The following is a 113,608-nucleotide window of genomic DNA, read 5'->3' as shown; positions in this document are numbered from 1 at the left end:
CCCGCCGGGGCACGCCGAGGTCCTCCAGTCGCGTGCCCTGCGAGAACAGCATGCGGAAGACGTAGTGATCGGGGACGACAAACAGCCGTGCCGGATCGGCGAAGCGTTCGTTCTCCGCGAACCAGCGCGGATCGGTGTGGCCATGCGGACTGACGATCGGCAGGTCGCGCACTTCGGCAAAGAGGTCGCGTGCGATGCTGCGGCCGGTGGGGTCGAGCGGAAACAGACGGTCGTCGTCAAGCACGGGCATGGGCAGGATTCCCTCGGATTGGCGGTGAATGCCGCCGATCTGCCATACTGGTATGGTGGAGAAAGTTAAGCTGTCAAGCGGACATTGCCCATCCTGCACCGGCTGTACGGGCGGATCTGGAATGGCCGGGCCGTATTGACAGAATAACTGGAATGGTAGTAGCCAAATGACAATCAAGTCCAGGGAGGGACATCGAGATGGCAGAGATCACCCGCCGCCGGCTCATGGCCACCGCGGCCGGAATGGCGGCCTTCGGAATGATGACGTCGCGGGGCTGGGCCGCTCCGACGAAACCGGCGAGCCCGGTCGCGATCACCGTTGCCGACGTGGCCGGAAACCTCGCGCTCACTCAGGGCATGTTCGAGAACTATGCGGCCGAGAAGCCCGACTGGGTGTCGGGCTTCGCGTTTACCAAGGCGCCCGCACCCGAGCTGCCATCCAAGATCAAGGCGCAGCAGGCGGCCGGCAAGGTCGATATCGACCTCGTGCTGACTGGCACCGATGCGCTGTCCGCCGGCATGGATCAGGGCATCTGGATCGACCTCAAGAGCCACATGGGCGAGCTGCCGGATCTCGCGACGATCCTCCTGCCGCAGGCGCTCAAGATGCAGGCGCTCGCCAAGGATCAGGGCGTCGTCATCTCCTACTATCCGTCCGGGCCGCTGATCGAGTACATGCCCGACACGGTCGCGACGCCGCCGACGTCCGCCGAGGAACTGCTCGCGTGGGCCAAGGCGAACCCGAACAAGTTCCTCTACGCCCGTCCGGCGAACTCCGGCCCGGGGCGCACGTTCCTCATGGGGCTGCCCTACATCCTCGGCGACAAGGATCCGATGGACCCGGCCGCCGGTTGGGACAAGACCTGGGCGTATCTGGAGGAACTCGGGCAATACATCGAGTACTACCCGACCGGCACCGGCGTCACCATGAAGGAGCTCGGCGAGGGCACGCGTGACATCATCGTCTCCACCACCGGCTGGGACATCAATCCGCGCGCCCTCGGCATCGTGCCGATCGAAGCAAAGGTCGGAAGGCTCGACGGCTTCCACTGGGTGACGGACGCCCACTACGCCGTGATCCCGAAGGGCGTCGCCGAGGAGAAGATCCCGGTGATCCTCGACATCCTGAACTTCATCCTGCAGCCGAAGCAGCAGGCGATTTCCTACGATGCCGGCTACTTCTACCCCGGCCCGGCGGTACAGGGCGTGACGCTCGACATGGCCCCCGAAGAAAGCCAGCAGGTCATCGAGGAGTTCGGCCGTCCGGAGTATGAGGACTGGATCGCCAACAACCCGATGGAAGTCCCGCTCGACGCCCAGAAGATGGTCGAGGCATTCCGCATCTGGGACGAACGGATCGGCGCGCAGAAGGGCTGACGCCTGACACTTGCCGGCGCGCCCCCCGGCGCGCCGGTCACCTTCTCACGATCCTGGAGATGCGAGTGCCCGCGACAACGACGCCTGACAGGGGCCGGGAGCGTCTGGAACTCCGGGATCTGCGCCGTTCGTTCGGCTCCTTCAACGCGCTCGACGGCATCGACCTGACGATCGAGCCGGGGGAGTTCATCGCGCTTCTCGGGCCCTCCGGATGCGGCAAGTCGACGGCCCTCAACTGCATCGCCGGCCTCCTCGCGCTGACGGGTGGCGAGATCCGTCTGGGGGGCGCCCGCATCGACCAGCTCGAGCCGGAAAGGCGCGGCTTCGGCATGGTCTTCCAGAGCTACGCGCTGTTTCCGCACATGAACGTGCGCAAGAACGTCGGCTTCGGTCTCGCCATGCAGGGCATCCGGGGCGCTGAGGCCAACCGCCGCATTCAGGATGCCCTCGGCCTCGTCCGCCTCGAGTCGCAGGCAGAGAAGCTCCCCGGTCAGCTCTCGGGCGGCCAGCAGCAGCGGGTGGCAATCGCCCGCGCCGTGGTGATCCGCCCACCGGTCGTGCTGATGGACGAGCCCCTTTCCAATCTCGACGCGAAGCTGCGCCTGGAGATGCGCGCCGACATCCGCGGCATCCACGACCAGATCGGATCGACGACGATCTACGTCACCCACGATCAGGACGAAGCGCTGTCGATGGCAGACCGCATCGTGGTGATGAGTGAGGGGCGCATCGAGCAGATCGGCACGCCGCAGGAGCTCTATCAGCGGCCGGACAACCTGACGGTCGCCGACTTCATGGGCTTTCGTACCCGCATCCCCGGTCGGGTGGTCTCGGTGGCGGGGAGCGAGGCGGAGCTCGACATCGAAGGTGGCCGGGTCCGCGCGACGGTCCGCGGCGCGATCCGTCCAGGCGACGCCGCGACCCTCTCGGTGCGGCCCGAGGATCTGGTGGCGACACCGGGCGAGGGGATCCCCGCGACGGTCGAGAGCATGGAATATCGCGGCCGTGCCTGGTTCGGCCTCGCCAGCGCGCCGGACGGCACCCGCCTCTATTTCCGCTCCGGCGAGGCGCTGCCGCGCGGCGCGGCCACCACGCTGACACCGACGCCGGGGTCGGCCCTCGTCTTCGGGGAGGCCCGGGCATGAGTGCGCCGGGGAACGAGCGGACGGGGAGCGAGCGGATGGGGCGCGAGCGGATGGGGAGCCGCGAAGGCGGCGTCTCCTTCCGCGCCCGGCTCGCGGCGCGCGGCATCGACGGCACCACGCTCCTCGTGCTGCCGGGCCTGCTCCTGATGCTGCTGCTCTTCATCTACCCGTTCGCCTACGGCATCGCCGACTCGCTCAGCCCGGCGGAAGGCCCGTGGTACGCGAACTACGCGAAGTTCTTCGGCGATCCGTTCCAGTCGCGCACCATCGCCGCGACGCTCTGGCTGGCGCTGCCCGTGACGCTGGTCAACCTCGCGCTCGCCGTGCCGATCGCCTTCCGGGTGCGGCTGATGAAGCGCCAGCGGCTCCTCACCACAATCCTCGTCCTGCCGATCACCCTCGGTACGGTCTTCGTCGCCGACGGGCTCCTGACCTTTCTCGGGCCCCGCGGCTGGTTCAACCACACACTGATCGGCCTCGGCATCCTCGACTCGCCGGTGAAGCTCACCAACAACTACTGGGGCGTCTTCGCCTCGCTGCTGATCACCGGCTTTCCCTTCTCGTTCCTGCTGGTGCTCTCCTATGTCACCGGCATCGACCCGGCGATCGAGCACGCGGCCGCGACGCTCGGGGCGGGGCCGCGGCGGCGGTTCTGGCACATCTTCCTGCCGCTGCTGGTGCCGGGGCTCGCCGTCACGTTCTGCCTCGCCTTCGTGCAGGCCTACGCGGTCTTCCCCTCCGCCGTGCTGCTCGGCGCGCCGTCCGGACCAACCCGGGTGATCTCGATCGCCGCCTATCAGGCCGCGTTCGAGCAATCGGACCACGCCTACGGCACCGCCATCGCCATCATCATGGGCGGGGTGGAGCTTGTCATCGTCGCGGGCGTTCTCGCGCTCCGATCGCTCTTCTACAGCGGCCCGGTGGCCGGAACGAAAGGCTGACACGGGAATGATCCGGGATCAGGGGCTTCTCTCGAAGATCTGGCGCTTCGCGGTCTGGGCGGTGGTCGGGCTTTTCGTCCTGAACCTGCTCGCGGTGATCGTGGTCGTGATCATCAACTCGTTCTCCACCCGCTGGCTCGGCACATGGCTGCCGGCGGGTTGGACCACGCGCTGGTATTTCAGCGCCTGGAAGGAGTTCCAACTCGGTTCGATCGTGCTCGTCACCTTCCAGATCGCCTTCGCCGTCGTGCTGATTTCCGGCCTCATCGGGGTGATGACGGCCTACGCGCTGGCCCGTCGTGATTTTCCGGGCAAGCGCGCGATCATCCTCATGTTCCTCCTGCCACTGCTCATCCCGCCCCTGACCTATGGCATTCCGCTGGCCACGCTCCTCTACAAGATGGGGTTCGGCGGCACCTTCTGGGGGGCGGTGCTCATCAACCTCGTGCCCTCGGTGCCTTTCGTCGTCCTCGTCATGATCCCCTTCGTCGAGCAGATCGACCCGCGCATCGAGGCGGCCGCGCGGGTCTTCGGCGCGGGCACCACGAGTCTTTTCATCCGTGTCCTGTTCCCCCTGCTCCTGCCGGGGATGCTGGCCGCGCTGCTTCTGGTGCTCGTGCGCACCGTCGCGATGTTCGAGCTCACCTTCCTCATTGCCGGGCCCACCACCCAGACCCTCGTCGTCTCGCTCTACTACGCTGTCTTCGCCTCGGGCGTGCGCGCGTCGCAGTCGATCGACGCCATGGCGGTGGTCTATATGGTGACGACGCTGATCTGGCTGGTGCTCGCGCTCCAGTTCGTCAGCCCGACCCAGATCGTCGCCCGTGCCAAGCAGCAGTGAGCCCATGACCCGCCTTGCCCGCCTCGAGGACGTCCCCGCCTCCCGTCGCCCCGGCTACGTGCCGGAGGCGCACGGGGTCGGGATCGTCCATCTCGGCCTCGGCGCCTTTCACAAGGCGCATCAGGCCGACTACACCGACCGGGCGCTCGCGGCGTCGGGGGGCGACTGGCGCATCCTCGGGGTTTCGCTGCGCTCGCCGAAAGCCGCGGAGGAGATCGGGCCACAGAACGGGCTCTACACCCTCGTCGTGAGGGAGCCGGCCGCCACAACGGGCCGGGTCATCGGCGCGATCGCCTCGGCGCTCTGTTCGGCCGGCGACCCGGAACCGGCGCTCGCGGCCATGGTTGGTGTCAGCTGCCGCATCGTCAGCCTGACGGTCACCGAAAAGGCCTACGGTCTCGACCGCGCCAATCGTGCCTGTGACCCGAGCCATCCGGCGGTGGCGGCGGATCTCCTCGCGCCCCGTCGACCGCAAGGCGTGCTCGGGCTGCTGGTCGAGGCGCTGCGCCGGAGGCGGGAGGCGGGGACCGCGCCCTTCACCGTGCTCTGCTGCGACAACCTGCCGGAGAACGGCGCGCTGGTTCGGGCGGCGACGATCGACTTCGCCCGGCGCGTCGAGCCGTCGCTCGGCGGCTGGATCGAGGCCGAGGTCGCCTTTCCCTCGACCATGGTCGATCGCATCACCCCGGCCTCGACAGCCGCGACGCTCGCCGCCGCCGAGGCGCTGACCGGGCTCGTCGATCTCGCCGCCGTCGAGACCGAGCCCTTCACCCAGTGGGTGATCGAGGACCGCTTTCCGCTCGGCCGGCCCGACTGGGGTGCCGCCGGGGCGATCTTTGCCGACGATGTCGCGCCCTTCGAGGCGATGAAGCTCAGGATGCTGAACGGCAGTCACTCGATGCTGGCCTATGCGGGCTTCCACGCCGGGCTGCGTTGCGTGCGCGACGTCATGGCTGACCCGGCGCTCTCACGGCTGGTGCGACGCCACCTCACCGCCGCCGCCGCGACCCTGCCGCCGATGCCGGGCATCGACCTCGGCCGCTATGCCGACGAGTTGGCCACGCGCTTTGCCAACCCGGCGATCGCGCACGAGACGTTCCAGATCGCCATGGATGGCTCCGAGAAGCTGCCGCAGCGGATCTTCGCGGCCGTACCTTACGCCACGGACCTGCGTCCCTTCGCCTTCGCCACCGCCGCATGGTTGCGCCATGTCAGCGGCCGGAGCCACGACGGGCCGGCCTATGTCCTGCGCGACCCCCGTGCCGAGGCACTCACGGCGGCGGCGGCGAGGGGGACGGACGCCGCAGCCCTCTACGACGCCGTTTCGGCCCTCGTCCCGATCCCGGCCCCGCTTCGCGCCGAGACCGTGCCGCTCCTCGACGCCATGCTGAGCCGGCCCATGGCCGAGGTCATCCGGGACGAAGCCGGCCGATGAGCGTCAGGCGATCTCGAGGACGTTGACCGAGGGGATCACCGACCGCGCGAGCCCGACCACGTGCCGGTGGTGCGTGAAGAGGATCGTCTGACCGCGCTCGCCCATGGACGCCGCGAGCCTGAGCGCCGCCCCGACCCGGTCGTCGTCGAAGGTCTCGTGGATGTCGTCGGTGACGAACGGCAGCGGCCCATGCTCGGCGACGAACTGGGCGTGGCCGGCGATGCGCAGCGCGAGGTAGAGCTGGCCCTGCGTGCCCGTCGACATCGCGCCGACCGCGACCGGCTCGCCGTGCCGGAGGCCGACCAGCCGCTCGTTGGCGCCGACCGTCTGGATGTCGAGGCGTGGCCAGCTGCCACCGGTGATCCCGGCGAAGGCCTGTTCCGTCGCCTCGATCATGGCGCCGCGGTGGGCCTGCCGGAATCGCCGAAGCGCGCTGCGTGCCGCGAGAAGCCCGAACTGCCGGGCAAGCGCCTCCCGCCCGCCCTGCCGCAGGGTTTCCACCAGTGCCGCACGCTCCTGATCCGGGGCAGTCCCGCCATCCCCGGCGAGCGCCGTTTCGAGCGATTGCTTCGCCTGTGAGCGTCGCTCCAGCGCGGCGTCACGCTGGCGATCGGCCTCCCCGACGTCTTCCCGCAGGGCGTCGGTGCGGACCGGATCGTGGTCGGCCTCCTCGGCGGCGAGGGCGTCCGGGTCGAAGTCGCCGCCCTCCGCGTCAAACGCCGCCCGCGCCTCCCGCAGGCTCCGGCGCAGGCGGTCGCGCGCCTCGAGGCGGTTGACCATGTCGACGGGGTCGGCGGCGGCATCGCATGCGTGACCAGCGAGGATGCGGGCGATCTCCGCCCGCCCGGCGGCGCGGGCTGCCTCGGCGCCCCGCCCGGCATCGCTGGCGGCGTCGAGTTGCTTTCGCTCCGCGGCGACGGCCTGCGCCGTCTTCTCTGCCTGCGCCGCCCTTTGCCGCGCCATCGCGAGCAGTTCGCTCGGGTGGGCGACGTCCGTCAGCCCGAGCAGGTCGCGGAGCGGCCGGACCAGCGGCTCGAAGCTCGCGATGGCGCTCTCCATCGCCTCGATCCGGTGGTCGAGCTGCCGTCGCTGTTCGTCGAGCTCGGCCAGTTTCTCCATATCCGGCAGGCAGCCGAGCACGCGACCGGCATCGAAGTCCGCGCACCAGAGACCGGCGAGCAGAGTTGCAAGTGCCGTCTGGAATCCTGAAAGCCGTTCCGCCGCATCAGCTTCGGACGCGGTCATCCGGTCGATCGTCTTCCGCGCATTGCGCCAGCCGTCCGCCGCGGTCTTCTGGTCTTTCAGCTTCACGAGCGCCCGTTCGGCGATGGCCGGCAGCCGGTCATCGAGCGGCAACGCCTCACTGGCCCCCAATGCCTCGCGCAGCGCGCCAAGGCGGGCGAGTCGCTCCGCTCCGAGCTTGTCGGCCGTGTCCCGCGCGGCTTCCGCCTGGCGCGCCGCACGCAACGCCTCGGCGAGCCCGTCCCGTCGCGGGCGGAGCGCTTTCACCGGTGCCGTCGCGGGCAGACCAAGCCGCACGGCCATCGCCGCGGCTGCATCCGCGGCCTCTCCTGCCGCAACCTCTGCCGCCACGAGGGCCGCGTGCTTTTCCGCGTGGGCCGTGGTCCGTGCGTCGAGCTCCGCCTCGCTCGCGCTGTGGCGCAGGCGGGCCTCGGCGGTCGAGGCGTGGCGCGACTGGATGGCGTCATCGTCTCGCATCGCGGCAGCAAAGGTATCGGCGGTCTCGGCATTCAGTCCGGCGCGGTGGGCGTCCCACGCCTGATCCCGGCGGGCGCGGCTCTCGGCCGCCCGGACGTCGAGCACGATATCGGGCCGCCCGGCGAGGGTGTCGCGCGCCTTCAGCGCCGCCTCCCGCGCGTTCGCGGCCTCCTGCTCGGCGCGAGCGCGTGCCGTGCGGTCGCTCTCTGCCCGCTGCACCGCCTCAGTCACAGCCTCGATCTCGGCAACCTCGGGCAATCCGGCTTCCGCCAGCTCGCGCCAGCCGGCGGGAAGGCCGGCGGTCTGATGCGCGACCGCCGCTTGCGCCGCCTCCAGCGCCAGAAGGCTGTCGTGCGGGTCGGGGGCTTGATGCCAGAGTTGCAGCGCGTCGGCGAGCCGGTCGAGCCCTTCCGGCGGGTCGGTGCGCTCGCCCTGATCGGCCTCGGCGCTCAGGCGCGCGCGGGTCTCGCCGTCGAGCGCGGCGCGGCTGGTCCTTACGTCATCGGCCGCGAGGCGCAGGGCGCCGAGGGTACCCTTCGCGAGGACGATCGGACCCGGATCGGCGTCCGTGCCGGTGAGACGCGCCGCAAGTCCCGCCATGGCGTCGCGGATCCCGGCAAGGTCTCCCCGGCGCCGTGGAAGATCGCTGAGATTGGTCAGCACCCGCGGCACCAGCGGCTCGCCCTCAGCGAACACCGCGGAATCGAGCGTTGCGAGATGCGCCGCCACCTGCTGACCGACCGGATCCTCGGAGAGCACCGCCAGCCGGGCTGTGGCGGCGTCGGTGTTGGCGCGGGCTCTGGCGAGGCTTTCCTCCGCCCCGGCGCATTTCTCGGCGGCACTCGCCACGCGTGCGACGGCCTCGGCCGGGAGGTCGGGGCCGTCGGGAGCGTCGGCGAGTTCTGCCTCCATCGCGGCGATCCGGCGGGCCATGTCCCGCCTGCGATCCGCCGCCTCGCGCAGCTTCAGCGCGCGCCGGGCATCGGCGAGCGCGGCATCGGCGTGGGAGAAGGCCGCATCCGCATCGTCGCGGGCCTTGGCCAGACGGTCGAAGGCGCGCGGATCGAGGCGGACGTTGCGAAGCTCCGCATCGAGCTCCTTGAGCCGGTTGCGCCCCTCGTTCGCCGTGGTCTTCTTCCCACCCTTCTTGTGGAAGCCCGCCACCTCGCCCTCGATCGCCGTGAGCGCGTCCGACAGGCCGGAGAGACCGGAGGCGCCGGCGTGCAGGAGCTGGCCAAGGTCGCCCTGCGCCTGCGCGATCTCCTTGCCTCCCTCGCGGAGAACGGTGTCGTTGAGCGAGAACCGCGTCCGGTAGGCGTCGCGGTCGAGCCCGAAGAGCCAGTCGGTCATTCGACGGTCGGCGATGATGTTGCCGTTCGGATCGGTCAGCGATCCCGCCGTCGCGGTGGAGCGCCGCAGGTCCAGCCGGCCGTCCGGCGTCTCGATCTGCGCGCCCACCAGCAGCTCCCGCCGCTCGTGGCGGAAGGCGTAGGGCGAGGCGCCTTGAAAGCCGAAGAGGAAATCGAGCCACGCCATGAAGGCCGTGCTCTTCCCCGCCTCGTTGGCGCCATAGACCACGGTGACATCGGGCCGGCCCGGCTCCGCCTGACCGAAGTCGAGGGCGAAGTCCTGAAAGCGGCCGTGGCGGATCAGGTCGAGCCGGTTCAGCCTCATGCCGGTTCGTCCTCGATCGTCAGCCGCGCGATGACGGCGTCCAGTCCCTCGGCAATCAGGGCATCGATGTCGTCAGGGTCGAAGGCCTCGGCCACATCGGGGGGCATCGCCGTGCGCCAGTCGTCGAGAAGCGCCAGCGCCGCATCGCGAAATCCGACGGTTTCCGCGTCCTGCTTCATGAGTGCGGCAAGCTCGGCGACGACGCCCGGGGCGATCCGTTCCGGTGCGGAGACGAGCCGGACGGCCTCGACGTGCACCCCTTCGATCTCCTCGCAGGCCTCCTCCGCCAGCCGCTGCGCCAGCGCGGCCTTCGCCGCGAGCGTGCCCGCCCCGCGGATGCGCAGGCGCGCGGCAATCTCGTGATCCGGCCGCGCGGCACTGCGAAGGGCGCGGGCGATGAGCTCCTGACGCTCCCCGAGGCTCGCCGCCCGGGCGAGGTCGACCTCGATCGTCTCGAAGGCCACGGCACCGAGCGCGATCTCGCGGGCCCGGACGCCGTTCGCGTCGATCTCGACCAGCGTCGCCGAGCCGCGCCCGGTCTCCCCGGCGTGCCGGCCCTGCGGGATGCCGGGCATCACCGCGAGCGTGGTTTCGGAGCGCCGCTCGAAGCGTTTGTGGATGTGGCCGAGCGCCCAGTAGTCATAGCCATGGCCGAGCAGATCCGCCTCGGAACAGGGGGCATAGGGGTCGTGGCCCTCGGCGCCGCCGAGTGAGGTGTGCATCAGCCCGATGTTGACGAGCCCCGGCTCGGCCGCCGGGTAGCGCGGCAGCAGGCTCGATGCGACATGCCGCTCCTCGAAGCCGATGCCGTGAATGGCGACGCCGCGGACATGCAGCGTCGGTCGGGCGGCATCGAGGATGACGACACCCTCTTCCAGCGGGCCGTAGCGCGTGTAGTCGAGCAGCGCGTCGTGGTTGCCGCGGATCATCACCGTCGCGATACCCGCCCGCGACAGACGACGAAGCTCGGTCGCAAGCGCGACGCGGCTCGTCACGTCACCGACCCGGTTGTCGAAGATGTCGCCGGCGAGAAGGACGGCCGCCACGTCCTCCTCGATCGCCGCGCTGACCAGCCGGGCGAGCGCGAGCCGCGAGGCACCCTGCAGCCGTCGGGCGCGATCAGGATCGCGCAGCGCCTGCGAGCGGAGCGGGGAATCGAGGTGAAGATCGGCGGCGTGGAGAAAGCGCATGGTTGCTGCAACCTGCCGTCTGCCCGGGCCCGGTTCAAGGCATCGACTCGAAACTGGTAAATCAGCGTGCCGGCCGCTTGCAGGTCCAGATAGTTAGCCGGATGGCGAAGTTTTCCTTGCCTGAGACCAAAAGGAGGTATAGTTAGACGTATGGCTAACCATGATCCCGACCTCTCCCGGCTCTTCCACGCTCTGGCGGACCCGACGCGTCGCGGGATCCTGACTCGGCTGGCGGAGGGGCCGGCGCCGGTGACAGCACTTGCCGGCCCCACCGGACTGCGACTGCCCACGGTGATGCGGCACCTCGCGGTGCTGGAAGAGGCGGGGCTGATCGCCACGTCGAAGGACGGACGGGTTCGCTCCTGCGCGGTGGTGCCCGCGGCTTTCGAGCCCGTGCGCACCTGGCTCGACGAGCAACGCGCCCTCTGGGAGGGCCGCCTCGACCGGCTCGACGACTACGTGATGAACCTGATGAAGGAACGCAGCCAATGACCCCGGAGCTGGACCCGACCACCGACCTGAGCTTCACGCGCACGCTCGCCGTGCCGCGGCAACTGGTCTGGGAATGCTGGACCGACCCGAAGCACATCCCTCACTTCTTCATACCGGCGCCGCACAAGGTGACGGCGGTCGACATCGACCTGCGGGTCGGCGGCCGCTTCAACACGACCTTCGAGGTCGAAGGGCAGACGATGGACAATCAGGGCGTCTATCTCGAGGTGGTGCCGGGTGAGAAGCTGGTCTTCACCGACACCTATACCGAGGGCTGGAAGCCGGCGGCGGAGCCGTTCATGACTGCGATCCTGCTCCTTGAGGACGCGCCCGACGGCGGCACGACCTACACCGCCATCGCCCGCCACCGCTCGCCCGAGACCCGCAAGACCCACGAGGACATGGGCTTTTACGACGGCTGGGGCACGGTCGTCACCCAACTCGAGGCCTATGCGAAGGGGCTGATGTAGGGCTCGATCCGCCCGGCGCTGACGCCTGCTGAGGGGCGCAAGCGGTTGCTTCCGCCCCTCCGGGTCGGCGCTAGGCGGGCGGGGCGGCCTTGGCCGCGTTCAGTGCCTGCTTGAGCCCGAAGCCTGCCGCTTCCAGCACGGCCTTCGGCGTGCCGATCAGCCGCCGGGCAGCCATGTGCTCGCCGGCCGCGTTCACCGTCTCGACGGCGACGAGGCGGTTGTCGCGGAAGAGCAGGAAGACCGGTTGATCGTCAGGCCCGGGTGCGCGGACCACCTCGTCAGCGGTGGTGCCGAGGCCGGCAATCTGCAGCTTGTGCTTGCCCTGATCGCTCCAGAACCACGGCACCGCCGCATAGGAGTCGGTCGTGCCCTTCACAAGCCGGCGGGCGATGTGGCGGGCATGGTCGACAGCGGCCTGTACCGACTCGAGCCGCACCGGCGAACCGTCCGGCAGCGGGAACGAGCAGCAGTCGCCAAGCGCCGAGATCGCCGGGTCGGAGGTGAGAAGCGTGCCGTCCACGACGATCCCGTTCCCGACCGTGAGACCCGCGGCCTCGGCGAGCCCGACGTTCGGGCGGACCCCGGTCGCGATCAGCACCAGATCGCCGGGGATCACCTTCTGGTCGGACGTGTCGACGCCGGTGACCTTGCCGTCCGCGGACTCGATGCGCCGCGCGCCGGCGCCGAGGCGCACATCCGTTCCCATGGCGCGGTGCGCCTCGAGGAACCAGGCCGACATCTCGGGCGAGAGCGCCCGGCCCATCAGCCGCGGCGCCGCCTCGAGCACCGTGACAGCGACCCCGGCAGCCCGCGCCACTGCGGCGAACTCGAGGCCGATGAAGCCGCCGCCGATGACGATGGCCTGACGGGTGTCCGCGAGACGCTGGCGCAGCCGGGCGGCATCCTCAAGCGTCCGCAGTTCCTCGACGCCGTCGGCTTCCTGGCCCGGAATCGGCGGGCGGAACGTACTGGCGCCGGTCGCGAGGATCAGGTGGTCGTACGGATACTCCGCGCCATCGACGGTGGTGACGACGCGCCGGTCGCGGTCGATCGCGGCGGCGCGCGTGCGTTCGCGAAGCGTGATGGACGCCCGCTCGTAGAAGGCCGCGGGCTTCAGCAGAAGCCGGTCCGCCATGCCGTCCGCCATGTACGCCTTGGAAAGCGGCGGTCGCTGGTAGGGCAGGCCGGGCTCGTCGCCGATCAGGATGATCTCGCCCTCGAACCCCTCCTGTCGGAGGCTGGCGGCCGCCTGAAAGCCGCCCTGCCCGGTTCCGACGATGACGATCCGCGACATCAGAGTTGCGTTTCCGGCAGGTGGACGACGAGACCGTCCAATTCGGGCCTCATCTTGATCTGGCACGAGAGCCGGCTGGTCGGCTTCGTCTCGGACGCCGCGCAGTCGAGCAGGTCGCTCTCACCGTCGTTCTGCGGCCCGGTCTTCTCGGCCCATGCATCATCGACGTAGCAGTGGCAGGTGGCGCACATCATCGAGCCGCCGCACTCGCCGATGATCCCGTCGATGTCGTTGGCGATCGCAACCTGCATGACGCTGTCGCCCTCGCGGGCCTCAACGACGGTCTCGGTCCCATCGGCGGTGATGTAGGTGATCTTCATGGGAAACCTCTCGATTCAGTTCAGGATGACGGGAAGGTTGATCGGTCCGCGGAACCCGAAGCCGCGCCACTGCACGACGCTCGGGTCGGGCAGCGTCATGCCGGGGAAGCGCTCGAAGAGCATCTCGGTCATGACCGCGCCCACGGTCCGCCGTGCGACGTGGGTGCCGGCGCAGTGGTGCGGCCCGGAGCCGAACGCCTGGTGCGGATTCCTGGTGCGGAACACGTCGTAGCGCTCGGGGTGATCGTAGAGGTCTTCGTCGTGATTGGCCGACGCCTGAATCGTCATCACCGTATCGCCCCGGGGGATGTGGCAGCCGCGGATTTCCACATCTTCCGTGACGAGGCGCGACGAAGCCTGGATCGGCGCGACCCAGCGCACTCCCTCCTCGAACGCCTGCCCCCATTTGCCGGTTCTGCGGACTTCCTCGAGCTGCTCCGGCTCGGTCAGCAGGCCGAAGACGATTGTCGAGAGCGCGTCGCGCGGCTCGTTGATGCCACCGCCGATCGCGATCTTGATGTTAGCGACGATCTGGCTCATCGGGATCGGGTTCTCGGCATTCACCATGACAGAGAGTGCGGAGTGGTCGGGCACCGCACGCACCCGCTCGACCGCCTTCCCGAGAAGCGCGTTCATTTCGAGATTGGCGTGATCGGACACTGCGAAGGGACCGGGCTCCCAGCCGAAATTGCCGGCGCCGTCGATGAGCGCCTGCGACCAGAAGATCATCTCTTCGTCGGTCGCCTCGGGGATGCCGAGGATATGCGCGAGGATACGCGCCGCGATCGGGGCGGAGAGCTGCTTGTGGAGATCGACGATCTCGCCACGGGGCAATCGGTCGAGGTACTCGGCGGCATACTGGCGGTAGAGCGGCTGCCAGACCTCCTGGATCGTCTTCGGCAGGAGCGCCGGCGCCATCGCCATCCGCTCGGAGAGGTGCTCCGCCCCGTCCTTGCGCATCAGGGTGTGCGCCTGGAACGCCGGCTTCATCGGAGTGTTCGGGTCGTTCGACGAGAAGATCGCCGGATTGTCCTTTACGAACTTCGTGTCGGCGGCCTTGGTGAGGAACGTCCGTCCGGCGGCCTTCACGCGCAGCACCGGCGCTTCGGCCCGAAGGCGCTTGTAGATCGGGTAGGGATCGACATGCAGATCCTTGAGCGTGATCTGCTCGTCGACGGGCGCGAGCGTTCCGGTCTCAGCGGACATGGATGTTTCCTTGGCTGCGGGAGGACTTGGCAATGACGCCGAGATGCAGGTCGAGCTGCGAGGGGTCCTCGATCAGGCTGCGGCTCGGGGCCTCGTGGACGATGGCGCCGCGGTCGAGGATGATGGCGCGGTCGGTCACCCCGAGTATTTTCTTCGCGTGCTGTTCGACGATGATCGTCGCCATCCCTTCCTCGCGGATGATCCGGCGGATGGAGGCGAGAAGGTGATCGACGATGATCGGCGCGAGCCCTTCGGTCGGCTCGTCGAGCAGGAGCACCCGCGGGTTCAGCATGAGCGCCCTTCCGACGGCGAGCATCTGCTGCTCGCCGCCCGAGAGCTGGTTGCCCATGTTGGAACGGCGCTCCTTGAGGCGCGGGAACATCTCGTAGACGCGGACAAGGGTCCAGGCCCCTGGCCGGGCGGTGGCGAGAAGGTTCTCCTCGACGGTCAGCGAGCGGAAGATGTTGCGCTCCTGCGGCACCCAACCGATTCCCGCGGCGGCGCGCTTCTCGGGCGGGAGGCCCGAAAGGTCCCGCCCCGCGAGATGGACGCTGCCGCTGAAGCGGCGGGTGACGCCGATGATGCTGTCGAGAAGCGTCGTCTTGCCGACGCCGTTGCGGCCGAGCACCGCCAGTGCCTCACCCTCGGCGAGCGAGAGCGAGAGATCGCGGATGACCAGCGCCTCGCCATAGCCGGCGCGAAGGCTCCGCAGCTCCAGAAGCTCAGGCATGTTCTTCTTCCCCAAGGTAGACTTCGCGGACGCGCGGGTCGGCCATGACCTCCGCAGGCGTGCCCTCGGCGAAGTGGGTGCCGTTGACGAGCACGGTGATCCGGTCGGCGAAGGTGAAGACGAGGTCCATGTCGTGCTCGATGAGCAGGATCGAGACGTCCTTTGGCAGTGCCGCGAGGGTGTCGAGAAGCTCCTGCCGTTCGGCTTCCGGTACCCCGGCGGCGGGCTCGTCGAGCAGCAGCACGCGCGGGTTGCCCGCGAGCGCCACGGCGATCTCCAGCAGCCGTTGCTTGCCATAGGGCAGGCGCGCGGTCGGATGGTCCATCACGTCGGTGAGGCGGAAACGCTCCAGCAGCTCCAGCACCTCGTCGATGATGTCCGTCCGCGTGCCGAGGCCGCGCCAGAAGTCCGCACCGCCGCCCATCCGCTCGGAGACCGCGAGCCCGATCGACTCGACGGGCGTCATGGCCGCGAAGAGCTGGTTGATCTGGAAGGTCCGGCCGAGCCCGCGCCGGGCGCGCTGCTGCTGGCTGAGACGGGTCACGTCCTCGCCGTTGAGCAGAACCTGTCCGCCGTTCGACGGCAGGACTCCGGTCAGAAGGTTGATGAACGTGGTCTTGCCCGCGCCGTTCGGTCCGATCAGGGCGTGGCGGCCTCCCTGTGCGAGTCGGAAGCTCACCTTGTTGGTGGCGACGAGGCCGCCGAAGCGCTTCTCGAGGTTGATGGTCTCCAGGGCCACGCTCATTTGCCCATCCCCCGCACGCGGTTCCAGAGAGTGGCCGGCGCGCCGGTGATGCGCTCGCGGCCGATGAGGACGATCACGACGAGGATGAGCCCGAGCCAGAACATCCAGTACTGCGGCGTCAGGGTGGAGAGCGTGTCCTGCAGGAGCTTGAAGACGATCGCGCCGATCAGGCCGCCGTAGAGATAGCCGACCCCGCCAAGGACGAGGACGAGCAGCACGTCCGCCGAGCGGTGGAAGGCGAGGACATCGAGCGAGACGAACATCGTCGTCTGCGCCAGCAGCGCACCCGCGATCCCGGCGTAGAGCGCGGAGATCGTGTAGATGGCCACGAGCCGCTTTCCGACCGGAATGCCGATGGTGTTGGCCCGCATGGGGTTGTCCCGGATCGCCGCGAGCGACAGGCCGAACGGCGACGTGACGATCCGCCGGGCGACGAGGAAGAGCAGGAAGGTAACGACCAGCGCATAGGCATAGGAAGTCGTGCCCATGAGGTCGAAATCGAAGCGGCCGAAGATCGGGTCGATCCAGATGCCCTGCAGGCCGTCGGCGCCGCCGGTCAGCCAGGCGGCCTTGTTCGCCGCCTCGTAGAACAGCATGGCGATGCCGAGCGTCACCATGAGCCGGGTCAGGTCGGACGCGCGCAGCAGGAGGAGCGGCGCGGTCGCGAGCCCGAGGATGGCCGCGGCCACCCCACCGAGCAAGAGGCCGGTGATGGGCTCGCCGGTCATGTGGATCGAGATTAGGCCGGCCACATAGGCCCCGACCCCGAAGAACACGCCGTGACCCAGCGAGACGATCCCCGCGTAGCCAAGGATCAGGTCGAGCGAGAGCGCGAAAAGCCCAAGAATGGCGATCTCGCCCAGGAGCAGGTGCTGGTCAGGCAGGAAGAAGAACGTCGCGGCGGCGAGCGCCCAGAAGACGAACTCGGCTGGCCGCCAGCGTCCGGTGCGGCCGAGGTTGCGAAGCGCCCGTTCGTGAAGGCCCTGCGTCGTCGGCGCGACCGCGGTGGGAGGCTGAGTGAGGGTGTCTGTCGGCATTGTGGGGAGTCCTCGGGGCTTTGGGGTCAGCGGGCGCGGGCGATGAGCCCCTGGGGCCGCAGGATCAGGATGACGATCATGAGCAGGTAGATGAGGAAGGCGCCGACCTCGGGGACGTAGTACTTCCCCGCCACGTCGCCGACGCCGATGATGAGGGCTGCGATGAACGGCCCGATGAGGCCGGTCGTGCCGCCGATCGTCACGACGATCAGGAAGTAGACCATGAACTTGAGCGGGAAGGTCGGCTCCATCCCGAGGATCTCGATGCCGAGCGCCCCGCCGAGCCCGGCAAGACCGGAGCCGACCGCGAAGGTCGTGGCGAAGATGCCCGCGACGCCGATGCCGAGTCCGCGCGCGACCCGCTGGTCATCGACCGCCGCGCGGAGCTGGCTGCCGAAGCGGGTGCGGTTCAGGATGAGCTGGAGCCCGATGACGAGGACACTGCACACGACGATCAGGAAGGCGCGGTAGCGGCCCACCGGGATTCCGAAGAGATCGAAACGGCCCTGAAGCCAGCCGGGCAACTGGACGAGCTGCTGCTGCGAGCCGAAGAGATAGTCGGTGGCCGTCACCGCCATGAAGACGAGCCCGATCGAAAACAGCACCTGGTCGAGGTGGCTTCGCCGGTAGAGCCGGGCGTAGAGCGTTCTCTCGGCGAAGGCACCGGCAAGCGCGGGGACGAGGAAGGCGAAGGGCAGTGTCGCGAGAAACGGCACGCCCCAGCGGTTCATCAGGAGGGCGGTGACGTAACCGCCCGCCATGGCGAATGCGCCGTGGGCGAGATTGATGAAGTTCATCAGTCCGAGCGTCACGGCAAGGCCGGACGCGAGGACGAACAGCAGCATGCCGTAGGCGATTCCGTCTATGAGGATCGTGAGCATGGGAATTCCCCTGGTGCCCGTCTTCGCGAGCCAGCCCGTTACATGTGAAGTGAAGGTTCGAGCCCGCGGCTCAGGCCGGGGTCAGGACCAGCGGCAGGCTATCCAGACCGCGCAGGGTATTGTTGAAAGCCCGGACCGGCTCGCCGGCCAGCCGGATGTCAGAGGCACGGCGTGCAAGCGCATCGAGCAGGACCTCGCCCTCGAGCCGTGCCAGAAGCTGACCCACGCACATATGAACTCCGAACCCGAACCCCACGTGGCCGGAGGTGCGCCGCTCGATGTTGTAGGTGTCGGGATCCTGCCAGTGCCGTGGATCGCGGTTCGCGGCAGCGAGGAACATCATGATCTTCTGGCCCTCGGGGATCACCGCGCCGGAGAGCTCGACCTCGCGGGTGGTGGTGCGGAAGAACGTCTGCACCGGGCTCTCGAAGCGGATCGCCTCCTCGAAGGCCCCCCGTGCCAGCGCCGGCTTCTCGCGAAGCCTCGCGAAGGCGTCGGGGAAGCGCGCCATGCAGTAGAGCGCCGCGCCGATGCCGTTCACCGTCGTGTCGAGGCCGGCCGTCAGGAGCGAGCGCACCAGAAGCGGAGCCTCGTCGGCCGTGATTTCCCCGGTGTCAGCGGCGGCGTGGATCTGCGCGCCGAAGCCGTCGGGCGCAAGATTCTCGCGCCGGCACTGCTCGGTCACCCAGGCCACATGCGGTGCGGCGCGCGCCAGCGCCTCGCGCCGGAGCTCGTTGTCCGGCCCGAAGGCGTTGAAGGCGAGGCCGGCGTAGGGGAGCAGGTGCTCCCGGCCCTCGTGGACAAGGCCGACCGCGTCGGGAAAGACCGAAAGCGGGAAAGCCTGCGCGAGGTCGCGGATGCCGTCGATCTCGCGCCGTGCGACCAGCTCGGCAACCAGCGCATCGGCCTTCGCGACCATGTTGTCGCGCAGCCGCCGCATGACGATCGGTGACACGACCCGTTGCAGGACGGCGCGGGCGCGGTCGTGCTCCGGCGGGTCGGTCTCGAGGACGAGACTGGGGTCGCGCCACGGCTTCTCTACCGCGAAATCGCTCAGCCCGACGCCGCGGCTGGAGCAGAAGGTCTGCCAGTCATTCAGGACCGCGTGAACCTCGGTGTAGCGCGCGACCGCCCGCACACCGTAGCGCGAGAGCCAGACCACCGGCCCCGCTTCGCGAAGGCGCTCCTGGTCGGGGTAGGGGTCAGCGAAATAGGAGATGTCAAAGGGATCGAAATCGAGGGTGGGGAGCGTTTCCGCCGCCGTGACACGCATTGTTTTCCTCCTGGGGAGCTTCCGGGCCGCTTGAAGGAAATGCTCCTCCGCGCGAACCCGGTAATTGGCTGCCGAGCGATGGCCGCAAGCGGCCGGCGGGTCAGAGGCCTGCCTTCACCGGATCCTTCACGGCGGGGAACGTCTCGATCTCGACGTTCCAGAGTTCACCATCCGCACCGCGCTCGACCTTGCGCATGTAGACGTTCTGAACGATGTCACGGGTCTCCGGGTCGATCTGCATCGGACCGCGCGGGCTCTCCCATGCCAGGCCCTTCATCGCCTCGATCAGGCTCTCGCCGTCCGACTTGCCGCCGGTCTTCTCGAGCGCCGCATAGAGCAGGTGCATGCCGTCGTAGCCGCCGACCGCCATGAAATTCGGTCGCATCCCGTCGTTTGCCGCCTTGAACGCCTCGACGAAGGCCTTGTTCTCGGGGCTGTCGTGAGCGGCCGAATAGTGGAAGCCGGTGATTGCCGCCAGCGCCGGGTCACCCATCGAGTTCAGGATGTCGTCATCGGTGATGCCGCCGTCGGCGAGCAGCTGGACGCCGGTCGTGTCGAGACCGCGCTCGACGTACTGCTTCATGAACGGGGCGCCGACGCCCGACGGCACGAAGACGAAGATCGCGTCGGGCTTGGCGTCGGCCACCTTCTGCAGGAAAGGCGAGAAGTCGGGGTTGGCAAGCGGAACCCGCAGGGACTCGACGACCTGCCCGCCGGTCGCGCCGAATGTCTTGGCGAAGGTGGTTTCCGCGTCGATGCCGGGGCCATAGTCCGACACGACCGTCACGACCGACTTGATCCCCTCCTTCGCGGCCCACTCGGCGATCTTCGAGGTAACCTGAGGCGTGGTGTAGCTGGTGCGCACCACATAGGGCGACTGCTCGGTGATCGAGGAGGTCGCCGCCGCCATGACGATCTCGGGCACCTTGGCGCGGGTGGCGAGCGGCGCCGCGGCGAGCGCCAGCGGCGTCAGGCCGAAGCCGGCGATCGCCTCGACCTTCTCCTTCACGATCAGCTCCTGCGCGAGGCGCTTGGTCGCATCGGCGACACCGGCATCGTCCTTCACGATGAGCTCGATCTCGCGGCCGGCCACTTCGCTGCCGTGCTCGGCGATGTAGAGCTTCGCCGCCGCCTCGATCTGGCGGCCGGTCGAGGCAAAGGGGCCGGTCATCGGCAGGATGAGCCCGACCTTCAGGGGCTCCGCCGCGAGGGCGGGCCAGCCGGACATGACGACGGATACAGCGAGTGCCGCGCCGCAAAGCAGGTTGCGTCGATTCATACGATTTCCCCGGAGAAGGCGGCTATTCCTGCCGCGTCGTGGTGATTGCAGGAAGCGGCTATCCGATCCGCTGGATCAGTCCCGCTCCCTTGATGCTCCCGATGGCGGCGCGTGACTTCAGCGCGGTCGTCAGGTTGCGGTATGAGAGGCGCGCGTGCTCGCGCATGATCGCCTCCGCACGGGCGCCTTCCCGGCCGCGGATGGCCTCGACCACCGCCCGATGCTGGTCCTGCGCCACGACGAGGTGGCGCCGGGCGGTTTCCTCGTCCTGGTGGACGTGCACGAGCGCGCTCGCGAAGGCGAAGGGGCGCGAATTGGCCCGTCGCGTCTCCTGGATCAGCAGCGTGCTTGCGGTTGCCTCCGCCAGCGAGTCGTGAAACTCGGCGTTGAGCTTGGTATAGGTCGCGATGTCGGTCGCGGTGAACCTCGGCTGGTCGAGTAGGCTGTCGATGCCGGCAACGATCCCCTCGAGCCTCGCCATGTCCTCCGGCTTCGTGCCGCGCTCCGCCAGCAGGCGCGCTGCCAGGCCCTCGATCATGCCGCGAAGCTCGATCGCTTCGCCGATCTCCAGGATCTGGAAGCCGCGGACGGTGTAGCCGCCTGCCGACAGGGTTTCGATCATCCCCTCCTCGCGCAGGTGCTGGATCGCGGCCCGGATCGGCGTGCGCGACATGCCGAGCCGCTTGGCCAGCTGCGCTTCGGTGAAACGTTCTCCCGGCGAAATTTCGCCTTCAGTGATGAGATTCCGAAGATCGATGAGCGCGCGGGCACTCTGCGCCCCCGAAGGGATCGCCACCCCGTTCGCCCGCGTCTCAGCGGTCCTGACGCTCATCCCTTCCTCCCCGTCTTCTTGTTGATCTTGGTATACCGAAAAACTGGGAATGGCGCAAACGGTTTTGAAATGGACGCTGATAACGGAGAAAATGCAATGATTTTGCCAAACATGGTATACCGGCGAGGCCGGTGATGGCGCGGTGGTCGGGTGAGAAGCACGGAGAAAGCGGATTGGTCTGTTGTCTGACTGGCCGAATCACTCGCCTCTGCGCCGGAGCCGACAGGTCAGCGACGACCGTTCCTCACCGGGTCAGGTCCGGAGAGAGCGGGAACGGCCTCGGCGAGCGAGGCGAGACACTCCCTCGCCCCGAAGCGCTCCCTGCGACCGTGACGAAAACCTCGACTTGCCGGCGGGCCTGACTGAGAATTTCCGCGCTCCGGCCAGTCGGCGTGGTGATTCCCTTGGTGCCGGGCGAAGGGGGGCAGATGTCGCGCACGGCCGAGCAACGGCCGGCGATCCGATCCTACAGATCATGGGTGGCGAACGAGACCCTCGAGGACTATGCGCTGCGCTACGCGGCGAGGTCGTTCCGCCGCTGGACGCCGTTCGTCATCGCGAACACCGCACTCGGTGGCATCGCCTTCCTCGCTCTCGAGACGATCGGCGGGGTGATCACGCTGCGTTACGGCTTCGCGAACGCGATCCCGGCAATCGTGTGCGTGTCGCTGTTCATCTTCGTCACCAGCCTGCCGATCGCCTACTACTCGAGCCGATACAACATCGACATGGACCTGCTGACCCGGGCGGCCGGGTTCGGCTATATCGGCTCGACGATCACCTCGCTGATCTATGCCACCTTCACCATCATCTTCTTCGCCCTCGAAGGGGCGATCATGGCGCAGGCCATGCGGGTCTATGCGGACGTTCCGATCGTGATCGGCTATGTCGTCTCGTCATTCGTCATCATCCCGCTCACCGCGATGGGCGTGACTGTCCTCAGTCGCCTGCAGATGATCTCCCAGCCGCTCTGGATCATCATGCTGGTCGCTCCCTTTCTCTTCATCCTCGCACGCGAGCCCGGGGTTCTGGCAGAGTGGTCCGCGTTCACCGGGGCCGAGACAGGGTTCAGCGTGCTGGCCTTCGGCGGCGCGATCGGCGTGCTCTGCTCGCTGACGGTGCAGGTCGGCGAGCAGGTCGACTATCTCCGCTTCCTGCCCGACCTCGCGCGCGCGAACCGACGGCGCTGGTGGGTGGCCATGCTGTCGGCGGGTCCGGGCTGGATCGTGGTCGGCGGCCTGAAGATGCTCGGGGGCAGCCTGCTCGCCGTCATGGTCCTCTCGGCCAGCCGCCCCGCCGCCGAGGCGCTCGAGCCGATCCACATGTTCGCGCTCGCCTACGGGTACATCTTCGCGAACCCCGAGACTGCACTCGCGGCCGCCACGGTCTTCGTGCTGGTGTCGCAGATCAAGATCAACGTGACGAATGCCTACGCGGGCTCGCTCGCCTGGTCGAACTTCTTCTCGCGGGTCACGCACTACCACCCGGGGCGCGTGGCCTGGCTGGTGTTCAACATCCTGATCTCGCTCCTGCTGATGCTCCTCGGCATCTTCGACACGCTGGAACTGGTGCTGGCGGTCTATGGCAACATTGCCACCGCCTGGCTCGGGTCGCTGGTCGCTGATCTCGCGATCCTGAAGCCGCTGCGGATCAGCCCCGCGGTGCCGGAGTTCAAGCGGGCCTACCTGCGAAACTTCAACCCGGTCGGCTGCGGCTCCATGGCGCTCGCCTCGGTCGTCGGGCTTTCCTGCTATGCGGGCGTCGCCGGCCCCATGCTGCAGGCATGGTCGGCGCCGCTCGCCTTCGTCGTCGCGCTGGCGTCGGCGGTGCTGATCGGCGTCGTGACGCGGGGCCAGACCTATCTCGCCCGGCCGATCGACTATGCCGAGCGCGGCGGGGCGCTCGTGCAGTGCCGGATCTGCGACCACGCCTACGAGAAGCCGGACATGGCCTTCTGTCCGTTCTACGACGGTCCGATCTGCTCGCTTTGCTGCAGTCTCGACACGCATTGCCACGACGTCTGCAAGGCGCCGTCGCACGGACGGCCGAGCGTCGCTCCGGGGAACGCGCTGCGGCAGCGCTTCGCGCTCCGCCCCATGCAGCGGGTGGCCAAGGTGACCGGCGTGACGCTGGTGCTCTGGACGGTGTCGGCCGCGGTCTTCTTGCTGACCTACCGCATGGCCGATCTGCACATTGATCCCGCGCCCTACACCAACGACCAGATGCTCCTCAGGGTCTTCGTCGCGCTGCTGCCGCTGCTCGGGATCGGCGCCTGGTGGATCGTGCTGTCCCACGAAAGCCGGGAGCTTGCCGAACGCGAGCTCGTCGCGTCGCTGGAGGAGCTGCGCGAGACACAGGCGGAACTGGCCCGCACGGAGCGCCTCGCGGCGATCGGCACGCTGACCGCCAGCGTCAGTCACGAGCTGCGCAATCCTCTCGGGGCCCTCGCCAATTCGGTGGACGTCCTCGACCGGTCACTCCCCGCGGAGGCGCGCGAGGGCCCTGAATTCACCCGCATCCGTCGCAGCGTTCAGCGATGCTCGCGCATCATCGACGAGCTGCTCGACTTCTCGCGCCGGCGCGAGTCGGCGTTTGCCCCGCTCGCCGTGGACCGATGGCTGGCGGCGCAGGTGGGCGAACACGCGGCAGCCGCGCTCGTGGAGCTCGATCTCGGGGTCGATTGCACGATCGAGGCCGATGCCGAACTCATGCGGCAGGCGGTGGTGAACCTGCTCGACAATGCCCGGCACGCCGTCATCGAGGCCCATCCGGAAGGCGGCGGGCGGATCGTCGTTCGCACCCGGGCCGATGCCAGCACCGTCGTTCTCTCGGTGTCCGACAATGGGGTCGGCCTCTCCGAGGCGGAGCGGAAGCGGGTCTTCGAGCCGCTTTACAGCACCAAGGCCTACGGGGTCGGCCTTGGCATGTCGGTCGTCCAGCGGGTGGTCACTGTCCACGGCGGCCGCATCGAGCTTGGCGGCCGGCCGGGCGAGGGGACCACGATCGCACTGCACATCCCGCGGCAACAGTCGGGGCCGGCCGATGCCCGCTGAGTTTCCGGGCCGGCCGTGGCGGCTGCTGGTCGTCGATGACGACGTGGACTTCGCGGAAAGCCTCGTCCGCCTCCTCGCGCTCGACGGGCACGAGGCGCGCGTCGCCCACGACGGGGTCTCGACCTGCGAGATCCTCGCGAACTGGACCGCGGACGTTGCGCTCGTGGATGTCCGGCTCGGGCGGGAGGACGGCGTCGCGCTGGTCGGGAAGCTCCATGGGATGGCGCCCGACATGATCGTCGTCATGGTCACGGCGTATGCCTCGATGGAGACCGCCGTCGAGGCGCTGAAGGCAGGCGCCTACGATTTCCTGATCAAGCCGTTCTTCTCCTACGACCTCGACCGGACGCTTGCCCGGTGCTTCGAGCGCCTGCGGCTGGTCGCGGAGCGCGATGCGGCCGAGAACCGGCTGCGGCAGGCCCAGCGGCTCGATGCACTGGACCAGATCGGCGCGGGCGTGGCGCATGAGTTCAACAACACGCTGGCGGTGATCCTCGGCAACCTCGAACTCCTCGACGAGCGGCTGGAGGGCCAGCCGGTCTTGCGCGAGCTGGTGGACGACGCACTCGGGGCGGTCCGGGGCGGCATGGAGCTGACGAGCCGGCTGCTGTCGCACGCCCGGGCCGCTCCGCTGCACACGGAGCCGACGGATCTCGGTGGGACGCTTCCCGCGACCTGGCGGCTGCTCGAACGGGCGCTCGGGGCCAACGTCCGGGTGGTGCTCGACATCCCGCCCGAGGTGCCTGCCGTGCTGGTCGACCGCAGTCAGCTCGAGGCGAGCCTGATCAACCTTGCGATCAATGCCCGCGACGCCATGGCCGGAGACGGCACCCTGACGGTGACGGTGCGATCTGACGAAGCGTTCGTCGATCTCGCGCTGTCCGACACCGGGCCGGGGATGCCCCGGGACTTGCTCACGCGGGCGGTGGAGCCGTTCATCACCACCAAGTCCTCCGGCCGGGGTCTCGGTCTTGGGCTCACGATGGTCGCGGGCTTCGCCGAGCGATCAGGCGGCGCGCTCCTGCTCGCGAGCCCGCCGGGGCTTGGCCTGACAGCGACGATCCGGCTGCCGGTGGCCCCGGCGGAGGGCGGTGCCGCGACGGCCGCTCGGGTCGCGGCTCCCGTGTCGGGAGGCCGATCAGAGAGGGTGCTTGTCGTCGAGGACGATCCCGACGTCCGGCGCACCCTGCGCCGTCAGATCGCGCATCTCGGCTACCGGGTCGCCGTGGCGGCGAGCAGCGACGAGGCGCTCGGGATCATCGGCGCCTCCGCCATCGACCTGATGGTGACCGATGTGGGCCTCGGCGGGGGACGGAGCGGGGTCGAGCTGCTGCGGGAGGCGACCGCCCGGCTGCCGGACCTCGCAGCGCTGCTTCTCACCGCCGACACGGCACGGGCGCCGGGCAGTCCGGTCGCCGGGGTCGCGTGCCTCCTGAAGCCCGTCGATCTCGCCACCCTGTCGCGCGCGTTGCGCGCCGCGCTTCAGCCGCGCGCAACGGATTCCGGCGCAAAGACGTAGCCGATGCCGCGGACCGTGCGGATGATGCGGTGGTTCGGCCCCTCGTCGCCGATCTTGCGCCGCACCTTGCCCACGAGGACATCGACGCTCCGGTCACTCGGCGTCCACGCCCGGTTCGCCACGAGATCGAGCAGCTGGTCCCGGGACAGCACCCGCCCGGGTCGGCGCGCGAGCGCTGCGACGATGTCGAACTCCTTGCTGGTGAGGCCGGCGGCGACTCCGCAGGGCGCGTAGACCTCGCGGTGCGCGAGATCGACCCGCCACCCGTCGACACGGATCGTGTCGGCCTCGGTCTCCGGCACGACCGCGGAACGGGTCACGCGACGCAGCACCGCTCGGATGCGGGCGAGCAGTTCGCGCGGCTGGAACGGCTTCGTGACATAGTCGTCCGCCCCGAGTTCGAGGCAGACCACCTTGTCGATCGTGCTGGTCTTGCCGGTCACCACGATCAGCGCCGCGTCATATTGCGATCGCAGGGCGCGCGCGAGTGCCAGCCCGTCGTCGCCGCGCGGAAAGCCGAGGTCGAGAAGCACCAGATCGTAGGGCAGATCAGCCAGAGCGCGGCGCATTGCTGCACCATCGTGCGCCTGGGTCGGAGCGAAGCCTTCGCCGGCGAGAAAGCGCGCGAGGAACCCGCAGAGCCGGCGATCGTCATCCACCACCAGGATTCTGCCCTGCATCGGCTCGTCCTCCCAAATTGTGCAATCCGACTATGCCGCAAGTGGGCCGGTTGCGCCGCACCCGCGTTACAAAAGATTACGCGGTGACCCTCCGGTGACGGGAACAAGGTTACACACGCTCCATACGCTTCCTTCCGCGATCCGCCAACAGCGGCGGACGCCGACGACAGGGAGGAGACTGAAATGCCGAAGACCGCGTTCAAGATCGACCTGAACAAGGCGCCGGAAGAGCAGGACATCAAGACCCACAACCGGTGGCATCCCGACATCCCCATGGTCGAGACATTCAAGCCCGGCGACGTGTTCCGGGTCGAGTGCTACGACTGGACCGGTGGCCAGATCGGCAACAACGACAGCGCCAACGACATCCGCGACGTGGATCTGACCCGCGTGCACTATCTGTCGGGTCCGTTCGGCGTCGAGGGCGCGGAGCCCGGTGATCTGCTCGTGGTCGACATCCTCGACATCGGCGCGCTCCAGGGCTCGGAATGGGGCTTCAACGGTCTGTTTGCCAAGGAGAACGGCGGCGGCTTCCTGACCGAGCACTATCCGAACGCGGTCAAGTCGTGCTGGGACTTCGAAGGGATCTATACCACGTCGCGGCACATTCCCGGCGTGCGCTATCCGGGCCTCGTCCATCCCGGGCTCATCGGCTGCCTGCCCGACCACAAGCTCCTCGCCGAGGCGAACCGGCGCGAGGCGGCGCTGATCGCGACCGACCCGAACCGGGTGCCGCCGCTCGCCGCGCCGCCCTACGCCCCGACCGCGCTGATGGGCCAGATGAAGGGCGCCGCCGCCGAGGCCGCGGCCGGCGAGGGTTGGCGCACGGTGCCGCCGCGCGAGCATGGCGGCAACTGCGACATCAAGAACCTGTCGCGCGGCTCCAAGGTCTACTTCCCGGTCTACGTGAAGGGCGGCGGCCTTTCGATGGGCGACATCCACTGGTCGCAGGGGGACGGAGAGATCACCTTCTGCGGCGCGATCGAGATGGCCGGCTGGATCGACATCAAGGTCGACATCATCAAGGGCGGCATGGCGAAGTACGCGATCACCAATCCGATCTTCAAGCCGAGCCCGGTGGACCCGCATTTCGACGACTACCTGATCTTCGAGGGCATCTCGGTCGACGAGCACACCGGCGAGCAGTATTACCTCGACGCCCACGTCGCCTATCGCCGCGCCTGCCTGAACGCCATCGAGTACCTGAAGAAGTTCGGATATTCCGGCGAACAGGCCTACATGATCCTCGGCACGGCGCCCGTCGAGGGGCGGATCGCCGGCATCGTCGACATCCCGAACGTCTGCGCCACCCTCGCGATCCCGACGGCGATCTTCGATTTCGATATCCGTCCGAACGCCGACGGGCCCCGCAAGATGGTGCCCGACGTCGCCGTCGCCACCACGAGCTGAGGACCCCCCGGGGCCTGTCCGTCAGGGCAGGCCCGCCAATCTCCGGAGAACACCAATGCTTCTCGGATTCGCTCTGCTCTACGTCGGCGCGGTGCTGTTCCTGAACGGCCTGTGGCTGCACGGCAAGATCGAGGACCGCGAGATTGTCGTCATCAATGTCGTCTCGGGGTTCGCGACGCTGGCGGTGGTGATCTACACGGCCTTCGGGCCGGGCGCGAACCTCGCCTCGGTGCGCGGCGCGGCGCTCACGCTGCTCTTCACGACGACCTACTTCTGGGTGGCCTACAACCGCGTCGTCGCCGTCGATGGACGCGGTCTCGGCTGGTTCAGCCTCTTCGTCGCGATCACGACCGTGCCGGTTGCCCTCGGTGGGTTCGCGACGATGCAGACCTCGCTCGATGTCTGGATGGCGATCAACTGGGTGATCTGGGGCGTGCTCTGGTTCATGTACTTCCTGCTGCTGGCGCTGAAGAAGAACATCCTCTCCCCGACCGCGAGTTTCACGATCTTCGCCGGCATCGCCACTGGCTGGATCCCCGGCTTCCTGCTGCTCGACGGGCGGCTCTGAGCCGCCCCGCTTATTCCCTGAGGAGGACCCTATGCCTCTCTACGATTTCGTCTGCGGTGACTGCGGCCCGTTTCGCGCCTGGGCGGTGATCCGGGCAAGCGACGCCGCCGCCGAGTGCCCCGACTGCGGCACCGGCTGCTCCCGGATGCTCTCGGCGCCGGGGATCAGCACGATGCATGTCGCGCTGCGATCCGCCATGGCTCGATCCGAGCGCAGCATCGACGAGCCGAAGGTGGTCAAACGCTCACACCTCGCGGGCTGTGGCTGCTCGATGTGCCGCCCCAGCGCGCCGTCGGTCGCGTCGCGCTGGAAGATCGGCCACTGACATCGGGGGGGGAGTGGGGCCGGACGGTTGTCCGGCCCGCCCCCCGTGTCGCGATCGGGAGCCTCAGCCCAGGTCGAAGGCGTTCGCGTTCAGGGTGCCGGAGTAGTTGGCGAGGCGGATCTCGAGGAACTCGTCCTCATGATAGAGCGACATCTCGGGTTCATTGACGTGGGCCTGGATCACCACATCGCGACCGTCGCGATGCCAGCCGATCTCACCCACATCCATCTGGTTCGCTCGCGTCTGCCCCACGAACGTGAAGTCCTCCTCGGTCTCGAAGTGGATCATGTCCCCAGCCTGCCGATTGAAATCGGTGATGGTCTTGCTGGCAAAGGACCAGTATTCAGGCGCGAACGCCTGAATGAAAGTCATCTCGTCGGTAAAGATGAAGGTGTCGGCACCCGTGCCGCCAGTCATCTCGACCTGCCCGTTTCCGGCGTGCAGCGTGTCGTTGCCCGCACCGCCGATCAGCCTGTCAGTGCCAAGTTCGGTGTAGTAGACGGTTTCCACTTCAATCTGCGAGCCATTGCCGTAGATCAGGTCATCACCCGCGCCGCCCCGCAGCACCTCGGTGTAGCCGGCAAAGCCCCATTCCCCACCGATGATCGTGTCGTTGCCCGCGCCGCCGTCGACCGTGTTCGCACCATCGCCTGCGATGATCAGGTTGTCCGCGGCGCTGCCGGTGATCGTGTCGTCGCCGGCGCCCGTTTCGATGTTCTCGATGGAGACGAGGCGCGACAGGCTGCCGTCGGTGATCCTGAGCGTACCCGTGCCGAGATTGGCCGTCACCGTGGCGAAGGCCGGGTAATATTCACTGACGTCCACGTCAGGCCAGACGACCTCCACGGGGATGTAGAGCGTATCCGTGCCCGCGCCGCCGTCGATCAGATCGGCGCCGGTATCGGTGAACGACATCTCCCTGCCGTCCCAGTTGCTGTGGCCGTCGATCAGGAAGGTGTCATTGTGAAGGCCGCCCCGCATCGTGTCGTTGCCAAGCCCGCCGATCAGCAGATCAAGCCCATTGCCGCCGTCGAGGCTGTCGTTGCCCCTGCCGCCATCAAGCGTGTCGGCACCCACGTTGCCGATCAGCGTGTCGTTGCCCTGTTCGCCATAGAAAAGGTTTCCGGCGCCATTGCCGATAAACGTGTCCCGGCCCTGCCCACCGATCGCTCCCTCGATGCTGATCAGGGTTTCCCGCGGCCAGTTCGTGCCGGGGAAGCTGGCGAAGCCGCTCTGCAGGTCCACCCGCACGGGGCCGGAGTTCGGGGAATAGGAGACGAGGTCGAGGCCCTCGCCGCCATCGAGCAGATCGCGGCCATCACCTCCCACCAGGGTGTCATTGCCCTCACCGCCGTAGAGCGTGTCGTTGCCGCCACCACCTGAAAGGTAGTCATCGCCGCCAAGGCCGTAGATCACATCGGCCTTGCGCGTGCCCGTGAGCGCCGTCCAGCCATTGAGTTCGTTGCCATTCGTTCCAAAAATGATCGCCATACTATTATTCCAATCAGGTGAGATAAATCACGTTTTGCAAATGAACAACGCGTTGGCAAGACTATGTTTTGCAGATAAGCCAAGAAACAGTATTCCGAGCATCCACCTTGTTCTCAAGGTGGATGCTACACTTCTGTTGCTGTGTTGATGGCCCGGTGCAAATCCGATGGTCGGTGCTCGCCCGACCCTCGCCCGGCGGCCGCCTGCACTCGGAACAGCGGTCACCGACCCCCGGCGGGCGGGCCGTTCCTGCAAGTAAAGATGTCCGGGGGTTCCGGGGATGGTGCTGCGAGAGAGGATTGAACTCTCGACCTCTCCCTTACCAAGGGAGTGCTCTACCACTGAGCTACCGCAGCGAATCCCGATGCCGGGCCTCATAGCCGAGCCGTGAGGCGGCTTCAACGGGCATTCTGGACCGTACCGCCGCCATCGGGTAGAGAAAACTCCGATGAGTGAGAACCGCGCCCCCGGCGACATCCCTTCCGTGCCCTCCGACCCGAGCGAGCCCCGGCGGGCGAAGGCAGGCTCGAGCCGGGACGAGCGGCTGGCGGCGGCGCTCCGGGCCAATCTGGCGCGGCGCAAGGCACAGGGGCGGGCGCGAGCGGCAATCGACGTCGCGGACGAGACCCAGGAAGAATGACGAGAGGCAGAGCATGGACAGCATTCTCGTGCGGGGCGGTCGCCGCCTGAGTGGCACGATCCCGATTTCCGGCGCCAAGAACGCCTGCCTGACGCTGATGCCGGCGGCGCTTCTGACCGATGAGCCGGTGACGCTGACGAACGCGCCACGGCTCTCGGACATCCGCACCATGACCGCGCTCCTGCAGTCGCTCGGCTGCGAGGTCGCGAGCCTGCAGCAGGGGCGGGTGCTGGTCATCGGCTCCGAGGCGATCACCAACCACCGCGCCGACTATGAGATCGTGCGCAAGATGCGCGCGTCGATCCTGGTGCTCGGGCCGATGCTGGCGCGCGACGGCCATGCGGTCGTGTCGCTGCCCGGCGGCTGCGCCATCGGCGCGCGACCGGTGGATCTGCACCTGCGCGGACTCGAGGCGCTCGGCGCCACCATCGACCTGCGCGAGGGTTACGTGCACGCCACGGCGAGCGGTGGGCTGAAGGGCGCGACGTTCGAGTTCCCCTTCGTCTCGGTGGGCGCCACCGAGAACCTGCTCATGGCCGCGACCCTCGCGCGCGGCACCACGATCCTGAAGAACGCCGCGCGGGAGCCCGAGATCGTCGATCTTGCCCAGTGCCTGCGCCGCATGGGCGCGCAAATTCAGGGCGAGGGCACCAACACCATCGAGATCCGTGGCGTCGACCGGCTTTCGGGCGCGACGCATCCGGTGGTCGCCGATCGCATCGAACTCGGCACCTACATGCTCGCCCCCGCGATCACCGGCGGTGAGGTGGAGCTGGTCGGCGGTCGGCGGGATCTCGTGTCGGCCTTCGCCGACAAGCTCGAGGAGGCGGGGATCGAGGTCGCGGCCACGAATTCCGGGCTGAAGGTGCGCCGGATGAACGGCCATGTCGGCGCGGTGGACGTGACGACCGAGCCGTTCCCGGGCTTTCCGACCGACCTGCAGGCGCAGATGATGGCGCTGCTCACCCTCGCCGACGGGGTGAGCCACCTCGAGGAGAAGATCTTCGAGAACCGCTTCATGCACGCGCCGGAGCTGATTCGCATGGGGGCGCGCATCGATGTCCATGGCGGCACCGCGACCGTCACCGGCGTCGAGAAGCTGAAGGGCGCGCCGGTCATGGCGACCGACCTCCGCGCCAGCGTGAGCCTCATCCTCGCCGGCCTCGCTGCCGAGGGCGAGACGCGGGTTGCCCGCGTCTACCATCTCGATCGCGGCTACGAGCGGGTCGAGGAGAAGCTTTCCGCCTGTGGCGCGTCGATCGAGCGGATCAGCGAGCGGGCGGCATGAGCGGCGAGCGCAAGCTGCCCGAAGGTGCCGGGGCCGCCCAGCCGGAGGACGCCCGGTTCGAGGATGGTGTCGAGCGGCCGCTCCGGCTGAAGGCCGAATCGCCCGATGATCTCGCCATCGTCTCGGCGCTTCTGCAGGATGCGGTGGCCGAGACCGGCGAAATCGCCTGGGCGCGGCGCCGCCGCCGCTTCACGCTGCTGCTGAACCGTTTCCGCTGGGAGGATGCCGATCACGCGCGACGGCAGGGGCGGCCGTTCGAGCGGGTGCGCACGCTGCTGGTCTTTGACGACGTGCTCACGGCGCGAAGCGACGGCGTGGATCCGGCTGACAAGGCGACCGTCCTCGACCTGCTCTCCATCGTCTTCGAGCCGGGAGAGGATGCGAGCGGCCGGGTGCGGTTGATCTTTGCCGGCCATGGCGAGATCGCCCTCGATGTCGAGTGCCTCGATGTGACGCTGACCGACGTGACGCGGCCCTACGAGGCGCCCTCCGGGCGGGCGCCGAGCCACCCGGAAGGCTGAGGGCGGACACTCCGGGCATGAAGGACCGCTTCACCCATTCCGAGGGACGCCACGTCGAGGTGGGGGGCGCCCGCCTCTGGGTGGAGGAGATCGGCCGACCCGACGGCCCGCCGGTCCTGCTCCTGCCGGGCGGGCTCGGCACCATCAACGACTTCGACGCACTGACGCCGTTCCTCGCGCCGCACGCTCGCCTGATCGGCCTCGACAGCCGGGGCCACGGCGGCTCGACGCTCGGGGGCGCACCGCTCAGCTATGCGCGCCTTGCGAGCGACGTTATGGCGGTCTGCGACGCGCTCGGCCTCGTGGGCGTGACGATCCTCGGCTACAGCGATGGCGCCATCACCGGCCTGCGGCTGGCGGCGGCGGGCTGGCCCGGCCTGCGGCGGCTCGCGACCATCGGCGCGACCTGGCGCCTCCTGCCGGACGACCCGGTGGAGGGGCTTCTCGACGGGATCACCCCGGAAGTCTGTCAGGACAAGTTCCCCGACAGCTGGGCGATCTATCACGCGGCGAACCCCGAGCCCGATTTTCCCCGGCTGATCGCGGAGATCCGCCGTCTCTGGCTCGACCCCGGCACCGATGGTTATCCGGGCGAGTCCGTGCGCGAGATCAGATGCCCCGTCCTTCTGATGCGCGGTGACGGTGATCCCTTCGCGACGCGCGCCGAAACCGTGGCACTCGCCGACCGCATCCCCGGGGCGCGGCTGCTGAACCTCGCCTGGGCGGGGCACGACTTGCATGAAGATGCGCCGGAGGTCGTGGCCGGGATGCTCCGCCGCTTCCTCACGGACAGTTGAGCGGGAAGCGCCGAGCCGCTATGGCTCGCCGCCGAGGAGACACCGCGATGCCCCAGTACCTTGCCACAAGCGATCCCGATTTCAGCGCCCGCTTCACCGCTCTTCTGGCCCAGAAGCGCGAGGCCGACGCCGACGTGGACGCCGATGTGGCCCGGATCATCGCAGACGTGGTGGAGCGTGGCGACGCGGCGGTGATCGAACTCACCGCGCGCTTCGACAAGCTCGACCTCACCCCCGAGACGCTGGCCTTCTCCGAGGCGGAGATCGACGCCGCGATCGAAAAGGTGCCCCCCGACGAGCGCGCGGCTCTGGAGCTCGCGGCCGATCGGATCCGCGTCTACCACGAGCGCCAGCGCCCGGCGGATGCACGCTGGACCGACCCGTCCGGGGCCGAACTCGGCTGGCGCTTCACCCCGGTCTCGGCCGCCGGCCTCTATGTCCCGGGCGGCCTTGCCTCCTATCCGTCGTCGGTGCTGATGAACGCGATCCCGGCGCGGGTCGCGGGCGTGCCGCGCATCGAGATCTGCGCGCCCACGCCGCGCGGGGACGTGAACCCCCTCGTCCTGCTGGCGGCGCGCCTTGCGGGTGTGGATCGGATCTGGCGGATTGGCGGCGCGCAGGCGATTGCGGCCCTTGCCTATGGAACCGCGACGATCACCCCGGTCGACAAGATCACCGGCCCCGGCAACGCCTGGGTGGCGGCGGCCAAGCGCAGGGTCTTTGGCCGGGTCGGCATCGACATGATCGCCGGGCCGTCCGAGGTGCTGGTGATCGCCGACGCGGACAACGACCCGGACTGGCTGGCGCTCGATCTCCTCGCGCAGGCCGAGCACGACAGCGCGGCGCAGTCGATCCTCGTTACCGACGACGCCGGTTTCGGCCAGCGCGTCGCCGCCGCCGTCGAGGCGCGCCTCGAGACGCTGGCCCGGCGCGAGATCGCCGGCGCGAGCTGGCGCGATTTCGGCGCCATCATCACCGTCACGAACTGGGACGAGGCGGTGGAGATCGCCGACCGAATCGCCCCGGAGCATCTGGAAATCTGCACCAGCGACGCGGAAGCGCTCGCGGAGCGGGTCAGCCACGCGGGCGCGATCTTCATTGGCGCCCTGACGCCCGAAGCGATCGGCGACTACGTGGGGGGGCCGAATCACGTGCTGCCGACTGCCCGCTCCGCCCGTTTCTCCTCCGGCCTCTCGGTCCTCGATTTCATGAAACGCACGACCGTCGCCCGCATGAGCCCCGAGTCGCTCCGCGCGCTCGGGCCCGCCGCCGCCTGCCTCGCCGCCTCCGAAGGGCTCGAGGCGCACGGTCTTTCGGTCACCGCGCGCCTTGAGCGCCTGAACGCGGAGCCGGCAGAATGAACGACGTTCCGGCCACCGATCGGCTGATGGAGGTCACGCTCGACGAGACCGGCCTGCCGGCGCCCACTCCAGAGGTGGAGCAGGAGCGCCGGGTGGCGCTCTTCGATCTCATCGAGGACAACCGGTTCGGGCTTCCCGGCCGCGAGGGCCGGGCGGTGCCGCCCGGACCATACCGCCTGCGGCTCGCCGTCCGCGAGCGGCGTCTGGTCTTCGAGGTGGCGACCGAGCCCGGCGATCCCGTGGGCGAGGTGCATCTCTCGCTCACGCCGTTCAATCAGGTGGTGAAGGATTACTTCCAGATCTGCGAGAGCTACTTCGACGCGGTGAAACGGCTTCCGCCGGCGCAGATCGAGGCGATCGACATGGGGCGGCGCGGCATCCACGACGAGGGCAGCCGCCTGCTCCTCGAACGGCTGAGCGGCAAGGTGGAGACGGACATGGCGACCGCACGCCGGCTCTTCACCCTGATCTGCGTCCTGCACTTCAAGGGGTAGGGGCGGGGTGCTCCAGAACCCCCAGTCAGTACTTTTCTGTTGTGATCACAACGCGGTGCGCTCGCCGATGGCGGAGGGCATCATGAAGAAGAACTATGGCATGCGGATCTACGTGCAGTCGGCAGGGGTGAAGAACGACCTCGAGATCGACGGATTCGCGGTCGCCGTCTGTGCGGAGATCGGCGTCGAGCTGCATCGCCACCGGGTGCGAAGCTTCCACGACATGGAGGAATGGGGCGACCGCATCGGCAGCTACGACCTGATCGTCGCGCTCTCGCCGGCGGCACAGCGCGCCGCGCTCGAATATACCCGCTGGCACGCGATCGAGGTGGAATACTGGCCCACCTTCGATCCGACCGGCCTCGGCGAGAACCGCGCCGCCAAGCTCGATGCGTTCCGCCAGACCCGCGACCAGATCGCCAAGCGCATCCGCGCCCGCTTCGGACCGCCGATTTCGTCAAAGGCGAATCGCCCGTAGAGGCCTCAACCGAGCCGTGCGAGCGTCTCCGCGACCTCGGGCGAGCGTCGTCGCGAGTCGCGACCGCCACGTCGGCCCGTTTGCCCAGCGCGGTCTGATACGCGTCCGCCAGATCGCCCGCCCGTTCCCCGCCCGGCACATCAATGAGAACTGCCGCCTGCGCCCGGTCTGTCCGGTCAGGCATCAGCTCACCGGCGAACGGCGCTTCGGTTCAGCCGGCGCGTGGCGTCGTTTCCGACCCAAGCGCCAAGACTCACTCAGGACCGCAAGCGGACTCCAACGTAGCCGAACATTCCCGCAGACGATTTCTGTCGGTCCTTCCGCAGTGCAGCGTTCCGCGCTTGCCAACCCATTGCCGAGGGTCTAGCCAACTCGGCGAGTTTTCCACCGGAACAAGCGGGAGAGAGACGAAGATGGCACGACCGAAGATCGCGCTCATTGGAGCAGGACAGATCGGCGGGACGCTGGCGCACCTCGCGGCCATGCGCGAGCTCGGTGACGTGGTGCTCTTCGACATCGTCGACGGCGTGCCCCAGGGCAAGGCGCTCGACATCGCCGAATCGAGCCCCATCGGCAAGTTCGACGCCGGCGTCACCGGCACCTCGTCCTATGAGGCAATTGCCGGTGCCGACGTCTGCATCGTCACCGCCGGTGTTCCCCGCAAGCCCGGCATGAGCCGCGACGACCTGCTCGGCATCAACCTCAAGGTCATGAAGTCGGTGGGCGAGGGCATTGCCAAGCACGCCCCCGACGCCTTCGTCATCTGCATCACCAACCCGCTCGACGCCATGGTCTGGGCGCTGCGCCAGTTCTCCGGCATGCCGGCGGAGAAGGTGGTCGGCATGGCGGGCGTGCTCGACTCCGGGCGCTTCCGCTATTTCCTCGCCGAGGAGTTCGGCGTCTCGGTCAAGGACGTCAACGCCTTCGTGCTCGGCGGCCACGGCGACACGATGGTACCGCTTTCGCGTTACTCCACCGTCGGCGGCATCCCGCTCCCCGATCTCGTGGAGATGGGGTGGACCACCCAGGAGAAGCTCGACGCCATCATCCAGCGCACCCGCGACGGTGGCGCCGAGATCGTCGGCCTGCTGAAGACCGGCTCGGCGTTCTATGCGCCCGCCGCCTCCGCGATCGAGATGGCCGAGGCCTACCTCAAGGACCAGAAGCGCGTCCTGCCCTGCGCGGCGCATGTGGACGGCGCCTACGGACTCAAGGGGATGTACGTGGGCGTGCCCACCGTCATCGGCGCCGGCGGTGTCGAGAAGATCATCGAGATCAAGCTCGACCGCAACGACAAGACGGCGTTCGACAAGTCCGTCGACGCGGTGAAGGGCCTTGTCGAGGCCTGCAAGGGCATCGACCCGACGCTGGCCTGAGGCCGGTGCATATCCTGGTCACTGGCGGGGCGCGCGGCATCGGTGCCGCGGCTTGCCGGCTTGCCGGGGCACGTGGCTGGGACGTTACCGTGAACTATCTCAACGACGCCGTCGCCGCCGAGGCGACGGCGTCGTCCGTTCGGGAGGCGGGCGGCCGCGCGATCACGGTGCGCGGTGACGTGGCGCTCGAGGCCGACACGCTCGCTGTCTTCGACGCGGCAGAGGCGGCATTCGGCCCGCTCCACGGCGTTGTCGCCAATGCCGGCATCGTCGCGCCGCCATTGCGGCTGGCGGAGATGAGCGTCGAGCGGATGCGGCGGGTCGTCGAGGTCAACCTGCTCGGGGCGCTCCTGACAGCCCGGGAGACAGCGCGCCGGATGCGGGGCGGCTCGCTCGTCCTTGTCTCATCGGTCGCGTCGCGCGTCGGCTCGCCTGACGAATACGTCGACTACGCGGCGGCGAAAGGCGGCGTCGATACGCTGACGCTCGGGCTCGCAAAGGAACTCGGGCCAGCCGGCATCCGGGTGAACGCCGTCCGCCCCGGAACCACGACCACCGATATTCACGCCCGCAACGGCACGCCCGACCGCGCCGCCCGCGTCGGGGCCACCATGCCGCTGGGCCGGGCCGCCGAGCCGCAGGAAGTCGCCGAAGCGATCGTATGGTTGCTGTCCGACGCCTCCACCTACGTGTCGGGCGCGATTCTCGACGTGAGCGGCGGCCGCTGAAGACTTTGCCTGTGCGGCTCCCGTGAAATCGGTTGCCCACGGCCGCACGTTCAGATGGCGTGCCTCCGATCGACACGCCGCTCCGCTTCGACCGTCATGCCGGCGTCCGGTCGAGAATCGGGCGAGTGATGATCGTGTCGGTTGTAAGCAACTTTCCCCCCGATACTGAGTCGTCTGTCACAATCGCGATTCCTCCCGCATACGATTTCCGGAACGAGGTTTCATCCCGGTTGTGATCACGCTCATTTTTGCTGTGATCACACTTGGTCGATTTTGCACGACCATTGCGCCGCGGGCTTGAAATCTGTTTGCATACCGTGGAGTCCCCGCCTACGGGGTGCGCAGACAGAAAGGCCCGAGGGACGAGATGAACATCCACGAATACCAGGCCAAGCAGCTTCTCCGCCAATACGGTGCCCCGGTCAGTGAGGGCCGGATCGTGCTCAAGGCCGAAGAGGCAAAGTCGGCGGCGAGCGAACTCGACGGACCGATCTGGGTGGTGAAGTCGCAGATCCACGCCGGTGGTCGCGGCAAGGGCAAGTTCAAGGAAGCCTCCGCCGGCGAGAAGGGCGGCGTGCGCGTGACGAAGTCCGTCGCCGAGGCCGCCGAGGAAGCCCAGAAGATGCTAGGCCGTACCCTCGTCACCCATCAGAGCGGCCCGGCCGGCAAGGTGGTGAACCGCATCTACATCGAGGACGGCTCCGACATCTCCCGCGAGCTCTACCTCGCGCTGCTCATCGACCGCGTGTCGAGCCGGATCGCGTTCGTCTGCTCCACCGAGGGCGGCATGGACATCGAGGAAGTCGCGGCGAAGACGCCCGAGAAGGTCCTGACCTTCACCATCGACCCGGCCTCCGGCATCTCCGGCTTCCACGGCCGCCGCGTCGCCTTCGCCCTCGGGCTCGAAGGCAAGCAGGTGAAGCAGTGCGTCGATCTCATCAACAAGCTCTACCGGCTCTTCATCGAGAAGGACGCCGAGATGCTTGAGATCAACCCGCTCATCGTGACGACCGACGGCGACCTGAAGTGCCTCGACGCCAAGATGGGCTTCGACTCGAACGCGCTCTACCGCCAGAAGGACATCCTCGCGCTCCGCGACGAGACCGAGGAAGACCCCAAGGAGCTCGCCGCCTCGAAGTTCGACCTGAACTACATCGCGCTCGAAGGCGAGATCGGCTGCATGGTGAACGGCGCCGGCCTCGCCATGGCGACCATGGACATCATCAAGCTCTACGGCGCGGAGCCCGCGAACTTCCTCGACGTGGGCGGCGGCGCCAACAAGGAGAAGGTCACCGAGGCCTTCAAGATCATCACCTCCGACCCCAACGTGAAGGGCATCCTCGTCAACATCTTCGGCGGGATCATGCGCTGCGACATCATTGCCGAGGGCGTCATCGCCGCGGTGAAGGAGGTGGGTCTTCAGGTGCCGCTCGTCGTCCGGCTGGAAGGCACGAACGTCGAGCTCGGCAAGAAGATCCTGAATGAATCCGGCCTTGCGGTGATCGCGGCCGACGATCTGGCTGACGCCGCCGAAAAGATCGTGCAGGCGGTGAAGGGGTAATTTGAGATGGCGATCCTCGTAGACGAGAACACCAAGGTCATCACCCAGGGCTTCACCGGCTCGCAGGGGACCTTCCACAGCGAGCAGGCCATCGCCTACGGCACCAAGATGGTCGGCGGCGTCACCCCCGGAAAGGGCGGCGAGAGCCACATCGGCCTGCCGGTCTTCAACACGGTCGCCGAGGCGGTCGAGCGGACCGGCGCGACGGCAACGGCGATCTACGTGCCGCCGCCCTTCGCGGCCGACGCGATCCTCGAGGCGATCGACGCGGAACTCCCGCTCATCGTCTGCATCACCGAGGGCATCCCGGTCCTCGACATGATGAAGGTGAAGCGCGCGCTTCAGGGCACGAAGTCGATCCTGATCGGGCCGAACTGCCCGGGCGTCATCACGCCGGACGCCTGCAAGATCGGCATCATGCCGGGCCACATCCACAAGCGCGGGTCGGTCGGGGTTGTGTCCCGGTCGGGCACGCTTACCTATGAGGCGGTCGGCCAGACGACGGCCGCGGGCCTTGGCCAGAGCACCTGCGTCGGCATCGGCGGCGACCCGATCAAGGGGACCGAGCACATCGACGTGCTCGAGTGGTTCCTCGCGGACCCGGAGACCGAGTCGATCATCATGATCGGCGAGATCGGCGGTTCGGCGGAAGAGGACGCCGCGCAGTTCCTCAAGGACGAGGCGAAAAAGGGCCGCATGAAGCCGACCGCGGGCTTCATCGCCGGCCGCACCGCGCCTCCGGGGCGGCGCATGGGCCATGCCGGCGCCATCGTCGCCGGCGGCAAGGGCGGTGCCGACGACAAGATCGAGGCCATGCGCTCGGCGGGCATCGTCGTCGCCGACAGCCCGGCGGGCCTCGGCCAGGCGGTTCTGAAGGCCATCGGCCGCTAAGCCGAATGGCTCTCTGATCAACAAGTGCCGTCGCGGAACGGTCCGCGGCGGCTTCACGGGGACCGCAACAAGGTCCGGTTGAGGGAGCGGGCGCGGGCCCGGCGATATCCAGAATGACCGATCAGTCGCAGAACACGGTCTTCCACTCCTCCTCGTTCCTGCAGATGCAGAACGCGGAATACATCGAGCAGCTTCACGCCCGATATGCCCGCGACCCCGATAGCGTCGACGCCGCGTGGCAGGCGTTCTTCCGGGGTCTCGGCGATTCCGACAGCGATGCGGTGAAGGGCGCCGCAGGGCCGAGCTGGGTCCGCGCCGACTGGCCGCCGCAGCCCACGGACGAACTCACCGCCGCCCTCGACGGACAGTGGCCGGTGCCGGCAAAGATCGCCGAGAAGGTCAAGGCCAAGGCCGAGGAGAAGGGCGTCTCCATCTCCGACAATCAGTTGCGCCAGGCGGTCACCGACTCGCTCCGCGCGCTGATGCTGATCCGGGCCTATCGTATTCGCGGCCACCTCGAGGCCGACCTCGACCCGCTGAAGCTCGAGGAGCAGCTGCCGCATCCCGAGCTTCGCTACGAGACCTACGGCTTCACTGACGCAGACCTCGACCGGCCGATCTTCATCGACAACGTGCTTGGCCTCGAGACCGCGTCCCTGCGCGAGATCCTCGCGATGGTGAAGCGGACCTACTGCGGCACCTTTGCGCTCCAGTACATGCATATCTCCGACCCGGAGCAGTCCGCCTGGCTCAAGGAGCGGATCGAGGGCTACGGCAAGGAGATCAGCTTCACTCGTCAGGGCCGCCGGGCGATCCTGAACAAGCTCGTCGAGGCCGAGGGCTTCGAGAAGTTCCTTCAGGTGAAGTACACCGGCACCAAGCGCTTCGGCCTCGATGGTGGCGAGGCGCTGATCCCGGCGATGGAGCAGATCATCAAGCGCGGCGGCCAGCTCGGCGTCGAGGAGATCGTCATCGGCATGCCGCACCGCGGCCGCCTGAGCGTGCTCGCGAACGTCCTCGCGAAGCCCTATCGCGCGATCTTCAACGAGTTCCAGGGCGGCAGCTACAAGCCCGAGGAAGTCGAGGGCTCCGGTGACGTGAAGTATCACCTCGGCGCTTCTTCCGACCGTGAGTTCGACGGCAATACCGTCCACCTGTCGCTGACCGCCAACCCCTCGCACCTCGAGGCGGTGGACCCGGTCGTGCTCGGAAAGGTCCGTGCCAAGCAGGCGCAGATGAGCGATCTGGAGCGCACGAAGGTGCTGCCGATCCTGCTGCACGGCGACGCGGCCTTCGCCGGACAGGGGATCGTGGCGGAGTGCTTCGGCCTTTCCGGCCTCAAGGGCCACAAGACCGGCGGCACGATCCACGTGGTCGTGAACAACCAGATCGGCTTCACCACGGCGCCGCAGTATTCCCGTTCGTCGCCCTACCCCACCGACATCGCGCTCATGGTGGAGGCGCCGATCTTCCACGTGAACGGCGACGACCCGGAGGCCGTCGTGCACGCCGCTCGCGTTGCGACCGAGTTCCGCCAGCAGTTCCACAAGGATGTCGTCATCGACATCTTCTGCTACCGGCGGTTCGGTCACAACGAGGGTGACGAGCCGATGTTCACCCAGCCGCTGATGTACAAGCTGATCAAGACGCACAAGACCACCTTGCAGCTCTACACCGACCGCCTCGTTGCCGACGGCCTCATCCCCGAGGGTGAGATCGAGGACATGAAGGCAGCGTTCCAGTCGCACCTGAACGAGGAGTTCGAGGCTGGAAAGGACTTCCGCCCGAACAAGGCGGACTGGCTCGATGGCCGGTGGTCGGGACTCGGCAAGCGCGAAGGCCGCTACCAGCGCGGCAAGACCGGCGTCGAGATCTCGAAGCTGAAGAAGGTTGGCGATGCGCTGACCCGCCTGCCGGACGGCTTCCACCCGCACAAGACCGTGCAGCGGATGCTCGACGCCAAGCATCAGATGATCGAGACCGGCGACGGCATCGACTGGGCAACGGGGGAGGCGCTCGCCTTCGGCACGCTGCTCGCCGAAGGCTATCCCGTGCGGCTCTCCGGCCAGGACTCGACCCGCGGTACCTTCAGCCAGCGTCACTCGGGCATCATCGACCAGGAGACCGAGGAGCGTTATCTGCCGCTCAACCACATCCAGTCGGGTCAGGCGAGCTACGAGGTCGTCGACTCGATGCTCTCCGAATACGCGGTGCTCGGCTACGAGTACGGCTATTCCCTCGCCGAGCCGAACGCACTCGTGCTCTGGGAGGCGCAGTTCGGCGACTTCGTGAACGGCGCCCAGATCATGATCGATCAGTTCATCTCGTCGGGCGAGGCGAAGTGGCTGCGCATGTCGGGTCTCGTGATGCTGCTGCCGCATGGCTACGAGGGTCAGGGCCCGGAGCACTCCTCCGCGCGGCCGGAGCGCTTCCTTCAGCTCTGCGCATCGGACAACTGGATCGTCGCGAACGTCACCACGCCGGCGAACTACTTCCACATCCTGCGCCGGCAGCTGTTCCGCACCTTCCGCAAGCCGCTGGTTCTCTTCACCCCGAAGTCGCTCCTGCGGCACAAGCTTGCCGTGTCGAAGCTCAAGGACTTCGCCAAGGGCACGAGCTTCCACCGGGTGCTGTGGGACGACGCCGATTTCGGACCGGACTACGGGCTGTCCGCGACCAAGCTGGTCCCGGACGAGAAGATCAAGCGTGTCGTCCTCTGCTCGGGCAAGGTCTACTACGACCTCCTCGAGGAGCGTGACGCCCGGGGGATCGACGACATCTACCTGATGCGTCTCGAACAGTTCTATCCGTTCCCGGCCATGTCGCTGACGAAGGAACTCCAGCGCTTCAAGCAAGCCCAGATCATCTGGTGCCAGGAGGAGCCGAAGAACCAGGGTGCCTGGAGCTTCGTGGAGCCGAACCTCGAATGGGTGCTCGACAAGATCGACGCCAAGCACAAGCGGCCGACCTATGCCGGCCGTCCCGCCGCCGCCTCGCCTGCCACGGGCCTCGCCCGCGAGCACAAGGCGCAGCAGGCTTCCCTCGTCGATGCTGCGCTCAGCCTGAAGAAGGACCGATAGAACAATGGCCGACATCCGCGTGCCCACGCTCGGCGAGAGTGTCACCGAAGCGACGGTGGCCACCTGGTTCAAGAAGGTCGGCGACCTCGTGAAGGTCGACGAAATGCTCTGCGAACTCGAGACCGACAAGGTCACGGTGGAGGTCCCCGCGACCGCCGCCGGCGTCCTTGCCGAGATCGTCGCGAAGGAGGGCGAGACTGTGGGCGTTGACGCGCTCCTCGCCACGATCGACGAGAACGCCGATGCGAAGGCTGAGGCCGCTGCGTCCGCGCCCAAGGCGGCGAAGGCCGAGGAGAAGCCGGGCCGTGCTGCCGCGGAGGGCGTCGAATCGGCTCCGGCAAACGAAAGCTCGACCGAGGTTGCCGTCCCGACCCTCGGCGAAAGCGTGACCGAGGCGACCGTCTCCACCTGGTTCAAGAAGGTGGGCGACAGCGTCAATCAGGACGAGATCCTCTGCGAGCTCGAAACCGACAAGGTCTCCGTCGAGGTTCCCTCGCCCGCGTCGGGAACGCTGGCGGAAATCTACGCCGACGCGGGTGCGACCGTCGCCGCCGGTGGCAAGCTCGCCCGGATCGGCGGGGGCGTCGGCAATGCTCAGGTCGCGAAGGCCGGCAACGCGGCCGCCGCTGCCGCGCCGGCCGATGCCACCCGCCGTGACGTCGAGGATGCGCCGTCCGCGAAGAAGCTCATGGCCGACCGTGGTATCGACCCCGCCAGCGTGCAGGGTTCGGGCCGTGACGGGCGGATCATGAAGGAGGACGTCCTGCGGTCCGAGGCGCCGAATCCGGTCAAACCGGCACCCGCCGCCGAGGCCGTGCCGATCCCCCGCGCGCCCGTCCTCGCCGAGGATGCCGCCCGCGAGGAGCGGGTGAAGATGACCCGCCTGCGGCAGACGATCGCGCGCCGCCTCAAGGAGGCCCAGAACAACGCCGCCATGCTCACCACCTACAATGAGGTGGACATGAGCGGCATCATGGACCTGCGGAACGAGTTCAAGGACCAGTTCGAGAAGAAGCATGGGGTGAAGCTCGGCTTCATGTCGTTCTTCACCAAGGCGTGCTGCCATGCGCTGAAGGAAGTCCCCGAGGTCAACGCCGAGATCGACGGCACCGACGTCGTCTACAAGAACTTCGTGCACATGGGGGTCGCCGTCGGCACGCCCTCGGGCCTCGTGGTTCCGGTGGTGCGCGACGCGGACCAGATGTCGTTCGCCGCGATCGAGAAGAAGATCTCGGAACTCGGCGCCCGCGCCCGCGACGGCAAGCTCTCCATGGCCGAGATGCAGGGCGGCACGTTCACCATCTCGAACGGCGGCGTCTACGGCTCGCTGCTCTCCTCGCCGATCCTCAATCCGCCGCAGTCGGGTATCCTCGGCATGCACAAGATTCAGGAGCGGCCGATGGTGGTGAAGGGCCAGATCGTCGCCCGGCCGATGATGTACCTCGCGCTGAGCTACGACCACCGCATCGTCGACGGCAAGGGCGCGGTCACGTTCCTCGTTCGGGTCAAGGACGCGCTGGAGGATCCGCGCCGGCTGCTGATGGATCTCTGAGGTCAATGCCCGCCGAGCTCACGGTTCTCGCTCTCGCCGCGCTTCTGCAGGCAGTGCAGCTCCTGCTCGCGGGCGTGTCGATGAACCGTGACGTCGGGCCGGCCTACAACGCCGGCCCGCGCGATACCCCGGCGGAGTTCTCGCCCCTCACGGGCCGGCTCCGTCGCGCGGTTTCGAACCACTTCGAGGCGCTCATCCTCTTCACCATCGCCGTCGTCGTCGTGACGCTTTCGGGCAAGGCGAACGGGGTGACGGTGAGCTGCGCCTGGATCTATCTTGTCGCGCGGGTGCTCTACGTTCCCGCCTACGCATTTGGTTGGACCCCCGGGCGATCGGTCATATTCGCGGTGGGCTGCGCGGCCACGCTCGTGATGATTCTGGTGGCCCTGTTCTGACCGGCCCGGTCTGGGATCTGGTCGAAGGAGTGAAAAATGGCTGACTACGACGTCATCGTCATCGGCGGCGGCCCCGGGGGCTACGTCTGCGCCATCCGCTGTGCCCAGCTCGGGCTCAAGACCGCCTGCGTCGAGGGACGCGAGACGCTGGGCGGCACCTGCCTCAACATCGGCTGCATTCCGTCGAAGGCGCTGCTCCACGCGTCGGAGCTTTACCACGAGGCGCACGACACCTTCGAGAAGATGGGCCTGACCGGCGGCGCGTCGGTCGGCGTCGATGTGGCGAAGATGCAGGGCTACAAGGCCTCGACGGTCGACTCGAACACCAAGGGCATCGAGTTCCTGTTCAAGAAGAACAAGATCGACTGGCTGAAGGGCTGGGGTCAGATCACCGCTCCGGGCGAGGTCAAGGTCGGCGACACGACCCACAAGGCGAAGAACATCGTCATCGCCTCGGGCTCCGAGGTCACGCCGCTGCGCGGTGTCACCATCGACGAGAAGACCATCGTCTCCTCCACCGGCGCGCTCGACCTGCCTGACGTGCCGAAGCGGCTCGTGGTGATCGGCGCGGGCGTCATCGGTCTTGAGCTCGGCTCGGTCTATGCCCGCCTCGGCTCGAAGGTGACGGTGCTCGAGTTCCTCGACCAGATCACCCCCGGCATGGACCTCGAGATCTGCAAGGCGCTGCAAAAGCAGCTTACGCGTCAGGGCCTCGAGTTCATCCTTGGCGCGGCCGTCCAGTCCGCCGAGCCGGGCGACGACGGCATCAAGGTCACCTACAAGCTCCGCAAGGACGACAGCGAGGCGTCGCTCGACGCTGATGTCGTCCTCGTCGCCACGGGCCGCCGGCCCTATGTCGAGGGACTTGGCCTCGACGCGGCTGGCATCGAGCTGACCGAGCGCGGGCAGGTCAAGGTGGACGCCCACTGGAAGACCAACGTCCCCGGCATCTATGCCATCGGCGACGTCACGCCCGGTCCGATGCTTGCCCACAAGGCCGAGGACGAGGGTATGGCGGTGGCCGAGACCATCGCGGGCCAGCATGGCCATGTGAACTACGGCGTGATCCCCGGCGTCATCTACACCTCTCCGGAGGTGGCCTCGGTCGGCGAGACCGAGGAGACGCTGACCAAGGCCGGGCGGGCCTACAAGGTCGGCAAGTTCCCGTTCATGGGCAACGCGCGCGCCAAGTCGTACTTCATGGGCGACGGCTTCGTGAAGATCCTCGCCGACAAGGAAACCGACCGCATCCTCGGTGCCCACATCATCGGCCCGCAGGCGGGGGAGCTCATCGCCGAGGTCTGCGTCGCCATGGAGTTCGGCGCCTCGGCCGAGGATCTGGCCCGCACCTGCCACGCGCACCCCACCTGCTCCGAGGCCGTCCGCGAGGCGGCTCTCGCCTGCGGCGACGGGGCCATCCACGCCTGATCTTTACCGCGGGGTGGGTCGACCCACCCCGCGTCCACGCCCCCGGTCGGCCACGGTCAGATCGTTTCCGCGTTTCCTTCGGGCGTCCCGGTGCGGGCTCTCACGCCATCAGCATCCTCAGCCCCTGCGTCACGTCCGTCCGGATCGCGAGCCGCAGACCGGGCTCGTCCCCAGCCCGGAGCGCGGCAATGATCTTGCGGTGGAGATCGGTTGCCTGCCGCCGCTGCAGCCGCTCATAGAGCAGTCGCATCGTCGGTCCGGCCTGCAGCCATACGGTTTCGATCAGCGCCAGCATCGCCGGCGCCTGGGCGCGGAGATAGAGCGTCCGGTGAAATTCGAGGTTGGTCCGCACGTAGCCGGAGGCGTCGCCCTTTACGATCATCTCGTCGATCACCGCGTTGATCGCCGCCATCCGGTCGGTCAGCGCCGAATGGGCGCGCGGCAGGGCACGGCTGGCGAGCTCAGGCTCGATCAGCGCCCGGAGGGCCGCAAGCTCCTCGATGCGCTCGCTCGCGAGTTCCGGCGTGGAGATGCGTCCCGAGGCCGAGAGCTTCAGTGCCCCTTCTGCCACCAGACGCCGCACCGCTTCGCGCGCCGGCGTCATGCTCACTCCGAACTCAGCCGCTACCCCGCGCAGCGTGAGGGGCGCGCCTGGGGCGATCTGCCCATGCATCACCCGTGCGCGCAGCGTCCGATACACCCGCTCGTGCGCCGGCAGGACGGTTTCGCTCTGGCGCTCGCGCTCGTTCATCGGCCGCTACCTTTGCTGGACAGGGTTTCCTTCAGGCGGTCCGGTTGCCGAAATCGATTCGGTGGAGCGAACTTCCGTTCTCGCGCAGCCAGTCGCGCGGGCCGGCATACCCCGGCATCAGGCCCGCCACCACGTTCCAGAACGCCGGCGAGTGGTTGAGCTCGGAGATATGCGCGACCTCGTGCGCCACCACGTAATCGAACACGATGGGCGGCGCCATCACCAGCCGCCAGGAGTACATGAGATCGGCGGCGTGGCTGCAGGAGCCCCAGCGGCTGCGCGGATCGCGCATGGTGATCCGACCGATTCGGACCCCGAGCTGGGCCGCGTGCCGCTGTGAGGCGGCGACGAGTTCGGCCCGGGCCGTCTCGCGCATCCAGCCGGCGACGAGCGGGCCGACCGGCCCCCGGGCCGGCACGAGGAGTTCCGTCCCGCGGTGCGCAAACCGGGCAACGGGCGCCACCCGAATCGTGAGTTCGCCGCCACGAAACGGCAGAACCGCGCCATCTGCCACCACCGTGGGCTTTGATTGCTTCGCGAGATGGCCGCGGATCCAGGCTTCCTGATCCGACAGAAACGCCCGCGCCCGGCTGAGCGGTATGCCGGGCGGCAGCGTCAGGACTGGGGTCGGGGTCAGGTGCGAAACGCGGAGAACCATGCGCCGGGCGCGGGCATGGCGCCGGAGCCTGACTTCGATCGCCGGGTTCCCGATGCGAATCGCCTCGGCCACAGACTTGCGCTCAGGACGGGTTGCTGTTCGCCCGGATGAATTCCCGGACCCGCGGCTCGATCAGCTTGCGCCACTTGGACCCGTTGAACACGCCGTAATGCCCCACGCCCTCCGCGACGTAGTGGCCACGCTTCGCCTTGGGGAGGTGCGGCGTCATGTCGTGCGCCGCCTCGGTTTGGCCAAGTCCGGTGATGTCGTCCTTCTCGCCCTCGACGGTCATCAGGGCGATGTCGTCGATCTGCGTCGTGTCGAGCAGGGTGTTGCGATACAGATACTCACCCTTCGCCATCAGCCGCTTCTGGAACACCCGCTCGATGGTCTGGAGATAGAACTCCGCCGTCAGGTCCATCACCGAGAGATATTCGTCGTAGAACGTCCGGTGCTGCTCGGCGCTGTCGCCGTCGCCGCGAACCAGATTCTGGAACTGATGCACATGGGCGTCGACGTGGCGGTCCATGTTCATGGCGAGGAAGCCCGAGAGCTGCAGGAAGCCCGGGTAGACCCGCCGCATGAAGCCGCGGCACGGCCACGGCACCATCACCACGACGTTGTTCTCGAACCAGCCGAGCGGCCGCTTCACCGCGAGTTCGTTCGGCTGCTTCGGGTTGCGGGCGGTGTCCATGGGCGAGCCCATCAGCACCATCGCCGCCGGGCGCTTGGGATTGTTCGTGGTGGCCATCAGCGCTGAGGCAGCCATCACCGGGATACCGGGCTGACAGACGGCCATCACGGTGATCCGCTCGCCCTCGTCGCTCAGCGCCTCGACCATCCGGATGAGGTAGTCGGTGTAGTCGTCCAGATCGAATTCGCCGTGAACCATCGGCACTTCGCGCGCGTCGATCCAGTCGGTGATGTAGACCTCGTGGTTCGGCAACATGTCCCGAACCGTGCCGCGGAGCAGCGTTGCGTAGTGTCCCGACATCGGCGCGACGATGAGAACCTTCGGGTCCTTGCGCGCGTCGGCGGCCGGTGAGACCCGCTTGAAGTGGATCACCTGGGCAAACGGCGCGTCCCAGACCACTTCTTCTTCGATCGAAGTCTCGACTTCATCAACGAGGACTGACGCGATGCCGAACTCAGGTTTGCTGTAGCGCCGGGTGGCGTTGATGAACATCTCCAGCGCGGCTGAGACTGCTCGGGAGCCGTAACTCGACGCCATGGGGTTCAGCGGGTTACTCATCACTTCGCGGCCAAGGCGCGCGGCGGCGCGCATCGGTGAAATCGCCGCATGGGTTATTTCGTAGGCGTGATACAGCATCCCCACCCTCAATTCCCTCTCGCTCTTCGACACCGAATTGGTCACTTATTCGTCACGTATAAACTCCTGCTGCAGCGCATCAAGAGCGTTTGACGGACTCCGGTGCCGGAAAGTCGCTTGACGGATAGCGGCGAAGGTTTGACAAAGTTCTGCTGGCGTGGCATCGCAGCGCCGATTTCCCCGAGATTCCAGCCGTGAGGAAGCGAATGCCCAAGGATGAATGGGGCGTTAAGCGCGTTTGCCCGACCTGCTCGACCCGATTCTACGATCTTCGTATCGATCCGATGACGTGCCCGAGCTGTGGCGCGACGTACACAGTTGACAGCCTTACGGCCGCCAAGACGAAGATCATGCGGCCGGAAAAGGCGAAGCCCGAGCCGGTCGACCTGGAGGATCTGCCCGAGATTGATTCTGACGAGGAGAGCCTCGACACGGATGATGATCTCAATGACGAAATCCTTGAGGATGAAGAGGACAACGTCGATCTCGACGAGATCGCCGACGTCGGCAACGACGAAGAAGAAAGCTGAGATCCTTTTGCGCGCCCCGGGCCATTTCCCGCTTGATCTGGTCCGGGCTCCCTCCTAAAGAAGCGCGCACCGCGGCCCGATCCTTCTGAAGATCGGTGTCTGCACCCAGGTGGTACGGGGCCATAGCTCAGCTGGGAGAGCGCTTGCATGGCATGCAAGAGGTCAGGGGTTCGATCCCCCTTGGCTCCACCAACCTCACGAACATGTGATCACCACCCGGACATCTCACGCAGCGACGGGCGCTCCCGCCGGCGAGCGCGCGCTGGCGGACCCCGCCGAATCACGCGTCGATCAGCCGGGTGACACGGTCGCGCCAGCGCTCGGCATAGACTGCGAGCGCCGGGTCGGGATCAAGCACGGTCACGGCGGCTTCTCTGGCCGCGGGCGGCACCGGAAGCGCGAGGAGCGCTGCCCCGAGGCTGGTGCCGGTGCTTCCCGGTGCCGGCAGCGTGACGGGACGACCGGTGGCCGCGCGCAGCATGGCGACGTAGAGCGCGTTGCGGGCGAAGGGGCCTTCGACCAGCGTCGGACCCGCGGCGCCGATGAGTTTGAGACAGGTCGCGGTCATCATTGCGAGATAGAGCGAGAGCGCGGCGGTCTGCTCCGCGGGGCTCCGGTCATCAGGGCCGGTCCACTCCGCAACGTGGCCCGGGTAGGGGCCGGACCCGGGGACGACCGAGGGGAGTAGAAAGATCTCGCGCTCGAGCAGGGTGGCGACGGCCGCGGGCTCGGGGACGGGCTCGGGGCGGGTCATCTCCCACTCGCGCCCGCCCATGAACCGGGCGGACGGCACCGGATCGCCGAAAGCGTTGACGTTGACGAGGGTGTCGCGTGCCGGGTCGAGGCGCGTTGCACGCCCGCCGATCGCCATGACGATGACCCATGTTCCGGTCGAGATGACCGAGAACGGCGCGGGCTGGCTCCTGAGGTGCGGCAGGAGCGATGCGTTCGAGTCGTGGATGCCGCAGAAGACCGGAGTATCGGGCGGCAGGCCAGTGGCGGCGGCGACCTCAGCGGTGATCGGGCCGAGGCAGTCGGACGCCTTGCGGAGCGCCGGGAAGAGCCGCCGCCAGCCATGGGCATCGACCATGCTTGAGAAATCGCGGGTGGTGGGGTTCCAGAGGTCGGTGTGACAGCCGAGCGAGGTTGCCTCGGAGGCCGCGACGCCCGTGAGGCGGTGCGCCCAATACTGCGGATACATGACGATCCGGTCGGCGCGCGCGGCCTCGGGGAAGGTCGCGAACTGCCAGAAGAGCTGGCGGCCGACCACGAGGCCGCAGGGAAGCTTCGGCGTGCCGGTCTCGGCGAAGGCCGGCGCCTGCGCGTCGTAGGCGGCGGCGAGTTCGTCGGGCCCGGGATGCTCGTAGTCGAGGACCGGCAGCGCCAGTTGGCCGTCGGCGTCGAGCAGCGCCGCGGTGGCGCCGTGGGCGGTGATCGAGACCGCGCCGACTTGGTGGCGCGCGTGAAGCTCGCGCATGGCATCGAGCAGGAACGCCCAGATGCCTTCAGTGTCGGCATGAGGATAGGGCGGGCCGGGCAGGACGCGGCTCGGCCGGGCGATGTGGTCGATCTGGGCAAGGCTCGCGGCCTCGACGACCGCGACCTTGGCGTTGGTCTTGCCGATGTCGATGACGAGAATGCGCTCACGCATGGCGGTGTGGCCGGAGGCGGGCGATGAGGCGCGGCAGCGCGATCACCGCGATGAGCAGGACGCCGATGAAGATGGACATGACGATGCCCGGCACGTTCATGAGGCCGAAGCCGAAGGTGACCATGCCGAGGACGAAGGCGGCGATGACGACGCCGAAGATGGAGCCCGAGCCGCCGAGGATCGAGACGCCGCCGAGGACGACCATGGTGATGATCTCGAGCTCCCAGCCGAGGGCGATCGACGGCCGGGTAGAGCCGAGGCGCGAGGTGAGGCAGACGGCGGCGAGGCCGGAGAAAAGGCCGGTCATCAGAAACAGCAGGAACTTCACCCGCACGACGCGGATCCCGGAAAAGAGCGCGGCGGTCGGGTTGTTGCCGATGGCATAGACCGTCCGGCCGAAGCTCGTGACGTGGAGCAGGACCGCGAAGGCGGCGGCGAGGATCCAGAAGAGCACGAACTCGACGGAGACGACCCACGCCACGTAGCCCTGGCCGAAGGTGGCGAACGCCTCGGGGTAGCCGGTGTAGGCCTTGTCGCCCAGCACGATGTAGGCGACGCCGCGAAAGAGGCTCATGGTGCCGATGGTGGCGACGATCGACGGCAGGCCGAGGCGGGTGACGAGCAGGCCGTTGAAGGCGCCGCAGATGAGGCCGGTGCCGAGGCCGATCAGGACGAGCTCGGGCGTGCCGGCGCCGAGGCTGAGGGCATGGCCCATGGCGGTCGAGGCGAGGGCGATGATCGACGCGACGGAGAGGTCGATCTCGCCCGAGATGATGAGGAGCGCCATGGGGAAGGCGATCATCGCCTTCTCGGTGAAGTTGAAGGTGGCGTCCGACAGGTTCCACGGGTCGAGGAAGTAGGGCGAGGCGAAGGCGTTCGCGATGAAGATCGCGACGGCGAGCGCGAGAAGGAGCGCCTCCCAGCTTCGAAGAAGGCGGGAGGCGCGGGTGTCGAGGCGGTCGGGGACGATGCGGGCGTCGGTCATGCGGTCTCCGCCGACTTGAGGATGACGCGGCCTTTGGTGCGTTCGGCGCGGGCGTTGAAGGCGACGGCGGCGATGATCGCGGTGCCGGAGATCGCGAGCTGCCAGAAGGGGGAGATGTCGATCACCGGCAGGGCGTTCTTGATGACGCCGAGGAAGAGCGCGCCGAGGATGGCGCCGCCGACCGAGCCGATGCCGCCGGCGATCGAAACGCCGCCGATCACGCAGGCGGCGATGACGTCGAGTTCGAAGCCGCCGGCGACGTCGACGTAAGCGACGGCGTAGCGGGAGACCCAGAGATAGCCGCAGATGCCGGCCAGCGCGCCTGAGAGGATGTAGGCGGCGCAGCGGGTGCGGCCGACGTCGATTCCGGTGTAGATCGCCGCGTGGGGGTTGCCGCCGGCGGCGTAGAAGGCGCGTCCGAGCGGGGTGCGGGTGAGGAGCACCCAGACCGCGAGGATCGCGACGATGGCGATCCACGTGAGGACGGGCAGGCCGGCGAGGCTGGCGCGCGGCAGGGCCTTGAAGGCGGGGCTCATCTCGTGGGCGTTCACCCAGGCGCCGCCGGAGAGCACGAAGATCGCGCCCCGGTAGATCGTGAGCGTGCCGAGGGTGGCGACGATCGGCGGGATGTCGAGCTTCCAGACCATGAGGCCGTTCACCGCGCCGAGGGCGGCGCCGAGGCAGAGGGCCACGAGCATCAGGAGCGGGATGGGGAGCCCGGGGAAAGTGGCGTTCAGCATGGCGACGACCATGCCGTTCAGGGCGAGGTTGGCCGCCACCGAGAGGTCGATGCACTTCGTCAGGATCACCGCCATCTGGCCGAGGGCGAGCATGATGAGGATCGAGGTGTCGTTCAGGACGTTCGCGAGGTTTGCCGGCCGGGCGAAGGCGGGGAAGCGGGTCGCGATCAGGCCGACGAGGGCCACGATGATCACGGCGAGGAGAAGCTCGCGGGATTTCATCGGCGGGCCTTCCGGTGAGGACGGGCGCCGCCGCGCGCGTTGCGCGGAACAGTCAAGATATTGACATGGCGAGATAATACCATGGGCATCAACCGTTTCTCAATGTTCGTTGACCGACGGCATGGGCTGTCGTCCGGCCGCGTCAGGCGAGAGCCGGGCCACGGGCTGGGCGCAGGGGGGCTGGGCGCGGGCTGAACGGCGTCATTCCTCATGGCTTCGTGCCGATCCCGGCGGCGGCGCGCACGAGGCGTTCGGGGTCGAGGCCGTCGCGGGGGAACTCAGCCACCATGCGGCCCTCGCGCATGACGATGACGCGGTCGGACATGCCGAGGATCTCGGGGATTTCCGAGGAGACCATGATGACGGCGAGACCTTCGGCGGCGAGCTCGGCCATGAACTCGTGGACGGCGGCCTTGGAGCCGATGTCGATGCCCTTGGTCGGCTCGTCGAGGACGATGACCCGGGGCCGGGTCGCGAGCCACTTGGCGATCACCACCTTCTGCTGGTTGCCGCCGGAAAGCTGGGCAAGCTCCTGATCGAGCGAGGCGGCGCGCAGGTCGAGGCGGCGGGTGTAGTCGCGGGCGAGCCTGAATTCCTCCGCGAGCCGCAGGAAGCCGTGGCGCGAGGTGCGGTTGAGCGACGGCAGGGTGACGTTCTGGAAGATCGGCAGCGCCCGGATGGCGCCCTGCGCGCCGCGGTCTTCCGGCACGTAGACGATGCCGCGGGCGATGGCGTCGGCGGGCGAGCGGATCGAGACGGGCGCCCCGTCGATGGTCACGCTGCCCGCCGAGGGCCGGGTGACGCCGAAGAGCGCCTGCATCAGTTCGCTGCGCCCGGCGCCGACGAGGCCGTAGAAGCCGAGGATCTCGCCGCGCCGGAGACTGAAGCTGATCGAATCGAATTCGGTCGGGTGGCTGTAGCCTTCGACGCGCAGGATCTCGTCGCCGGTCTCATGGGCGCGCGCGGGGAAGATCGCGTCGATGGAGCGGCCCACCATCATGCGAACCAGCTCGGCCTCGCTGACGTCGGCGATGGCGCCCTCGCCGATGAAGCGGCCGTCGCGGAAGACGGTGTAGCGGTCGGCGATGCGGAAGATCTCGTCGAACTTGTGCGAGATGAAGAGGATCGCCTTGCCCTCGGCCTTCAGCCGCTCGACCAGCGCGTAAAGCTCGGTAATTTCCTTGTGGGAGAGTGCCGCGGTGGGCTCGTCCATGATGACGACGCGGGCGTCGATGGAGAGCGCGCGGGCGACGGCGACGAGATGCTTGTTGGCGATGCCGAGGTCGCGGAGCCGGGCGGTCGGGTCGATCTCGGCACCGACGCGGGCCAGCATCTCGCGGGCCTGCGCGTAGAGCCGGCGCCAGTCGATGAGGCCGAGCCGGGTGCGCGGGGCGTGGCCGAGGTAGATGTTTTCCGCGACCGAGAGGTCATCGAAGAGCACGGTTTCCTGATGGATCGCGGTGACGCCGGCATCGGCGGCGGCGTGGGGCGTGGCGAAGCGGACGGGTTGGCCGTCGAGCAGGATCGCGCCCTCGTCGGGCTGATGGATGCCGGTCAGGATCTTGACGATGGTGGACTTGCCCGCGCCGTTCTCGCCGACGAGTGCCGTCACCTCGCCGGGATGCAGGCTGAGGCGCACCCCATCGAGCGCCTTCACGCCGGGGAAGCTCTTGGCGATCCCTTCGAGTGCGAGGACCGCCGCCCGCTCCGCGCCGGGCGCGGGGGCTTCGGTGACAGGGCTGACGAGCATGGGCGTCCCTTGCGGCGAGGGCTCCCGGGCGCCGCCCGGGAGCCCGAAGGCGTCAGAACATCGACTTGAACTGCTCGATGTTCGACTTGTCGTAGACGAACGGGTCGGCCATCGCGCCTTCGGTGTTGTCGTCGAGCTTCACCACGCCCATGCGGCCCATGGGGATCTCGCCGCCTGCCTTGGCCTCTGCCTTGTCGGTGGCGAGGTTGTAGGCGATCATCGCGGCGGAATAGCCGAGGTCGATCGGGTTCCAGATGGCGAAGGACTTCGTCGCGCCGCTTTCCACGTGGCCGGCCATCTCCGAGGGCAGTCCGAGGCCGGTGACGTTGATCTGGCCGATCTTGCCGGCGTCCTCGACCGCCTGCGCCGCGGCGACGATGCCGACGGAGGTGGGCGCGATGATCGCCTTCAGGTCGGGATAGGTCTGCATCAGGCCCTGGGTCTCGCGATAGGACTTGTCGGCGAGGTCGTCGCCGTAGACCGTCGCGACCACCTTGATCTTCGGGTAGTTCGGCAGGACTTCGTTCATCGCGGCGATCCATGCGTTCTGGTTCGTCGCGGTGGCGGTGGCCGAGAGCACCGCCACGTCACCGCCGTCGGGCAGGTTGTCGGCGGCAAGCTTGATGATCATGTTGCCGATGAGCGGGGTCGAGGACGGGTTGAGCTGCATCTCGCGGCCCTCGGGGGCGACGCCCGAATCCCACGAGATCACCGTGATGCCGCGCTGCATCGCCTTCTTCAGGGACGGGACGAGCGCGTCGGGGTCGTTCGCCGAGATGGCGATGGCATCGACGTTCTGGGCGATCAGCGAGTTGATGACCTCGATCTGACCCTCCGCGGTGGTGTCGGTCGGGCCGGTGTAGATGATCTTGACGTCACCGAGCTCCTTCGCCGCTTCCTCGGCGCCCTTCGCGGCGGCCTCGAAGAAGCCGATGCCGAGTGCCTTTGCGACGATCGCGATGCGCTTTTGATCCTCGGCATGGGCCGGAGCCATGAGCGCCGTCGCCAGTGCGGCCGATGCGAGCAGGGTAGGGACGAGTTTCACTGATAACCTCCCGAGTGCGGTCTTCTGGTCCGTTTGCTGGATCTGGTCGTCCGATTTTCTACTCACGATGGGGCTGCACCGGTCGCATGTCAATCATGTTCGATCATCAATGATCGTATTGCAGTGCAACATGATTGGTTATGATTGACAATGGCGGGTGGCGCGCGCAAATCTGTGCCAAAGCGCCGGGGTGGCCCGGGGCGCGCCAGGAGGAGTCTTCATGCTCGACGCCAAGGCCGACAGGCATCTCGCCAGCAACTGGAATGACGCGAAGGCCGAAGCGATGAGTGAGCCGGAACGGCTGCTCTACCGATCGAACCTGCTCGGTGCCGACAAGCGAATCACCAACTACGGCGGCGGCAATACTTCGGCGAAGGTGATGGAGACGGATCCGCTCACCGGTAAGGCGGTGGAGGTGCTGTGGGTGAAGGGCTCAGGCGGCGATGTGGGGACGATGAAGCTCGACGGCTTCTCGACGCTCTACATGGAGAAGCTGCGCGCTCTGAAGGGGATTTATCGCGGCCTCGAGTTCGAGGACGAAATGGTCGGGCTGCTGCCGCACTGTACCTTCAACCTCAACCCGCGCGCTGCCTCGATCGACACGCCGCTGCATGCCTATGTGCCGCGCGCGCACGTCGATCACATGCACGCGGATGCAATCATCGCCATCGCCGCGTCGAAGGACTCGAAGGCGCTGACGGCGGAGATCTTCGGCGACGAGATCGGATGGCTGCCGTGGAAGCGGCCGGGGTTCGAGCTCGGGTTGTGGCTGGAGGCGTTCTGCGTCGAAAACCCGGAGGCGAAGGGCGTGGTGCTCGAGAGTCACGGGCTCTTCACCTGGGGCGATGACGCGAAGAGCTGCTACGAGACGACGATCGCGGTCATCAACCGGGCGATCGACTGGCTCGACGCGAAGACCGCCGGGGTGCCGGCGTTCGGCGGACCGCGCGTGGTCTCGCTCGCGCCCGAGGAGCGGCGGGCGGTGGCGGCGCGGCTGATGCCGGTGATCCGCGGGCTCGTGTCGAAGGATGTGCCGATGGTCGGGCACTTCGACGATCAGGACGCGGTGCTCGAGTTCGTGAACGCGACCGGCATGGAGCCGCTGGCAGCGCTGGGCACGAGCTGCCCGGACCATTTCCTGCGCACCAAAATCCGGCCGCTGGTGGTGGCGTTCGACCCGGCGGCGCCCGACGTGGAGGCGACGCTGGCAAGCCTGCCCGAGGCGGTCGAGGCGTATCGTGCCGACTACGCGGCGTACTACGAGCGTTGCCGGCGGCCCACCAGCCCGGCGCTGCGCGATCCGAACGCGGTCGTCTACCTGGTGCCGGGCGTGGGGATGCTGACCTTCGCGAAGGACAAGGCGACGGCGCGGATCTCGGGTGAGTTCTACGTGAACGCCATCAACGTCATGCGCGGCGCCTCAGCGGTGAGCGAGTATCGCGGGCTGCCGGAGCAGGAGGCGTTCGACATCGAGTACTGGCTGCTGGAGGAGGCGAAGCTCCAGCGGATGCCGGCGCGCAAGAGCCTCGCGGGGCGGATCGCGCTGGTCACTGGCGGGGCTGGCGGGATCGGTGCGGCGATCGCGGACCGCTACCTGCGCGAAGGGGCCTGCGTGGTGCTGGCCGACATCGACGCGGCTGCCCTCGACGAGACCAAGGCGGCGCTCGGGGCGCGGCACGGCGCGGACGTGGTCGGGAGCGTGGAGATGAACGTGACGTCCGAGGACGCGGTGGCGGCGGCGTTCGCCGGTGCCTGCCTCGGCTTCGGCGGCATCGACATTCTGGTCTCGAACGCCGGCATCGCCTCGTCGGCGCCGATCGAGGAGACGACGCTGGCGCTCTGGGACCGCAACATGGCGATCCTGTCGACGGGGTACTTCCTCGTCTCGCGGGCGGTGTTCGCGGTCTTCCGGGCGCAGGGGATCGGCGGGTCGGTGGTGTTCATCGGCTCGAAGAACGGGCTGGCGGCCTCGCCGGGTGCTGCGGCCTACTGCACGGCGAAGGCGTCGGAGCTGCATCTGGCGCGCTGCCTCGCGCTCGAAGGCGCGCCGGACGGCATCCGGGTCAACGTGGTGAACCCTGACGCGGTGCTGCGCGGCTCGAAGATCTGGGAGGGCGAGTGGCTGGAGCAGCGCGCCGCGACCTACAAGACCGACAAGGACGGGCTCGAGGAGATGTATCGCCAGCGCTCGCTCCTCAAGCGCTCGGTCTTCCCGGAGGACATCGCCGAGGCGGCGTATTTCCTCGCCTCGGACGCCTCGTCGAAGTCGACGGGCAACATCGTCAACGTCGACGCGGGCAACGTCCAGGCGTTCACGCGCTGAGGGAGGCAGGCCGATGACGGTTCAGCGGACTGGGGCGACTGCGGAGGCAGACCTGCGGCGGGACTACGAGAGCCTCGGCGAGCGGCTGGCGCGCCGGGGCGTGGAGATCGACGCGCTGAAGGCGCGCGCGGCGGCCTTCGGCGTCGCGGTGCCGTCCTGGGGCGTCGGGACGGGTGGGACGCGTTTCGCGCGGTTTCCCGGGCCGGGCGAGCCCCGGGACGTGTTCGACAAGCTCGCGGACTGTGCCGAGATCAACCGTCTGACCGGTGCGACGCCGACGGTGTCGCTCCACATCCCGTGGGACAAGGCCGATCCGGCGGCGCTGCGCCAGACCGCGGCGGCGCTCGGGCTCGGGTTCGACGCGATCAACTCGAACACCTTCTCCGACGCACCCGGCCAGCGGCATTCCTACAAGTTCGGGTCGCTCTCGCACACCGACGCGGGCGTCCGGGCGCAGGCGGTCGAGCACAACCTCGAGTGCATCGCCATCGGCGAGGCGATCGGGTCGAAGGCGCTCACGGTCTGGATCGGCGACGGCTCGAACTTCCCCGGCCAGAGCCATTTCACCCGGAGCTTCGAGCGGTATCTCCAGTCCATGCAGGCGGTCTATGTCCGGTTGCCCGGGGACTGGCGGCTCTTCTCCGAGCACAAGATGTACGAGCCGGCGTTCTATTCGACCGTGGTGCAGGACTGGGGGACGAATATCCTGATCGCGCAGGAGCTCGGGCCGCAGGCGTTCTGTCTCGTGGACCTCGGCCACCACGCGCCGAACGCCAACATCGAGATGATCGTCGCCCGGCTCATCCAGTTCGGCAAGCTCGGCGGCTTCCACTTCAACGACTCGAAGTATGGCGACGATGATCTCGACGCGGGCAGCATCGATCCCTACCGGCTGTTTCTCGTCTTCAACGAGCTCGTCGATGCGGAGGCCTGGGTCGAGGGCTTCAACCCCGCACACATGATCGACCAGAGCCACAACGTCACCGATCCGATCGAGAGCCTGATGACGAGCGCCATGGAGATCGAACGGGCGTATGTTCAGGCGGCGCTGGTCGATCGGCCGGCGCTCGAGGGCTATCAGGATGCGAACGACGCGCTGATGGCAAACCAGACGCTCCGGGCGGCGTTCCGCACCGACGTGGAGCCGATCCTTGCCATGGCGCGGCTGGAGAAGGGCGCGGCGATCGACCCGGTGGCGGCGTTCCGGGCGTCAGGATATCGCGCGAAAGTCGCGGAGGAGCGGCCGGCGGTCGCGGGGGGCAGCAGCGGGATCGTGTGAGGCGGCGTGCGGGAAGAACCACGGCGGGGTCGGTCGCAACGGTGACGAGAGACGGATCCGGCAGGTGACACATCCGTCCGCGACTGCCCCTGTCGGCCTCCGCGCCTCCCGCTTCAGAGCACTATGACTTTCGCGCCGATCTGTACCCGGTCGTAGAGGTCGATGACGTCCTGGTTCAACATGCGGAAGCAGCCGGAGGAGGCGGCCCAGCCGATGGACTTCGGCATGTTGGTGCCGTGGATGCGATAGCCTGAGTCCGCCCCGCCGAAGTTGATGTAGAGCGCCCGGGCGCCGAGCGGGTTGGTGACGCCGCCGGGCTGGCCGCCCGCCCATTTCGCCACGTGCGGGTCTCGGGCGATCATCTCCGGTGGCGGTGTCCACGTCGGCCATTTGGCACGGCGGGCGATGGTGCCGTCGCCAGTCCAGCCGAACCCCTCGCGGCCGATGGCGATGCCGTAGCGCGTCGCCCGGCCGCCCGGCTCGACGAGGTAGAGAAACGGCCCCGTGGTGTCGATGACGACGGTGCCCGGCGCCTCGGTGGTCGGGAAATCGACCTCGTTGCGCAGGAGTTCGCGGTGAAACGCGGCGACGTCGACGGCGGGCAGGGTCCTTGAGCCGTCCTTGCGCGAGGCATAGATCGCCACCAGCGCCGGATCGGGCGCGGGTCTGACGGGTTGGGGAACGGCGGCCGCGGCCGCGGCGCGGCCGGCTTCCGGTACGGGCGCGACAGCCTCGGTCACCACGGGCCCGGTCGCCGGGACCGTGGCACAGGCTCCGAGCGCAACCGCCGCAACGAGCAGGGCGCAGGCTCTGACATTCATGTCGAACTCAAACTCCAGAACAACGGTCACGCAAGGCGTCCGTCCGGCGTCTGCGGCGCCGCTTCGGACCAGTACAGCTCGACAAGCCTCGGTAGGCCGCAAACCCTTGCGGTTCGCTGAACCTCACCTGATTCCCGATCGTAGTGCAGTGTGAAGTTGCCGACAATTGACCGCGAGATGGCTCTTTGGAGAGGGGTCGGAACCGTGGGGCGGCGCCAATCGTTCCCTTCATGAACAATCAGGTCATGACCATTCGGGGAGAATTGTGCGATGCGCAGGCTGATGATGGCGCTCGGGACGGCTCTCACGCTGACCGCGGGGGCCGCGCTGGCGGAGACGGATGGCTGCCGGGACGGAGCGGCGGCGGCGGGGCCTGCCACGGCCCCGGCACCCGGCAGCGACGGCGCCGCGCCGGGCAACGCCGGGAACACCGGCTGGACGGGCGGCACCGGCGGCTCGCACATCGGCACGAGTGGTCAGGGGGCGGTGGCGGAATCACGCTCCTGGCAGCCGCCGACGGCGACCGGGCTCGACCTTTCCGGCACGACGGACCCGAACTGCTGAGGCCTCAGAGCGCCCGGCGGGCGAGGAGCGCGGCGCCGATCGTGCCGTCGTCGAGGTAGTCGAGTTCGCCGCCGATCGGCACGCCCTTGGCGAGTGAGGTGAGGCTGGCGCCAAGCGGCGCGAGTTCGCCGGCGATGTAGTGCGCGGTGGTCTGGCCGTCGACGGTGGCGTTGAGCGCGAGGATCACCTCGCGCGTGCCTTCCTCCGCCACCCGCGCCACGAGTTCGGGGATGCGCAAGCTGGTGGGCGTGATGCCGTCGAGCGCCGAGAGGACGCCGCCGAGCACGTGATAGCGGCCACGGAAGGCGCCGCCGCGCTCCATCGCCCAGAGATCGGCCACCGTCTCGACGACGCAGATTTCGCCGGTCGCCCGGGCCGGGTCGGTGCAGATGGTGCAGAGTTCAGTGGTGGCGATGTTGCCGCAACGGGCGCATTCCCGCACTGTCGCGGCCACGTCGGCCAGCGCCTGGGCGAGCGGATCGAGCAGGCTTTCGCGGCGGCGGATCAGGGTCAGCACGGCCCGACGCGCCGAGCGCGGCCCAAGTCCCGGCAACCGGGCCATAAGCCCGATCAGCCGGTCAACCGCCGCATCTCCCGCGTCCGCCATCTTTGCCCGCCCGTTCTCAGCGCGTTCTCAGAACGGCAGCTTCATGCCGGGGGGCAGGTCGAGGCCCTCGGTCACCTTGGCCATTTCGGTCTGGGCGGCGGCCATGGCGCGGGCCTGGGCGTCCTGGATCGCCGCGACGATCAGGTCTTCCACCACTTCGCGCTCCTCGGGCACGAAGAGGGTGGGATCGATGGCAAGGCCCTTCACCGCGCCCTTGGCGGTGGCGGTTACCTTGACGAGCCCGGCGCCGGCCTCGCCCACCACCTCGACGTCGTCGAGACGGTTCTGGGCGTCGGCCATGCGGCTCTGCATTTCCTGTGCGTGCTTCATCAGCTTGGCCATGTCGCCAAGCTGGCCGAGACCCTTCAGCATGTCAGTTGTCCTCCGAGAACGGGTCGATGGGATCCCAGTCGTCGTCCTCCGCCTCCTCGGCGGCGGGTGCGAGCGGGGCGGTCGTGGGGTCGGTGAGGTCGGGAGCGCGGACCTCGCGCACCTCCGCGCCGGGGAAGGCGGCGAGCATCGCCTGCACCATCGGGTGGGCGAGGGCCTGAGCGTGCAGGGTGCCCTTCCGCTCGGCGCGCACCTCGGCGATGGTCGGCTCGCCGCCGGAGCCGACGATGGCGACGCCCCAGCGCACGCCGGTCCAGAGCTGGAGGCGCTGGGCAAGGCGGGCGGCAAGGTCGGGCGGCGCGCCGTCGCCGGGCTCGAACTCGATGCGGCCGGGGGCATAGCGGGCGAGGCGGACGTGGCTTTCCACCTCGACGAGCAGGCTGATGTCGCGCCGGGCGCGGATCAGGGCGACGACATCGGGGAAGCTCTGGAAGCGGGCGAGCGGGCCGGTGTCGGGCCCGGATCGGGGGGCGGTCTCCGAGGCCGGCATCGGCTGGGCGACGGCTTGTGCCAGCGCGCGCGCGGGGGCGGCACCGGCCCGCGCGCCGGGGTTGCCGGTGGGGGGCGTTGCGGGCGGGGACGGTGCGGTCGGGGCGGGTGCGGACGGGGCGGGGGCGGCGCCGCTCGTCAGGCGACGGACGAGCTCCTCGGGTGAGGGCAGGTCGGCGATGTGGGTGAGGCGGATCACCGCCATTTCGGCAGCCATCATCGCGTTCGGCGCCGTCGCCACTTCCTCGAGCGCCTTCAGGAGCATCTGCCACGCGCGGGTCAGCGCCCGCATGGGCAGGCGCGCGGCAAAGTCGAGGCCGCGGGTGCGTTCATCCGGGCCGACGGTCGGATCCTCGGCGGACTCGGGCGCGAGCTTCAGCATCGAGACCCAGTGCGTCACCTCGGCCAGATCGCGCAGGATCGCGGCCGGGTCGGCGCCGGCGGCATATTCCTGGGCAAGCTCGGCCAGCGCGCCGCGCGCGTCGCCGGTCATCACGGCGGCGAAGAGATCGAGGATGCGGCCGCGGTCGGCGAGGCCGAGCATGGCGCGCACCTCGGCCGCACCGGTCTCGCCCGCGCCGTGGGCGATCGCCTGGTCGAGGAGCGAGAGCGCATCGCGCACCGAGCCCTCGGCGGCGCGGGTGATGAGCGCGAGCCCGTCGGCGGCGACCGCCGCGCCCTCGGCGTCGGCGATGCGGGCGAGGTGGGCGAGCATGACCTCGGGCTCGATCCGGCGCAGATCGAAGCGCTGGCAGCGCGAGAGCACCGTCACCGGGACCTTGCGGATCTCGGTGGTCGCGAAGATGAACTTCACGTGGGGCGGCGGCTCTTCGAGCGTCTTCAGAAGCGCGTTGAACGCCGAGGTGCTGAGCATGTGCACCTCGTCGATGATGTAGACCTTGTAGCGCGCCGAGGCGGCCCGGTAGGCAACGCCGTCGATGATCTCGCGGATGTCGTTGACGCCGGTGCGCGAGGCCGCGTCCATTTCGAGCACGTCGACGTGGCGGCCTTCGGAGATGGCGCGGCAGGCGTCGCAGATGCCGCAGGGCTCGATGGTCGGGCCGCCGTTGCCGTCAGCGCCGGTGCAGTTCAGCCCCTTGGCAATGATGCGCGCCGTGGTGGTCTTGCCGACGCCGCGCACCCCGGTCAGCACGAAGGCGTGGGCGATCCGGTCGGACTCGAAGGCATTCCTGAGCGTGCGCACCATCGCCTCCTGACCGATCAGATCGGCGAAGGTGGCGGGCCGGTACTTCCGGGCGAGAACCCGATAGGCGGCGTCGGTCGAGGTCGTGGTGTCGGTCACGCGGGGCCATTCCTGAGATCGGCCACAACGTATGCGGGGGGGCGCCCGGTCGCAAGGGAACGCGCCGTCGTTGCCGGAGGCATCCTTCGGGAAGATCGTCGGAGCGGATACCTCGAAACTGCGCAAACGCGATATCCCGAGGGATTTTTCGGGCGAATCGGGGGTGATGGCCGGGCATTTCCGCCAGAGGTACGGTGACAGACCGGCGACTCGCGTCGATTGTCGGTTGCCCGGGACGTGTTCAGGCGATCTCGCGGATCCGCCGCATGTCGGCCACGAAGGCATCCCACTCCCGCCGCTTCGCCGCCTCGTCGGGCAGGCGGAGCAGGTGGGACGGATGGACGGTGATGTAGCCCGCGCGGTTGTCGAAGCGGGTTTCGCCGCGGTTCGAGGTGACGGGGAGCGCCTTGCCGGTGAGGGCGAGGACGGCCGTCGCGCCCATCGCGACGATGACGCGCGGTCCGACGAAGTCGAGCTCCGCCTTCAGCCACCAGCGGTAGTGCTTCACCTCCCCCGCCGTCGGGCGCTGGTGAAGCCGTCGCTTGCCGCGCTGGACATACTTGAAGTGCTTGACGGCGTTGGTGACGTAGACCCCGGCACGGTCGATCCCCGCCTTCTCCAGCGCCTTGTCGAAGACCTGTCCGGCCGGGCCAACGAAGGGACGCCCCGCGAGATCCTCCTGATCCCCCGGCTGTTCGCCGACGAAGGCGATGGCCGCACCGAGCGGTCCTTCGCCGAGCACGGCCCGGGTTCCGCCCTCGACCATGGGCGGTGCGCTGGCGATGATGCGGTTGAGGGCATCGAGGCTGTTCGGGGTCTGGTCGGCCATGGCGGCGAGCGCCTTCTCGGGCTTGCGGTGCGCGGGTCGCGTCGCTTCCCGCTGGATCATTTCCTTAACGCGCGCGGGAGCGTTTCGGATCATTTCTGGGATCGCCGCCGCCTCGGGCAGGTTCTTCCAGTACTTCTTCGGCATCTCGGCGCGGGTGGCGGCGAGGTTGACCCGGGCGGGATTGAAGGTGCTCTCGTAGTAGCCGCGCCAGCCGTCCTCGAAGGGGTCGGCGACCGGCGCCTCGTCGCGGCTGGCGGGCGGGCCGTAGCTCAGGCGAGTCCGATCCCATCGCATCCGGCCGATCGGCGTCAGGATCGCCCAGTCCATCGAGCGGAAGCGGGTGATGAAGAAGTCGGCGGTGGCCTCGAGGATGAAGTTTTCCGGCTCGAACCACGCGATGAAGCGTTCGCCGTCCGGCGTCTCGATCCGGCGGAAGCGGACGAAGGCGTGCATCTTGTGCAGGTCGCGGCGGACGGACTTCGCAAGACGCTGCAGGCGATACACGAGCGGGTCGGAGGCAACGTCGAGCAGGTGTTTCTCGCCGGAGTGCATCCGCCAGATCAGGGCGTAGAGGAGCGCGTAGCGCTCCGGGTCGCGGTGACAGGTGACGAGGCGCACGAGATCAGCGACGCGGCGCGGCAGCATGACCGCGGGCGCGTCGGTCTCGGGCGCGGCGGCGAACAGGCTGCCGCTGGCGAACACGACTTCCTCGGGCCGGGCGCCGGCAGCGATGAGCCGGCGGACGGCGGCACGAAAGCCGTCGAGGTCGGCACCGTCGTGCAGCGCCACGTGGATCACGGGAAGAGCGTGAGCTGTTCGGGCGGCTTCACGAGGTGCCGTCGAAGGTCGAGACGGTCGAGGCCGGGCGCGCGGTGGTCCGCGGCGACAATGAACGGCAGGGCGCGCTTCAGGGAGGGCGTCAGTCGCGCAAGGTCCGCAAGGCGCAGGCGGGTGTGCCGCCGGGCCGCGATGGCGCGGTTTACCGCCTTCACGCCAAGCCCGGGGATACGGAGCAGCATCTCGCGGGGCGCCCGGTTGATGTCGACCGGGAATGCGGCGCGATGTTTCAGGGCCCATGCGAGTTTCGGGTCGGCGTCGAGGTCGAGCATACCGCCCTCCCCCCCGGCTGCGATCTCGTCGACGCTGAACCCGTAGAAACGCAAGAGCCAGTCGGCCTGATAGAGCCGGTTCTCGCGTCGCAGCGGTGGCGGCTTCACCGGCAGGACCGACGACGGCTCGGGAATCGGGCTGAAGGCGGAGTAGTAGACCCGGCGCAATCGGTAGCTGCCATAGAGGCGCGCGCTGGCGCGCAGCACGCCCTCGTCCGTGGTGGCGTCGGCGCCGACGATCACCTGGGTGCTCTGCCCGGCGGGCGCGAAGCGGAGCTTCTCGGCCTTCGCCTCGTCGATGCGCTCGCGCATCTGGTCCATGGCGCCGGCGATGGCGGGGGCGCTCTTCTCCGGGGCGAGGGTCTTGAGGCTCGCCTCGGAGGGAAGCTCCAGGTTGATCGAGAGGCGATCGGCCCAGCGCCCGGCCTGCTCCACGAGCCACGGGCTCGCCTCGGGGATCGCTTTCAGGTGGATGTAGCCGGCAAACCCATGGTCGCGGCGCAGCGTGCGCGCGACACGCAGCAGATCCTCCATGGTGGCGTCGGGCGACTTTGCGACACCGGAGGAGAGAAACAGCCCCTCGATGTAGTTGCGCTTGTAGAACTCGAGGGTGAGGGTGACGACCTCCTCCACGCTGAAGCGCGCCCGTGGCGTGTTCGACGAGCGGCGGTTCACGCAATACGCGCAGTCGTAGAGGCACCAGTTGGTGAGAAGGATCTTCAGCAGCGAGACGCAGCGGCCGTCCGGGGTGTAGGCGTGGCAGATGCCCATCCCGGAGGTCGAGCCGAGCCCCTTCGCGCCGCCTGACCGCTTCGGCGCGCCCGAGGAGGCGCAGGAGGCGTCGTACTTGGCGGCGTCCGCGAGGATTCGCAGCTTGGCGGCGAGTCGAGGGTCCATGGCGCCATGTTCGCCATATGTTCGCATTCGACGCAAGGGCTTTGGTGCCGACGCGAAAGCGGTGAGCCTTTGCCGGCGCAAGCGGCCGCGTACCTTGCCGGCGCAAGCGGCCGCATACCTCTACCGGCGCAAGCGCCGGGTGGGCGCGCTCACATGTGGAGCATTCGGCCGTAGGCGTCGAGCACCGACTCGTGCATTGCCTCCGAAAGGGTCGGGTGCGGGAAGACCGTGGCAATGAGTTCGGCCTCGGTGGTCTCCAGGGTGCGGCCGACGACATAGCCCTGAATGAGCTCGGTCACCTCGGCGCCGATCATGTGCGCACCGAGAAGCTCGCCGGTCTTCGCGTCGAACACCGTCTTGATCATGCCGTCGGGCTCGCCGAGGGCGATCGCCTTGCCGTTGCCGACGAACGGGAAGCGGCCGACGCGGATCTCGTGGCCAAGTTCGACCGCCTTCGCCTCGGTCAGGCCGACGCTCGCCACCTGCGGCGAGCAGTAGGTGCAGCCGGGAATGGAGCCCGGGGCGACGGCGTGGACGGTCTGCCCGGCGATGAGTTCGGCGACCATCACCCCCTCGTGCATCGCCTTGTGGGCAAGCCACGGCGGGGCGGCCACGTCGCCGATGGCGTAGAGGCCGGGCACGCCGGTGCGGCAGTACTCGTCGACGACCACATGGCTGCGCTCGACTTTGGCGCCCAACGCCTCGAGCCCCAGATCCTCGACGTTGCCGACGATGCCGGTGGCGACGATCACCGTGTCGAAGTCTTCCCGGAGCGTCTCGCCGCCGCGCTCGATCGTCGCGGTCACGGTGTCCTGGCCGCGCTCGAGGGCGGTAACGGTGGCGGCTTCGAGGATGCGCATCTTCTGCTTCTCGAACGCCTTCTTCGCGAGGCCCGAGATCTCGGCGTCCTCGACGGGCAGGATGCGGTCCAGCACCTCGACCACCGTCGTCTCGGCGCCGAGGGTGTTGTAGAAGCTCGCGAACTCGATGCCGATCGCGCCGGATCCGATGACGAGCAGGCGGCGCGGCATGTGCGGCGGCAGGAGTGCGTGGCGGTAGGACCAGACGCGCACGCCGTCGGCTTCGAGGCCGGGCAGTTCTCGGGCGCGGGCACCGGTGGCGAGGATGATCGCGCCGGCTTCGATGTCATCTGCGCCCTCGACGGTGATCCGGCCCGGCGCGGCGAGGCGGGCGGTGCCCATCACCACCTCGACGCGGTTCTTCTTCATCAGGAAGCCGACGCCGGAGGAAAGCTGCTTCGCGACGCCGCGCGAGCGCTTCACCACCGCGTCGAGGTCGAAGCCGAGGCCATCGGCCGAGAGGCCGAATTCCTTCGCCCGGTGCATGAGGTGGAAGACCTCGGCCGAGCGCAGCAGCGCCTTGGTCGGGATGCAGCCCCAGTTGAGGCAGATGCCGCCGAGCGCCTCGCGCTCGACGACGACGGTCCGGAGCCCGAGCTGTGCTGCGCGGATGGCGGCCACGTAGCCCCCGGGGCCGCCACCGATCACCGCAACGTCGCAGGACCTTGCCATCTCAGGCCGCCACGGCCTCGTAGGCGTGGCGGTAGCCGCCCGCCTCGAGGAACGCCGCCTCGGCGGGCGTCGTCTCGCGTCCGAGCGCGTCGTTACGGTAGGGGAAGCGCCCGAACTGGCGGATGACCGCGCGGTGGGCGCGGGCGTGGTCGAGGGTGTCCGTCCGGCCGAGGTTCAGAAGCACGAGGCGGACACACTGGTCCTGATCCGACGAGACCTCGGAGTGCATGAGCGGCAGGTAGAAGAACTGCCTCTCGGGCACCGGGATGGCCTTGTCGAAGCCGGACGCGATCGCGGCGCGCGCGACGTCACGGGCGCGCGCGTCCGAGGCGAAGGAGCGGGCATCGCCCCGGAACATGTTCCGCGGGAACTGATCGAGCAGGAGCACGAGCGCGAGGCAGGATCGCGGCGTGGCGCGCCAGTCGCGCAGCACGCCGATCCGTCCGATCTCCCACAGCTCGCCCCAGCGGTCGATGATCTCGCGATCGATCGCCTCGTTGACCTCGTACCAGCCTTCCGGCCCGATACGATCCCAGAACTCCAGTATTTCCTCGGCGCGCGGGTCCATCGACCTTCTCCGCAGTGTCCATCCCAAGGATCACTCTTTCCCACCAAAATCGAAAAGGGAAGTGGTGAGACGGGCGCGTTGTCATGCCAGCGTCACTTTCGCGCCTCAGGGGCCTCCGCGGCCGTCGCGGCGGGTTGCGCGGGCTCGCCCGCGTCCCCTGCCTTCTGCGCATCGCTGCGTTCCACGGCGACTCCGCGGGAGACTTCGAGCGCGACCGGCGAGGCGGTGGGCAGGACGGTGGTGAAGGCGCCCGAGGTCTCCTCCGGCGCGGCGCGACGGGTCATGCGCCAGGCAGCGTAGGCGCCCATCAGCGCGAAGAGGCCGCCGACGAAGCCGAAGAAGCCCCAGCCGCCGAAGCGGGTGAGCAGCACGCCGATCACCAGCGGCCCGAGCATGGCGCCGGTGCCGTTGATGAAGAGCAGCCCGCCCGACGCCGCGGCCATGTCGGAGGGGTCGAGGAAGTCGTTGGTGTAGGCGATGATCAGCGAGTAGAGCGGGTTCGCCACCCCTCCGATCACGAAGCCGAGGGCGAGGACCACGGCATAGTTTCCGGCGAAGGCGGCGCCGCCGAGCGTGATGACGGCGCCGGCGGCGTTGAGCGCGAGGATGAGCTTGCGGCGGTCCATGCGGTCGGAGAGCCAGCCGACCGGCACCTGGAAGGCGAGCCCGCCGGTGTAGATCGCCGCGACGAAGGCCGAGATCTCCGCGACGGAGAGGCCGGTGACGGTGCCGTAGACCGAGGCCATGCCGAAGATCGCCGCGAAGACGCCACCGAGCAGGAACGTGCCGACGCAGCCGAGCGGCGAGATGCGGAAGAGCTCGCCGAGGCTCATGGGCTTGGTGAGGCGATAGGCGGGCGCGTTGCCGGCGGTGAGCAGGATCGGCGTGACGCCGAGCGAGACCAGCACCGACATCACGACGAAGAGCGTATAGTCGGCCGGGTTCGCGAGGTTGAGCAGGAACTGCGCCGAGATGATGCCGATCATCTGCACCACCATGTAGAGCGACAGCGCCTTGCCGCGGGTCTCGTTGGTCGCCGCGTCGTTCAGCCAGCTTTCCGCGACCACGTAGACGCCGGAGAACGCGAAGCCGACGAGCACGCGCATGGCGATCCAGACCCACGGGTTGGGTGCCACGGCGTAGATCAGGAACGCCGCTGAAATGAGCGAGGCGAGGGCGGCGAAGACCCGGACGTGACCGACGCGGGCGATGAGCGTCGTCGCGCGCCACGAGCCGAGCAGGAAGCCCACGTAATAGGCGCTCATCACCCACGCCATGGTGCTGGCGTCGAACCCCTCGATGCCGCCGCGCACGCCGAGCAGCGTGCCCTGGAGGCCGTTGCCGACCAGAAGCAGGAGGATGCCGAAGAGCAGGGGCCAGGAGCTGGAGAGAACGGAGAGCATGGCGGTTCCTCAGATCCCGTGCGGCAGGAGCAGCGACGAGTCGCCGTAGGAGAAGAAGCGGTAGCGGTCCGCGATGGCGTGCGCGTAGATCGCGCGGATCCGCTCGATCCCCATCAGAGCCGACACCAGCATGAGCAGGGTCGACTTCGGCAGGTGGAAGTTCGTCATCAGGCCGTCAGTGACGCGGAAGTCGTAGCCCGGCCGGATGAAGATGTCGGTCTCGCCGCGCCATGGCCGGATTTTGCCGGGCGCGGCGGCGGTCTCGATCAGGCGCAGCGCCGTGGTGCCCACCGGAATCACCCGGCCGCCGGCGGCACGGGTGGCGCGGATCGCCGCCACCGCATCCTCGCCGATCTCGCCCCACTCGGCATGCATCCGGTGGGTCTCGATGTCGTCGACCTTGACTGGCAGGAAGGTGCCCGCGCCCACGTGCAGGGTCACGCGGGCGGTGGAGACGCCGCGGGCGGCGAGCGCGTCGAGGAGTCCTGCGTCGAAGTGCAGCGAGGCGGTGGGCGCGGCCACGGCGCCCGGGTGGCGGGCGAAGACAGTCTGATAGTCGTCGCGGTCCTGTGCGTCGGCAGCGCGGCGGGTGGCGATGTAGGGCGGCAGCGGGATCTCGCCTGCCTCGGCCAGCGCCGCCTCGAAAGCCGGTCCCTCGCGGTCGAAGGCGAGCGTCACCTCGGCGCCGTCCTTGGCGCGGACCAGCGCCGAGAGCGGGCCGAAGTCGATGCGGTCGCCCACCGCCAGCCGCTTGCCGGGGCGGGCGAGCGCCCGCCAGAGGCCGCCGGTGGTGAAGCCGACGAGCGTCGCCTCGATCGTCGCCCCCGCACCGCCCGGCCGCTCGCGCCGGCCAGTCAGGCGCGCGGGGATGACGCGGGTGTCGTTCAGGACGAGAAGATCGCCCGGACGGAGCCATTCGGGCAGGTTCGCGACCTGCGAGTCGTGCTGCGCGTCCGGGCCGGCAACGAGCAGGCGCGACGCCGGGCGCGGCCGCGCGGGGCGCAGCGCGATCAGATCTTCCGGAAGCTGGTAGTCGAAATCGTCGAGCCGCATGGGAGACACCGGGTGGGGGGATTCGCGTGGGGAGACCGGATGCCGCCGGGTTTCCGGGAAATCGCCCCGGCTTGCAACCCGGCGCCGATTGTCGTCCCCTGCCGCGGCCAATTCAGAGGGAGACCTGCCATGGTCGACGTGGGCGATCCGGTTCCAGACTTCTCGCTTCCCCGCGACGGTGGAGGCACCGCCGGACCTGCGGATTTTCCGGGCAAGACGCTCGTCATCTACTTCTATCCGAAGGACGACACCTCCGGCTGCACGAAGGAGGCGATCGGCTTCAGCGATCGGGCGGACGAGTTCGCCGCCGCCGGCGCGGTCGTCCTCGGCATCTCGAAGGACAGCGTGGCGAGCCACGACAAGTTCCGCGACAAGCACGACCTGAAGGTGATCCTGCTGTCGGACGGGACCGGCGAGGTCTGTGAGGCGTTTGGCGTCTGGGTGGAGAAATCGATGTACGGGCGCAAGTACATGGGCATCGAGCGCGCGACGTTCCTCGTGAAGGACGGCACCGTGCGGCAGGTGTGGCGCAAGGTGAAGGTGCCGGGGCACGTCGATGCGGTCCTGAAGGCGGTCGCCAGCGCCTGAATCCCGGCGATTCGCGCGAATCGCGAGAGGGCCGCCGCGCATCGCACGGCGGCCTTTTCCGTATCACGTTGAATTTGCTTGAGATAATCCAGACACAAAATTGTAGCTTGTAAATCACGATCACATATGTCGTGATTAGTGGGCCGAACGATGGGGGGTCGGATGGATAGGCACAATCCACACCAGGACTGGCTCCGCGACGTCGCCCGCAGGCGCTCAGCACAGGTCGCGATGGCCAGGCTGCACCGCCCCTCATCGTTCGGCAGCAGGTCACGGCGCCTTCTCTCCGGGATCGCCAGGGCATTGGCCTCCGGGTGCGATCGCAACGCCGACCTGATCAAGCTCCCCAACCCGCCCCGTGAGCCGGGGCCGAGATCGAAGGAGTACCGACCATGACCCGCACGACCGCCCTCGCCATCGACCCGCACGCAGACATCCACCCCGAACGGGGCCCGGCCTCGGCCGTTCGCTCGGCGGTGCAGGCGCTCTTTTTCCGCCTCGGCGCCGGTGTCGCCGGCGACACCACCGGCATCGCGAAGCTGGACGAAGCCCGGGGCCGTCCCTCGTTCGCCGAGCATGGCCGGCGCGATTCCGACGAGGCGCGCGACCGGGCGGCGGCGGCATACCGGACCGTCGAAGGTGGCGGTGAGCCGGCGCTCGGGTTGGCCCTCGATGTCTTCGGCGACCACGTCCATACGCTTGAGCGCCGCCTTGACCGGCATGCCGAGGCGCTGAAGGCGATCCAGCTCTATTCGCCGGACCCGTGGGTTCGCCGCATCGCACAGCAGGCGTTGCTCGACAGCTCCGCGCCGCTCGAACTGCCGTCGTTCCTCGTAGACGTCGAGGACCACCGCGTCCCGCTCGAAGCCTTCCGCTTCATTGGCTGACATCGCTGGCCAGTGACCGCGAAGGTCGAGGGGCCCGCCCGGACCGGCCTGCACTGCAGGGTCCGGGCGGGATCCTTCCCGACGATCAGCGGAAGTTCAGGCCTGATCCGCGAAAATGACGGGTTTCGGCCACCAGCCGGCACGGCTATAACGCCCCCCGCGAACTACGCGGGAAGGTCCGGCCATGGGAAATGTCGTCGTCGTCGGAGCCCAGTGGGGTGACGAAGGCAAGGGCAAGATCGTCGACTGGTTGAGTGAGCGGGCTGATGTGATTGCCCGCTTCCAGGGAGGCCACAACGCCGGCCACACGCTGGTCGTCGACGGTACAGTCTACAAGCTTTCGCTGCTTCCCTCGGGCATCGTCCGGCCGGGCAAGCTCAGCGTCATCGGCAATGGTGTCGTGCTCGATCCGTGGGCGCTCATCACCGAGATCGACAAGCTCTCCGCCCAGGGCGTCGACATCTCGCCCGAGAACCTGCTCGTCGCCGAGAACACGCCCCTGATCCTGCCGCTGCATCAGGATCTGGACCGCCTGCGCGAGGAGGCGGCGGGGGCCGCGAAGATCGGCACCACCGGCCGCGGCATCGGCCCGGCCTATGAGGACAAGGTTGGCCGCCGCTCGATCCGCGTTGCCGATCTCGGGGACCCCGCGACGCTCGAGACGCGCATCGACCGGCTGCTCGCGCACCACGACCCGCTGCGCCAGGGGCTCGGCGCCGAGCCGATCGACCGCGCTGCACTGCGTGCGCAGCTCGACGAGATCGCGCCGCAGGTGCTGCGCTATGCCGCGCCGGTCTGGCGCATCCTCGCGGAGAAGCGCCGCGAGGGGCGGCGGATCCTGTTCGAGGGCGCGCAGGGCTCGCTCCTCGACATCGACTTCGGCACGTATCCTTATGTCACCTCGTCGAACACGCTGGCGGGCATGGCGGCGACCGGCACCGGCATGGGGCCGGGGGCGATCGACTTTGTGCTCGGCATCGTCAAGGCCTACACCACCCGCGTGGGCTCCGGTCCGTTCCCGGCGGAACTGACCGACGAGATCGGCCAGCGCCTCGGCGAGCGCGGGCGCGAGTTCGGCACCGTGACCGGGCGCAAGCGCCGGTGCGGCTGGTTCGACGCGGTGCTGGTGCGCCAGACCTGCACGACGAGCGGGGTGAACGGCATCGCGCTGACCAAGCTCGACGTCCTCGACGGCTTCGAGGAACTGAAGATCTGCGTGGGCTACGAGCTCGACGGCGAGCGGCTGGACTATCTGCCGACGGCGGCGGCGCTGCAGGAGCGGGTGGTTCCGATCTACGAGACGATGGACGGCTGGTCCGAGACCACGGCGGGCGCCCGCTCGTGGGCCGATCTGCCGGCGCAGGCGATCAAGTACGTCCGCCGCATCGAGGAGCTGATCGACTGCCCGGTGGCGCTGCTCTCCACCAGCCCGGAACGGGACGACACGATCCTCGTCACCGACCCGTTCGCCGCATGAGCCTGAGCTGGCGGGCGCGGCGACGCTGGTCGCTCGTCCTGCTCCTCGTCGGACTGCCGGCCTATGTGGTCGCGGCGGTGAGCCTGCTCGCGCTCTTCGAGCGGCCGTCGATCTGGGTCGAGCTTCTGGTCTATGGCGGCCTCGGGATCCTGTGGGCGCTGCCGTTCAAGGCGGTGTTTCGCGGGATCGGCCGCGAGGATCCCGACGCCCGGCGGCGCGCGGACCACGATGCGCGCGAACCCTGAGGCAAGGGCCGGGCTTTTCTTCGCGCGGCCGAGACGCCATCTGAACGGGCGGCAGGGGGAGATCAGGACATGACAGCAGCAAGGACGGTCGCGGCGCTCGCGCTGATGGCGGGGGTGGTCGCGTCCGGGGCGGCCAGGGCCGAGGAGATCGGCGAGGTCACGACGGCGATCCGGATCCTCGGGGCGAACCACAAGATCGTCGTCGAGGCGTTCGACGATCCGAAGGTCGAGGGCGTCGCCTGCTTCATCAGCCGGGCACGGACCGGCGGCATCAAAGGCAGTCTCGGGCTCGCGGAGGACACCTCCGACGCGGCGGTGAGCTGCCAGCAGATCGGGCCGGTGAAGTTTCGCGATACGCTCAAGGACGGCGAGGAGGTCTACTCCGCCCGGGCCAGCATCCTCTTCAAGCACATCCAGGTGGTGCGGTTCTATGACGAGAAGCGCAGCACGCTGGTCTACCTGACCTACTCTGACAAGCTGGTCGAGGGATCGCCGAAGAACAGCATCTCGGCCGTGGCGATCCACGACATGACGCCGGTCTCGCCGCCGGCCGCGCCGGCGCAGTGAGCGGCGGAGCGCCCCGCAGCGCGCATCATCGGGCCTCCGGCCCGGCGCATCAGCGGGCCTTCGGCCCGGTGCTGTATCGGGCCACCGGCCCGGTGACGCTGGTCGGCGGCGCGCCGGTTTCGGCAGAGCGTCTTGCGGACGCGCTGGCGCTGGCGCCCGAGGCGATCGCGGCGGATGGCGGTGGCGACGTGGCGTTGCCCGGGGGCGCGCGGTTTCGGGCGGTGATCGGCGACATGGACTCGCTCCGTGACGCGGAGGCGCTGCGCGGAGCCGGCGTGGCGGTCCAGCCGATCCCCGAGCAGGACACGACCGACTTCGAGAAATGCCTCTACTCCGTCGAGGCACCGCTGTTTCTCGGGGTGGGCTTTCTCGGCGGGCGGCTCGACCACACGCTGGCGGCGCTGACGGCGCTGACCCGCGTACCCGCGGGGCGGGTGGTGCTGATCGGCGACGAGGATCTGGCGTTTCTCTGTCCGCGGGAGTGGGAGTTGCCGCTGGCGGCCGGGACGCGGGTCTCGCTCTGGCCGCTCGGGCCGGTCGAGGGCCGTTCCACCGGGCTGCGCTGGCCGATCGGTGGCCTGCGGTTCCGGCCGGACGAGCGCACCGGAACGTCCAACGAGGCGACCGGCGGACCGGTGCGCCTCGACTTTGACTCAGGGCCGATGGTCGTCATCCTGCCGGCCGGGCTGCTGGGGACGGTGGTGGCCAGCCTCGGCGCGGCGGGGTGACGTCTCAGCCCTCGGGGGTGATCGTCACCGCCACGGCCTCGGTCAGCGACACGAGCACCCGCGAGCCCGGACCACGCCGTTCCGCGAAGCTGCGCAGTTCCGGCGGCACCACGGCCTGCCGCGTCAACCCGCTGGGGGCGCGGAACGTGGCGACGCCGCTGTTGCGGTCGTAGTTGACCACGGTGACCACGAGCGAGGTGTTGGACGCGGCCATGCCGCCCGGCTTGTCGCCGTCGGCCGCGCGCCCGGCGATCGCCGTCTTCTGGACCTCGCCGGTGTCGGCGGGATCGGCCATGCTGACCGTCGTCGCCTGAAAGAAGTCCATCCGCACCGTGTCGCCGGCCTTGAGCTGCGGCAGGTTGCGGACCTCGGGACCGGCGGCCACGTCCATGGTCGAGCCGTCGGCGCCCTTCAGGACCACCTGGCGGGTGGCCTGATCCACGGAGACGACGGTGGCCTCGGTGGTCGTCAGCGTCGAGGAAGTGCTGGTGCGCGGCGGGCTCAGTTCCGCGCATCCGAGCAGCGCGAGTGCAAGCACGCCCATGGCGAGCGCGGGTCTGACTTTCATCTTCGGTCCCCTGTTGACCCCTTGTGGTCCAAAGGGCGTCTCAGTTAGCGAAGTTCCGTCGCGGTTGTCGAGCGGGACGGCAGGACGTTGGGACGGGCAGGGCGGGACGGGCAGACGGCCGAAAGGCGACGAATGTCCCCGTCCAGCGGGTTTCAATTCGGCTTTCAGCGTCCCGACAATCCGCCTATAACGCCCCGGCCCCGCATTCCCGGCCACAGGCCCTGCCTGCAACGGAGGAATCCCATGTCGCTTTCGCCCGCCGATCAGGCCAAATCTGCCGCGAGCGCCCGCGCCCTCACTCTGGTCGAAGACGGCATGACGCTCGGGCTCGGCACCGGCTCGACCGCCGGCTGGTTCGTGCGGCTGCTCTCGGAGCGGATCAAGCGCGAGCGCATCCGCGTCACCGGGGTCGCCACGTCGAGCGCCACAGTGTGGCTCGCCGAGGAACTGGGCGTGCCGCTTTGCAAGCTCGAGGACGTCGAACGCATCGACCTCACGGTGGACGGCGCCGACGAATTCGACGCCAACCTCAATCTCATCAAGGGCGGCGGCGCGGCGCTCCTGCAGGAGAAGATCGTCGCTGCGGCCAGCGGCCGGATGGTGGTGATCGCCGACGACAGCAAGCGCGTCGCGCGCCTCGGGGCGTTTCCGCTGCCGGTGGAGATCGTCCGCTTCGGCTGGACATCGACGCGGCGCGCGGTGCAGGAACTCCTGAACGGCATGGACGTCGAGGGTCGCGAGATCTCGATCCGCACCGGCTCCGCCGGGCCGCTCGTCACCGACGAGGGGCACTTCATCCTCGACCTGCATCTCGGCCAGATCAACGACGCACCGCGCCTCGCTTCGGCCCTCAACGCCATTCCGGGCGTGGTGGAGAGCGGGCTCTTCATCGACATGGCGTCGATGGTCATCATCGGCAAGACGGACGGCAAGACCGAGGTGATCGAGCGCGTCGTGGCGCCTGGCACGTCGGTCGATCAGGCCGAACTTATGCGCAACCAGGACTCCTGAGGCATCGCAATGGCCTTCGATTTCGACCTCTTCGTCATCGGCGGCGGCTCCGGTGGGGTCCGCGCCGCGCGTGTTGCGGCCGAGGCCGGCGCCCGGGTGGCGCTCGCCGAGGAGTACCGCATGGGCGGGACCTGCGTGATCAGGGGCTGCGTGCCAAAGAAGCTCTTCGTCTACGCCTCGGCTTTTGCCGATGCCTTCGAGGACGCGCGCGGTTTCGGCTGGACGATCGAGGGCGCGCGATTCGATTGGGAGCGTTTCCGCGCCGCGCGCGACGCCGAGGTCGCCCGCCTCGAGGCCGCCTATCGCGACCGGTTGCTGAAGGCCGGCGTCACGCTTCATGACAGCCGCGCCGTCCTCGTGGATGCCCATCGCATCCGGCTGGCGGACGGGCGGGACGTAACGGCGAGCCATATCCTCATCGCGACGGGCGGCCGCCCCGTGCTGCCCGACGTGCCGGGCGCGGAACTCGGGATTACCTCGAACGAGGTTTTCGAGCTCACCACGCAGCCGCGGTCGGTGGCGATCGTCGGCGGCGGTTACATCGCGAGCGAGTTCGCGGGGATCCTGAACGGCCTCGGCACCCGCGTGATCCAGATCTACCGCGGGCCGCAGATCCTGCGCGGCTTCGACGACGAGGTGCGCGCCCATGTCGCGGACGCGATGCGCGCGCGCGGCGTGGCGCTCGAGCTCGGCCGTGACATCGAGCGGATCGAGGCCGCGGGCGACGAGAAGCGGGTCGTGCTCACCAACGGCGAGAGCCATCTGGTCGATCAGGTGCTCTTCGCCACGGGCCGCGCGCCGAACACCGCGGGCCTCGGGCTCGAAGCGGCGGGCGTGCAGCTTGGGAAGAAGGGTGAAGTCAGGGTCGGCGACTGGTCGCAATCGAGCACCCCCTCGATCTATGCGGTCGGCGACGTGACCGACCGTATCGCGCTCACACCCGTGGCGATCCGCGAGGGGCAGGCATTCGCCCGCACGGTCTTCGCCGCCGAGGCGACCCGCGTCGACCATGACCTGGTGGCGACCGCGGTCTTCACCCAGCCCGAGATCGGCACCGTCGGCCTGACCGAGGCCCAGGCGCGCGAGCGTGGCCCGGTGGAGATCGCCCGCACCAGCTTCCGGCCGATGCTGAACGTACTGGCGCATCGGGACGAGCGGATGCTGATGAAGCTGGTGCTCGAGGCCGGCAGCCAGCGGGTGCTCGGGGTCCACATCGTCGGGCATGGCGCCGGCGAAATGATCCAGCTTGCCGCCGTGGCGGTGGGCATGGGGGCGACAAAGGCCGATTTCGACCGCACTGTCGCGGTCCATCCGACCGCGGCGGAGGAACTCGTCACCCTCCCCGCGCCGGTGTAAGTCGGATCGGCGCGCGCCGACTGCTCGCAAAGGGTTGAATTCGCGCGCTCCGGTCGTCACATGCCTTCGGCCGGGGGAAATCAGAGGAGTCTCGAGGCGGATGCCCAACAACAATAACGGCGGTCCTTGGGGCGGCGGTGGTGGCAGCGGCGGTGGCAGCGGTGGCGGCGACGACAAGCGGGGCGGCGGCCGCGACCCCTGGGGTGGCGGTGGCGGCGATCGCGGCAATGATCGCGGTGGAAACGATCGCGGCGGCAACCGCGGGCAACCGCCGGTGCCAGACCTCGACGAGATCGTCCGGAAAGGTCAGGAGCAGCTGAAGATCCTCATGGGCGGTCGCTCTGGCGGCGGTCGCTCCGGCGGACCTGGCGGCCGTTCCGGGGGCCCCGGTGTCGGCAAGCGCGGCCTGCTCATCGGCGCGGTCGGTCTCGTCGCCATCTGGCTTGCCATGTCGGTCTACACGGTCCGGCCGGAAGAGCAGTCGGTGGAACTCACCTTCGGCGAGTGCCGTGGCGACTGCGTCGGGCAGCCGGGTCTGAACTTCGCGCCGTGGCCGATCGTTACCCACGAGATCGTCCAGGTGACCCGCGAGAACACCGAGGACATCGGCTCGGGCACGGTTCGCGGCACTGCGGCAGGCCTGATGCTGACCGGTGACGAGAACATCGTCGACATCACCTTCCAGGTCGTCTGGAACGTGCGCGACCCGAAGGAATTCCTCTTCAACCTGGCCGAGCCGGAAGCGACCATCCAGGCTGTGGCGGAATCGGCGATGCGGGAGGTTGTTTCGCGCTCGCAACTCGCGCCGATCCTGAACCGCGACCGTGGCATCATCAGCCAGGAAGTGAAGGATCTGATCCAGCAGACGCTCGACTCCTACGGCTCCGGCGTGAACCTCGTCCGGGTGAACTTCGACAAGGCCGACCCGCCGCAGGAGGTGATCGATTCCTTCCGCGAGGTGCAGGCCGCCCGGCAGGAGCGCTCGACCCTGCAGAACCGTGCGGACGCCTATGCCAACCAGACGCTTGCCGCCGCGCGCGGTAACGCGGCGCAGAAGCTGCAGGAAGCCGAAGGCTACCGCGCCCAGGTGGTGAACGCAGCCAGCGGTGAGGCCGCCCGCTTCAAGTCGGTGCAGGAGGAATACGTGAAGGCCCCGGACGTGACGCGCGAACGGCTCTATCTCGAGACCATGCAGGGCGTGCTCGGCGACGTGAAGCTGTTCCTTCTCGACACCCCCGGCGGCAGCGCGAACGGCGTCCTGCCCTACCTGCCGCTCGACACCCTGCGGCCCGCCCCGGCTGCGCCTCTCGCGGCGCCTTCGGTCGCGCCTTCGTCCGCCGCCACCTCGTCGGCTCCGGTCGGAGGGACCAACTGATGCGCATCCCCATTCTGATCGGCGTCATCGTCGCGATCGGCTTTCTCGTCCTGAACTCGGTCTTCACCGTGGACGAGCGGCAGAAGGCCATGGTGCTGCAGTTCGGCCAGGTGCGCGACATCCGCGAGCAACCAGGCCTCGCCTTCAAGCTGCCGTTCATCCAGAACGTCGTCTACTACGACAGCCGCATCCAGGGCCTCGACACCAACGCCCTCGAGGTGACGCCGCTCGATGACCGGCGCCTGATCGTCGATGCCTTCGCCCGCTGGCGCATCTCCGACGTGGCGCAGTTCCGCCGCGCGGTGGGCGCCGGGGGAATGCAGGCGGCGTCCCAGCGGCTCGAGGCGATCCTGAACGCGAACGTCCGCGAGGCGCTCGGCGCGGTGCGCTCCGAGGCAGTGCTTTCGGCCGACCGTGTCGGGCTGATGAACCGCATCCGCGACAAGGCGATCGAGGAAGCGCGTGACCTTGGCATCGAGATCATCGACGTGCGCCTGAAGCGTGCCGACCTGCCGGAGCAGAACCTCAAGGCGACCTTCGACCGGATGCAGGCCGAGCGTCAGCGCGAGGCGGCGGACGAGCGGGCACGCGGCCAGGAAGCGGCACAGCGGCTGCGGGCGCAGGCGGACCGGACGGCGCTCGAGACCGTCTCCGAGGCCGACCGCGACGCCCAGGTGATCCGGGGCGAGGCGGATGCGGAGCGCAACCGCGTGCTGGCCGAGAGCTATGGCGTGGATCCGGAGTTCTTCGCCTTCCTCCGCTCGATGGACGCTTACAAGGCGGCGATGACCGGCGCGAACTCGACACTTCTCATCGAGCCGGACAGCGCCTTCTTCAGCTATCTGCATTCGCCGCACCAGCGGCGGCTGCAAGACGTCATGTCGCCCGCCGCTGCTCCGGCGCCGTCCGCCGACCCGGCGGCCCCGGCTCCGGCAGAATGATCCGCCACCTGCTCCTCGGCGTGGGCCTCGTGGCCATCGTCGAGGGGTTGGTGCTGGCACTGGCGCCCGGCCGGGTCGAGGAGGCGCTCGCCTTCCTCGCCCGGCTGAGTTCCGAGCAACGGCGGATGATCGGACTGCTCGCGGTCACCGTGGGCATCGTTCTTGCGGCGGCCATGCGACCGTGAAATTCTTGCATGCGGAATTTCTGCGTGCGCTGCCGACCGGGCCGCGCACGCAGGCGTGACTTGCCGTCGGCGGTGACGGCAGGCGAGGCTATTCGGATCCCGGCGGCCGACCGTGGATCCCCGACGTGAGGAGGCGCCGAGGTGGCAATCCGGACCGAGTTTTTCCCCCGTATCGCGCTCAGCGGTGCCCTCGTCGCTGCTGTCGCGCTCGCGGCGGCGGCCCATGCCCAGGACGCGCAGGCTCCGACTCCGCCGGCCGAGGATCCGCAGATGCAGGGCGAGGCGCCGCTCAGCGTCGATCCCGGCCCGCGGTTCGTTCCCGAGAGCTTTGCGGGGCTTTCCGACCGGCTGAGCCCGGCGGTGGTGAACATCACCACGACGACGACGATCGCCGAGGCGGACGACAGCCTTCGGCCGATGATCCCGCCGGGTTCGCCCTTCGAAGACTTCTTCAGGGATTTCGGCGACCCCCGGCGCCAGCAGCAGCGCTCGAACGCGCTCGGCTCCGGTTTCATCGTCTCGCCGGACGGCTTCATCGTGACGAACAACCACGTGATCGACAGCGCCGACGAGATCTCGATCGAGCTCTTCCACGGTGATGATCTTGAGGCGCGGGTCATCGGCCGAGACGCACGCACCGACATTGCGCTGCTCAAGGTCGACAGCGACCAGCCGCTGCCCTTTGTCGAATTCGGCGACAGCGACGCGGCGCACGTCGGCGACTGGGTGCTGGCGATCGGCAACCCGCTCGGTCAGGGCTTCTCGGTCTCCGCTGGCATCGTTTCGGCGCGGAACCGCATGCTGCAGGGCAGCTACGACGACTTCATCCAGACCGACGCGGCGATCAACCGCGGCAACTCCGGTGGGCCGCTCTTTGACATGAACGGCAAGGTCATCGGGGTGAACACCGCGATCCTGAGCCCGAACGGTGGCTCGATCGGCATCGGCTTCGCCATGTCGTCGGCCGTGGTCTCGCGCGTTGTCGATCAACTCCGGGACTTCGGTGAGACCCGGCGCGGCTGGCTGGGCGTGCGGATCCAGAACGTCGACGAGGATATGGCCGAAGCGATGGGCCTGCCGGCGGCGAGGGGAGCGGTGGTCACCGATGTTCCCGAGGGGCCGGCACTTGCGGGCGGGATCAAGTCGGGCGACGTGATCCTGAAGTTTGGCGATGCCGATGTGGAGGACACCCGCCAGCTCGTGCGCACTGTCGCCGATACCGAGATCGGCAAGACGGTGGACGTCGTCGTGTTCCGCGGTGGCAAGGAAGAAACGCTGAAGGTCGAGGTCGGGCTTCTGGAAGACGCCACAGCCGCCGCGACGCCTGACAACGCGAAGCCCGATGCTGCCGCGCCGGCGGATCAGGCGATCCTCGGCATGACGGTTGCCGTGCTCGACGACCAGTTGCGCCGGCAGTTCAGTCTGCCGGGTGATGTTACCGGCCTGATCGTCACCGGAGTCGAGGACAGCGCGGATGCGTTCACCAAGGGGGTGCGCGAGGGCGACATCATCGCCGAGGTCGGACAGGAGCCGGTCGCGTCACCCAAGGAGATGCAGGCGCGGATCGACGCGGCGGAGCAGGCGGGGCGCAACTCGATCCTGTTGCTTGTCCGTCGCGACGGACAGCCGCGCTTTGTTGCGATCAACCTGACGAACTGACGAAGACCGCCACCGGCAGGATGTCGAAGCCGTGGCCGGCGGCGGGATCGGCGATTTCCGCCTCGGTCAGCACCTCGCGCCACCGCCCTTCGGGCAGCGGCAGAAGTCCGCGCTGCGCCGGGCCGTGGCGCAGCGACGCTGCCACCAGAAGCCGCGCGTCCGCCGCCTCGCGGACGAACCCGACGAGGGGCGCGGGCAGGTCGAGCGGGCGATAGTCGCCTGCCGCGAAGAGCTCCGGATGATCGCGCCGCAGGCGCAGGACACGCGCAGTGAGCGCGAGTTTCGACATCGGGTCGGTCCAGTTGGGGAAGGCCGCCGGGCCGGGCGGCAGCGCCGCCAGCATCGCCGCGCGGCCGGCGAAATCCACCGGGCGGCGGTTGTCGGGATCGACGAGGCTCTGTTCCCAGCAGTCCGCGCCCTGATAGGTGTCGGGCACCCCCGGCAGGGTCAGGCGCAGCGCCGTCTGGATCAGTGCGTTGGCCGCGCCATCCGCCGCAATCTCCGCCTCGAAGGTGCGGAACGACGCGAGAAAGCCGTTTCCGGGGCTCGGGTCGAGGGCGCGGTCCAGGAAGGCCGCGAGGCGCGCCTCGTAGTCGGGATCACCGTTCACCCAGGTCGTGTTGACCGCCGCTTCCCGCACGGATTTCAGCATCGCGGCACGCACCCGCTGTGTGAATGCCTCCCAGCCATCGCGCCGGACCCCGGGACGCCATTCCATCGGCCACGCCCCGAGCAGGAGCTGGTAGAAGAAGTACGCATCGTTCGGGTCGATCGGCGCCTCCGGGTCGGCGAGGCAGCGGTGCCATGCGGGCACTCGCGCGGCCCACGCAGCCGCGTGCCGGGGCAGTGCCGCGATCCGGGCGCGGGCATCCTCGCCGCGCTTGGTGTCGTGGGTCGAGGTGGTGAGCATGCTGCCGGGCGCCCGGGCGGCGTTGGCGGCGTGGAAGGCCGCGACATCGGTCGAGAAGCGGCCGGGCTCGCTTCCGACCTCGTTCAGCGCAAGGAGACGGGCGTAGCGGTAGAGCGCGGTGTCTTCGAGCCCCTTGGCCATCACTGGCCCGGTCAGTTGTTGCGCCCGGGCGGCGGCCTCGCGGACCTCGGCTTCCGCGCCGGGAAACGTGTCGAGGTCGAGACCGAGCGCGGCTTCCACGAGATTGAAGGCGTCGGGTTCGAGCCATGCCGCCGCCCGTCGGGCTTCGCCGACCGCCCGTGTCAGCCGCTCGCGGTCGCTGGCGGAGAGGCCGTTCGCGTCGGCGTAGGTGCGATAGACGTCGAGGGCCACGATCACCTCGACGAGCGCCACCTTCACGCTGTCGGCGCCGACGTCGCGGAACCGCAGGCTTGCCGCGGCGAGCGCCGCCAGCCGCCCGGAGAGCGCGCTGAATTCCGAGGCGAACAGCCGCTCCAGCATCTCGCGCTTGGCGTGCCGCACGATCTCCACCGGGTCCGTCCGGCCGGCGAAGGCGGCGTAAGCCTCGGTCATGGCGTCGTTCCCGGCGGGATCGGCGAGCAGGCCGACAAGAAGGTTCGTCACCTCGTAGCCGGTGGTGCCGTCCACGTCCCAGTCGGCGGGCAGCGTCTCGCCTTGCCCGAGGATCTTCTCCACGAGCAGCCAGAACGGCCGGCTGGTGCCTCGCCTCAGGCGGTGCAAGTAGGTCTTCGGGTCGCGCAGGCCGTCGATGTGGTCGATCCGCAGCCCGTCAGCCACACCCTCGTCGACGAGCCGGAGCGCGAGTGCCTGCGTCGCCTCGAACACTGCCTCGTCCTCGACCCGCACGCCGGCGAGATCGCTGATCGCGAAGAAGCGGCGGTAGTTGAGGCCGTCGCGTTCGAGACTGAACTTCGCCGGGCGCCAGTGCTGCCGGGCGATGAGCGCGTCGAGCGCAGCACCGCGAAATGTCCCGACGCCCGCCTCACGGATCGCGGCGGTGTCCTCCGACCGGACCGGCAGCTTGTGCGTATCATGTGCCCAGACCGCGAAGCCGTCGCCATCCGCCCGGAGGTCGAGGGCGCCCGAGGTGAGCGCCGCGCCGTAGCCTTCGCCGAGCACGGGCAGGATGACCCGGCCGCCGCACGCCTGCCAGTCGATGTCAAACCAGCGCGCGAACCGGCTCTCCGGCCCGTTCGCCAGCACGTCGAGCCAGTAGTGGTTGGCGGCGCCGCCGATGCCCATGTGGTTCGGCACGATGTCGAGCACGATGCCGAGCCCTTCGGTGCGGAAGGCGGCGACCATGGCGCGGAAACCCGCCTCGCCGCCAAGTTCGGGACTCAGCACCGCCGGATCGGTCACGTCGTAGCCGTGCGTGCTGCCCGGCCGGGCGGCGAAGACCGGGGCGAGGTAGACATGGCTGACGCCGAGGGCGCTGAGGTAGGGCGCGAGTGCCGCGGCGTCGGCGAAGCCGAAGTCCGGCCCGAACTGCAGGCGATAGGTGGCGCGCGGCGTCATGCGGTCTCCAGTGTCACGGTGACGGCAAGGGGGGCGATCTCCGCGCCGCCCTGCCAGATCACGCGACCGGGCGGTGGTGCGGGATCGTCGCCTTCGGGTACCAGACGCGCCCGGAGCCTCAGGATCGCGCCGTCGAGCGGCCAGTCGACCGCGATGCGACCGTCGGCGGCCTCGATCACCCGGCCGCCCTCGCGCGCGCCTTCGAGATGCGGCACCAGTTCGCGGGCGCGGATCGCGAGGAGGCCGCGGATGAAACGGAGCCATGCCTGTCCGTCGGCGGCCTCCCGGGCGGCCCAGTCGAGGCGGGAGGCCGCGAAGGACGCAGGGTCATTCGGATCGGGGATGTGTGCCCGCGCGTGTTCGCCCTTGAAGGCGGCGAAGGCCGCGAATTCCCGGCGCCGGCCCTCGCGCACCGCATCCGCCAGATCGCCTGTGAAGTCGGTGAAAAATACGAACGGCCGCCGCTCACCCCACTCGTCGCCCATGAAGAGCAGCGGCACGTGCGGCGAGAGCAGGAGGATCGCGAGGAGCGCCCTGTAGAGCGGCGCGGGTGCCAGCGTGGTCAGCCGCTCGCCAAACGCCCGGTTGCCGATCTGGTCGTGGTTCTGGAGGAAATCGACGAAGGCGAGCGGCGGCATGTGCCCGCTTGGTTCGCCGCGCGCCGCCCCGCCCGCATGGCGCGACGGCTCCCCCTGAAAGGCGAAGCCCTCGGCGAGCGCGCGGGCGTATTTCTCCCAGCGGTGTTCGGCGAAGTCGGTGTAGTAGCCTTCGGTCTCGCCGGTGGCGATGACGTGGGCGACGTTGTGCAGGTCATCGTTCCATTCGGCCGTGTGCAGGCCAGCCGAGCCGTCGGGCCCGCGCGCGTGCAGCCGGGTGATGTTGCGGTTGTCCTCGGTCATCAGGTGGACGTGGTGTCCGGGGAACGCCGCGCGGACTTCGCGGGCGATCGCAATCAGGATCTCCTCCTCGGAGCCGTCGTCGCGGATGTGGTCCACGGCGTCGAAGCGCAGGCCGTCGAAGCGGTAGTCGCGGAGCCACATGAGGGCGTTGTCGATGAAGAACCGACGGACTTCGGGGCGCTCGTAGGCGATGGCGGTGCCCCATGGGGTGTGGCGCTCGGGGTGGAAGAATGCCGGCGCCAGACGTGGCAGCGGATTTCCCACTGGCCCGAAGTGGTTGTAGACCACATCGAGGAAGACCATGAGGCCGAGCCCGTGCGCGGCATCGACCAGCGCCCGGAGGTCGTCCGGGGTGCCGTAGGCCGCGTGGGGCGCGTAGAGCTGCACCCCGTCGTAACCCCAGCCGCGGGCGCCCGCGAAGCTTGCCACCGGCATCAGCTCGATCGCGGTGATGCCGGCTTCCGCCAGCGCCGGGAGCCGCCCGATCGCCGCCCGGAAGGTGCCGCCGTCGGTGAAGGTGCCGACGTGGAGCTCCGAGATCACCGTTTCGGCCCACGGCCGGCCGCGCCAGTTCGGAGTCTGCCAGCGGAAGGCGGCCGGGTCGTCCACCAACGCCGCACCACCGGGACCGTCCGGGAGCGCGCGCGCCGCGGGATCGTCGATCGGGCCGTCGTCGAGCTGGAAGCGGTATCGCGCGCCCGCCGCGACGGGGAGGAACGCCTCGAACCAGCCGCCGCCCGTCGCCTGCATCGGGCGTCGCACGCCGTCCGCCTCGACCGTGACCCGGGGCGCTGTCGGCGCCCAGAGCCTGAAGCTGGTGCCGCCTGGAACCGGCTCCGCGCCCCAGTCGGACCTCCTCCCGGTCACGGAGCCCGTGTCGGCCATACCATCCCCGCGGTTACGTTTTCGTACGAAGGTGCAACGTCATGGGCATTGGAGCGTTCCACGCATCGGGTTTCCAAGCGTCGGGTGCCGTCGTATCCTCCCGGCGACGCGGAACGGCGCGCAAGAGGGAGAGAAAGCATGAGCAAGCGGGACGATCTGATTGCGGCGTATGCCGCCGATCTGCGGGAGAAATGCAAGGTCGAGCCGGATATGGCGCTCCTGACCAAGGTGGCGATCGGCCTCGGGCCGGCGATCTACAACAACGACTCCTCGACCGTCGCCGGCAGCGAGGCCTCGGAACTCGAAACGATCCGCAAGAACTTCCTGATGAAGAAGCTCGGACTGCCGGACGGCCCGGAGCTCATGTCCGGTATCGACGCGGCGATCGAGACCTATGGCCGGTCGAACCGCAGCAAGTACCGCGCGGTGATCTACTATCTGCTGGCCAAGCACTTCGGCCGGGAGTCGGTCTACGCCTGACCGCCCACCCGCTCGCCGATGCGGCCACGGGCCGGATCGGCGATGGATCCCGAAGCGGCGGGCGCCTCAGCTCACGACTTCGGTGATGCCGCCGTGTGCGCCGGACCAGGCAAGCGGTTCGGCGAGGAAAGAGCCCACCTCGGCCAGCGTGCCCGTGTCGAAATGACCTCCGGCGCGCGCCTCGGCAAGCACGTCGCGCCAGGTGGCGAGGTAGTGCAGCTTCAGCCCCTGCTCGAGAAGCGCGGGCTCGGTCTGCGGGAAGATCGCGTAGAAGAAGAGCACGAAGGTGTGCCCCACCTCGGCCCCCGCGCCGCGCAGCGCCTCGGCGAAGCGGAGTTTCGAGCCGCCGTCGGTGGTGAGATCCTCGACGAGCAGCACCCGCGCGCCTTCTGCGAGATCGCCCTCGATCTGGGCGTTCCGCCCGAAACCCTTGGGCTTCTTGCGGACGTAGAGCATCGGCAGGCCCATGCGCTCGGCGATCCACGCGGCGAACGGGATGCCGGCGGTCTCGCCGCCCGCCACCGCGTCGAAGCGCGCGAAACCGGCGTCGCGCAGGATCTTCGCCACGGCGAAATCCATCAGCGCCGAGCGGACCAGCGGGAACGAGATGAGCTTGCGGCAATCGATGTAGACCGGCGAGGCGAGCCCGGAGGTGAGCTTGTAGGGCTCGTCACGCCGGAAGTTCACCGCCTTTACCTCGAGCAGCATCCGTGCCGTCAGGCGGGCCATCTCTGCATCAGTGGGAAAGCCGCCCAGGGACATCGGAACTCCTCTCGCTCACAGGGGGCGCGGGCCGATTGGCCCGCGATTCCCGAGCCATTAGCACGCACCCCGGGCGGGGGCGAGCCTCAGGACCGCGCGCCCTGCCCGAACAGCACCTTCTGGGCGTTCTTGTCGTGGGGGAGGTTGCTCCGCGCCTCCTTGCCCAGCTCCACGGCCGCCTGCACCGCCGGTCGCGCCGCGATCCGGTCGAGCCATGCGGACACGTTCGGGAACTGGGTGATGTCCTGTTCCTGGTTCTCCCAGCTGCGGACCCACGGCCAGATGGCGATGTCGGCGATGGAGTAGTCGCCCGCCACGTACTCTCGCCCGGCGAGGCGTCTGTCGAGCACGCCATAGAGACGGCTGACCTCGTTGCGGTAGCGGTCCTGCGCATAGGGCAGCACCTGCGGCGGGTCCATCGCCGGGGCATAGCGCAGGAAGTGGTTCGCCTGCCCGGCCATCGGGCCGACGCCGCCCATCTGCCACATCAACCACTCCTCGACCTCGACGCGGGCCCGTTCGTCGCTGGGGTAGAACTTGCCGGTCTTGCGCCCGAGGTATTGCAGGATCGCGCCCGACTCGAAGACCGGGATCGGCTTGCCGCCGGGGCCGTCGGGATCGACGATCGCCGGGATCCGGTTGTTCGGCGAAATCTTCAGGAAGTGCGGCTGGAACTGGTCGCCCTTGCCGATGTCGATCAGATGCAAGTCGAAGGGCAGCCCCATCTCGAGCAGGGCGATGGCGGCCTTGAAGCCGTTCGGAGTCGGCCAGAAGTAGAGCTCTATCGGTTTGGACATCATTGGATTTCCGGACGCTGTGTACGAGTGGCAACATGGCGCACTCGCTGGCGCGATCAAGCGTGCCCGAGACCGGCCCCGAAGCCGGTGCCGAGCCGGTCGGCCGCACCGGACCGGCCGCGTCGGGGCAGGAGGCGGCTCCAGCGCGGTTCCTGAACCATGAGGCAGCGCACCCGGCGCAGGTCCGCCACGTCCCAGCCGGGCGCTCGTCGCAGGATCGCGCCGTAGACGGCGAACGCGCCGGGGCGTGTGTAGAAGCTCCAGTGGCAGACCCGCGCCTCGGGCTGCGACAGGGCGATGCCCTGACCGTTGATCCACTCGGTCACCGCCGGGTGATCGAGCTGAAGGTCGAACCAGCTCGGAGGCGCCCCTGTCAAGCCCGACCCGAGGGCGCGACCAGCGCCGGCGGGGCGCGGCGCGAAGCACTCGAAGGCGAGATCGTAGGCGTCGTTGGCCCGCGTGGTGACGTTGTAGATTTGCGGCTCCCGGGCGCCGCGCACGCCTGCGAGGCTGCGCATCGCCTCCGCCTCGTACTCCGCCGCGCCGAGCAGGATCACCCGCCCGGGCGCCTCGTCGAGATGCGGGAGTGCGGCGAGCGCCACCCGAGCGCCGAGCGAGTGCGCCAGCATGTCGACCGGCCGCCCGGGCGCGAGCTCCTGCACCAGTCTGATGAGCTCGGCGAGTTGCACCGCCCAGTTCGCCGCTGCGACATAAACGCGCGCAAAGCCGTTCCGTCCGGTGCCGAGCAGGCTGAGGAACAGCGGCGCGTCGGCGGGCCAGCCGAAGCCGATCGCAACCCCGGTCTCGCCGTCGTCGTCGGCGAAGCCGAGCCCGGCGGGCCAGCTGCGCACCCGGGTGCCCTCCCCGCGCGGCGTGGGGGCGAAGACCGACAGCTCGGGATCAAGGCCGCGGCGGTCGGGGTGAAACTTGTAACCATGCACCAGCACCGCCACGGGTCCTGACCCGCCGGCGAGGCGCCGGGCGAGGCGCTCGCGCAGCGACACGCCGGGTTCGGAGGCCATGAGCCCCGCCACCGTCGCGCGCACTCCGAGATACGCCATGGCCGCCTCCTTCACGCAGAGGTCTAGCCGTCGAGCGTCAAAGCGCCGTGACGAAATCGTAACGTCGCTGTGGCGTGGCAGTCGCATCACGGGTCGCTGAGGATGACCGGATGGATTCGTTGACCCGGGCAGGGATAGGAGCTACTGCGGCGCCCTTGCCGGCGCGCGGCGGGCGCGCACCGGCCAATCTCTCTGAGGATCGGACGATGAGCGAGGACTGGAGCCTGAGGACGCGGTCGGTGCATGAAGGCACCCGGCGGAGCCACTACGGCGAGATGTCCGAGGCGATCTTCCTCACTCAGGGCTTCGTCTACCCGGACGCCGAGACCGCGGAGCGCCGTTTCATCTCCTCGGGGCCGGACGAATTCGTCTATGCTCGCTACGGCAACCCGACGGTTCGCATGTTCGAGGACCGGATGGCGTCGATCGAGGGGGCGGAGGCCGCCTTCGCCACGGCGTCGGGGATGGCTGCGGTGCATGCCGCGCTCTTCTGCCAGCTGGCCGCGGGGGACCATGTGGTCGCGTCGCGCGCGCTCTTTGGCTCCTGCCTCTACATCGTCGAGACGCTGCTGCCGCGCTTCGGCGTCGAGGTGGACCTCGTCGACGGCACCGATCTCGCGGCGTGGGAAGCGGCGCTTCGGCCGGATACCAAGCTCGTCTTCCTCGAATCGATCTCCAACCCGACGCTCGAGATCATCGACATCGCCGCGGTCGCGCGCCTCGCCCACGCGGTCGGCGCGCAGGTCGTCGTGGACAACGTCTTCGCGACCCCGGTCTTCCAGCGCAGCATCGAGCTTGGCGCCGATGTGGTGATCTACTCCGCCACCAAGCACGTGGACGGTCAGGGCCGCTGCCTTGGCGGTATTGTCCTCGGCCGGCGTGATTTCGTCCGCGGGCCGTTCGAGACCTTTGTGAAGCATACCGGCGGGGCCATGAGTCCGTTCAATGCCTGGGTGATGCTGAAGGGCCTCGAGACGCTCGACCTGCGCTGCCGGGCGCAGGCCGCCACCGCCGACGACATCGCGCGTGCCGTCGAGGGCCACCCGGCTCTCGAGCGCACCGTCTACCCGGGCCTTGCGAGTCATCCGCAGGCGGAACTCTCGGCCCGCCAGATGGAGACCGGCGGCACCATGCTGGCGCTGGAGCTGAAGGGCGGCAAGGCGGGGGCGTTCCGCTTCATCGATGCGCTGAAGATCGTGCTCATATCCAACAATCTGGGTGATTCGCGCAGCATCGTGACGCATCCGGCGACCACGACGCACCAACGGCTCTCAGCCGATCAGCGCGCCGCTCTTGGTATCGGCGACGGGCTCATCCGCCTGTCCGTTGGTCTTGAAGATTCGCGTGATCTTAGAGCCGATATCCTTGGAGCGCTGGAGAGTGCTCTCAAGTAAGATAAACCTTCTCCTATGATCGCGATTGCATTCTGCCGCAGATTCCATTTCTGGTTGACGGACTGAGCTTTGACTCTGGAGGATGGGCCTGCGACCTTTGAATTTGGTTCGCGCACACCATCTGATCTTCGGAGCCCATGGTGATGAGCGAGGGACGGAAATGAACATGCACACGCCTGCGCCGGACGCCGGAGAGCCTTTCGACCTTGAAGCGCGCCCGAGCCTGGCCGACGCCGAGCGTGCTGCGCGGACGTTGCTGCGCTGGGCGGGCAGTGGTGCTGCGGATCTGGCTGATCCGGCCGTTGCGGCAGTGCTCGCCCGCGCGGCCGAGGCGTCCTACCCCATGCTGTCGCGAACCTATCCCGCCGATTTCACCACCGATCCGGCCTATATTGCCACGTTGCCCGACCTGCAGAACGGACCGGACAGCCTCATCAAGGGGGCCAAGACCGGCATCCAGCACGTGGGGATCTCCAACTTCCGGCTGCCGATTCGCTTCCACACCAGATCGGGCGGCGACGTGCAGCTCGAGACGTCGGTGACCGGCTCGGTCAGCCTCGAGGCCGACAAGAAGGGCATCAACATGAGCCGCATCATGCGGTCCTTCTACCGGCATGCCGAGACGCAGTTCTCGTTCGAGGTGGTGGACGCTGTCCTCGACAGCTATCTTCGTGATCTCGACAGCTACGATGCGCGGATCATGCTGCGCTTCAGCTACCCGATGCTGAAGCGGTCGCTGCGCAGCGGACTCGAGGGCTATCAGTACTACAACATCGCGCTCGAGATGGCGAAGACCGCCACCTCGCGGCAGAAGATCATCCACCTCGACTATGTGTATTCGTCGACCTGCCCGTGCTCGCTCGAACTTTCCGAGCACGCGCGCCGTACCCGTGGCCAGATCGCCACGCCGCACTCGCAGCGCTCGGTTGCCCGCGTCTCGGTGGAGGTGACGGGGGACGAGGTGCTCTGGTTCGAGGATCTGGTCGGTCTCTGCAACGACGCGATCCCGACCGAGACGCAGGTCATGGTGAAGCGCGAGGACGAGCAGGCGTTCGCCGAGCTCAACGGCTCGAACGCGATCTTCGTCGAGGACGCGGTGCGCCTGCTCTGCGAGAGCCTCGGGCGCGACGCGCGGATCGGTGATTTCCGCGTGGTGGCCAGCCACCAGGAATCGCTGCACAGCCACGATGCGGTGTCCGTTCTCACCATGGGCGAGACGTTCCGGCAGAAGAGCTTCGACCCCCGGCTGTTCGATTCGCTCTACCACGTCGGCTGACCGCGCCGCGAGGCGCGGCTCTTCACAGTTGATTTGACGCGCGCCAGCGGTTTGGGGTTTGATCCTGACCGTCCGACGCCATATGTAACGCAACATGCAGGGCGTGCCGGAGGCTGCCCTGCGGTTAGGAGACACGACATGCTGAACAATATCGGACCGGGTGGTCTGCTTCTCGTAGCGGTCGTCGTGCTGGTCCTCTTCGGCCGCGGCAAGGTCGCGGGCCTGATGGGCGAGGTCGGCAAGGGCATCACCAGCTTCAAGCGCGGCCTGAGCGAGGGCAAGGCGGAGATCGAAAGCACCCAGCAGGCGGCCGCGGCGGAACACGCTCGCGACATCACGCCCGAGAAAGAAAAAGTCTGACTGAATGTTTGACATCGGTTGGGGCGAACTCTTCCTGATCGGTGTCGTTGCGCTCGTCGTGGTCGGGCCGAAGGATCTTCCGGCCCTGTTCCGGACGATTGGCAACTTCACCGGCAAGGCAAGAGGCATGGCGCGCGAATTCCAGCGGTCGCTGGAACAAGCTGCGAACGAGTCCGGCATGAGCGAGGTCACGAAAAGCCTGCGCTCCATCGACGATACGCTGAACTCCGCGACCGAGTCGGCGCGCAAGTTCGCGACGCAGCCCGTGCGCAGCGTGATCCTGCCGAAGGACGGCGAGGCGGTGGCCAAACCGCACACTCCCGCGACCGGAGCCACTCCGGCCGCCCCCCCAACCGAGCCCGCCGCACAGTCCGTGCCAGCGCAGTCCGCGCCGATGCCGGAGGCCGTCCGTGCCCCCCTGGCCGGGGCCGACGCGGCTGACGCATCGACCGCCGCGGCCGACGAGAGCCGAGCCGCGCGCGGATGAAAGACGACGACAAGGACATCGACGACTCCACTGCGCCGCTGATGGAGCATCTGGTCGAGCTGCGGAAGCGGCTCATCACCTGCCTCATCGCCTTCTGCGTGGCGATGGTCGCGGCATTTACCGTCGCCGGCCCGATCTTCAACTTTCTCGCCGCGCCGCTCACGCGCCTGCTGATCGAGCACGGCCAGAAGCCCGAACTCATCTACACCGGCCTGCAGCAGGGGTTCTTCACCCAGATCCGCATCTCGGTGTTCGGCGGGTTCGTCCTGTCCTTCCCGGTCATCAGCTATCAGCTCTGGCGGTTCGTCGCGCCCGGTCTCTACAAGCAGGAGAAGCGGGCGTTCCTGCCGTTTCTCATCGCCTCGCCGGTGCTCTTCATGCTCGGCTGCGCCTTCGCGTTCTACGGCCTCTTGCCGCTGGTCTACGACTTCTTCCTCGGCTTCCAGCAGTTCGGCGCCGGTCCGATCGAGGGCCAGGACGTCACGATCCAGTTCCTCGGCACGATCAACGAGTATCTTGCCCTCACCATGAAGTTCATGGTGGCCTTCGGCCTCTGCTTCCAGCTGCCGGTGGCGCTGACGCTGATGGGCATCGCCGGCATCGTCAGCGCGAAGGGGCTCGCGTCCTTCCGCCGCTATGCCCTCGTCGGCCTGCTCGTCGTCGCCGCCTTCGTGACGCCGGGGCCGGACGTCATGTCGCAGCTCATCCTCTTTGCCGCGATCTATCCGCTCTACGAGGTCTCGATCGTTCTCGTGCGGTTCTTCGAGCGCAAGCGTGAGGCGGAACTTCGGGCGCAGGGTCTCTGGGTCGACGATCCCGACACCACCGACACGCCTGACAACGCGTGAGCGCCGTGAAGAAGTCCCTGCGACGCATCGCCGATGCGCTCGAGCGCATGAGCCCGGCCCCGGCGGACGTTCCCGATCTCGACGCCGCCGATGCCTTCGTTTGGGCCACCGGGCCGGACCGGCTCGATCCGGTGGCGCGGGTCTCTCGCGTCGATATCGCCCTGCTGGTCGGCGTTGACCGCTCGCGTGACACGCTGCTCGCCAACACCCGCCAGTTCGCCCGGGGGCATCCGGCGAACAACGTGCTGCTCTGGGGCGCCCGCGGCATGGGCAAGTCGAGCCTCGTCAAGGCGGCGCACGCGGAAGCCCTGCGCGAGGCGCCGGGGCTGAAGCTCATCGAGCTTCACCGCGAGGATTTGCCCTCGATCGGCCGTCTGCTCACGGTCTTGCGGGGGTCGGACCTGCGTTTCATCCTGTTCTGCGACGACCTTTCGTTCGACAAGGATGACAGCCACTACAAGAGCCTGAAGGCGGTGCTCGACGGCGGCATCGAGGGGCGGCCCGAGAACGTCGTGCTCTATGCGACCTCGAACCGCCGGCATCTCATGCCGCAGGACATGATCGACAACGAGCGGCAGCGCGGCGTGAACCCCACCGAGGCGGTGGAGGAGAAGGTCTCGCTCTCCGATCGCTTCGGTCTCTGGCTCGGGTTCCATGCCTGCAATCAGGACAACTTCCTCGCGATGATTCGCGGCTACTGCGACGCCTACGGCATCGCGATCTCCGACGAGGAGCTGCGCGCCGAGGCGATCGAGTGGAGCCAGACCCGCGGCGGCCGTTCCGGCCGCGTCGCCTGGCAGTACGTCACCGACCTCGCCGGCCGCCGCGGTGTCGCGCTGACGGCCGGGCGCTGATGATGGCCGGCGCTGATGGCGGGACGCTGATGGCGGGGCAGGCGGTGCGCGGTTAACCATCCCGGGCGCCGGACTCGACTCCGGCGACGGAGGGGTTAGGATGAGAACGTAAAGAGAACGTTCGAGACCTTCCCCATGCTGCGCCGCCGAATCCTCTCACTCTGGTTCCCACGCCTCGCGGCGGATCGCGCGGTGCGCGTGGAGCCACAGCTTGCCGGTCTGCCGCTCGCGGTGATCGCCGACCGGCGCGGCGCCCTCGTCGTCGCGAGCCTGAGCGCGGAGGCGGAAGGGGTGGGGCTTCGCCCGGGGATGGCGCTCGGCGATGCCCGCGCCATCCGGCCGGATCTCGCGACCCGGCCCGATGATCCGCCAGCGGTCGCGGGCTTTCTCGTGTCGCTGCGCCGTTGGGCCGGTCGCTTTACGCCCTGGGCGGCGGTGGAGGGCGATGGCCTCGTCCTCGACATCACCGGCTGCGCGCATCTCTTCGGCGACGAGGCTGGCCTCGTCGCCGAGGTGGAGGCGGGTGCGGCACGGCTCGGTCTCACGGTGCGGCTCGGACTCGCCGACACGCTCGGCGCGGCCTGGGCGCTCGCGCGCTATGCCGGCGCGGGAAACGAGCTCGCCTTTGCCGGCGACGCCATCGATCAGGAGGCGCGCGCCACCCGCTCGCGCGCGCAGAAACGGCGGTGGGAGCGCGGGGGCCCTCCGGTCACCTCTCCGGTGGCGTCGGCGGCGCGGATCGCGCCGCCGGGTGAGACGATCACGCATATCGGGCCGTTGCCGGTCGCGGCCCTCAGGCTCGATCCGGGCGCGGTGGCGGCGCTGCAGGGCCTCGGGCTGCGGCGCATCACCGATGTGGCGGCCCAGCCGCGGGCCGCGCTGGCGCGCCGGGTCGGGCCGGAGGCGGGCCGGCGCCTCGACCAGGCCCTCGGTCGCGCCGCCGAGCCGGTCACACCGGCGCCGCCGGCCGCGGTCTTCGCGTTGCGCCTCGGCTTCCCCGAGCCGATCGGTCGGGTCGAGGATGTGCTGGCCGGGATCGACCGGCTGCTGCCGCCGCTCTGCGAGCGCCTGACGAACGCGGGACGCGGCCTGCGCCGGCTCCGTCTCAACCTGCTGCGAAGCGATGGCGGCGTGGTGCAACGCGAGATCGGCCTCGCCCGCCCCACGGTCGAACCGGCGGCGATCCGGGCGATTCTCGCGCTGTCGCTCGGCGAGATCGACGCGGGCTTCGGTCTCGACGGCCTGCGTCTCGAAGCCCTCGTGACCGAACCGGTGGCCTCCGTCGCGTCCCGGCCGCTGCCAGCGATGCGGGCCGGGGACCTTCCGGCAGCGGCTGATCCCGACATTGCCGATCTCATCGGCCGGCTCGGCGCCCGTCTCGGGCTCGACGCCCTGCTGCGGCTCTGTCCGGCGGACAGCCATGTCCCGGAAAAGGCGACGACCGAAATGCCTGCGGCCTTCATGTCACCGGGCTCCGGCTGGCCCCCGTCGGGCCGGACGCGGCCGCCGCTGCTGTTTCCGCCCGAGCCGATCACTCCGACCGATGACGGCACACCGCCCGGCCGGTTCATCTGGCGCCGCCGGCCGCGCCAGCGTGCTGCGGCATGGGGACCGGAACGCCTTGCGCCGGAATGGTGGCTGGACGATCCCGCCTGGCGGTCAGGTCCGCGCGATTACTGGCGGGTGGAAACGGAAGAAGGCGTGCGCCTCTGGCTCTATGCTGCCCTTGGCGGTGAAGCCACGGCAGGCTGGTTCGCGCAAGGCGTGTTCGCATGACGTGCCCGGTGCCGGGCTTGCATCTGTGGTTCCGCGCGACTTCGGGAAACGTCGAAGCCGCGGGAAGGCCGGGTTTCGACCCCGGTGAAACCGGCCTTGCCGGTGACGCGCGGCGCGGGCCTGCGATTGCTGCCCGCGAGCGGCTGACGCGCCGCTTTTGCGAGCACTGCCGGGACCGGAAGTGCCGGCGAGGGATCGCCGGGCTCAGCTCTCGTTCGGGCCGCGGAGCACCCGGATCGCCTCGCGCACCTGCCGCCACTGTTCGGCGGTGTCGCGATCACCCTTGGCGGCATAATCCTTGGCCCGCTGCGCGGCTTCGTACTCGGCTCTGTCGCCGTGGGCCGAATAGAGTTGCCGGGCATAATCGTCGATCTGACCGATGCTCATGGGTTTCCTCCTGGTTGTTGTTTGCAACCAAGATAGCACGTGGCTGGACAAGGGACAGCTTCCAGAGCCGGTTTTCAGCCACCCAACCGTCCGGGCAGAACACCGATGCCGATGGCGGGATCGCTCACGGCACGCGCGGCCAGAGCAATGCCTTCTCCCGCCGGCGGTTTCGGCTGGTGATCGCGCTGCCGGTCATATCGCGGCCAGTGCTGCCGGCCATGCTGTCGGTCCCGGTCATGCTGTCGGTCCCGGGCATGTTGCGGACCGGGGCGTGGACTGCGGCGCTGCAGGCCGCGGCGTGACTGTGGGATGCCGTAGCAATGGCCTTCGCCGAGCTCTCCATTACCTCGAACTTCACCTTCCTGACCGGCGGAAGTCACCCGCAGGAGTTCGCCCACAAGGCGATCGCCCTCGGTCTGCCGGCGTTTGCCATCGCAGATCGCAACTCGGTCGCCGGTATCGTGCGAGCCTATCAGGAGCTGAAAGACGCCGCCCGTGGCGGGGCGGAGGTGCCACGCCTGCTGCCAGCGGCGCGGCTCGTGGTGACCGAGGATCTCGAGATCACTGCCCTGCCACGGAACCGGACGGGCTGGGCGCGGCTTTGCCGCCTGCTCACCACAGGCAACCTGCGGGCGAAGAAGGGAAGTTGCCGGCTCGAAGTCGCGGATCTGACCGGCCTCGCGGATCTCGCGCTGCTGCTTCACGCGCCCACGGATGCCCGGAAGATGTGGGGCGTCGCCGCGCGGGCGTTCGTCGAAGCCAACCGCCATGCGCACCTGCTCACGAGTCCGCGCTATGACGGCGAGGACGCCCGGCGCCTGGCCCGGGCCGCCGGGCTCGCCACAAGGCTCGGGCTGCCGCTCGTCGCCTCGGCCGAGCCCGTCCTGCACGCGGCCAGCCGTCGGCGACTCGCGGACGTGCTCACCTGCATCCGCGAGGGTCGGCGCATCGACCGGATCGGCCGGGCGGCGCTCGCCAATGCCGAGCGGCGGCTGCGAAGCGAGGCGGAGATGCTGCGGCTCTTCGCCGACCATTCGGACGCGGTGCACCGGGCGGGAGAGATCGCCGCCGACTGCCGCTTCGACCTCGGAACCCTGCGATACGAGTATCCGAAGGAGATCTGGGAGGGCGAGGATCCGCAGGAGCGGCTGGAGCGGCTGACTGCGCGCGGACTGAAATGGCGCTATCCCGGCGTCGTGCCGGAGACGGTGCAGGCCCAGGTGCGCCACGAACTCGCGCTCATCGCCCAGCTCGGCTATGCGCCGTATTTTCTCACGGTGAGCGACGTGGTGGAGTTCGCCCGCTCGCGCGACATCCTCTGTCAGGGGCGGGGCTCGGCGGCGAATTCGGTGGTCTGCTACGCGCTTGGCATCACCTCGGTCTCGCCCGAGATCGGCACCATGGTGTTCGAGCGCTTCGTCTCCGCCGCGCGCGACGAGCCGCCCGACATCGACGTCGATTTCGAGCACGAACGCCGCGAGGAGGTGATCCAGTACATCTACAACCGCTTCGGCCGCGAGCGGGCCGGGCTCTGCGCCACGGTGATCCACTATCGCGGCAAGCGCGCGGTGCGGGAGGTCGGCACCGCCATGGGCCTGTCGCGCGACACGGTGGCGGCGCTTTCCTCGCAAATCTGGGGCTGGGGGTCCTCGTCGCTGCCGACCGAGCGGCTGACCGAGCTCGGGCTCGACCCGAAGGACCGGCGCCTCGCCCTCACCATGGAACTCGTCGACGAGATCATCGGCTTCCCCCGCCATCTGTCGCAGCACGTGGGCGGCTTCGTGATGACCGAGGGGCGGCTCGACGAGCTGGTGCCGATCGAGAACGCGGCGATGGAGGACCGCACCGTCATCGCCTGGGACAAGGACGACATCGACACCCTCGGCATCCTCAAGGTCGACATCCTCGCCCTCGGGATGCTCACCTGCCTGCGCAAGAGCTTCGATCTTCTCGCCGAACTGACCGGCGTCCGTTACACCCTCGCGACGCTGCCTTCGGAGGATCCGGCGGTCTACGACATGCTCTGCCGCGCCGATTCGCTCGGGGTCTTTCAGGTGGAGAGCCGGGCGCAGATGAACTTTCTGCCCCGGATGCAGCCGCGGACCTTCTATGATCTGGTGATCGAGGTGGCGATCGTGCGGCCCGGGCCGATCCAGGGCGACATGGTGCACCCCTACCTGCGTCGGCGCCGGGGCGAGGAGATGGTGGAATTCCCCTCGGACGCCCTCGGCGAGGTGCTGCGCAAGACCCTCGGCGTGCCGCTCTTCCAGGAGCAGGCGATGCAGATCGCGATACGCGGCGCCGGCTTCTCGCCCGAGGAGGCCGACCGGCTGCGCCGCGCGCTCGCCACCTTCAAGAAGACCGGCACCATCCATACTTTCCGCGAGCGTTTCCTCTCGGGCATGGCGGCGAACGGCTACCCCGCGGAGTTCGCCGAGCGGTGCTTCAGCCAGATCGAGGGGTTCGGCTCGTACGGCTTCCCGGAGAGCCACGCGGCGAGCTTCGCGCTCATCGTCTACGCCTCGGCCTGGATGAAGTGCCATCATCCGGCGGTCTTCGCCTGCGCGCTCCTGAACGCGCAGCCGATGGGTTTCTACGCTCCGGCGCAGATCGTGCGGGACGTGCGGGCGCACGGGGTGGAGGTGCGGCCCGTCTGCGTGAACGCGAGCTACTGGGACAATGTGCTGGAGCCCGACGCGCGCGGCGGCTTTGCGCTCCGGCTCGGGTTCCGGCAGGTGAAGGGGATGCCGCAGGAGGAAGCGGACTGGATCGCCGGAGCGCGCGGCAACGGCTACACCGATGTCGCGGCCCTCTGGCGCCGGGCCGGCACGCCGCCGAAGATCCTGACGGTGCTGGCCGAAGCTGATGCCTTCGCCAGCCTCGGGCTCGATCGGCGCGCGGCGCTCTGGCAGGTGCGGGCGATCCGGGGCGACGCGCCGCTGCCGCTTTTTGCCGGGCTCGAGGCGGAGGACGACGCCGTGCCCGCGACCCTGCCGGCGATGACCCTTGGCGAGGAGCTGGTGGCGGATTATCAGGCGATGCGGTTGAGTCTCCGGGCGCATCCCATGGCGCTGATCCGGGCCGATCTCGACGCGCTCTGTGACGCGGAGGCCCGGCGACATTGAGACAAGCCGCGCACGCCCCGGCGACATCGAGCGGCGGCAAGCATGCAACGGCCATCACAAGCCGGTATCCTGAACCCGCCGCCACACCTCCTGAAGGAGACCGCAATGGCCGGACACGAGACGGACCCTGCCGGGACGCTGAGCTGGAGCCTCGGCGGCATGGACTGCGCCGCCTGCGCCGCGAAGATCAAAGGCGCCGTCGAGCGGCTGCCGGGGGTATCGTCGATCAACGTCTCGGTCATGAGCGAACGGCTGACCTTGCGGCTTGATGGCACGGACACGGCGCCGGAGACGATCGAGCGGACCGTGAAGGGGCTCGGCTACACCATCGCCCGCCACGGGCCGGCACCCGGGAAGAAGGCGTTCGTCCTGCCCGGCGATGCAACGAGCGGCCCGGCCACCGCCGAGCCGTCCCCGGCCGGGACGCACCACCATGGCATGGAAACGCCCGCGGCCACGCCATGGCATGGCACGAGCAAGGGGCGGCTCGTCCTCGTGACGGGCGCGTTGCTGGCCCTCGCATGGCTCCTGCATTTCGTCGTTCCCGGTGAGATCGCGCCGTGGCTCTTCGCCGCTGCCTGCCTCGTCGGCCTCGTTCCGATTGCCCGGCGCGCATTCGCGGCGCTCCGATCCGGGCAGCCCTTCACCATCGAGGGGCTGATGACGATCGCGGGCGTCGGCGCGCTCCTGATCGGCGCGGCGGAGGAGGCCGCGCTCGTCATCTTCCTCTTCGCGGTCGGGGAGGTCCTCGAAGGCGTCGCGGCGAACCAGGCGCGCGCCTCGATCCGGGCGCTCGGCGCGCTGGTGCCGAGGACAGCTCTCATCGTCCTGGCAACCGGAGAGACCCGCACCGTCGATGCCGCAGGGCTTTCGATCGGCGACCGGGTCCTGATCCGGCCCGGCGATCGGATCCCGGCTGACGGTGTGATCGCGGAGGGCGTCTCGGGCATCGACGAGAGCCCGGTCACCGGCGAGTCCGTGCCGAAGACCAGGGGCGTGGGTGACGAGGTCTTCGCCGGCTCGATCAACACCGAGGCCGCGCTCACGGTCAGGGTGACGAAGGCGGCCGAGGACAACACCATCGCCCGCATCATCCGGCTGGTCGAGGAGGCGCAGGAGGCCCGCGCGCCCACCGAGCGCTTCATCGACCGCTTCAGCCGCTGGTACATGCCGGCGATCGTCGGGCTCGCGATCTTCGTGGCCGTGCTGCCGCCACTGGTCGCGGCCGAGCCGTGGGGCGTCTGGATCTATCGCGCTCTGGCGCTGCTCCTGATCGGCTGCCCCTGCGCCCTCGTGATTTCGGTGCCGGCCTCCATCGCCTCGGCGCTCTCGTCCGGCGCGCGGCGTGGGCTGCTGATGAAGGGCGGCGCGGTGATCGAGGCGACGGCCACCACCACGACCGTCGCCTTCGACAAGACCGGCACGCTGACCGTCGGCCGCCCGCAGGTCACCGACGTCGAGGGCCTCGCGGGCGGCGCTGACGCGGTGCTGGCGCTCGCCGCCGGAGTCGAGGCGGGGTCGTCGCACCCGCTGGCGACGGCGATCCTCGCGGAGGCCGCGCGGCGGGGCGTGGCGGCCGTACCGGCGACGGGCGCACGCGTGCTGCCCGGCCGGGGCGTCGAGGCGAGGACCGCGCTCGGCCTCGCCTATGTGACGTCACCGCGCCACGCGGGTGAACTCGGATTGCTGGACGCCGCCGCCGAGGCGCGTATCGGGACGCTCGAGGCCGAGGGCAAGACCATCGCTGTCGTCATGGACGGCGAGACGCTCCATGGCGTGATCGCGCTCCGCGACGAGCCGCGCGAGGACGCCGCCGCCGCCGTGATCGAACTCAGGGGCCTCGGCGTGCGCGCCGTGATGCTGACCGGAGACAACCGCCGGACCGCGGAGGCGATCGCCGGCACGCTCGGCATGGAGAGCGAGGCCGAGCTCCTGCCCGATGACAAGGTCGCCGCGATCCGCCGTCTTTCGGGCGCGGGCGGCCTGATGATGATCGGCGACGGCATCAACGACGCCCCCGCCCTCGCCGCCGCCACGGTCGGCATCGCCATGGGCTCGGGCACCGACGTGGCGCTGGAAACCGCCGACGGGGCGCTCCTCAGGAACCGCGTGACCGACGCCGCCGCGCTGATCCGGCTTGCGCGCGCGACCATGGGCAACATCCGCCAGAACATCGCCGTCGCCCTCGGGCTGAAGGCGGTGTTCCTCGTGACGACGGTCGCAGGCTTCACCGGCCTCTGGATCGCGATCCTCGCCGACACCGGCGCCACCGTGCTCGTCACCCTGAACGCTCTCCGGCTGCTGCGCTTCGATCCGGAGCGAGGGAGAAGGGCGGCGTCTGGCCACGCCGCGAGCATGGACCGTTAGCGAAACCGTTGCCCCGGCGGCACCGGGCGAGGCACTCTCGCGGAAACGCTCGGGAGGGGGCCATGAGGGGATGGTGTCGGCTGCTGCCTGCGGCTCTGGTTTGTGCCTGCGCGACACCGGGGCCGCCGCCGGAGTTCGCTCGCAACGCCGCGCTCGCGCAGGCCTATGCGAGCCAGTCGACCGAGGAGCTATGGCGTCGGCAGGCGACGACATCCGGTCCGCTCGAGCTGCTGATCGTCGAGGCTGAACTTGCGAACCGCGGCGAGTGGCAGAGTGGCACGAACTACATCGGGTCGCGTTCGTCGGCGTCCGTCGGAAGCTCGCGCTACGTGCGAAGCGCCGCGGAGACCGGCGACAGGGACTGCGCCGATTTTCCCACCGCCGCGGCCGCGCAGCGCCATTTCCTCGCGACGGGCGGACCGGTCTACGACCGGGACGGGCTCGATCGCGACGGGGATGGCTTCGCGTGTGAGTGGGGCGTCGAGGCAAAGGCCAACCGAGACCGATACGCCGCTCCGGTGCGTTCGAGCCACGCGCTCCTTTCGACGCCGGGGACCTGGTCCGCGTCGCAGGAATATCACCTCGGGCCACGCGGCGGCTGCTTCTATTTCACGTCGGCGGGCAACAAGCAGTACGTCGACCGCGATCTCTGCTACTGATCGTCAGGCGAACCGGGTCGGCGAGCGGACCACAGCGCCGCGCGCGATTTCCCAAGCAACCGCCTGAGCCCTCGCAATGGCTACGCCGCCCCGCGGGGCACTGTCCGTTTCGGATGGAAGGGTTGGTTTTCGCTGGTGAGCCCGGAAGGATTCGAACCTTCGACCAATTGATTAAGAGTCAACTGCTCTACCACTGAGCTACGGGCCCGACTCTGCCAGCGAGACCTTCAATCTGGTGAGCCCGACAGGATTCGAACCTGTGACCCGCTGATTAAAAGTCAGCTGCTCTACCGACTGAGCTACGGGCCCACTAGGCCGGGAGACCTATTCGGAGCGGCTTTCCCGGTCAACCCGGATTGCCGCTGCCTTCTCCCGAAAAGTGACTGTTTCCCGTGTGGCTTTCGCCGGTACAGCGGGGGCTTATTGACGGAGATCGCTGGCCCCGTCAAGGCCGGAGCCGCGCCATGGTGAAGCGAAAATGAAGCACCGCGCGGCGTCACTGGTCCGGCGTGGTTGCTTCTCCTATATACCGCCCCCATGGAAGGCGAATCCCACCGCCATCAGCGCCAGCCCCGGGACCTGCGGTTCCTCAAGATGCACGGGCTCGGCAACGACTTCGTCATCGTCGACGCCCGGCCGGGTGGCGAGGCGATGACGCCTGCGCTGGCGCGCGCGCTTGGCGACCGGCACCGCGGGGTGGGCTTCGATCAGCTTGCGGTGATCCGCAACGGCGCGGGCGTGGCGGCGGAGATCGATTTCTGGAATTCCGACGGCTCGCTGGCCGACGCCTGCGGCAATGCCACGCGCTGCGTCGCGCGGCTGCTCATGACGGAGTCCGGGCAGACGGCGCTCGATCTCAGGACCGGGCGCGGGGTGCTTCGGGCCGAGGATGCCGGGGACGGGTTGACGCGGGTGAACATGGGGCCGCCGGTGCTCGACTGGCAGGCGGTGCCGCTGGCGCGCGAGGTGGATCTCGACGCGCTGCCGATCGAGACGCCGCTTGGCGTGCTGCCCGGTGCGGCCGGCATGGGCAATCCGCACTGCGTCTTCGTGGTACCGGACGCCGAGGCGGTCGACCTGGCCGCGCTCGGGCCGCAGGTCGAGCACGATCCGCTTTACCCTGAGAGGACCAACGTCGAGGTGGTGCAGATCCTTGATCGCGAGACGATCCGCATGCGGGTCTGGGAGCGCGGCGGGATGATCACGCTCGCCTGCGGCTCGGGGGCCTGCGCGGCGGCGGTCGTGACGGCGCGGCGCGGACTGACGGGGCGCGGTGTGACGGTGCGGCTTGACGGCGGCGATCTGCGCATCGACTGGCGCGACGACGGGGTCTGGATGACCGGGCCGACGACGCTGGTCTTCGAGGGGCGGCTCTCGCACGAGTTCTTGGACGCCCTGGCATGAGCGCCCCGGTCTTTTCCACCATGGGTTGCCGGCTCAACGCCTACGAGACCGAGGCGATGAAGGGTCTCGCCGAGGCGGCGGGGGTCGGCGATGTGGTGGTGGTGAACAGCTGCGCCGTCACCGCCGAAGCGGTCCGGCAGGCGCGCCAGCAGATCCGCAGGCTCGCCCGGCAGAACCCCGGCGCCAGGGTGGTGGTGACCGGCTGCGCCGCCCAGACCGATCCGGCGGCGTTCGCGGCAATGCCCGAGGTCGATCATGTGCTCGGCAATGCCGAGAAGCTGCGGCCTGCCGCGTGGGCTCGCCTCCGGGATGGTGAGACGGGCGTCGACGTGGGCGACATCATGGCCGAGCGCGAGAGCCCGGCGCCGATCGTCGACGGGCTGGGCACCCGGGCGCGGGCCTATGTGCAGGTGCAGAACGGCTGCGACCATCGCTGCACCTTCTGCATCATCCCTTACGGCCGGGGAAACTCGCGCAGCGTGCCGGCGGCGACGGTGATCGAGCAGATCACGCGGCTGGTCGATCGCGGTTTCAACGAGGTGGTGCTGACCGGGGTCGATCTGACGAGCTGGGGCGCCGATCTCGACGGCGAGCCGAAGCTCGGCGATCTGGTGGCGGCGATCCTCGCGCGGGTGCCGGATCTGCCGCGCCTCCGGCTTTCGTCGATCGATTCGGTCGAGGCCGACCCGCGGCTGGTGGAGACGATCGCCGGCGAGGCGCGGCTGATGGCGCATCTGCATCTGTCGTTGCAGGCAGGTGACAATCTGATCCTGAAGCGCATGAAGCGGCGGCACCTGCGTGATGACGCCATCGCCTTCTGCACCGCGATCCGGGCGGCACGGCCGGACGTGGTATTCGGCGGCGACATCATCGCCGGTTTCCCGACAGAGACCGAGGCGATGTTCGAGAATTCGCTGCGGCTCGTGGAGGAATGCGGGCTGACCTGGCTGCACGTCTTTCCGTTCAGCCCGCGGAGCGGCACCCCGGCGGCGCGGATGCCGCAGGTGGCGCAGGAGGCGATCCGCGAGCGGGCGGCGCGCCTTCGGGCGCTCGGCGCCGCGCGGGTCGAGGCGCATCTCGCAGGGATGGCGGGGCGGCGGGTCGAGCTGCTGATGGAGAAGCCGGACCTCGGCCGCACCGAGGGGTTTGCCCAGACGCGGCTCGCCGGCACGTGGCGTCCGGGCGCCGTGGTGCCGGCCCGCATCACCGGTCGCGAGGCCGGCTTCCTGCTCGCCGAAGCGGCCTGACCCCGCGTCACGCCCGGCCCTCTCAGGGTTGACTTTCCTGCCGCTCTCACACTTTTGTGCCCAATGTGTTGCGCGGGAAACCGTGCGCCGGGGGGAGCCGTCTTGTGCGGCTGGGACTTGGAGACCAATCCGCATGTGGAGGCGCCTGATTATCGCGCTCGTCGCTCTCGTCATTCTCGTTGGCGGGATTGTCGGCTTCAACCTGTTTAAAGAAAAGGCAATTGGTGAATATTTTGCCAGCATGAAACCGCCGCCGGTCACGGTTTCCGTGGTCGAGGCGGAACCCGTGACGTGGAAGCCCGGTTTCGAGGCGATCGGCACCGCGCTTGCGGCGCAGGGCGTGAGCCTCGCGTCCGAAACGAGCGGCATCGTCAAGGAGATCCTCTTCAACCCGAACGACAAGGTCGAGGCCGGCCAGCGCCTCGTGCAGCTCGACGATGCGGTGGAGTCGGCCGATCTCGCAGCCTCGCAGGCCGAACTCGAACTCGCCCAGACCCAGCTCGAGCGCCAGCGCACGCTGCGTGAGCGCGGGGTGACGGCGATCAACGATCTCGACGTGGCGCAGGCCAGTGCCTCCAGCTCGCAGGCGCAGGTGCTGAAGCTGACGGCCGTCATGAACCAGAAGAGCCTCGAGGCGCCGTTTGCCGGGGTGATCGGTATCGCGCAGATCGACGTGGGCGAGTTCGTCCCGGCCGGCACCGTCTTCGCGACGCTGCAGGACCTCGACAACATGCGGGTGGATTTCTCGCTGCCCGAGCAGCAGATCACGCAGGTGAAGATCGGAATGCCCGTCGCCGCGACGAGCGAGGTGGGCGATCTGGAGCTGCGTGGCAAGATCATCGCGATCGAGCCGAAGATCGACCAGAACAGCCGCCTCGTCACCCTGCGCGCCCAGCTCGACAACCCCGGGCAGAGCCTGAACCCGGGTCAGTTCATCCGCGTCTGGGTCGAGCTTCCCGAGGAGCAGGGCGTGATGGCGCTGCCGCAGACGGTGGTGACCTCGAACCTCTACGGCGACTCGGTCTTCGTGGTGCGCACCGAGGGCGAGGGAGATCAGGCGAAGCAGACGGTGGAGCAGGTCTTCGTGAAGACCGGGCGCCGCTCGGGCGAACTCGTGGAGATCAGGGAAGGGATTTCGGCTGGCGACGAGGTGGTGAGCGCCGGGCAGAACCGGCTGACGAGCGGTGCCTCGGTGAAGATCGACAACACGGTCAACCCGCTGCCCGCGGCAGCCAACTGACGCGGGGGGCGGGTCGATGCATTTCAGTGAACTCTTCATCCGCAGGCCCGTGCTTTCCACGGTGCTCGCGGCCTTCATCCTGCTGATCGGCATCTACGGGATCGTCAACCTCAAGGTGCGCGAGTACCCGGAGGTCGAGGAGACCGTGGTCACCGTCACCACGACCTATCGCGGCGCGCAGCCCGACCTGATCCAGGGCTTCATCACCGCGCCGATCGCCGCCGCCGTGGCGACGACTGAGAACATCGACTACGTGTCCTCCCAGTCGACGCCGTCGGCGAGTGTCGTCAGCGTCCACATGAAGCTCGGGTCCAATCCGGACGTGGCGCTGACCGAGGTTCTCTCCAAGGTTCAGGGCGTGCGGGGCAAGCTGCCAGACGAGGCGGACGATCCGGTGATCGTCAAGGGCACGGGCATGCAGTTCGCGCTCATGTACCTCGCCGCCGTCAACCCGAACATGACGCCGGAGCAGCTGACCGAATATCTCGACCGGGTGATCCGGCCGCGGATGTCGACGATCGAGGGCGTTGCCGAGATCCAGATCATCGGCGCGTCGAACTACACCATGCGGGTCTGGATCGATCCGCTGGCGCTCGCGGCGCGCAACGTCACCGCGACGGAGGTCCTGCAGGCGATCCAGGCGTCGAACTTCCTCGCGGCACCCGGCAAGACCGAGAACGAATACGTTCTGCACAACATCAACATGCAGACGACGCTGCAGACGCCCGAGGCGTTCGGGACGTTGCCGCTCCGATCCGAGGACGGCAACGTGGTGCGGCTGCGGGATGTGGCGCGCATCGAACTGGCCGCGGACGAGCCCGAGGCGGTCGTCACGTTCAACTCCAGGCCGGGGACATTCATCGGCGTCTTCCCGACGCCGGCCGCCAACCCGCTCGACACCGCGTCCGCGGTGGTGAAGGAACTGCCGGCAATCAACTCGGCCCTGCCGCAGGGGATGTCGATCGAGCTTGTCTACGACTCGACCGAGACCATCAGCGCGTCGATCAAGGAAGTGTTCAAGACGATCGCCGAGGCGGTCGCGATCGTCGTCGTCGTCATCCTGCTCTTCCTCGGCTCGTTCCGGTCGGTCCTGATGCCGGTTGCGACGATTCCGTTGTCGTTGATCGGTGTCTGCGCCGTGCTGCTCGCCCTCGGGTACTCGATCAACCTGCTCACATTGCTGGCCATGGTGTTGGCCATCGGGCTTGTGGTCGACGACGCGATCGTCGTGGTCGAGAACATCCACCGACACATGGAAGAGGGATTGCCGCCACTCGAGGCGGCAATCGTCGGCATGAAGGAAATCACCGGGCCGGTGGTGGCGATGACGCTCACCCTCGCGGCGGTGCTGGCGCCGCTCGGCTTCACCGGCGGCCTCACGGGTGCGCTGTTCCGGGAGTTTGCCTTCGCCCTCGCCGGGGCGGTGGTGATCTCGGGCATCGTGGCGCTGACGATCACGCCCACCATGGCGGCGCGGCTCCTGGTCCACGGCAAGGTCAGCCGGTTCCAGTCGTTCGTCGACCGCACCTTCGACCGGGTGGCGAACTGGTACGAGCGGCGGGTGTCGAGCTCGCTCGACTATCGGCCGGTGACGCTTCTCGTCGTGGTGGCGTTGCTCGGGGCGACGTTCTTCATGTTCACCCGGACGACCTCCGAGCTGGCGCCGGAGGAGGATCAGGGCGCGCTGTTCTCGGTGCTGAATGGCCCGCGCTATGCGACGCTCGATTACACCAAGCTCTTCACCGACCGCATCTCGGAGCTGACCCGCGGCATCGAGGAGGTGAAAACCGAGTTCTCCATCGCCGGCATCAACCGGCAGGCGAACTCCGGCTTCTACATCTGGGTGATGAAGGACTGGGCCGACCGCAGCCGGTCGCAGGCTGAAATCCAGCAGGACATCCAGGCGCGGCTCGCGGAACAGACCGGCGTCGAGGCCTTCGTCTTCGCGCCACCGACACTGCCCGGCGCGGGTGGCGGCCTGCCGATCTCGGTGGTGATCCAGTCGATCCACGACCCTGACCGCGTGGTCGAGGTGGCCGACGAGGTGAAGGCCAAGGCGCAGGCGTCCGGGCGCTTCATCGTGGTGCAGAACTCCATGTCGTTCGACGCGCCTGAAGTGCGGCTGACGATCGACCGGGAGCGCGCGGCGGCGCTGAACGTGCCGGTGAGCGACATCGGCAACACGCTGAGCCTTCTGGTCGGCGGCGGCTCGATCGGCCAGTTCGACCGGGACTCGAACAGCTACGACATCATCACGCAGGTCCCGCGCCAGTTCCGGGACAACCCGGAGAGCCTCGGGCAGTTCTTCGTCCGGGCGGCGACCGGCGAGATGGTGCCCCTGAGTTCGCTCGTGCGCATCGAGACGACGGCGAACGCGGTGGCGATCGAGCAGTTCAATCAGCTGAACTCGGCGACGATCTCGGCCCTGCCGCTGCCGGGTGTGACGACGGGCGACGGGCTTGCGGAGCTGCAGCGGATCATCGGCGAGACGATGCCGGAAGGCTTCTTCATCGAGTATTCCGACCAATCGCGGCTCGAGGTGCAGCAAGGCAACACGATCATGATCGCCTTCGTCCTCGCCATCGTCGTGATCTACCTGGTGCTCGCGGCACAGTTCGAGAGCTTCCGCGATCCGTTCATCATCCTGATGTCGGTACCGCTGTCGATCTTCGGCGCGGTGCTGCCGCTGAACCTCGGGCTCGGGACGCTGAACATCTACACGCAGGTCGGATTGATCACGCTGATCGGGCTCATCACCAAACACGGCATTCTTCTGGTGGAGTTCGCCAACCAGCAGCGTGAGGATCACGGTCTCTCCAAGCGTGACGCGATCGTCGCGGCGGCGAAGATCCGGCTTCGTCCTATCCTGATGACCACGGCGGCCATGGCGCTCGCGGTGGTGCCGCTGATCATCGCCGAAGGCGCGGGCGCCGCGGCGCGGTACTCCATGGGCCTCGTGATCTTCTGCGGGCTTCTGATCGGCACCGGCTTCACGCTCTTCGTCGTGCCGATGTTCTACACGCTGATCTCGCCGGAGCATCACTCGGTGCGACCGGGGCATGAGCATCCCGAGCACGAGCCGCACCCGGCGTAACGGGTGACGGCACGGAAATCGAACCGGCCGCGGGGGCAACCCTCCGCGGCCGGTTTGCTTTTCGGTCCCTGAGATCGGATGGGGGCGCCGCGGAGGCGTCAGGCGTCCGGGTCGTAGAGGTAGCCCTCGCCGTGCACGGTGCGGAGCGTTTTCGGCGCGCGGGCGTCCTCGCCGATCTTGGCGCGCAGTCGGGTGATGCGGATGTCGATCGACCGGTCTCCGGGCTCAAGCGGGCGGCCGTGGGCGAGTTCGGAAAGCCGTGCCCGGCTCAGGATCTGCCGGGGGTGCCGGGTGAAGACGTCGAGCAGATCGAACTCCATGGCGGTAAGTGCGATGCTGCGACCTTCGGCGTCACGCAGGCAACGGGCCCTGAGGTCGAAAGTGCAGGCACCCATCGGCGTCGGCCGGAACGAAACCTCGGGAGCGGCGGCGAGGGGACCGGGTTCCAGTCGGCGAAGGACCGCGCGGACGCGCGCGAGCAATTCGCGAGGCTCGAACGGCTTTTCCATGAAGTCGTCGGCCCCGGCGTGCAGGCCGTCGAGTCGGGTTTCGAGGGTGCCGACCCCGGTCAGCATGATCACGCCAGCCGCCAGCCCGTCGGCGCGGAGCCGGGCGAGCGCGGCCAGACCGTTCTCGCCGGGCATGTTGATGTCGAGAACGATCACGTCGGCCGGTGCCGCGGCAAGCCTCGCCCCCAGTTCGACCGCGTCCGCCGCAGTCGTGACCTCGAACCCCTGCATCTCGAGGTAGTCTGCCAGCATCGCCCGCAGGTCGGGTTCGTCATCAGCGACGAGGATGCGCGGTCGGGTCATTCGGCGGCGATCCCGGAAATGCGGCGGTGAACTTCGGAGGCGAGCGCGCCGAGGTCGAGCGGCTTTTCGAAGACCGGCAGGCCGATGCCGCCGGCGCGCGCGCCGAGATCGCTGCCGAGCGCGTCGCCGGTGATCATCAGGATGCGGCCGGCCATCGCCGGCCATCGCCGATGGATCTCGCGGGCAAGGGCCGTGCCGTCCATGTCCGGCATCCGCAGGTCGCTCACCACCAGATCAATGCCACCCTGTTCGATCGCGGCAAGCGCCCGGCGGCCGCTGGTGGCGGTCGCGACGCTGAGGCCGTCCCTTGTCAGCCGCTCGGCGAGAAGCGCCGCGATCTCGGGCTCGTCGTCCACGACAAGGACCCGGCCACGCCCGGGCTCGGAGGCGGCGTCCGCGGGGCGGAGCACCGCGCCCTCGGTCGAGCGCGGCAGGCGCAGGCGGAAGCGCGCGCCCGAGCCCGGCGCCGTGTCAAGCTCGATGCGCCCACCGTGGGCTTCGAGGATGCCGTGACAGACCGAAAGCCCCACCCCGGTGCCGACACCTTGCGGTTTCGTGGTGAAGAATGGCTCGAACACGCGCTTCGCCACGTCGGGCGTCATGCCGGGGCCGTTGTCGGCGACTTCGAGCACCACCTCACCGCCTTCCTCCCATGCGTGGAGGTGCAGCTGGCGGGGTGCCTGGGCGCCGATGAGCGCCTGCTGTGCGTTGACGACGAGGTTCACCACCACCTGGTGCAGTTGGTCGGCGTCGGCGTGGACCGGGGCGAGGTCCGGGGCGATCTCGACGTTCACCGCCACATCGGCGCTGCTGAGGCCATAGGCGGCCAGATCGAGTGCGCCGAGCACCACCTCGCCGAGCGCCACGGCCTCGCGGCGCGGGGGCCGCGACCGGGCCATGGCGAGAAAGGTGCGCACGATCCGGGCGCAGCGCTCGGCAGCCGCGTGGATCTTCTCGATGCGGACCCGGGTGCCGTCTTCGACCTCCATCTCGCGCAGCATCGAGCAGTAGCCGACCACCACCGACAGCGGGTTGTTGAGCTCGTGGGCTACCCCGGCCAGCAATGCGCCGAGGGCGGTCAGCTTTTCGCTCTGGTGCAGCGCCTCGCGGGAGCGCGCCACTTCGGTCTGGGCAGTGCGCAGCGCCGACAGGTCGACCGAGGTGGTGACGATGGCCGGCTCACCCTCGAAGACGATCGGCCGCGAGGTGAGCGACACCGGCACCTCGCGGCCGTCAACGCGGCAGAGGGTGACCTCGAAGTCCGTTACCTCGCGGCCCGCCGCAAGCTCGCCATAGAGCCAGTCGCGGGTCGCGGGGTCGGGATAGAGCACGCTGCGATCGAAGCCGGTGAGATCCGTGCCCTCGAGGCCGTAAAGCCGGCGATAGGGCTCGTTGACGAAGAGCAGCTTGCGGTCGGACAGCCGGGCGATGTTCATCGGCACGGGGTTTGCCGCGTTGATCGCGTTCAGCCGCGCCTCGGAGGCGCGCAGCGCCGCTTCGGTGTCCCGCAGGTCGGTGATGTCCACGGTGGCGACCAGCATGGCGTCGCGGCCGGCCCAGACGATGCGGGTCGCCGACATGACCGCCTTGATCCGCCGGCCGTTGCGCATCAGCAGGTCCACATCCATCGCCCGGGCCGAGCCGTCCAGCAGCATCCGCGCGCGAAGCTGCTCGCGCTGGCCGAGGTCCGCCCAGACGTCGAGCAGGTTGTCGACTTCCGTGCCGTGCGGGATGCCGAAGATCGCCCGGGCGCGCGGGTTGAGATA

General features: G+C 68.7%; 100 protein-coding genes and 4 tRNA genes (2 of these 104 only partly in view). 59 read left to right on the top strand and 45 right to left on the bottom strand.

The features are described 5' to 3' along the window. On the bottom strand, positions 1-250 hold the beginning of the coding sequence (uxaC, locus tag HNP73_RS20565) for a glucuronate isomerase (RefSeq protein WP_184154592.1). 1,157 nt of this gene lie to the left of the window's left edge; only the first 250 of its 1,407 coding nucleotides appear in the window; it begins with the start codon at positions 248-250; the stop codon falls past the left edge of the window. Between the two features lie 197 nt (positions 251-447). Here uxaC and HNP73_RS20560 point away from each other — a divergent pair, with 197 nt between their 5' ends. From HNP73_RS20560 to HNP73_RS20540, 5 genes are all read left to right on the top strand, one after another. Continuing rightward, the gene (locus HNP73_RS20560; protein WP_184154589.1) at positions 448-1,626 is read left to right on the top strand and encodes an extracellular solute-binding protein; all 1,179 of its coding nucleotides are present in this window, start codon (positions 448-450) and stop codon (positions 1,624-1,626) included. A 65-nt stretch (positions 1,627-1,691) separates the two neighbouring features. Further along, positions 1,692-2,771 carry an ATP-binding cassette domain-containing protein gene (locus HNP73_RS20555; protein ID WP_221288905.1) on the top strand — a complete coding sequence of 360 codons (1,080 nt, stop codon included), beginning with the start codon at positions 1,692-1,694 and terminating at the stop codon, positions 2,769-2,771. Next, positions 2,768-3,712: an ABC transporter permease gene (locus tag HNP73_RS20550; RefSeq protein ID WP_221288904.1), complete on the top strand. Its 945-nt coding sequence runs from the start codon at positions 2,768-2,770 to the stop codon at positions 3,710-3,712. The genes HNP73_RS20555 and HNP73_RS20550 overlap by 4 nt, the downstream gene beginning before the upstream one ends. Positions 3,713-3,719: 7 nt before the next feature. Further along, positions 3,720-4,553: an ABC transporter permease gene (locus HNP73_RS20545; protein ID WP_184154583.1), complete on the top strand. Its 834-nt coding sequence runs from the start codon at positions 3,720-3,722 to the stop codon at positions 4,551-4,553. Positions 4,554-4,557: 4 nt separating this feature from the next. Next, positions 4,558-5,988 (top strand): mannitol dehydrogenase family protein, encoded by a 1,431-nt coding sequence (locus HNP73_RS20540; protein ID WP_184154580.1) that lies wholly within the window; start codon positions 4,558-4,560, stop codon positions 5,986-5,988. Between the two features lie 3 nt (positions 5,989-5,991). On the opposite strand, the gene HNP73_RS20535 is transcribed toward HNP73_RS20540, so the two are convergent. Both HNP73_RS20535 and HNP73_RS20530 read right to left on the bottom strand, forming a co-directional pair. Continuing rightward, a complete protein-coding gene (locus HNP73_RS20535; RefSeq protein ID WP_184154577.1) occupies positions 5,992-9,381 on the bottom strand; it encodes an AAA family ATPase in 3,390 nt (1,129 codons plus the stop codon). Beyond that, positions 9,378-10,571, bottom strand: coding sequence for a metallophosphoesterase family protein (locus tag HNP73_RS20530; protein WP_184154574.1), 1,194 nt, complete (start codon positions 10,569-10,571; stop codon positions 9,378-9,380). Before HNP73_RS20530 ends, HNP73_RS20535 begins: the two co-directional genes overlap by 4 nt. Positions 10,572-10,721: 150 nt before the next feature. On the opposite strand from HNP73_RS20530, the gene HNP73_RS20525 reads away from it, so the two are divergent. Beyond that, positions 10,722-11,063, top strand: a complete 342-nt coding sequence (locus tag HNP73_RS20525; protein ID WP_184154572.1) for an ArsR/SmtB family transcription factor — start codon at positions 10,722-10,724, stop codon at positions 11,061-11,063. Next, positions 11,060-11,533 carry an SRPBCC family protein gene (locus HNP73_RS20520; protein WP_184154570.1) on the top strand — a complete coding sequence of 158 codons (474 nt, stop codon included), beginning with the start codon at positions 11,060-11,062 and terminating at the stop codon, positions 11,531-11,533. Before HNP73_RS20525 ends, HNP73_RS20520 begins: the two co-directional genes overlap by 4 nt. A 70-nt stretch (positions 11,534-11,603) precedes the next feature. Here HNP73_RS20520 and HNP73_RS20515 read toward each other — a convergent pair whose 3' ends face one another. The 10 genes from HNP73_RS20515 to HNP73_RS20470 all read right to left on the bottom strand — a co-directional run bounded on the left by HNP73_RS20515 (position 11,604) and on the right by HNP73_RS20470 (position 21,130). Continuing rightward, positions 11,604-12,827: an NAD(P)/FAD-dependent oxidoreductase gene (locus tag HNP73_RS20515; RefSeq protein ID WP_184154568.1), complete on the bottom strand. Its 1,224-nt coding sequence runs from the start codon at positions 12,825-12,827 to the stop codon at positions 11,604-11,606. Continuing rightward, on the bottom strand, positions 12,827-13,147 hold the full coding sequence (locus HNP73_RS20510; RefSeq protein WP_184154566.1) for a 2Fe-2S iron-sulfur cluster-binding protein: 321 nt from the start codon (positions 13,145-13,147) through the stop codon (positions 12,827-12,829). Before HNP73_RS20510 ends, HNP73_RS20515 begins: the two co-directional genes overlap by 1 nt. Positions 13,148-13,162: 15 nt before the next feature. After that, positions 13,163-14,353 (bottom strand): cytochrome P450, encoded by a 1,191-nt coding sequence (locus HNP73_RS20505; RefSeq protein WP_184154564.1) that lies wholly within the window; start codon positions 14,351-14,353, stop codon positions 13,163-13,165. Then, entirely contained in the window at positions 14,343-15,083 is a 741-nt protein-coding gene (locus HNP73_RS20500) for an ABC transporter ATP-binding protein (RefSeq protein WP_184154562.1), read from the bottom strand. Before HNP73_RS20500 ends, HNP73_RS20505 begins: the two co-directional genes overlap by 11 nt. Beyond that, the gene (locus tag HNP73_RS20495) at positions 15,076-15,828 is read right to left on the bottom strand and encodes an ABC transporter ATP-binding protein (protein WP_184154560.1); all 753 of its coding nucleotides are present in this window, start codon (positions 15,826-15,828) and stop codon (positions 15,076-15,078) included. Before HNP73_RS20495 ends, HNP73_RS20500 begins: the two co-directional genes overlap by 8 nt. Then, positions 15,825-16,865, bottom strand: coding sequence for a branched-chain amino acid ABC transporter permease (locus tag HNP73_RS20490; protein ID WP_184154558.1), 1,041 nt, complete (start codon positions 16,863-16,865; stop codon positions 15,825-15,827). Before HNP73_RS20490 ends, HNP73_RS20495 begins: the two co-directional genes overlap by 4 nt. A gap of 26 nt (positions 16,866-16,891) precedes the next feature. Beyond that, positions 16,892-17,746 (bottom strand): branched-chain amino acid ABC transporter permease, encoded by an 855-nt coding sequence (locus tag HNP73_RS20485; protein WP_184154556.1) that lies wholly within the window; start codon positions 17,744-17,746, stop codon positions 16,892-16,894. Positions 17,747-17,816: 70 nt separating this feature from the next. After that, positions 17,817-19,019: a cytochrome P450 gene (locus HNP73_RS20480; RefSeq protein WP_184154554.1), complete on the bottom strand. Its 1,203-nt coding sequence runs from the start codon at positions 19,017-19,019 to the stop codon at positions 17,817-17,819. Between the two features lie 100 nt (positions 19,020-19,119). Beyond that, positions 19,120-20,298 (bottom strand): ABC transporter substrate-binding protein, encoded by a 1,179-nt coding sequence (locus tag HNP73_RS20475; protein WP_184154551.1) that lies wholly within the window; start codon positions 20,296-20,298, stop codon positions 19,120-19,122. Positions 20,299-20,356: 58 nt separating this feature from the next. Beyond that, on the bottom strand, positions 20,357-21,130 hold the full coding sequence (locus tag HNP73_RS20470) for a GntR family transcriptional regulator (RefSeq protein WP_184154547.1): 774 nt from the start codon (positions 21,128-21,130) through the stop codon (positions 20,357-20,359). Positions 21,131-21,558: 428 nt separating this feature from the next. On the opposite strand from HNP73_RS20470, the gene HNP73_RS20465 reads away from it, so the two are divergent. Together HNP73_RS20465 and HNP73_RS20460 are read left to right on the top strand one after the other, a co-directional pair. Beyond that, on the top strand, positions 21,559-24,183 hold the full coding sequence (locus HNP73_RS20465; RefSeq protein ID WP_184154544.1) for an ATP-binding protein: 2,625 nt from the start codon (positions 21,559-21,561) through the stop codon (positions 24,181-24,183). After that, the gene (locus HNP73_RS20460) at positions 24,173-25,702 is read left to right on the top strand and encodes a response regulator (protein WP_184154541.1); all 1,530 of its coding nucleotides are present in this window, start codon (positions 24,173-24,175) and stop codon (positions 25,700-25,702) included. The genes HNP73_RS20465 and HNP73_RS20460 overlap by 11 nt, the downstream gene beginning before the upstream one ends. Here the strand turns inward: HNP73_RS20460 and HNP73_RS20455 are convergent. Further along, positions 25,666-26,382 (bottom strand): winged helix-turn-helix domain-containing protein, encoded by a 717-nt coding sequence (locus tag HNP73_RS20455; RefSeq protein ID WP_184154538.1) that lies wholly within the window; start codon positions 26,380-26,382, stop codon positions 25,666-25,668. The genes HNP73_RS20460 and HNP73_RS20455 overlap by 37 nt on opposite strands. A gap of 183 nt (positions 26,383-26,565) precedes the next feature. Here HNP73_RS20455 and fmdA point away from each other — a divergent pair, with 183 nt between their 5' ends. From fmdA to HNP73_RS20440, 3 genes are read left to right on the top strand one after another with little or no spacing between them, the layout of a single operon-like run. After that, a complete protein-coding gene (fmdA, locus tag HNP73_RS20450; protein ID WP_184154535.1) occupies positions 26,566-27,792 on the top strand; it encodes a formamidase in 1,227 nt (408 codons plus the stop codon). A 55-nt stretch (positions 27,793-27,847) separates the two neighbouring features. Then, the gene (locus HNP73_RS20445; protein WP_184154532.1) at positions 27,848-28,360 is read left to right on the top strand and encodes an AmiS/UreI family transporter; all 513 of its coding nucleotides are present in this window, start codon (positions 27,848-27,850) and stop codon (positions 28,358-28,360) included. A 31-nt stretch (positions 28,361-28,391) separates the two neighbouring features. Next, a complete protein-coding gene (locus tag HNP73_RS20440; RefSeq protein ID WP_184154529.1) occupies positions 28,392-28,685 on the top strand; it encodes an FmdB family zinc ribbon protein in 294 nt (97 codons plus the stop codon). Between the two features lie 63 nt (positions 28,686-28,748). Here the strand turns inward: HNP73_RS20440 and HNP73_RS20435 are convergent, their stop codons facing one another. Beyond that, positions 28,749-30,176 (bottom strand): calcium-binding protein, encoded by a 1,428-nt coding sequence (locus tag HNP73_RS20435; protein WP_184154526.1) that lies wholly within the window; start codon positions 30,174-30,176, stop codon positions 28,749-28,751. A gap of 281 nt (positions 30,177-30,457) precedes the next feature. Next, positions 30,458-30,532: transfer RNA gene (locus tag HNP73_RS20430), tRNA-Thr, on the bottom strand. Positions 30,533-30,624: 92 nt separating this feature from the next. On the opposite strand from HNP73_RS20430, the gene HNP73_RS20425 reads away from it, so the two are divergent. The 15 genes from HNP73_RS20425 (at position 30,625) to lpdA (HNP73_RS20355) (ending at position 46,766) form a co-directional block, all read left to right on the top strand. Next, the gene (locus tag HNP73_RS20425) at positions 30,625-30,816 is read left to right on the top strand and encodes a hypothetical protein (protein ID WP_184154702.1); all 192 of its coding nucleotides are present in this window, start codon (positions 30,625-30,627) and stop codon (positions 30,814-30,816) included. 13 nt (positions 30,817-30,829) lie between these two features. Next, entirely contained in the window at positions 30,830-32,104 is a 1,275-nt protein-coding gene (murA, locus tag HNP73_RS20420) for a UDP-N-acetylglucosamine 1-carboxyvinyltransferase (RefSeq protein WP_184154524.1), read from the top strand. Continuing rightward, complete coding sequence (locus HNP73_RS20415) at positions 32,101-32,625, top strand: DUF2948 family protein (protein ID WP_184154521.1); 525 nt, start codon at positions 32,101-32,103, stop codon at positions 32,623-32,625. The genes murA and HNP73_RS20415 overlap by 4 nt, the downstream gene beginning before the upstream one ends. A 17-nt stretch (positions 32,626-32,642) precedes the next feature. Beyond that, positions 32,643-33,422, top strand: coding sequence for an alpha/beta fold hydrolase (locus tag HNP73_RS20410; RefSeq protein WP_184154518.1), 780 nt, complete (start codon positions 32,643-32,645; stop codon positions 33,420-33,422). Between the two features lie 47 nt (positions 33,423-33,469). Beyond that, complete coding sequence (gene hisD, locus HNP73_RS20405; protein ID WP_184154515.1) at positions 33,470-34,783, top strand: histidinol dehydrogenase; 1,314 nt, start codon at positions 33,470-33,472, stop codon at positions 34,781-34,783. Next, entirely contained in the window at positions 34,780-35,277 is a 498-nt protein-coding gene (locus tag HNP73_RS20400) for a UPF0262 family protein (protein ID WP_184154512.1), read from the top strand. The genes hisD and HNP73_RS20400 overlap by 4 nt, the downstream gene beginning before the upstream one ends. A 7-nt stretch (positions 35,278-35,284) precedes the next feature. Then, positions 35,285-35,755, top strand: a complete 471-nt coding sequence (locus HNP73_RS20395) for an arsenate reductase/protein-tyrosine-phosphatase family protein (protein ID WP_184154509.1) — start codon at positions 35,285-35,287, stop codon at positions 35,753-35,755. Positions 35,756-36,168: 413 nt separating this feature from the next. Beyond that, complete coding sequence (gene mdh / locus HNP73_RS20390; protein ID WP_184154506.1) at positions 36,169-37,131, top strand: malate dehydrogenase; 963 nt, start codon at positions 36,169-36,171, stop codon at positions 37,129-37,131. Positions 37,132-37,136: 5 nt separating this feature from the next. Further along, positions 37,137-37,859 (top strand): SDR family oxidoreductase, encoded by a 723-nt coding sequence (locus HNP73_RS20385; protein WP_221288902.1) that lies wholly within the window; start codon positions 37,137-37,139, stop codon positions 37,857-37,859. Positions 37,860-38,226: 367 nt separating this feature from the next. Continuing rightward, positions 38,227-39,420 (top strand): ADP-forming succinate--CoA ligase subunit beta, encoded by a 1,194-nt coding sequence (gene sucC, locus HNP73_RS20380; protein ID WP_184154503.1) that lies wholly within the window; start codon positions 38,227-38,229, stop codon positions 39,418-39,420. Positions 39,421-39,426: 6 nt separating this feature from the next. Then, the gene (gene sucD, locus HNP73_RS20375; RefSeq protein WP_184154500.1) at positions 39,427-40,311 is read left to right on the top strand and encodes a succinate--CoA ligase subunit alpha; all 885 of its coding nucleotides are present in this window, start codon (positions 39,427-39,429) and stop codon (positions 40,309-40,311) included. Between the two features lie 113 nt (positions 40,312-40,424). Next, the gene (locus tag HNP73_RS20370; protein WP_184154497.1) at positions 40,425-43,391 is read left to right on the top strand and encodes a 2-oxoglutarate dehydrogenase E1 component; all 2,967 of its coding nucleotides are present in this window, start codon (positions 40,425-40,427) and stop codon (positions 43,389-43,391) included. Between the two features lie 4 nt (positions 43,392-43,395). Continuing rightward, complete coding sequence (gene odhB, locus HNP73_RS20365) at positions 43,396-44,943, top strand: 2-oxoglutarate dehydrogenase complex dihydrolipoyllysine-residue succinyltransferase (protein WP_184154494.1); 1,548 nt, start codon at positions 43,396-43,398, stop codon at positions 44,941-44,943. A 5-nt stretch (positions 44,944-44,948) separates the two neighbouring features. Continuing rightward, positions 44,949-45,338 carry an MAPEG family protein gene (locus HNP73_RS20360; RefSeq protein ID WP_184154491.1) on the top strand — a complete coding sequence of 130 codons (390 nt, stop codon included), beginning with the start codon at positions 44,949-44,951 and terminating at the stop codon, positions 45,336-45,338. Between the two features lie 36 nt (positions 45,339-45,374). Beyond that, entirely contained in the window at positions 45,375-46,766 is a 1,392-nt protein-coding gene (lpdA, locus tag HNP73_RS20355; protein ID WP_184154488.1) for a dihydrolipoyl dehydrogenase, read from the top strand. A 100-nt stretch (positions 46,767-46,866) separates the two neighbouring features. On the opposite strand, the gene HNP73_RS20350 is transcribed toward lpdA (HNP73_RS20355), so the two are convergent. The 3 genes from HNP73_RS20350 to HNP73_RS20340 are packed head-to-tail and all read right to left on the bottom strand — an operon-like array spanning position 46,867 to position 49,505. After that, positions 46,867-47,517 (bottom strand): GntR family transcriptional regulator, encoded by a 651-nt coding sequence (locus HNP73_RS20350; RefSeq protein ID WP_184154485.1) that lies wholly within the window; start codon positions 47,515-47,517, stop codon positions 46,867-46,869. Between the two features lie 31 nt (positions 47,518-47,548). Beyond that, positions 47,549-48,247: a M48 family metallopeptidase gene (locus tag HNP73_RS20345; RefSeq protein ID WP_343063384.1), complete on the bottom strand. Its 699-nt coding sequence runs from the start codon at positions 48,245-48,247 to the stop codon at positions 47,549-47,551. A gap of 10 nt (positions 48,248-48,257) precedes the next feature. After that, complete coding sequence (locus tag HNP73_RS20340; RefSeq protein WP_184154482.1) at positions 48,258-49,505, bottom strand: polyhydroxyalkanoate depolymerase; 1,248 nt, start codon at positions 49,503-49,505, stop codon at positions 48,258-48,260. 206 nt (positions 49,506-49,711) lie between these two features. On the opposite strand from HNP73_RS20340, the gene HNP73_RS20335 reads away from it, so the two are divergent. Beyond that, the gene (locus HNP73_RS20335; protein WP_184154479.1) at positions 49,712-50,035 is read left to right on the top strand and encodes a TIGR02300 family protein; all 324 of its coding nucleotides are present in this window, start codon (positions 49,712-49,714) and stop codon (positions 50,033-50,035) included. Between the two features lie 116 nt (positions 50,036-50,151). Further along, positions 50,152-50,227 (top strand) — tRNA-Ala (locus HNP73_RS20330). A gap of 88 nt (positions 50,228-50,315) precedes the next feature. On the opposite strand, the gene HNP73_RS20325 is transcribed toward HNP73_RS20330, so the two are convergent. From HNP73_RS20325 to rhaS, 5 genes are all read right to left on the bottom strand, one after another. Next, positions 50,316-51,686 carry an FGGY-family carbohydrate kinase gene (locus HNP73_RS20325; protein WP_184154476.1) on the bottom strand — a complete coding sequence of 457 codons (1,371 nt, stop codon included), beginning with the start codon at positions 51,684-51,686 and terminating at the stop codon, positions 50,316-50,318. Further along, positions 51,679-52,671 carry an ABC transporter permease gene (locus HNP73_RS20320; RefSeq protein WP_184154473.1) on the bottom strand — a complete coding sequence of 331 codons (993 nt, stop codon included), beginning with the start codon at positions 52,669-52,671 and terminating at the stop codon, positions 51,679-51,681. Before HNP73_RS20320 ends, HNP73_RS20325 begins: the two co-directional genes overlap by 8 nt. Continuing rightward, positions 52,668-53,633: an ABC transporter permease gene (locus tag HNP73_RS20315; protein WP_184154471.1), complete on the bottom strand. Its 966-nt coding sequence runs from the start codon at positions 53,631-53,633 to the stop codon at positions 52,668-52,670. Before HNP73_RS20315 ends, HNP73_RS20320 begins: the two co-directional genes overlap by 4 nt. A 208-nt stretch (positions 53,634-53,841) precedes the next feature. Continuing rightward, on the bottom strand, positions 53,842-55,383 hold the full coding sequence (locus HNP73_RS20310; RefSeq protein WP_184154468.1) for a sugar ABC transporter ATP-binding protein: 1,542 nt from the start codon (positions 55,381-55,383) through the stop codon (positions 53,842-53,844). A 52-nt stretch (positions 55,384-55,435) separates the two neighbouring features. Then, positions 55,436-56,377 carry a rhamnose ABC transporter substrate-binding protein gene (rhaS, locus tag HNP73_RS20305; RefSeq protein WP_221288933.1) on the bottom strand — a complete coding sequence of 314 codons (942 nt, stop codon included), beginning with the start codon at positions 56,375-56,377 and terminating at the stop codon, positions 55,436-55,438. Positions 56,378-56,648: 271 nt separating this feature from the next. On the opposite strand from rhaS, the gene HNP73_RS20300 reads away from it, so the two are divergent. Together HNP73_RS20300 and rhaI are read left to right on the top strand one after the other, a co-directional pair. Beyond that, positions 56,649-58,751: a bifunctional rhamnulose-1-phosphate aldolase/short-chain dehydrogenase gene (locus tag HNP73_RS20300; RefSeq protein WP_184154462.1), complete on the top strand. Its 2,103-nt coding sequence runs from the start codon at positions 56,649-56,651 to the stop codon at positions 58,749-58,751. A gap of 13 nt (positions 58,752-58,764) precedes the next feature. Beyond that, positions 58,765-60,030 carry an L-rhamnose catabolism isomerase gene (rhaI, locus tag HNP73_RS20295; protein WP_184154459.1) on the top strand — a complete coding sequence of 422 codons (1,266 nt, stop codon included), beginning with the start codon at positions 58,765-58,767 and terminating at the stop codon, positions 60,028-60,030. Between the two features lie 113 nt (positions 60,031-60,143). On the opposite strand, the gene HNP73_RS20290 is transcribed toward rhaI, so the two are convergent. After that, positions 60,144-60,881 carry a L,D-transpeptidase family protein gene (locus HNP73_RS20290; RefSeq protein ID WP_221288901.1) on the bottom strand — a complete coding sequence of 246 codons (738 nt, stop codon included), beginning with the start codon at positions 60,879-60,881 and terminating at the stop codon, positions 60,144-60,146. A gap of 240 nt (positions 60,882-61,121) precedes the next feature. Between HNP73_RS20290 and HNP73_RS20285 the strand changes: the two genes are divergently transcribed. Then, complete coding sequence (locus tag HNP73_RS20285; protein WP_184154456.1) at positions 61,122-61,415, top strand: hypothetical protein; 294 nt, start codon at positions 61,122-61,124, stop codon at positions 61,413-61,415. A gap of 4 nt (positions 61,416-61,419) precedes the next feature. On the opposite strand, the gene recR is transcribed toward HNP73_RS20285, so the two are convergent. From recR to queA, 9 genes are all read right to left on the bottom strand, one after another. Beyond that, on the bottom strand, positions 61,420-62,022 hold the full coding sequence (gene recR, locus HNP73_RS20280) for a recombination mediator RecR (protein WP_184154453.1): 603 nt from the start codon (positions 62,020-62,022) through the stop codon (positions 61,420-61,422). A 27-nt stretch (positions 62,023-62,049) separates the two neighbouring features. Beyond that, positions 62,050-62,394 (bottom strand): YbaB/EbfC family nucleoid-associated protein, encoded by a 345-nt coding sequence (locus HNP73_RS20275; protein WP_184154450.1) that lies wholly within the window; start codon positions 62,392-62,394, stop codon positions 62,050-62,052. Position 62,395: 1 nt separating this feature from the next. Next, positions 62,396-64,204: a DNA polymerase III subunit gamma/tau gene (locus HNP73_RS20270; protein WP_343063381.1), complete on the bottom strand. Its 1,809-nt coding sequence runs from the start codon at positions 64,202-64,204 to the stop codon at positions 62,396-62,398. Between the two features lie 241 nt (positions 64,205-64,445). Further along, the gene (locus HNP73_RS20265; RefSeq protein WP_221288900.1) at positions 64,446-65,822 is read right to left on the bottom strand and encodes a UdgX family uracil-DNA binding protein; all 1,377 of its coding nucleotides are present in this window, start codon (positions 65,820-65,822) and stop codon (positions 64,446-64,448) included. 5 nt (positions 65,823-65,827) lie between these two features. Continuing rightward, a complete protein-coding gene (locus HNP73_RS22955; RefSeq protein WP_221288899.1) occupies positions 65,828-67,039 on the bottom strand; it encodes a putative DNA modification/repair radical SAM protein in 1,212 nt (403 codons plus the stop codon). 149 nt (positions 67,040-67,188) lie between these two features. Then, entirely contained in the window at positions 67,189-68,571 is a 1,383-nt protein-coding gene (lpdA, locus tag HNP73_RS20260; protein WP_184154440.1) for a dihydrolipoyl dehydrogenase, read from the bottom strand. Between the two features lies 1 nt (position 68,572). Next, positions 68,573-69,139, bottom strand: a complete 567-nt coding sequence (locus tag HNP73_RS20255; protein WP_184154437.1) for a DUF924 family protein — start codon at positions 69,137-69,139, stop codon at positions 68,573-68,575. Positions 69,140-69,231: 92 nt separating this feature from the next. Then, complete coding sequence (locus HNP73_RS20250) at positions 69,232-70,542, bottom strand: MFS transporter (RefSeq protein WP_184154434.1); 1,311 nt, start codon at positions 70,540-70,542, stop codon at positions 69,232-69,234. 9 nt (positions 70,543-70,551) lie between these two features. After that, positions 70,552-71,595: a tRNA preQ1(34) S-adenosylmethionine ribosyltransferase-isomerase QueA gene (gene queA, locus HNP73_RS20245; RefSeq protein WP_184154432.1), complete on the bottom strand. Its 1,044-nt coding sequence runs from the start codon at positions 71,593-71,595 to the stop codon at positions 70,552-70,554. A 129-nt stretch (positions 71,596-71,724) separates the two neighbouring features. On the opposite strand from queA, the gene HNP73_RS20240 reads away from it, so the two are divergent. From HNP73_RS20240 to HNP73_RS20215, 6 genes are all read left to right on the top strand, one after another. Further along, complete coding sequence (locus HNP73_RS20240) at positions 71,725-72,183, top strand: peroxiredoxin (protein WP_184154429.1); 459 nt, start codon at positions 71,725-71,727, stop codon at positions 72,181-72,183. Positions 72,184-72,575: 392 nt separating this feature from the next. Then, complete coding sequence (locus HNP73_RS20235; RefSeq protein WP_184154426.1) at positions 72,576-73,070, top strand: hypothetical protein; 495 nt, start codon at positions 72,576-72,578, stop codon at positions 73,068-73,070. Between the two features lie 184 nt (positions 73,071-73,254). Beyond that, positions 73,255-74,547, top strand: coding sequence for an adenylosuccinate synthase (locus tag HNP73_RS20230; protein WP_184154423.1), 1,293 nt, complete (start codon positions 73,255-73,257; stop codon positions 74,545-74,547). Further along, entirely contained in the window at positions 74,544-74,792 is a 249-nt protein-coding gene (locus tag HNP73_RS20225) for a DUF2842 domain-containing protein (protein ID WP_184154420.1), read from the top strand. The genes HNP73_RS20230 and HNP73_RS20225 overlap by 4 nt, the downstream gene beginning before the upstream one ends. A 69-nt stretch (positions 74,793-74,861) precedes the next feature. Beyond that, positions 74,862-75,359 carry a CreA family protein gene (locus HNP73_RS20220; RefSeq protein WP_184154417.1) on the top strand — a complete coding sequence of 166 codons (498 nt, stop codon included), beginning with the start codon at positions 74,862-74,864 and terminating at the stop codon, positions 75,357-75,359. Positions 75,360-75,427: 68 nt separating this feature from the next. Further along, positions 75,428-76,087, top strand: coding sequence for a thiamine diphosphokinase (locus HNP73_RS20215; RefSeq protein WP_184154415.1), 660 nt, complete (start codon positions 75,428-75,430; stop codon positions 76,085-76,087). A 4-nt stretch (positions 76,088-76,091) separates the two neighbouring features. Here the strand turns inward: HNP73_RS20215 and HNP73_RS20210 are convergent, their stop codons facing one another. Further along, positions 76,092-76,655, bottom strand: coding sequence for a hypothetical protein (locus HNP73_RS20210; protein WP_184154412.1), 564 nt, complete (start codon positions 76,653-76,655; stop codon positions 76,092-76,094). A gap of 243 nt (positions 76,656-76,898) precedes the next feature. Between HNP73_RS20210 and rpiA the strand changes: the two genes are divergently transcribed. From rpiA to HNP73_RS20180, 6 genes are all read left to right on the top strand, one after another. Next, complete coding sequence (gene rpiA, locus HNP73_RS20205) at positions 76,899-77,666, top strand: ribose-5-phosphate isomerase RpiA (RefSeq protein ID WP_184154409.1); 768 nt, start codon at positions 76,899-76,901, stop codon at positions 77,664-77,666. A gap of 9 nt (positions 77,667-77,675) precedes the next feature. Next, complete coding sequence (gene gor / locus HNP73_RS20200; RefSeq protein WP_184154406.1) at positions 77,676-79,022, top strand: glutathione-disulfide reductase; 1,347 nt, start codon at positions 77,676-77,678, stop codon at positions 79,020-79,022. A 100-nt stretch (positions 79,023-79,122) separates the two neighbouring features. Continuing rightward, positions 79,123-80,397: an FtsH protease activity modulator HflK gene (hflK, locus tag HNP73_RS20195; protein WP_184154403.1), complete on the top strand. Its 1,275-nt coding sequence runs from the start codon at positions 79,123-79,125 to the stop codon at positions 80,395-80,397. Continuing rightward, on the top strand, positions 80,397-81,338 hold the full coding sequence (gene hflC / locus HNP73_RS20190) for a protease modulator HflC (protein ID WP_184154400.1): 942 nt from the start codon (positions 80,397-80,399) through the stop codon (positions 81,336-81,338). Before hflK ends, hflC begins: the two co-directional genes overlap by 1 nt. Then, complete coding sequence (locus tag HNP73_RS20185; protein ID WP_221288898.1) at positions 81,335-81,523, top strand: DUF2065 domain-containing protein; 189 nt, start codon at positions 81,335-81,337, stop codon at positions 81,521-81,523. The genes hflC and HNP73_RS20185 overlap by 4 nt, the downstream gene beginning before the upstream one ends. Positions 81,524-81,793: 270 nt before the next feature. Beyond that, a complete protein-coding gene (locus HNP73_RS20180; protein WP_184154686.1) occupies positions 81,794-83,182 on the top strand; it encodes a Do family serine endopeptidase in 1,389 nt (462 codons plus the stop codon). Here HNP73_RS20180 and treY read toward each other — a convergent pair. Beyond that, on the bottom strand, positions 83,166-85,628 hold the full coding sequence (gene treY, locus HNP73_RS20175) for a malto-oligosyltrehalose synthase (RefSeq protein WP_184154398.1): 2,463 nt from the start codon (positions 85,626-85,628) through the stop codon (positions 83,166-83,168). The genes HNP73_RS20180 and treY overlap by 17 nt on opposite strands. Beyond that, positions 85,625-87,394 (bottom strand): malto-oligosyltrehalose trehalohydrolase, encoded by a 1,770-nt coding sequence (gene treZ / locus HNP73_RS20170; RefSeq protein ID WP_343063379.1) that lies wholly within the window; start codon positions 87,392-87,394, stop codon positions 85,625-85,627. The genes treY and treZ overlap by 4 nt, the downstream gene beginning before the upstream one ends. Positions 87,395-87,550: 156 nt before the next feature. Between treZ and HNP73_RS20165 the strand changes: the two genes are divergently transcribed. Further along, complete coding sequence (locus tag HNP73_RS20165; RefSeq protein WP_184154392.1) at positions 87,551-87,892, top strand: DUF2853 family protein; 342 nt, start codon at positions 87,551-87,553, stop codon at positions 87,890-87,892. A gap of 66 nt (positions 87,893-87,958) precedes the next feature. Here the strand turns inward: HNP73_RS20165 and HNP73_RS20160 are convergent, their stop codons facing one another. From HNP73_RS20160 to HNP73_RS20150, 3 genes are all read right to left on the bottom strand, one after another. Beyond that, the gene (locus HNP73_RS20160) at positions 87,959-88,654 is read right to left on the bottom strand and encodes an orotate phosphoribosyltransferase (protein WP_184154389.1); all 696 of its coding nucleotides are present in this window, start codon (positions 88,652-88,654) and stop codon (positions 87,959-87,961) included. An 86-nt stretch (positions 88,655-88,740) separates the two neighbouring features. Further along, positions 88,741-89,451: a glutathione S-transferase family protein gene (locus HNP73_RS20155; protein ID WP_184154386.1), complete on the bottom strand. Its 711-nt coding sequence runs from the start codon at positions 89,449-89,451 to the stop codon at positions 88,741-88,743. 56 nt (positions 89,452-89,507) lie between these two features. Further along, entirely contained in the window at positions 89,508-90,512 is a 1,005-nt protein-coding gene (locus tag HNP73_RS20150) for an alpha/beta hydrolase (protein WP_184154384.1), read from the bottom strand. 206 nt (positions 90,513-90,718) lie between these two features. Here HNP73_RS20150 and metZ point away from each other — a divergent pair, with 206 nt between their 5' ends. The 7 genes from metZ to HNP73_RS20115 all read left to right on the top strand — a co-directional run bounded on the left by metZ (position 90,719) and on the right by HNP73_RS20115 (position 97,507). Next, complete coding sequence (gene metZ / locus HNP73_RS20145; protein WP_184154381.1) at positions 90,719-91,906, top strand: O-succinylhomoserine sulfhydrylase; 1,188 nt, start codon at positions 90,719-90,721, stop codon at positions 91,904-91,906. Between the two features lie 160 nt (positions 91,907-92,066). Continuing rightward, on the top strand, positions 92,067-93,182 hold the full coding sequence (folE2, locus tag HNP73_RS20140; protein ID WP_184154378.1) for a GTP cyclohydrolase FolE2: 1,116 nt from the start codon (positions 92,067-92,069) through the stop codon (positions 93,180-93,182). 138 nt (positions 93,183-93,320) lie between these two features. Further along, positions 93,321-93,542 (top strand): twin-arginine translocase TatA/TatE family subunit, encoded by a 222-nt coding sequence (locus HNP73_RS20135; RefSeq protein ID WP_184154375.1) that lies wholly within the window; start codon positions 93,321-93,323, stop codon positions 93,540-93,542. Positions 93,543-93,546: 4 nt separating this feature from the next. Further along, positions 93,547-94,029 (top strand): Sec-independent protein translocase protein TatB, encoded by a 483-nt coding sequence (gene tatB, locus HNP73_RS20130; RefSeq protein WP_184154372.1) that lies wholly within the window; start codon positions 93,547-93,549, stop codon positions 94,027-94,029. Further along, the gene (tatC, locus tag HNP73_RS20125) at positions 94,026-94,877 is read left to right on the top strand and encodes a twin-arginine translocase subunit TatC (RefSeq protein WP_184154369.1); all 852 of its coding nucleotides are present in this window, start codon (positions 94,026-94,028) and stop codon (positions 94,875-94,877) included. Before tatB ends, tatC begins: the two co-directional genes overlap by 4 nt. A gap of 47 nt (positions 94,878-94,924) precedes the next feature. Then, complete coding sequence (locus HNP73_RS20120) at positions 94,925-95,731, top strand: ATP-binding protein (RefSeq protein WP_184154684.1); 807 nt, start codon at positions 94,925-94,927, stop codon at positions 95,729-95,731. 135 nt (positions 95,732-95,866) lie between these two features. After that, entirely contained in the window at positions 95,867-97,507 is a 1,641-nt protein-coding gene (locus HNP73_RS20115; RefSeq protein ID WP_184154366.1) for a Y-family DNA polymerase, read from the top strand. A 204-nt stretch (positions 97,508-97,711) separates the two neighbouring features. On the opposite strand, the gene HNP73_RS20110 is transcribed toward HNP73_RS20115, so the two are convergent. Continuing rightward, entirely contained in the window at positions 97,712-97,894 is a 183-nt protein-coding gene (locus HNP73_RS20110) for a hypothetical protein (protein ID WP_184154363.1), read from the bottom strand. A gap of 320 nt (positions 97,895-98,214) precedes the next feature. Here HNP73_RS20110 and HNP73_RS20105 point away from each other — a divergent pair, with 320 nt between their 5' ends. The 3 genes from HNP73_RS20105 to HNP73_RS20095 all read left to right on the top strand — a co-directional run bounded on the left by HNP73_RS20105 (position 98,215) and on the right by HNP73_RS20095 (position 104,045). Further along, positions 98,215-101,019 carry an error-prone DNA polymerase gene (locus tag HNP73_RS20105; RefSeq protein ID WP_184154360.1) on the top strand — a complete coding sequence of 935 codons (2,805 nt, stop codon included), beginning with the start codon at positions 98,215-98,217 and terminating at the stop codon, positions 101,017-101,019. A 105-nt stretch (positions 101,020-101,124) separates the two neighbouring features. After that, positions 101,125-103,386 (top strand): heavy metal translocating P-type ATPase, encoded by a 2,262-nt coding sequence (locus HNP73_RS20100; protein WP_184154357.1) that lies wholly within the window; start codon positions 101,125-101,127, stop codon positions 103,384-103,386. A 62-nt stretch (positions 103,387-103,448) separates the two neighbouring features. After that, on the top strand, positions 103,449-104,045 hold the full coding sequence (locus HNP73_RS20095) for an excalibur calcium-binding domain-containing protein (protein WP_184154354.1): 597 nt from the start codon (positions 103,449-103,451) through the stop codon (positions 104,043-104,045). Between the two features lie 133 nt (positions 104,046-104,178). Here the strand turns inward: HNP73_RS20095 and HNP73_RS20090 are convergent. Both HNP73_RS20090 and HNP73_RS20085 read right to left on the bottom strand, forming a co-directional pair. Then, positions 104,179-104,253 (bottom strand) — tRNA-Lys (locus HNP73_RS20090). 25 nt (positions 104,254-104,278) lie between these two features. Then, a tRNA-Lys gene (locus HNP73_RS20085) sits at positions 104,279-104,354 on the bottom strand. 228 nt (positions 104,355-104,582) lie between these two features. Between HNP73_RS20085 and dapF the strand changes: the two genes are divergently transcribed. The 4 genes from dapF to HNP73_RS20065 all read left to right on the top strand — a co-directional run bounded on the left by dapF (position 104,583) and on the right by HNP73_RS20065 (position 111,030). Next, entirely contained in the window at positions 104,583-105,449 is an 867-nt protein-coding gene (gene dapF / locus HNP73_RS20080; RefSeq protein WP_184154352.1) for a diaminopimelate epimerase, read from the top strand. Further along, positions 105,446-106,696 carry a tRNA (N(6)-L-threonylcarbamoyladenosine(37)-C(2))-methylthiotransferase MtaB gene (gene mtaB / locus HNP73_RS20075; protein ID WP_184154350.1) on the top strand — a complete coding sequence of 417 codons (1,251 nt, stop codon included), beginning with the start codon at positions 105,446-105,448 and terminating at the stop codon, positions 106,694-106,696. The genes dapF and mtaB overlap by 4 nt, the downstream gene beginning before the upstream one ends. A gap of 133 nt (positions 106,697-106,829) precedes the next feature. Further along, complete coding sequence (locus tag HNP73_RS20070; RefSeq protein WP_184154348.1) at positions 106,830-107,936, top strand: efflux RND transporter periplasmic adaptor subunit; 1,107 nt, start codon at positions 106,830-106,832, stop codon at positions 107,934-107,936. A 16-nt stretch (positions 107,937-107,952) separates the two neighbouring features. Then, the gene (locus tag HNP73_RS20065; protein ID WP_184154346.1) at positions 107,953-111,030 is read left to right on the top strand and encodes an efflux RND transporter permease subunit; all 3,078 of its coding nucleotides are present in this window, start codon (positions 107,953-107,955) and stop codon (positions 111,028-111,030) included. A gap of 98 nt (positions 111,031-111,128) precedes the next feature. On the opposite strand, the gene HNP73_RS20060 is transcribed toward HNP73_RS20065, so the two are convergent. Continuing rightward, positions 111,129-111,842: a response regulator gene (locus HNP73_RS20060; protein ID WP_184154344.1), complete on the bottom strand. Its 714-nt coding sequence runs from the start codon at positions 111,840-111,842 to the stop codon at positions 111,129-111,131. Next, positions 111,839-113,608, bottom strand: partial view of a PAS domain S-box protein gene (locus HNP73_RS20055; protein WP_184154341.1) — the 3' portion only. 1,470 nt of this gene lie beyond the right edge of the window; 1,770 of the gene's 3,240 nt are visible here — the last part of the coding sequence; its start codon lies off the right edge, out of view; the stop codon is at positions 111,839-111,841. The genes HNP73_RS20060 and HNP73_RS20055 overlap by 4 nt, the downstream gene beginning before the upstream one ends.

The organism is Amaricoccus macauensis, from assembly GCF_014201905.1.
Classification (GTDB): Bacteria; Pseudomonadota; Alphaproteobacteria; order Rhodobacterales; family Rhodobacteraceae; genus Amaricoccus; species Amaricoccus macauensis.
This window is presented reverse-complemented; position numbering and strand designations above follow the sequence as displayed.

Coding starts and splice junctions, on each gene's coding strand:
- HNP73_RS20560 (WP_184154589.1), top strand. CDS start 448: ATGGCAGAGATCACCCGCCGCCGGCTCATGGCCACCGCGGCCGGAATG.
- HNP73_RS20550 (WP_221288904.1), top strand. CDS start 2,768: ATGAGTGCGCCGGGGAACGAGCGGACGGGGAGCGAGCGGATGGGGCGC.
- HNP73_RS20545 (WP_184154583.1), top strand. CDS start 3,720: ATGATCCGGGATCAGGGGCTTCTCTCGAAGATCTGGCGCTTCGCGGTC.
- HNP73_RS20540 (WP_184154580.1), top strand. CDS start 4,558: ATGACCCGCCTTGCCCGCCTCGAGGACGTCCCCGCCTCCCGTCGCCCC.
- HNP73_RS20535 (WP_184154577.1), bottom strand. CDS start 9,381: ATGAGGCTGAACCGGCTCGACCTGATCCGCCACGGCCGCTTTCAGGAC.
- HNP73_RS20530 (WP_184154574.1), bottom strand. CDS start 10,571: ATGCGCTTTCTCCACGCCGCCGATCTTCACCTCGATTCCCCGCTCCGC.
- HNP73_RS20525 (WP_184154572.1), top strand. CDS start 10,722: ATGGCTAACCATGATCCCGACCTCTCCCGGCTCTTCCACGCTCTGGCG.
- HNP73_RS20520 (WP_184154570.1), top strand. CDS start 11,060: ATGACCCCGGAGCTGGACCCGACCACCGACCTGAGCTTCACGCGCACG.
- HNP73_RS20515 (WP_184154568.1), bottom strand. CDS start 12,827: ATGTCGCGGATCGTCATCGTCGGAACCGGGCAGGGCGGCTTTCAGGCG.
- HNP73_RS20510 (WP_184154566.1), bottom strand. CDS start 13,147: ATGAAGATCACCTACATCACCGCCGATGGGACCGAGACCGTCGTTGAG.
- HNP73_RS20505 (WP_184154564.1), bottom strand. CDS start 14,353: ATGTCCGCTGAGACCGGAACGCTCGCGCCCGTCGACGAGCAGATCACG.
- HNP73_RS20500 (WP_184154562.1), bottom strand. CDS start 15,083: ATGCCTGAGCTTCTGGAGCTGCGGAGCCTTCGCGCCGGCTATGGCGAG.
- HNP73_RS20495 (WP_184154560.1), bottom strand. CDS start 15,828: ATGAGCGTGGCCCTGGAGACCATCAACCTCGAGAAGCGCTTCGGCGGC.
- HNP73_RS20490 (WP_184154558.1), bottom strand. CDS start 16,865: ATGCCGACAGACACCCTCACTCAGCCTCCCACCGCGGTCGCGCCGACG.
- HNP73_RS20485 (WP_184154556.1), bottom strand. CDS start 17,746: ATGCTCACGATCCTCATAGACGGAATCGCCTACGGCATGCTGCTGTTC.
- HNP73_RS20480 (WP_184154554.1), bottom strand. CDS start 19,019: ATGCGTGTCACGGCGGCGGAAACGCTCCCCACCCTCGATTTCGATCCC.
- HNP73_RS20475 (WP_184154551.1), bottom strand. CDS start 20,298: ATGAATCGACGCAACCTGCTTTGCGGCGCGGCACTCGCTGTATCCGTC.
- HNP73_RS20470 (WP_184154547.1), bottom strand. CDS start 21,130: ATGAGCGTCAGGACCGCTGAGACGCGGGCGAACGGGGTGGCGATCCCT.
- HNP73_RS20465 (WP_184154544.1), top strand. CDS start 21,559: ATGTCGCGCACGGCCGAGCAACGGCCGGCGATCCGATCCTACAGATCA.
- HNP73_RS20460 (WP_184154541.1), top strand. CDS start 24,173: ATGCCCGCTGAGTTTCCGGGCCGGCCGTGGCGGCTGCTGGTCGTCGAT.
- HNP73_RS20455 (WP_184154538.1), bottom strand. CDS start 26,382: ATGCAGGGCAGAATCCTGGTGGTGGATGACGATCGCCGGCTCTGCGGG.
- fmdA (WP_184154535.1), top strand. CDS start 26,566: ATGCCGAAGACCGCGTTCAAGATCGACCTGAACAAGGCGCCGGAAGAG.
- HNP73_RS20445 (WP_184154532.1), top strand. CDS start 27,848: ATGCTTCTCGGATTCGCTCTGCTCTACGTCGGCGCGGTGCTGTTCCTG.
- HNP73_RS20440 (WP_184154529.1), top strand. CDS start 28,392: ATGCCTCTCTACGATTTCGTCTGCGGTGACTGCGGCCCGTTTCGCGCC.
- HNP73_RS20435 (WP_184154526.1), bottom strand. CDS start 30,176: ATGGCGATCATTTTTGGAACGAATGGCAACGAACTCAATGGCTGGACG.
- HNP73_RS20425 (WP_184154702.1), top strand. CDS start 30,625: ATGAGTGAGAACCGCGCCCCCGGCGACATCCCTTCCGTGCCCTCCGAC.
- murA (WP_184154524.1), top strand. CDS start 30,830: ATGGACAGCATTCTCGTGCGGGGCGGTCGCCGCCTGAGTGGCACGATC.
- HNP73_RS20415 (WP_184154521.1), top strand. CDS start 32,101: ATGAGCGGCGAGCGCAAGCTGCCCGAAGGTGCCGGGGCCGCCCAGCCG.
- HNP73_RS20410 (WP_184154518.1), top strand. CDS start 32,643: ATGAAGGACCGCTTCACCCATTCCGAGGGACGCCACGTCGAGGTGGGG.
- hisD (WP_184154515.1), top strand. CDS start 33,470: ATGCCCCAGTACCTTGCCACAAGCGATCCCGATTTCAGCGCCCGCTTC.
- HNP73_RS20400 (WP_184154512.1), top strand. CDS start 34,780: ATGAACGACGTTCCGGCCACCGATCGGCTGATGGAGGTCACGCTCGAC.
- mdh (WP_184154506.1), top strand. CDS start 36,169: ATGGCACGACCGAAGATCGCGCTCATTGGAGCAGGACAGATCGGCGGG.
- sucC (WP_184154503.1), top strand. CDS start 38,227: ATGAACATCCACGAATACCAGGCCAAGCAGCTTCTCCGCCAATACGGT.
- sucD (WP_184154500.1), top strand. CDS start 39,427: ATGGCGATCCTCGTAGACGAGAACACCAAGGTCATCACCCAGGGCTTC.
- HNP73_RS20370 (WP_184154497.1), top strand. CDS start 40,425: ATGACCGATCAGTCGCAGAACACGGTCTTCCACTCCTCCTCGTTCCTG.
- odhB (WP_184154494.1), top strand. CDS start 43,396: ATGGCCGACATCCGCGTGCCCACGCTCGGCGAGAGTGTCACCGAAGCG.
- HNP73_RS20360 (WP_184154491.1), top strand. CDS start 44,949: ATGCCCGCCGAGCTCACGGTTCTCGCTCTCGCCGCGCTTCTGCAGGCA.
- lpdA (WP_184154488.1), top strand. CDS start 45,375: ATGGCTGACTACGACGTCATCGTCATCGGCGGCGGCCCCGGGGGCTAC.
- HNP73_RS20350 (WP_184154485.1), bottom strand. CDS start 47,517: ATGAACGAGCGCGAGCGCCAGAGCGAAACCGTCCTGCCGGCGCACGAG.
- HNP73_RS20340 (WP_184154482.1), bottom strand. CDS start 49,505: ATGCTGTATCACGCCTACGAAATAACCCATGCGGCGATTTCACCGATG.
- HNP73_RS20335 (WP_184154479.1), top strand. CDS start 49,712: ATGCCCAAGGATGAATGGGGCGTTAAGCGCGTTTGCCCGACCTGCTCG.
- HNP73_RS20325 (WP_184154476.1), bottom strand. CDS start 51,686: ATGCGTGAGCGCATTCTCGTCATCGACATCGGCAAGACCAACGCCAAG.
- HNP73_RS20320 (WP_184154473.1), bottom strand. CDS start 52,671: ATGACCGACGCCCGCATCGTCCCCGACCGCCTCGACACCCGCGCCTCC.
- HNP73_RS20315 (WP_184154471.1), bottom strand. CDS start 53,633: ATGAAATCCCGCGAGCTTCTCCTCGCCGTGATCATCGTGGCCCTCGTC.
- HNP73_RS20310 (WP_184154468.1), bottom strand. CDS start 55,383: ATGCTCGTCAGCCCTGTCACCGAAGCCCCCGCGCCCGGCGCGGAGCGG.
- rhaS (WP_221288933.1), bottom strand. CDS start 56,377: ATGGCTCCGGCCCATGCCGAGGATCAAAAGCGCATCGCGATCGTCGCA.
- HNP73_RS20300 (WP_184154462.1), top strand. CDS start 56,649: ATGCTCGACGCCAAGGCCGACAGGCATCTCGCCAGCAACTGGAATGAC.
- rhaI (WP_184154459.1), top strand. CDS start 58,765: ATGACGGTTCAGCGGACTGGGGCGACTGCGGAGGCAGACCTGCGGCGG.
- HNP73_RS20285 (WP_184154456.1), top strand. CDS start 61,122: ATGCGCAGGCTGATGATGGCGCTCGGGACGGCTCTCACGCTGACCGCG.
- recR (WP_184154453.1), bottom strand. CDS start 62,022: ATGGCGGACGCGGGAGATGCGGCGGTTGACCGGCTGATCGGGCTTATG.
- HNP73_RS20275 (WP_184154450.1), bottom strand. CDS start 62,394: ATGCTGAAGGGTCTCGGCCAGCTTGGCGACATGGCCAAGCTGATGAAG.
- HNP73_RS22955 (WP_221288899.1), bottom strand. CDS start 67,039: ATGGACCCTCGACTCGCCGCCAAGCTGCGAATCCTCGCGGACGCCGCC.
- lpdA (WP_184154440.1), bottom strand. CDS start 68,571: ATGGCAAGGTCCTGCGACGTTGCGGTGATCGGTGGCGGCCCCGGGGGC.
- HNP73_RS20255 (WP_184154437.1), bottom strand. CDS start 69,139: ATGGACCCGCGCGCCGAGGAAATACTGGAGTTCTGGGATCGTATCGGG.
- HNP73_RS20250 (WP_184154434.1), bottom strand. CDS start 70,542: ATGCTCTCCGTTCTCTCCAGCTCCTGGCCCCTGCTCTTCGGCATCCTC.
- queA (WP_184154432.1), bottom strand. CDS start 71,595: ATGCGGCTCGACGATTTCGACTACCAGCTTCCGGAAGATCTGATCGCG.
- HNP73_RS20240 (WP_184154429.1), top strand. CDS start 71,725: ATGGTCGACGTGGGCGATCCGGTTCCAGACTTCTCGCTTCCCCGCGAC.
- HNP73_RS20235 (WP_184154426.1), top strand. CDS start 72,576: ATGACCCGCACGACCGCCCTCGCCATCGACCCGCACGCAGACATCCAC.
- HNP73_RS20230 (WP_184154423.1), top strand. CDS start 73,255: ATGGGAAATGTCGTCGTCGTCGGAGCCCAGTGGGGTGACGAAGGCAAG.
- HNP73_RS20225 (WP_184154420.1), top strand. CDS start 74,544: ATGAGCCTGAGCTGGCGGGCGCGGCGACGCTGGTCGCTCGTCCTGCTC.
- HNP73_RS20220 (WP_184154417.1), top strand. CDS start 74,862: ATGACAGCAGCAAGGACGGTCGCGGCGCTCGCGCTGATGGCGGGGGTG.
- HNP73_RS20210 (WP_184154412.1), bottom strand. CDS start 76,655: ATGAAAGTCAGACCCGCGCTCGCCATGGGCGTGCTTGCACTCGCGCTG.
- rpiA (WP_184154409.1), top strand. CDS start 76,899: ATGTCGCTTTCGCCCGCCGATCAGGCCAAATCTGCCGCGAGCGCCCGC.
- gor (WP_184154406.1), top strand. CDS start 77,676: ATGGCCTTCGATTTCGACCTCTTCGTCATCGGCGGCGGCTCCGGTGGG.
- hflK (WP_184154403.1), top strand. CDS start 79,123: ATGCCCAACAACAATAACGGCGGTCCTTGGGGCGGCGGTGGTGGCAGC.
- hflC (WP_184154400.1), top strand. CDS start 80,397: ATGCGCATCCCCATTCTGATCGGCGTCATCGTCGCGATCGGCTTTCTC.
- HNP73_RS20185 (WP_221288898.1), top strand. CDS start 81,335: ATGATCCGCCACCTGCTCCTCGGCGTGGGCCTCGTGGCCATCGTCGAG.
- HNP73_RS20180 (WP_184154686.1), top strand. CDS start 81,794: ATGCAGGGCGAGGCGCCGCTCAGCGTCGATCCCGGCCCGCGGTTCGTT.
- treY (WP_184154398.1), bottom strand. CDS start 85,628: ATGACGCCGCGCGCCACCTATCGCCTGCAGTTCGGGCCGGACTTCGGC.
- HNP73_RS20165 (WP_184154392.1), top strand. CDS start 87,551: ATGAGCAAGCGGGACGATCTGATTGCGGCGTATGCCGCCGATCTGCGG.
- HNP73_RS20160 (WP_184154389.1), bottom strand. CDS start 88,654: ATGTCCCTGGGCGGCTTTCCCACTGATGCAGAGATGGCCCGCCTGACG.
- HNP73_RS20155 (WP_184154386.1), bottom strand. CDS start 89,451: ATGTCCAAACCGATAGAGCTCTACTTCTGGCCGACTCCGAACGGCTTC.
- HNP73_RS20150 (WP_184154384.1), bottom strand. CDS start 90,512: ATGGCGTATCTCGGAGTGCGCGCGACGGTGGCGGGGCTCATGGCCTCC.
- metZ (WP_184154381.1), top strand. CDS start 90,719: ATGAGCGAGGACTGGAGCCTGAGGACGCGGTCGGTGCATGAAGGCACC.
- folE2 (WP_184154378.1), top strand. CDS start 92,067: ATGAACATGCACACGCCTGCGCCGGACGCCGGAGAGCCTTTCGACCTT.
- HNP73_RS20135 (WP_184154375.1), top strand. CDS start 93,321: ATGCTGAACAATATCGGACCGGGTGGTCTGCTTCTCGTAGCGGTCGTC.
- tatB (WP_184154372.1), top strand. CDS start 93,547: ATGTTTGACATCGGTTGGGGCGAACTCTTCCTGATCGGTGTCGTTGCG.
- tatC (WP_184154369.1), top strand. CDS start 94,026: ATGAAAGACGACGACAAGGACATCGACGACTCCACTGCGCCGCTGATG.
- HNP73_RS20120 (WP_184154684.1), top strand. CDS start 94,925: ATGAGCCCGGCCCCGGCGGACGTTCCCGATCTCGACGCCGCCGATGCC.
- HNP73_RS20115 (WP_184154366.1), top strand. CDS start 95,867: ATGCTGCGCCGCCGAATCCTCTCACTCTGGTTCCCACGCCTCGCGGCG.
- HNP73_RS20110 (WP_184154363.1), bottom strand. CDS start 97,894: ATGAGCATCGGTCAGATCGACGATTATGCCCGGCAACTCTATTCGGCC.
- HNP73_RS20105 (WP_184154360.1), top strand. CDS start 98,215: ATGGCCTTCGCCGAGCTCTCCATTACCTCGAACTTCACCTTCCTGACC.
- HNP73_RS20100 (WP_184154357.1), top strand. CDS start 101,125: ATGGCCGGACACGAGACGGACCCTGCCGGGACGCTGAGCTGGAGCCTC.
- HNP73_RS20095 (WP_184154354.1), top strand. CDS start 103,449: ATGAGGGGATGGTGTCGGCTGCTGCCTGCGGCTCTGGTTTGTGCCTGC.
- dapF (WP_184154352.1), top strand. CDS start 104,583: ATGGAAGGCGAATCCCACCGCCATCAGCGCCAGCCCCGGGACCTGCGG.
- mtaB (WP_184154350.1), top strand. CDS start 105,446: ATGAGCGCCCCGGTCTTTTCCACCATGGGTTGCCGGCTCAACGCCTAC.
- HNP73_RS20070 (WP_184154348.1), top strand. CDS start 106,830: ATGTGGAGGCGCCTGATTATCGCGCTCGTCGCTCTCGTCATTCTCGTT.
- HNP73_RS20065 (WP_184154346.1), top strand. CDS start 107,953: ATGCATTTCAGTGAACTCTTCATCCGCAGGCCCGTGCTTTCCACGGTG.
- HNP73_RS20060 (WP_184154344.1), bottom strand. CDS start 111,842: ATGACCCGACCGCGCATCCTCGTCGCTGATGACGAACCCGACCTGCGG.